General features: G+C 50.0%; 99 protein-coding genes, 3 pseudogenes and 1 other annotated feature (2 of these 103 only partly in view). Of the genes and pseudogenes, 66 read left to right on the top strand and 36 right to left on the bottom strand.

Annotation, left to right across the window (positions count from 1 at the left end; genetic code table 11):
- The 5 genes from MHB80_RS25335 to MHB80_RS25315 form a co-directional block, all read left to right on the top strand.
- Positions 1-212: the 3' end of a sugar phosphate nucleotidyltransferase gene (locus MHB80_RS25335; RefSeq protein ID WP_341279559.1), read on the top strand. 1,222 nt of this gene lie to the left of the window's left edge; only the last 212 of its 1,434 coding nucleotides appear in the window; its start codon lies off the left edge, out of view; it ends in the stop codon at positions 210-212.
- A gap of 13 nt (positions 213-225) precedes the next feature.
- Positions 226-1,980, top strand: coding sequence for a phospho-sugar mutase (locus MHB80_RS25330; RefSeq protein ID WP_341279558.1), 1,755 nt, complete (start codon positions 226-228; stop codon positions 1,978-1,980).
- A gap of 38 nt (positions 1,981-2,018) precedes the next feature.
- Positions 2,019-3,350 (top strand): UDP-glucose/GDP-mannose dehydrogenase family protein, encoded by a 1,332-nt coding sequence (locus MHB80_RS25325; RefSeq protein WP_341279557.1) that lies wholly within the window; start codon positions 2,019-2,021, stop codon positions 3,348-3,350.
- A gap of 35 nt (positions 3,351-3,385) precedes the next feature.
- Positions 3,386-5,563, top strand: a complete 2,178-nt coding sequence (locus tag MHB80_RS25320) for an S-layer homology domain-containing protein (protein WP_341279556.1) — start codon at positions 3,386-3,388, stop codon at positions 5,561-5,563.
- A 108-nt stretch (positions 5,564-5,671) separates the two neighbouring features.
- The gene (locus tag MHB80_RS25315) at positions 5,672-6,760 is read left to right on the top strand and encodes a hypothetical protein (RefSeq protein WP_341279555.1); all 1,089 of its coding nucleotides are present in this window, start codon (positions 5,672-5,674) and stop codon (positions 6,758-6,760) included.
- Between the two features lie 10 nt (positions 6,761-6,770).
- Here MHB80_RS25315 and MHB80_RS25310 read toward each other — a convergent pair whose 3' ends face one another.
- Together MHB80_RS25310 and MHB80_RS25305 are read right to left on the bottom strand one after the other, a co-directional pair.
- Positions 6,771-7,139: a helix-turn-helix transcriptional regulator gene (locus MHB80_RS25310; protein WP_341279554.1), complete on the bottom strand. Its 369-nt coding sequence runs from the start codon at positions 7,137-7,139 to the stop codon at positions 6,771-6,773.
- 411 nt (positions 7,140-7,550) lie between these two features.
- Positions 7,551-7,802, bottom strand: coding sequence for a GlsB/YeaQ/YmgE family stress response membrane protein (locus MHB80_RS25305; RefSeq protein WP_341279553.1), 252 nt, complete (start codon positions 7,800-7,802; stop codon positions 7,551-7,553).
- A 550-nt stretch (positions 7,803-8,352) separates the two neighbouring features.
- On the opposite strand from MHB80_RS25305, the gene MHB80_RS25300 reads away from it, so the two are divergent.
- The 7 genes from MHB80_RS25300 (at position 8,353) to MHB80_RS25270 (ending at position 15,728) form a co-directional block, all read left to right on the top strand.
- A complete protein-coding gene (locus tag MHB80_RS25300; RefSeq protein WP_341279552.1) occupies positions 8,353-8,781 on the top strand; it encodes an SRPBCC domain-containing protein in 429 nt (142 codons plus the stop codon).
- On the top strand, positions 8,765-9,172 hold the full coding sequence (locus tag MHB80_RS25295) for a metalloregulator ArsR/SmtB family transcription factor (protein WP_341279551.1): 408 nt from the start codon (positions 8,765-8,767) through the stop codon (positions 9,170-9,172). Before MHB80_RS25300 ends, MHB80_RS25295 begins: the two co-directional genes overlap by 17 nt.
- Positions 9,173-9,338: 166 nt before the next feature.
- Positions 9,339-10,652: a glycosyltransferase gene (locus MHB80_RS25290; RefSeq protein ID WP_341279550.1), complete on the top strand. Its 1,314-nt coding sequence runs from the start codon at positions 9,339-9,341 to the stop codon at positions 10,650-10,652.
- A gap of 128 nt (positions 10,653-10,780) precedes the next feature.
- Positions 10,781-12,175: a threonine synthase gene (gene thrC / locus MHB80_RS25285; RefSeq protein ID WP_341279549.1), complete on the top strand. Its 1,395-nt coding sequence runs from the start codon at positions 10,781-10,783 to the stop codon at positions 12,173-12,175.
- Between the two features lie 96 nt (positions 12,176-12,271).
- Complete coding sequence (locus tag MHB80_RS25280) at positions 12,272-13,018, top strand: glucose 1-dehydrogenase (protein ID WP_341279548.1); 747 nt, start codon at positions 12,272-12,274, stop codon at positions 13,016-13,018.
- A gap of 320 nt (positions 13,019-13,338) precedes the next feature.
- The gene (gene pyrH / locus MHB80_RS25275; protein ID WP_341283073.1) at positions 13,339-14,082 is read left to right on the top strand and encodes a UMP kinase; all 744 of its coding nucleotides are present in this window, start codon (positions 13,339-13,341) and stop codon (positions 14,080-14,082) included.
- 131 nt (positions 14,083-14,213) lie between these two features.
- Positions 14,214-15,728, top strand: coding sequence for a stalk domain-containing protein (locus tag MHB80_RS25270; protein ID WP_341279547.1), 1,515 nt, complete (start codon positions 14,214-14,216; stop codon positions 15,726-15,728).
- 191 nt (positions 15,729-15,919) lie between these two features.
- Here MHB80_RS25270 and MHB80_RS25265 read toward each other — a convergent pair whose 3' ends face one another.
- A complete protein-coding gene (locus MHB80_RS25265; RefSeq protein ID WP_341279546.1) occupies positions 15,920-16,324 on the bottom strand; it encodes a GNAT family N-acetyltransferase in 405 nt (134 codons plus the stop codon).
- 575 nt (positions 16,325-16,899) lie between these two features.
- The gene (locus tag MHB80_RS25260; RefSeq protein ID WP_341279545.1) at positions 16,900-18,162 is read right to left on the bottom strand and encodes a glucose-1-phosphate adenylyltransferase; all 1,263 of its coding nucleotides are present in this window, start codon (positions 18,160-18,162) and stop codon (positions 16,900-16,902) included.
- Between the two features lie 163 nt (positions 18,163-18,325).
- Between MHB80_RS25260 and glgB the strand changes: the two genes are divergently transcribed.
- Genes glgB through MHB80_RS25245 form a run of 3 tightly spaced genes read left to right on the top strand, consistent with a single transcriptional unit; the run spans position 18,326 to position 22,631 of the window.
- Entirely contained in the window at positions 18,326-20,239 is a 1,914-nt protein-coding gene (glgB, locus tag MHB80_RS25255; RefSeq protein ID WP_341279544.1) for a 1,4-alpha-glucan branching protein GlgB, read from the top strand.
- A 49-nt stretch (positions 20,240-20,288) separates the two neighbouring features.
- Positions 20,289-21,719, top strand: a complete 1,431-nt coding sequence (glgA, locus tag MHB80_RS25250; RefSeq protein ID WP_341279543.1) for a glycogen synthase GlgA — start codon at positions 20,289-20,291, stop codon at positions 21,717-21,719.
- Between the two features lie 30 nt (positions 21,720-21,749).
- A complete protein-coding gene (locus MHB80_RS25245; RefSeq protein WP_341279542.1) occupies positions 21,750-22,631 on the top strand; it encodes a hypothetical protein in 882 nt (293 codons plus the stop codon).
- Positions 22,632-22,770: 139 nt separating this feature from the next.
- On the opposite strand, the gene MHB80_RS25240 is transcribed toward MHB80_RS25245, so the two are convergent.
- The 3 genes from MHB80_RS25240 to MHB80_RS25230 form a co-directional block, all read right to left on the bottom strand.
- Complete coding sequence (locus MHB80_RS25240; RefSeq protein WP_341277701.1) at positions 22,771-24,231, bottom strand: IS1182 family transposase; 1,461 nt, start codon at positions 24,229-24,231, stop codon at positions 22,771-22,773.
- 203 nt (positions 24,232-24,434) lie between these two features.
- Positions 24,435-26,180, bottom strand: coding sequence for an alpha-glycosidase (locus MHB80_RS25235; protein WP_341279541.1), 1,746 nt, complete (start codon positions 26,178-26,180; stop codon positions 24,435-24,437).
- A gap of 40 nt (positions 26,181-26,220) precedes the next feature.
- Positions 26,221-27,033 (bottom strand): SDR family NAD(P)-dependent oxidoreductase, encoded by an 813-nt coding sequence (locus MHB80_RS25230; RefSeq protein ID WP_341279540.1) that lies wholly within the window; start codon positions 27,031-27,033, stop codon positions 26,221-26,223.
- Positions 27,034-27,300: 267 nt separating this feature from the next.
- On the opposite strand from MHB80_RS25230, the gene MHB80_RS25225 reads away from it, so the two are divergent.
- From MHB80_RS25225 to MHB80_RS25205, 5 genes are all read left to right on the top strand, one after another.
- Positions 27,301-28,035 carry a response regulator transcription factor gene (locus MHB80_RS25225; protein ID WP_341283072.1) on the top strand — a complete coding sequence of 245 codons (735 nt, stop codon included), beginning with the start codon at positions 27,301-27,303 and terminating at the stop codon, positions 28,033-28,035.
- Positions 28,032-29,501 carry a HAMP domain-containing sensor histidine kinase gene (locus MHB80_RS25220; RefSeq protein WP_341279539.1) on the top strand — a complete coding sequence of 490 codons (1,470 nt, stop codon included), beginning with the start codon at positions 28,032-28,034 and terminating at the stop codon, positions 29,499-29,501. The genes MHB80_RS25225 and MHB80_RS25220 overlap by 4 nt, the downstream gene beginning before the upstream one ends.
- 102 nt (positions 29,502-29,603) lie before the next feature.
- Entirely contained in the window at positions 29,604-30,698 is a 1,095-nt protein-coding gene (locus tag MHB80_RS25215; RefSeq protein WP_341279538.1) for a hypothetical protein, read from the top strand.
- Between the two features lie 982 nt (positions 30,699-31,680).
- Positions 31,681-31,923, top strand: a complete 243-nt coding sequence (locus MHB80_RS25210; protein ID WP_341279537.1) for a hypothetical protein — start codon at positions 31,681-31,683, stop codon at positions 31,921-31,923.
- Positions 31,924-33,029: 1,106 nt separating this feature from the next.
- Positions 33,030-33,308 carry a hypothetical protein gene (locus tag MHB80_RS25205; RefSeq protein WP_046233598.1) on the top strand — a complete coding sequence of 93 codons (279 nt, stop codon included), beginning with the start codon at positions 33,030-33,032 and terminating at the stop codon, positions 33,306-33,308.
- A 76-nt stretch (positions 33,309-33,384) separates the two neighbouring features.
- Here the strand turns inward: MHB80_RS25205 and argS are convergent, their stop codons facing one another.
- Both argS and MHB80_RS25195 read right to left on the bottom strand, forming a co-directional pair.
- Positions 33,385-35,085, bottom strand: coding sequence for an arginine--tRNA ligase (gene argS / locus MHB80_RS25200; protein ID WP_341279536.1), 1,701 nt, complete (start codon positions 35,083-35,085; stop codon positions 33,385-33,387).
- Between the two features lie 67 nt (positions 35,086-35,152).
- Positions 35,153-35,390 (bottom strand) — a binding site (T-box leader).
- A 53-nt stretch (positions 35,391-35,443) separates the two neighbouring features.
- On the bottom strand, positions 35,444-36,409 hold the full coding sequence (locus tag MHB80_RS25195; protein ID WP_341279535.1) for an L-lactate dehydrogenase: 966 nt from the start codon (positions 36,407-36,409) through the stop codon (positions 35,444-35,446).
- A 401-nt stretch (positions 36,410-36,810) separates the two neighbouring features.
- On the opposite strand from MHB80_RS25195, the gene MHB80_RS25190 reads away from it, so the two are divergent.
- The 3 genes from MHB80_RS25190 (at position 36,811) to MHB80_RS25180 (ending at position 40,589) form a co-directional block, all read left to right on the top strand.
- Positions 36,811-37,842, top strand: coding sequence for an EamA family transporter (locus MHB80_RS25190; protein WP_341279534.1), 1,032 nt, complete (start codon positions 36,811-36,813; stop codon positions 37,840-37,842).
- Positions 37,843-37,967: 125 nt separating this feature from the next.
- Positions 37,968-39,131 carry an iron-containing alcohol dehydrogenase gene (locus MHB80_RS25185; protein ID WP_341279533.1) on the top strand — a complete coding sequence of 388 codons (1,164 nt, stop codon included), beginning with the start codon at positions 37,968-37,970 and terminating at the stop codon, positions 39,129-39,131.
- A gap of 228 nt (positions 39,132-39,359) precedes the next feature.
- Entirely contained in the window at positions 39,360-40,589 is a 1,230-nt protein-coding gene (locus MHB80_RS25180) for a PLP-dependent aminotransferase family protein (protein ID WP_341279532.1), read from the top strand.
- A gap of 148 nt (positions 40,590-40,737) precedes the next feature.
- On the opposite strand, the gene MHB80_RS25175 is transcribed toward MHB80_RS25180, so the two are convergent.
- Positions 40,738-41,637: a YwqG family protein gene (locus tag MHB80_RS25175; protein WP_341279531.1), complete on the bottom strand. Its 900-nt coding sequence runs from the start codon at positions 41,635-41,637 to the stop codon at positions 40,738-40,740.
- Between the two features lie 194 nt (positions 41,638-41,831).
- Between MHB80_RS25175 and MHB80_RS25170 the strand changes: the two genes are divergently transcribed.
- Together MHB80_RS25170 and MHB80_RS25165 are read left to right on the top strand one after the other, a co-directional pair.
- On the top strand, positions 41,832-42,947 hold the full coding sequence (locus tag MHB80_RS25170) for a hypothetical protein (RefSeq protein ID WP_341279530.1): 1,116 nt from the start codon (positions 41,832-41,834) through the stop codon (positions 42,945-42,947).
- Between the two features lie 93 nt (positions 42,948-43,040).
- Entirely contained in the window at positions 43,041-44,624 is a 1,584-nt protein-coding gene (locus MHB80_RS25165; protein WP_341279529.1) for an SMI1/KNR4 family protein, read from the top strand.
- Between the two features lie 149 nt (positions 44,625-44,773).
- On the opposite strand, the gene MHB80_RS25160 is transcribed toward MHB80_RS25165, so the two are convergent.
- The gene (locus tag MHB80_RS25160; RefSeq protein WP_341279528.1) at positions 44,774-45,316 is read right to left on the bottom strand and encodes a hypothetical protein; all 543 of its coding nucleotides are present in this window, start codon (positions 45,314-45,316) and stop codon (positions 44,774-44,776) included.
- 1,046 nt (positions 45,317-46,362) lie between these two features.
- Here MHB80_RS25160 and MHB80_RS25155 point away from each other — a divergent pair.
- The 3 genes from MHB80_RS25155 (at position 46,363) to MHB80_RS25145 (ending at position 48,046) form a co-directional block, all read left to right on the top strand.
- The gene (locus tag MHB80_RS25155; protein WP_341279527.1) at positions 46,363-46,719 is read left to right on the top strand and encodes a DoxX family protein; all 357 of its coding nucleotides are present in this window, start codon (positions 46,363-46,365) and stop codon (positions 46,717-46,719) included.
- A 69-nt stretch (positions 46,720-46,788) separates the two neighbouring features.
- The gene (locus MHB80_RS25150; protein WP_341279526.1) at positions 46,789-47,559 is read left to right on the top strand and encodes a pirin family protein; all 771 of its coding nucleotides are present in this window, start codon (positions 46,789-46,791) and stop codon (positions 47,557-47,559) included.
- A gap of 37 nt (positions 47,560-47,596) precedes the next feature.
- Positions 47,597-48,046, top strand: coding sequence for a MarR family transcriptional regulator (locus MHB80_RS25145; protein WP_341279525.1), 450 nt, complete (start codon positions 47,597-47,599; stop codon positions 48,044-48,046).
- 172 nt (positions 48,047-48,218) lie between these two features.
- Here the strand turns inward: MHB80_RS25145 and MHB80_RS25140 are convergent, their stop codons facing one another.
- The 4 genes from MHB80_RS25140 to MHB80_RS25125 form a co-directional block, all read right to left on the bottom strand.
- Entirely contained in the window at positions 48,219-48,557 is a 339-nt protein-coding gene (locus tag MHB80_RS25140) for a cation:dicarboxylase symporter family transporter (RefSeq protein WP_341279524.1), read from the bottom strand.
- The gene (locus tag MHB80_RS25135) at positions 48,494-49,042 is read right to left on the bottom strand and encodes a cation:dicarboxylase symporter family transporter (protein WP_341279523.1); all 549 of its coding nucleotides are present in this window, start codon (positions 49,040-49,042) and stop codon (positions 48,494-48,496) included. Before MHB80_RS25135 ends, MHB80_RS25140 begins: the two co-directional genes overlap by 64 nt.
- Entirely contained in the window at positions 49,011-49,172 is a 162-nt protein-coding gene (locus MHB80_RS25130) for a hypothetical protein (protein WP_341279522.1), read from the bottom strand. The genes MHB80_RS25135 and MHB80_RS25130 overlap by 32 nt, the downstream gene beginning before the upstream one ends.
- A gap of 224 nt (positions 49,173-49,396) precedes the next feature.
- Positions 49,397-50,278 (bottom strand): AraC family transcriptional regulator, encoded by an 882-nt coding sequence (locus MHB80_RS25125; protein WP_341279521.1) that lies wholly within the window; start codon positions 50,276-50,278, stop codon positions 49,397-49,399.
- Positions 50,279-50,634: 356 nt separating this feature from the next.
- On the opposite strand from MHB80_RS25125, the gene MHB80_RS25120 reads away from it, so the two are divergent.
- The 6 genes from MHB80_RS25120 (at position 50,635) to MHB80_RS25095 (ending at position 57,489) form a co-directional block, all read left to right on the top strand.
- A complete protein-coding gene (locus MHB80_RS25120; RefSeq protein WP_341279520.1) occupies positions 50,635-51,465 on the top strand; it encodes an amidohydrolase family protein in 831 nt (276 codons plus the stop codon).
- Positions 51,462-52,973: a tagaturonate reductase gene (locus MHB80_RS25115; RefSeq protein ID WP_341279519.1), complete on the top strand. Its 1,512-nt coding sequence runs from the start codon at positions 51,462-51,464 to the stop codon at positions 52,971-52,973. The genes MHB80_RS25120 and MHB80_RS25115 overlap by 4 nt, the downstream gene beginning before the upstream one ends.
- On the top strand, positions 52,966-54,480 hold the full coding sequence (locus tag MHB80_RS25110; protein ID WP_341279518.1) for an altronate dehydratase family protein: 1,515 nt from the start codon (positions 52,966-52,968) through the stop codon (positions 54,478-54,480). Before MHB80_RS25115 ends, MHB80_RS25110 begins: the two co-directional genes overlap by 8 nt.
- Before the next feature lie 14 nt (positions 54,481-54,494).
- A complete protein-coding gene (locus MHB80_RS25105; protein ID WP_341279517.1) occupies positions 54,495-55,463 on the top strand; it encodes an aldo/keto reductase in 969 nt (322 codons plus the stop codon).
- Entirely contained in the window at positions 55,460-56,503 is a 1,044-nt protein-coding gene (locus tag MHB80_RS25100; protein ID WP_341279516.1) for a zinc-binding alcohol dehydrogenase family protein, read from the top strand. Before MHB80_RS25105 ends, MHB80_RS25100 begins: the two co-directional genes overlap by 4 nt.
- Before the next feature lie 419 nt (positions 56,504-56,922).
- A complete protein-coding gene (locus MHB80_RS25095; RefSeq protein ID WP_341279515.1) occupies positions 56,923-57,489 on the top strand; it encodes a carbonic anhydrase in 567 nt (188 codons plus the stop codon).
- Positions 57,490-57,592: 103 nt separating this feature from the next.
- Here the strand turns inward: MHB80_RS25095 and MHB80_RS25090 are convergent, their stop codons facing one another.
- Positions 57,593-58,003, bottom strand: a complete 411-nt coding sequence (locus MHB80_RS25090; protein WP_341279514.1) for a VOC family protein — start codon at positions 58,001-58,003, stop codon at positions 57,593-57,595.
- Positions 58,004-58,320: 317 nt separating this feature from the next.
- Between MHB80_RS25090 and MHB80_RS25085 the strand changes: the two genes are divergently transcribed.
- The 6 genes from MHB80_RS25085 (at position 58,321) to MHB80_RS25060 (ending at position 66,786) form a co-directional block, all read left to right on the top strand.
- Positions 58,321-59,661, top strand: coding sequence for a sugar ABC transporter substrate-binding protein (locus tag MHB80_RS25085; protein WP_341279513.1), 1,341 nt, complete (start codon positions 58,321-58,323; stop codon positions 59,659-59,661).
- A gap of 425 nt (positions 59,662-60,086) precedes the next feature.
- Positions 60,087-60,935 (top strand): sugar ABC transporter permease, encoded by an 849-nt coding sequence (locus MHB80_RS25080; RefSeq protein WP_341279512.1) that lies wholly within the window; start codon positions 60,087-60,089, stop codon positions 60,933-60,935.
- Entirely contained in the window at positions 60,936-61,760 is an 825-nt protein-coding gene (locus MHB80_RS25075) for a carbohydrate ABC transporter permease (protein ID WP_338553064.1), read from the top strand.
- 37 nt (positions 61,761-61,797) lie between these two features.
- Positions 61,798-63,747 (top strand): beta-galactosidase, encoded by a 1,950-nt coding sequence (locus MHB80_RS25070; protein WP_341279511.1) that lies wholly within the window; start codon positions 61,798-61,800, stop codon positions 63,745-63,747.
- Positions 63,748-63,822: 75 nt separating this feature from the next.
- Positions 63,823-64,830 (top strand): LacI family DNA-binding transcriptional regulator, encoded by a 1,008-nt coding sequence (locus MHB80_RS25065; RefSeq protein ID WP_341279510.1) that lies wholly within the window; start codon positions 63,823-63,825, stop codon positions 64,828-64,830.
- 258 nt (positions 64,831-65,088) lie between these two features.
- On the top strand, positions 65,089-66,786 hold the full coding sequence (locus MHB80_RS25060) for a glycerol-3-phosphate dehydrogenase/oxidase (RefSeq protein WP_341279509.1): 1,698 nt from the start codon (positions 65,089-65,091) through the stop codon (positions 66,784-66,786).
- Between the two features lie 185 nt (positions 66,787-66,971).
- On the opposite strand, the gene MHB80_RS25055 is transcribed toward MHB80_RS25060, so the two are convergent.
- The gene (locus MHB80_RS25055) at positions 66,972-67,334 is read right to left on the bottom strand and encodes a helix-turn-helix domain-containing protein (RefSeq protein ID WP_341279508.1); all 363 of its coding nucleotides are present in this window, start codon (positions 67,332-67,334) and stop codon (positions 66,972-66,974) included.
- A gap of 178 nt (positions 67,335-67,512) precedes the next feature.
- Here MHB80_RS25055 and MHB80_RS25050 point away from each other — a divergent pair.
- Together MHB80_RS25050 and MHB80_RS25045 are read left to right on the top strand one after the other, a co-directional pair.
- Positions 67,513-67,847, top strand: a pseudogene (locus MHB80_RS25050) (MFS transporter); the annotation flags it as partial.
- Positions 67,848-67,977: 130 nt separating this feature from the next.
- Positions 67,978-69,459, top strand: coding sequence for a carboxylesterase/lipase family protein (locus MHB80_RS25045; RefSeq protein WP_341279507.1), 1,482 nt, complete (start codon positions 67,978-67,980; stop codon positions 69,457-69,459).
- Positions 69,460-69,611: 152 nt separating this feature from the next.
- Here MHB80_RS25045 and MHB80_RS25040 read toward each other — a convergent pair whose 3' ends face one another.
- Complete coding sequence (locus MHB80_RS25040; protein WP_341279506.1) at positions 69,612-71,060, bottom strand: DHA2 family efflux MFS transporter permease subunit; 1,449 nt, start codon at positions 71,058-71,060, stop codon at positions 69,612-69,614.
- 119 nt (positions 71,061-71,179) lie between these two features.
- On the opposite strand from MHB80_RS25040, the gene MHB80_RS25035 reads away from it, so the two are divergent.
- Positions 71,180-71,746, top strand: coding sequence for a PadR family transcriptional regulator (locus MHB80_RS25035; RefSeq protein WP_341279505.1), 567 nt, complete (start codon positions 71,180-71,182; stop codon positions 71,744-71,746).
- Between the two features lie 102 nt (positions 71,747-71,848).
- On the opposite strand, the gene MHB80_RS25030 is transcribed toward MHB80_RS25035, so the two are convergent.
- Positions 71,849-73,036, bottom strand: a complete 1,188-nt coding sequence (locus tag MHB80_RS25030) for an MFS transporter (RefSeq protein ID WP_341279504.1) — start codon at positions 73,034-73,036, stop codon at positions 71,849-71,851.
- Between the two features lie 70 nt (positions 73,037-73,106).
- On the bottom strand, positions 73,107-73,709 hold the full coding sequence (locus tag MHB80_RS25025; protein ID WP_341279503.1) for a TetR/AcrR family transcriptional regulator: 603 nt from the start codon (positions 73,707-73,709) through the stop codon (positions 73,107-73,109).
- Between the two features lie 137 nt (positions 73,710-73,846).
- On the opposite strand from MHB80_RS25025, the gene MHB80_RS25020 reads away from it, so the two are divergent.
- The 5 genes from MHB80_RS25020 to MHB80_RS25000 all read left to right on the top strand — a co-directional run bounded on the left by MHB80_RS25020 (position 73,847) and on the right by MHB80_RS25000 (position 77,221).
- Positions 73,847-74,713 carry a YitT family protein gene (locus MHB80_RS25020; RefSeq protein WP_341279502.1) on the top strand — a complete coding sequence of 289 codons (867 nt, stop codon included), beginning with the start codon at positions 73,847-73,849 and terminating at the stop codon, positions 74,711-74,713.
- A 256-nt stretch (positions 74,714-74,969) separates the two neighbouring features.
- A complete protein-coding gene (locus MHB80_RS25015) occupies positions 74,970-75,251 on the top strand; it encodes a metal-sensitive transcriptional regulator (RefSeq protein WP_341283071.1) in 282 nt (93 codons plus the stop codon).
- 28 nt (positions 75,252-75,279) lie between these two features.
- Entirely contained in the window at positions 75,280-75,480 is a 201-nt protein-coding gene (locus MHB80_RS25010) for a copper ion binding protein (protein WP_341279501.1), read from the top strand.
- Positions 75,481-75,602: 122 nt separating this feature from the next.
- Entirely contained in the window at positions 75,603-76,556 is a 954-nt protein-coding gene (locus MHB80_RS25005; protein WP_341279500.1) for a hypothetical protein, read from the top strand.
- A 32-nt stretch (positions 76,557-76,588) separates the two neighbouring features.
- Complete coding sequence (locus MHB80_RS25000; protein WP_341279499.1) at positions 76,589-77,221, top strand: hypothetical protein; 633 nt, start codon at positions 76,589-76,591, stop codon at positions 77,219-77,221.
- A gap of 139 nt (positions 77,222-77,360) precedes the next feature.
- Here MHB80_RS25000 and MHB80_RS24995 read toward each other — a convergent pair whose 3' ends face one another.
- The 5 genes from MHB80_RS24995 to MHB80_RS24975 form a co-directional block, all read right to left on the bottom strand.
- Complete coding sequence (locus tag MHB80_RS24995; RefSeq protein ID WP_341279498.1) at positions 77,361-78,752, bottom strand: allantoinase; 1,392 nt, start codon at positions 78,750-78,752, stop codon at positions 77,361-77,363.
- A 100-nt stretch (positions 78,753-78,852) separates the two neighbouring features.
- A complete protein-coding gene (locus MHB80_RS24990; protein WP_341279497.1) occupies positions 78,853-79,965 on the bottom strand; it encodes an ABC transporter substrate-binding protein in 1,113 nt (370 codons plus the stop codon).
- Between the two features lie 100 nt (positions 79,966-80,065).
- Positions 80,066-80,947, bottom strand: coding sequence for an ABC transporter permease (locus MHB80_RS24985; RefSeq protein WP_341279496.1), 882 nt, complete (start codon positions 80,945-80,947; stop codon positions 80,066-80,068).
- On the bottom strand, positions 80,944-81,690 hold the full coding sequence (locus MHB80_RS24980; protein WP_341279495.1) for an ABC transporter ATP-binding protein: 747 nt from the start codon (positions 81,688-81,690) through the stop codon (positions 80,944-80,946). The genes MHB80_RS24985 and MHB80_RS24980 overlap by 4 nt, the downstream gene beginning before the upstream one ends.
- A gap of 120 nt (positions 81,691-81,810) precedes the next feature.
- Positions 81,811-82,506: a GntR family transcriptional regulator gene (locus MHB80_RS24975; RefSeq protein WP_341279494.1), complete on the bottom strand. Its 696-nt coding sequence runs from the start codon at positions 82,504-82,506 to the stop codon at positions 81,811-81,813.
- Between the two features lie 466 nt (positions 82,507-82,972).
- Between MHB80_RS24975 and MHB80_RS24970 the strand changes: the two genes are divergently transcribed.
- From MHB80_RS24970 to MHB80_RS24960, 3 genes are all read left to right on the top strand, one after another.
- The gene (locus MHB80_RS24970) at positions 82,973-84,415 is read left to right on the top strand and encodes an S-layer homology domain-containing protein (protein ID WP_341279493.1); all 1,443 of its coding nucleotides are present in this window, start codon (positions 82,973-82,975) and stop codon (positions 84,413-84,415) included.
- 235 nt (positions 84,416-84,650) lie between these two features.
- Positions 84,651-84,968, top strand: a complete 318-nt coding sequence (locus tag MHB80_RS24965; RefSeq protein WP_341279492.1) for a hypothetical protein — start codon at positions 84,651-84,653, stop codon at positions 84,966-84,968.
- Between the two features lie 55 nt (positions 84,969-85,023).
- Positions 85,024-85,341 carry a hypothetical protein gene (locus tag MHB80_RS24960; RefSeq protein WP_341279491.1) on the top strand — a complete coding sequence of 106 codons (318 nt, stop codon included), beginning with the start codon at positions 85,024-85,026 and terminating at the stop codon, positions 85,339-85,341.
- Positions 85,342-85,492: 151 nt separating this feature from the next.
- Here MHB80_RS24960 and MHB80_RS24955 read toward each other — a convergent pair whose 3' ends face one another.
- Complete coding sequence (locus tag MHB80_RS24955; RefSeq protein WP_341279490.1) at positions 85,493-86,920, bottom strand: FAD-dependent oxidoreductase; 1,428 nt, start codon at positions 86,918-86,920, stop codon at positions 85,493-85,495.
- A 252-nt stretch (positions 86,921-87,172) separates the two neighbouring features.
- Between MHB80_RS24955 and MHB80_RS24950 the strand changes: the two genes are divergently transcribed.
- The 4 genes from MHB80_RS24950 (at position 87,173) to MHB80_RS24935 (ending at position 94,055) form a co-directional block, all read left to right on the top strand.
- Complete coding sequence (locus MHB80_RS24950) at positions 87,173-87,847, top strand: response regulator transcription factor (RefSeq protein WP_341283070.1); 675 nt, start codon at positions 87,173-87,175, stop codon at positions 87,845-87,847.
- A 165-nt stretch (positions 87,848-88,012) separates the two neighbouring features.
- Positions 88,013-89,077, top strand: a complete 1,065-nt coding sequence (locus MHB80_RS24945) for a DUF4198 domain-containing protein (RefSeq protein WP_341279489.1) — start codon at positions 88,013-88,015, stop codon at positions 89,075-89,077.
- A 148-nt stretch (positions 89,078-89,225) separates the two neighbouring features.
- Complete coding sequence (locus tag MHB80_RS24940) at positions 89,226-91,715, top strand: CopD family protein (protein ID WP_341279488.1); 2,490 nt, start codon at positions 89,226-89,228, stop codon at positions 91,713-91,715.
- Between the two features lie 327 nt (positions 91,716-92,042).
- Entirely contained in the window at positions 92,043-94,055 is a 2,013-nt protein-coding gene (locus MHB80_RS24935) for a methyl-accepting chemotaxis protein (RefSeq protein ID WP_341279487.1), read from the top strand.
- A 209-nt stretch (positions 94,056-94,264) separates the two neighbouring features.
- On the opposite strand, the gene MHB80_RS24930 is transcribed toward MHB80_RS24935, so the two are convergent.
- The 5 genes from MHB80_RS24930 to MHB80_RS24910 all read right to left on the bottom strand — a co-directional run bounded on the left by MHB80_RS24930 (position 94,265) and on the right by MHB80_RS24910 (position 98,949).
- Complete coding sequence (locus tag MHB80_RS24930; protein WP_341279486.1) at positions 94,265-95,434, bottom strand: MalY/PatB family protein; 1,170 nt, start codon at positions 95,432-95,434, stop codon at positions 94,265-94,267.
- Between the two features lie 18 nt (positions 95,435-95,452).
- On the bottom strand, positions 95,453-96,193 hold the full coding sequence (locus MHB80_RS24925; protein WP_341279485.1) for an amino acid ABC transporter ATP-binding protein: 741 nt from the start codon (positions 96,191-96,193) through the stop codon (positions 95,453-95,455).
- 10 nt (positions 96,194-96,203) lie between these two features.
- Positions 96,204-96,872: an amino acid ABC transporter permease gene (locus tag MHB80_RS24920; RefSeq protein ID WP_341279484.1), complete on the bottom strand. Its 669-nt coding sequence runs from the start codon at positions 96,870-96,872 to the stop codon at positions 96,204-96,206.
- A 3-nt stretch (positions 96,873-96,875) separates the two neighbouring features.
- Positions 96,876-97,691, bottom strand: coding sequence for a transporter substrate-binding domain-containing protein (locus MHB80_RS24915; protein ID WP_341279483.1), 816 nt, complete (start codon positions 97,689-97,691; stop codon positions 96,876-96,878).
- Positions 97,692-97,899: 208 nt separating this feature from the next.
- Positions 97,900-98,949, bottom strand: coding sequence for a LacI family DNA-binding transcriptional regulator (locus MHB80_RS24910; protein WP_341279482.1), 1,050 nt, complete (start codon positions 98,947-98,949; stop codon positions 97,900-97,902).
- A 206-nt stretch (positions 98,950-99,155) separates the two neighbouring features.
- On the opposite strand from MHB80_RS24910, the gene MHB80_RS24905 reads away from it, so the two are divergent.
- The 11 genes from MHB80_RS24905 (at position 99,156) to MHB80_RS24855 (ending at position 111,458) form a co-directional block, all read left to right on the top strand.
- The gene (locus MHB80_RS24905; protein WP_341279481.1) at positions 99,156-99,956 is read left to right on the top strand and encodes an enoyl-CoA hydratase/isomerase family protein; all 801 of its coding nucleotides are present in this window, start codon (positions 99,156-99,158) and stop codon (positions 99,954-99,956) included.
- A gap of 74 nt (positions 99,957-100,030) precedes the next feature.
- On the top strand, positions 100,031-101,629 hold the full coding sequence (locus tag MHB80_RS24900; protein ID WP_341279480.1) for a CoA-transferase: 1,599 nt from the start codon (positions 100,031-100,033) through the stop codon (positions 101,627-101,629).
- A gap of 418 nt (positions 101,630-102,047) precedes the next feature.
- Positions 102,048-102,272 carry a hypothetical protein gene (locus MHB80_RS24895; protein ID WP_341279479.1) on the top strand — a complete coding sequence of 75 codons (225 nt, stop codon included), beginning with the start codon at positions 102,048-102,050 and terminating at the stop codon, positions 102,270-102,272.
- Positions 102,233-102,466: an ABC transporter substrate-binding protein gene (locus tag MHB80_RS24890; RefSeq protein ID WP_341279478.1), complete on the top strand. Its 234-nt coding sequence runs from the start codon at positions 102,233-102,235 to the stop codon at positions 102,464-102,466. Before MHB80_RS24895 ends, MHB80_RS24890 begins: the two co-directional genes overlap by 40 nt.
- 290 nt (positions 102,467-102,756) lie before the next feature.
- Positions 102,757-104,463 carry a histidine kinase gene (locus MHB80_RS24885; protein WP_341279477.1) on the top strand — a complete coding sequence of 569 codons (1,707 nt, stop codon included), beginning with the start codon at positions 102,757-102,759 and terminating at the stop codon, positions 104,461-104,463.
- The gene (locus MHB80_RS24880) at positions 104,463-106,184 is read left to right on the top strand and encodes a response regulator (RefSeq protein ID WP_341279476.1); all 1,722 of its coding nucleotides are present in this window, start codon (positions 104,463-104,465) and stop codon (positions 106,182-106,184) included. Before MHB80_RS24885 ends, MHB80_RS24880 begins: the two co-directional genes overlap by 1 nt.
- A gap of 235 nt (positions 106,185-106,419) precedes the next feature.
- The gene (locus MHB80_RS24875; RefSeq protein WP_341279475.1) at positions 106,420-107,754 is read left to right on the top strand and encodes a sugar ABC transporter substrate-binding protein; all 1,335 of its coding nucleotides are present in this window, start codon (positions 106,420-106,422) and stop codon (positions 107,752-107,754) included.
- 88 nt (positions 107,755-107,842) lie between these two features.
- Positions 107,843-108,715, top strand: a complete 873-nt coding sequence (locus MHB80_RS24870) for a sugar ABC transporter permease (protein WP_046234056.1) — start codon at positions 107,843-107,845, stop codon at positions 108,713-108,715.
- 10 nt (positions 108,716-108,725) lie between these two features.
- Positions 108,726-109,556, top strand: a complete 831-nt coding sequence (locus MHB80_RS24865) for a carbohydrate ABC transporter permease (RefSeq protein ID WP_341279474.1) — start codon at positions 108,726-108,728, stop codon at positions 109,554-109,556.
- Entirely contained in the window at positions 109,556-110,518 is a 963-nt protein-coding gene (locus tag MHB80_RS24860) for a phosphoglycerate dehydrogenase (RefSeq protein ID WP_341279473.1), read from the top strand. Before MHB80_RS24865 ends, MHB80_RS24860 begins: the two co-directional genes overlap by 1 nt.
- 46 nt (positions 110,519-110,564) lie before the next feature.
- Positions 110,565-111,458 carry a dihydrodipicolinate synthase family protein gene (locus MHB80_RS24855; protein ID WP_341279472.1) on the top strand — a complete coding sequence of 298 codons (894 nt, stop codon included), beginning with the start codon at positions 110,565-110,567 and terminating at the stop codon, positions 111,456-111,458.
- 183 nt (positions 111,459-111,641) lie between these two features.
- Here the strand turns inward: MHB80_RS24855 and MHB80_RS24850 are convergent, their stop codons facing one another.
- From MHB80_RS24850 to MHB80_RS24830, 5 genes and pseudogenes are all read right to left on the bottom strand, one after another.
- Positions 111,642-112,505, bottom strand: coding sequence for an SDR family oxidoreductase (locus MHB80_RS24850; protein ID WP_341279471.1), 864 nt, complete (start codon positions 112,503-112,505; stop codon positions 111,642-111,644).
- Positions 112,502-113,587 carry a mannonate dehydratase gene (uxuA, locus tag MHB80_RS24845; RefSeq protein WP_341279470.1) on the bottom strand — a complete coding sequence of 362 codons (1,086 nt, stop codon included), beginning with the start codon at positions 113,585-113,587 and terminating at the stop codon, positions 112,502-112,504. The genes MHB80_RS24850 and uxuA overlap by 4 nt, the downstream gene beginning before the upstream one ends.
- Before the next feature lie 18 nt (positions 113,588-113,605).
- Positions 113,606-114,283: a GntR family transcriptional regulator gene (locus MHB80_RS24840; protein WP_341279469.1), complete on the bottom strand. Its 678-nt coding sequence runs from the start codon at positions 114,281-114,283 to the stop codon at positions 113,606-113,608.
- Between the two features lie 223 nt (positions 114,284-114,506).
- A pseudogene (locus MHB80_RS24835) lies at positions 114,507-115,154 on the bottom strand (adenine deaminase C-terminal domain-containing protein); the annotation flags it as partial.
- 97 nt (positions 115,155-115,251) lie between these two features.
- Positions 115,252-115,343, bottom strand: a pseudogene (locus MHB80_RS24830) (ABC transporter permease); its annotated part runs 246 nt beyond the window's last position; the annotation flags it as partial.

The raw sequence follows: 115,343 nt of genomic DNA, 5'->3' as shown, positions 1-115,343 counted from the left end.
TGTCCGGCGAAGGCGAAATGATGCTCGATGACCAGCTGCGGACTGTAAAGGCTGGCGACATTATCAACATCCCTCTGGGCAGCAGACACTGCCTGCTTGCCCGGACACCAATGGAAATGATCGAGGTGATGAGAGGAACGCAGCTTGTAGAAGAGGAGAGCGTCAGGCTGGAAGCGGATTGGAATGACATTATGCAATATTGCATGATTTGAAGGAGCTAACAGGATGATGAATGCTATTGCAGAGCAACTGGATTATGCGATTGATCGGAGATACGAGCGCTGGAGGGAAGCAGAGCTGCCCTTTTACCTTCGAAAAGAGCTCGGAGAGCTTGGAGCTGGCGATTTGACCGACCGCTTCTACAAGCATCTTCACCTTGGGCCGGAAGGCGTGCGGGAGAAGGTGGGCGCAGGAACGAACCGGATGAATATCTACACGGTGCGCCGCATTGCGCTGGCGCTTGCTGGGGAAATTCGCAGCGGCGGCGAGGAGGCGAAGCAGCGCGGTGTTGCGATTGCTTTTGACAGCCGGATTTTATCGCGGGTGTTCGCGGAACAGGCAGCGCTCGTGCTGGCCAAAAACAGAGTGAAGGTTTATCTTTTTGAGCAGGCCCGGCCTACGCCGGAGCTCTCCTTCGCTGTCCGTTTTCTGCATGCGGCAGCCGGGCTGATGATTACAGCCGGCCATTATCCTTATGATTACAACGGCGTCAAGCTGTTCAGCTCAGATGGCGCTGTTATGGCGCCGGAATACAACCAGCTCGTAGCAAGGCGCATGGAGGGCATCGAGGAGGAGGTTTCGATCCCGCTGATGGATGCGGAGGAAGCGGTGCGACAGGGGCTTCTTGTGCTCGTCGGTACGGAGGTGGATAAAGCTTACCACCACAAGCTTGTGGGCATCATCGTTCGTCCAACTGCCTTTCGAGCGGGGCGAACGCGGCTGCGCGTCATTTATACGCCGCTGCATGGCAGCGGGGGGCAGACGCCGCTTGCGCTGCTGAAGCAAATGGGCTATCGCGATGTGGAGAGCGTGCCGGAGCAGTTTCAGCCAGACCCGCTTTTCCCGACCATCGATGAGCCGGACCCTAACAATCCCGATTCTTACAGGCAGGCGCTGCTGCTGGCCGAGCGGAAGCAGACGGATCTGATTATGGCGACCGATCCCGAATCGCAGCAGCTTGGCGCAATGGCAAGGGACAAAAGCGGCAGGTGCCGCCTGCTGTCTGCGAACCAACTGGGCAGTCTGCTGCTTGAATATCTTTGCACGCAGAAGCGGGCCAATGAGCCGGTTTACCCAGCAACGTTTTACAAGTCGCTCCTAACGACGGAGCTTAGCACAGCGATAGCAAGGCGCTACGGTCTTCATATCGTAGAGACGCCGCCGGGCTTCCGCCATATAGCCGCTCGTATAGCGGAAGAAGAGCAGCTCGGAGCGAGAAAGTTTTTTTTCGCCTTTGATGAGTCGGGCGGCTGCCTGCCGCAGGCGTTCGTCAGAGATAAGGATGCGATGCAGACGCTGCTGCTCACAACAGAGATGGCGGCTTTTTATAAAAGCCGGGGCCTGACATTATGGGATCAGCTGTACAAGCTTTATGAGGCATATGGCTTTTATTTGGAGGATCAGGTCAGCCTGTCCTTTCCCGGCCTTGAAGGCTCGCAGCGGCTGCGCAATGTGATGCGCAAGCTGCGGGGTGAAGTGCCTGAGAAGCTTTCCTCGCTGCGAATTCGCAGTATTTATGATTCCGAGGAGCATGGCGTGAAAGCGCTGGGCTTCAGCAAGGAAGCCGCGAATCAGGAGCTGGGAGCAAATGTGATCAAATATGTTTTCGAGGATGGAGCTTGGTGCGCATTGCAGCCTACCGGAGCAGGAACGTCGCTGCGGCTTTATTACGGAGCGAAGGAATGGAGCGAGGTGCGCTGCAGGCGCAGGCTGGCAGCCATTCGTACGGCGCTGCTCTACGATATGGAGACGATTTTATAATAGAATATTTCAAAATAAATGATAGGAGCTGGAGCTTGATGAACGTAACAGTGATAGGAACGGGATATGTAGGATTGGTATCGGGCGTATGTTATGCGGAGAAAGGCAATCATGTCATCTGTGTCGATAAGGATGTAAGCAAAATCGAGCGCCTTCGCAGCGGTGAAATTCCCATTTATGAGCCAGGACTCAAAGAATTGGCCGATAGCAATACGGCGGCCGGTCGCCTCTCCTTCACCGATGATCTGACCGAAGCGATGGCACTGGCGGATGTTGTCATTATTGCGGTAGGCACGCCGCCACTGCCGAATGGCGAGGCAGATATGCGGTTCGTCGAGCTGGTAGCACGTGAAATCGGCTATGCGCTCAACGGCTATAAGGTTGTTGTTGTGAAAAGCACAGTGCCGGTCGGCACGAACGAACGCGTTCGCGGCATTGTGGCAGCGATTAGCGATTACCCGTTCGATATCGCCTCCGTCCCTGAGTTTCTGCGCGAGGGCTCAGCCGTCAAGGATACTTTGAATCCAGACCGCATCGTTATCGGCTCGGAGAGCACGCGTGCAGCAGAGGTGCTGACAAGCCTGCACAAGCCATTTACCGACCAGCTGATTATGACGGATATTCGCAGCGCCGAGATGATCAAATACGCCTCCAATGCGTTTCTAGCTACGAAAATATCGTTCATCAATGAAATTGCCAACATTTGCGAAAAGGTAGGCGCAGATGTAACGGAGGTTGCCCACGGCATGGGGCTGGACCGCCGGATTGGCTCCTCCTTCCTGCGCGCCGGCATCGGCTATGGAGGCTCCTGCTTCCCGAAGGATACGAAGGCTCTCATTCAAATAGCGGGCAACGTCGAATATGACTTCAAGCTGCTCAAGTCGGTCGTAGAGGTCAATCAGCATCAGCGCTACGGCGTCATCGACAAGCTCAAACGGGCGCTAGGCAGCATGCATGGCAGACGCATTGCCATTTGGGGCCTTGCATTTAAGCCGGAAACCGATGATGTAAGAGAAGCGCCCGCGATTGAAATTATTGAATCGCTGCTTGCGCTTGGCGCAATTCCACGTGTAACTGACCCCATTGCGGTAGAAAATTTCCGTTCCCTGCTGAATCACCCATCTATTGAATGGTGCGATTCCGCGCTTGATGCAGCGAAGCAATGCGACGCTGTTTGCCTGCTCACGGAGTGGGACGACTATACGAAGCTCGATCTCAAGGAAGTGGAGCGCGTCATGGCGAGCCCCATTCTCATTGACGGCCGCAATGCGATCAGCAAAGAGCAGCTGGAAGGAACGCTGTTTGCCTACTATCCGGTGGGCAGACCTATGATGAACATCGAAGACATTGCGATACATGAATTGATTTAGGTTTTTCCATTTCCGAAAGAAGAGGTGAGGACGTAATGAGGTTTACGAAAAAAATCGTATCCGCTGCCCTGGCGGCAGCTGTTGCGGGGACGGCGCTGTCCGGATTGCCGCTCAGCGAGCGGGGCGTGCTGGAGAAGCTCGGCTTTGTCCAGACGGCGCATGCGGGTGCCGCTGATTCCTTTTACAGCAGTGATTTTGTCAAGCGCCTGCTGGAGCTGCATCAGTATTTGCAAATGGGCGATCCGGCTGACGTACAGGAGGTCAGAGACCTGCGTGACGAAATTGCAACGCTCAGCTTTGAAGCCAATGGCGATTTGATTGCACCGATATGGAATAAGCTGTCCGGCAAAATAGACCCCTCCGTTCAGCAGCCGCTTTTCGACTTTATGGTGGCGGCGGGAAGCCTGCAGTATGATCCTTCTTTTGATAATTTGGAGGCGATTCGCAAAAATCCCTCCTATAGCGGCGCTTTGCAGGCAGTAGCAGCACTCGCGAGGCAAAATCATCTCACAGTTGATGACGCCATGCAGTTTATGAATGCGCTGGAGCAAAAAACGACTTCGCTCGTTTCGGAGAAAAGCAATACCGAGCTGCTGATGCTAATGGCGAGCGAGAGCGAGCAGACGAAGCTGCTGGGCGATGCGCTGGAAACGGTTCTTTCCGATACCTCGACCTACAAAGTGAGTGCTGTATTGGCCAAGCTGGACATTACGAAAAAAGACATGGTAGATACAGTCACCAACTTCCGCAAGCAGCTTAAGAAGGAAGTTCCGGCCATCCGCTCCATGATGATTGCTTATATGCGGTCAGGTGCGAAGGAGACGGTGGAAATCGACCACGAGGGCCGAAAGCATACGTACAAGCTCTCGATTTTTGGTCGTGAGGTTCCAAAGGAACTGCTGGCCTGGTCCAAAACGGCAGGCAGCAAAGATGTAAAAGTTGCGCAGTCGGGCGTGGTGACGATACTGGGCTCGGTCGTTTCTGCGAAAGCGACGCTGCGGGCAAGCCTGCTCGGCAAAGTGCTTTTCGAGAAGGAAGTGACGCTCGGCAAGGAAGAGCCCGAAGTGCCGGTGGACGATCTTCTAGCCGATTACCACAAGGAAATGAATACGATCATTGCGCAGTGGTCGCAGTCGACGTCCGAGCAGCAGCAAGTGCTGCTAGGTGAGGCGGTAGAACTGCTGCAGACGACCTGGAAGCAGGAAAATACATTCGACGTTACACCATATATTACGGTGGACCAGGGCTTTATCATTTTCAAGCCGCCGGTTGAGGTGATGCAAAACTATTTGACTCGCCGCGAAGCGGTATGGAAGGTGCTCAGTGAAAGCTTCTCCAAGCTGGAAACGGGCAGCGGCATTGACCGATACATTGTGAATACGCCTTATTTCAATTTTAGCGAATATTTGAGTGGCAGGGCAGCGTCAGCGGGAGCGCAAGAGGGAAGCGAGAGCGATGAAACAGCGGCACTTGCTCCTTCAGATGCTGGCGAGGCTGTTGCCGAAGCTGCGACGGGGACTGTAACAGAGGCCGTTGCTGAAGCGGCCGCAGAAGTTGTAACCGAAGCCGTAACAGAAGCCGTGCTGGAGGATTCGCTTGAGACGGAGCTGTCGATTGTTATCCCAACGCAGCAAGCAGCGGTGATTGAAGATCAAGCGGGCCCATCCTTCCAAGATCTGGGCAGCGTATATGAATGGGCAGGCAAGGAGATTGAAGCGATAACAGCCAAAGGCATTATTGACGGTGTGGAGGATTCGCGTTTTGATCCGGGCAAAATGGTGACACGGGCGGAGTTTGCCAAAATGCTCATTCGTTCGCTCGATTTTAAAAATGATGCATCAGCCAGCACATTTAAAGACGTGCCTTTAACTCAGTGGTATGCCCCGTATGTGGGCACAGCCGTGGAGAAAGGTCTTGTCCAAGGCCGAAGCGGCAATCGCTTCGAGCCGGAGGCGACCATTACGCATGCTGAAATGGCGACGATGATTGCAAGGGCAGCGAAGCTGTCGAAGGGGCTGGAAGAGCCAGCCGATGTAAAAGCAGCGCTTGCCGATTTAAAAGATGCGGACAACCTGCATCCATCGTTGAAGGCGGGCGTTGCCTTCGCGGCAGCAAACAGCCTGCTGCCACTGGAGCAGGGCAGCTTTCCGGTCAATGCCAATACGACTCGCGCCGAAGCAGCGGTCATGCTGTATCGTTTGATCAATCTATAGCGCAAGCTATTGTTTAAGTTTTTACCTGCTGCAGGATGGCCCAAATGCCGGATAAAGGTGACAACACCTTTGTCCGGCTCTTTTCGCGTAAGAAAGGATGGATACAGGATGAAAAAGCGCATTTGGAAAACGATTTTAATAACCACAGCAACGCTTGCCATTTTGCTTATCGGCACCGTTGGTTTTTTCTATTGGAAAATCAGCTCAATCAGCTTGGAGGATATCCAGCAGCGTCGTGCCGCTTTAGTAGCTGAGCAGGATGGAGTGGCGCCAGCCTCTGGAGGGGCGGGCAATCAGGTGGAGCTGCCGTCCTCACTGGATAGTGCGGTGGGCAAAGCGGAGCAAATTGCAGGCAAAACAATCAAAAGCGATGACGCGCTGGACGCAGCCGCTATTTTGCTAAACTCCGGGTTGTCATTCCGTGAAATGTATATTTTGCTGGGGCAATCGGACGAGGAGCTGACGACGGAGGAAAAGCAGGCCATACGCGATTTGCTGCTGGCAAAGCTGACGACGGAGGAAATCGACGCCCTGCGCTCTATTACGAAGCAATATGGAAAGTATTTGGCGATTGTGGATGTGAACTATCCGATTGAAGCGGTTGGCGAGAAGGACGATGCGAAGCGCAAGGCGATTTTGGAAAAAGCAAAGCAGGCCAAGAAAGACGAGGAGGTCGAGGGCAAGCAAGCTGCGGAGGCGAATGCTCAAGAGACGGCTTCCTCTCAGGCAGGCTCGGCAGGCAAGACGGACGTTGCAGCTGAAACGGATGAGTCAGGCAAGCAGTCAGGCGAGAAAGCGAATACGGGTACAGGCGACAAGACTGCCAGCACGGCGAAGGATGATCAAAGCAAGACTAAAGCACTGGGCAGCAAATATGAGTCACAGCTAACCGCATTAAAAGGAAAATGCGTCAGCAATGCCAATCAATTAATGACACAGGTCGTTGCGGCAATAAACAAAAGCACGGAACTGGATGAAAAGGCGTTGCAAGGGGAGCTGCTGGGGAAAATTGCTGCTGCAGAGGCTTCTTGCGATAAACAATACCAAGCATTAATTAACAAGGCTGAAACAGAATATAAGGAAGCTGGTATAGCCTTTGCTAAAAAATCAACGTGGACGCAGGAATATCAATCCATTAAAGCGGAAATTCGCAGCAGCGCCATCAACAAACTGAACGCTGTTCAAGCAAGCGGATAAGGGGCACCGACTAGGATGGATTTTGCGAAGGGTCGCCGGATGAAGTGCGGTCGCGCACAACGCGTTCAAGCAGCATCCGGACAAGCTCTAAATCCTCCTGCTCCAGCGGAACGCCGTCCCAATGAAGCTGCTCATGGTTGAAAAACTCCTTGGCATTGTTGCTCGGCTCCTGTTGGTCAGGATAGTCCGTTAATCCTAGCAAATAATCGGATGTCGTAATTAATTTCTTCGCAATGCTTTGAATGGTCTCCAAAGTAGGCTGCCGATAGCCGGATTCATAGCCTGCATAGGTACTTTTAGCCACGCCTACGGTATCCGCTAGTTGCTGCATGGAGTATTTTCTTTTTTTTCTGAGTTGTTTAAGGCGTTTAGCAAACATGAGGACCTCCTATTAACCTTCGGTAACTACAAACATTTTACAGATATTAAAAACCAATTACAACCGATTCCAGCCCCCGCCGAATGGCGTAAAAGGCTAGATTTTTCAACGGCTGATCATTTAGGCCTATGTCTAGATTAACAACCTCGGAGCAGCAACACAAGTCTTGTAATTTGAACAATTTCTTGAATAAATATATTTTTTGAGCATAGTGAAAAATAAAGTATATATTATTACAAATTATGACACGTTATTCGGTTTTCGACATGGCGTTTTGTCGCTAATGGTCGTTAAATGCTTGCGAAAAAAATACCCTGAAAAACCAAACAACCTGACATTATACCTTCTGGCGTCAGGTTGTTTAGTTATTCTACATTTATTTGTTCAAAAAATATTGGTCTTAAACGATTATCATCGTCTTCTTCGTCCAGCCAAGATCAGGCTGAGAATGAACACCAGTACAACTGCGCCAATTAACGCTGGAATGAAATAGAAGCCGCCGATGACTGGACCAAGCTCGCCGAAGATCAAGCCTCCGAGCCATGCGCCGACAAAACCTGCAATAATATTTCCAATGATGCCTCCGGGAACGTCACGTCCAACGATCATTCCTGCGAGCCAACCGATAATGCCTCCTATGATTAATGTCCATAAAAAACCCATATTGATCACTGCCTTTCTCTTTGTGTTTGTGCTGTTCACCAATGTGTGGCTTGTGTCAGCTGTTGTAGTGTCTCATGTTATCTATGTAACCATGTTTACGCGCCGCTAATCAAAATTATACAGGAAGATATTGGTCATGCTATGTATAGCAGTACTTATTGACATGAAACCAAAAGGTTTCGTATAATCCGAAGGGAAACCTAATGGTTTCGTATGTATACGCATAATTAGCTGTATAACTAGCTGTATAACTAACGGCGTAGATGAGGCAGCGAATGAAAGGACAACAGGCAATCAAATGCCTGTCCGTCCTCACGGACACAGAATCCGCTATTTGTTATAGAAAGTGAACTTACCCTAAGGCAGCGGACAGGAGAGGCGTTATTTGTCCGATAGAGCCGTAAAATGAGGTTTAAAAGCACAAATAAGAGCGCTGGTGTCCGAGAGAATAGGAATTGCAATGATTTTGCGTATATAACGGATCTGGTGTCCGCAAGAACTTTAGATGATACTAAGATGATAAAGCGATTATAAGAGGAGACGATCAGCAATGAGCAGCGAAGCGGCAAATACGCTGCCGGATATCCGGCAGACGCTGGTGCTTAAAGCGCCAATAGACAAAGTGTGGAAGGCAGTAGCGACGTCTGAGGGCATTGCCGCATGGTTTATGCCCAATGATTTTCAGCCGGAGGAAGGCTATGAGTTTCAGCTGGAAGCTGGCGCGTTCGGAAAGTCTTCCTGCAAGGTGACGGTCATTGATCCGCCTAACCGCCTCTCCTTCAAATGGGGCAAGGACTGGACACTCACCTTCGAATTAAAGGCTGTAGGAGAAGAGACGGAGTTTACGCTCATTCACGGCGGATGGAATGAGGGTACGGTGACGGAGTTCGGACAGCCGCATGAAATCGTGCGCGGCCATATGGACAAGGGCTGGACAGGCATACAGCAAAGGCTGGCTTCTTATGTCGAATCGCAGTAGCGACGCGGCGGCGGAGCCGAAGGCAGAGGTGTTCCAAGCGATTGCCGATCCGACCCGCCGCAGCCTGCTTCGGCTGCTTGTGGATGAGGAGATGCCCGTCACTGTCATTAGCAGCCATTATGAGATGAGCCGGACGGCGGTATCGAAGCATTTGCGAATTTTGGCAGAGGCGGGACTGGTCAAGGAGCGCAAGGTTGGCCGGGAAACCCGTTATCGGCTCGATGCGGAGCCTTTGCAGCAGCTAAAGCGATGGCTCGCTTTTTATGAGCGTTATTGGGAAAATAAGCTCGGTGCGCTTAAGCGTTACGTAGAGGAAGATGGTCAGGGGGAGGGAGCGGATGCTTTTTCGGCTCCAGCAGTTGTGAAAGAGCCAGCTGCGAAGCGGGATTGAAGCATGAGCTCCGCTCATCTGGCTGCTCCGATTTCCGATGCTTCCGTCCATATGATCTCTGAGCATAGGTGTATACGATAGATGAGTTGACAATTTCCTGATTTTTCGTCATACATATATAGAGCAAGGAAGAGAATGGGCAGCAAGGAACCGGAGGTTATGGACAATGGGCAGGAAAATTATGTTTACAGGCGGAGGGACGGCAGGCCATGTGACCGTTAACTTGGCGCTGATTCCCCGTTTCGCGGAGGCTGGCTGGCAGATCCATTATATTGGATCGGAAAACGGCATAGAAAAGCAACTTACTGCTCCACTAGAGCAGCTTACATATCATGGTATTGCGACAGGCAAGCTTCGCCGCTATTTGGACTGGCAAAATGTGAAGGACCCCTTCAAGGTCATCAAAGGGGTTTTTCAAGCTTATCGGCTCATTCAGCGGGAGAAGCCGAACGTTATTTTTTCCAAGGGCGGCTTCGTGTCCGTCCCGGTTGTGCTGGGAGCGTGGCTTAATCGGGTGCCGGTGCTTATTCATGAATCGGATCTGACGCCGGGACTGGCAAACCGAATTGCGATCCCTTTTGCAACGGGCGTGTGTACGACTTTTCCCGAGACAGCGCAGCACTTGCCTTCAGGCAAGGCGCATTACGTTGGCGCAGTCATCCGTGATGAGCTGAGGCAGGGCGTAGCCTCGCGAGGCAGAGCCTATTGCGGTCTGCTGCCCGCATCCGGAGCAGCTGATGCAGAAGCCTCAACAGCCTCAGGTGCAGCAGGCAGCATACAGACGCTAAGCCAGGCGCCGCAGGGGAAGGCGTCAAAGGAAAGCGCCGACTATGCGGCTAATCCTGCCAAGCTGGTCGTGAACATTTCGGGAAAAAGTGTGAGAGCAGAAGAGCCTGCGGTAGAAACAGCAAAAGCAATAGCAGCAGTAGAAGCAAAGGGTGCGGCGCGCGTAGAGACGGGCGGAGCGAAGCCCGTTCTGCTCATTATGGGCGGCAGCCTCGGATCGCGGGCGATTAATAAGGCGGTGCGCAGTGCGCTTAGCGAGCTCACCCGCCAATTCAGCATCGTTCATTTATGCGGCAAGGGACAGGTGGAGCCAGCCCTTGAAACGGCGGATTACAAGCAGTTCGAATACATTAATGAGCAGCTTCCCGATGTGCTGGCGATGAGTGACATCGTCCTTTCCCGCGCCGGCTCTAACGCGATTTTTGAGTTTCTGCATTTGCGCAAGCCGATGCTGCTTATTCCGCTTACGAAAGCACAGAGCCGGGGCGACCAGCTGCTTAACGCAGATTCGTTTAAGTCTTCTGGCTTTTGCGAGGTGCTGCATGAGGAGCAGGTGACGCCTGATACGCTGCTGTCGGCGATTGAAGACGTCTACCAGAATCGCGCCGCATACATTAATCGGATGGAGCAGGAGGAGCGCCGCGACACCTTGTCGCAGCTGTATGAACTGATTGTATCGTCCGCGCGGAAATAACAGGCAATTCCGTATAGCGCAGCAAAGGCGTTTAGGCGATGAAATACAGGCGAGATTTCAATAATCCATTCGATTTTAACTGGAAACGATGATATGATGTTACAAAAGAATGTCGGAGGGATTACCCGGTGGAGTATATTAGTACAAGAGGAAATGTAGGCAAAATCGGATTTATCGACGCTTTTCTAATGGGTCTTGCAGATGACGGAGGTTTGCTCGTTCCGAGTGAAATTCCTGTTTTTTCGGCTGAAAAGCTGAAGGCGTGGCAGAACCTGTCTTATCAGGAGCTGGTGCTGGAGATTTTCGGTTATTTCACGAATGATGAAATTCCGGCGGAAGACTTGCGGGCGATGGTGAATGCCAGCTACGGAACATTCCGCGATCCAGGCGTTACGCCTGTTCGCCGCTTGAAGGACAACCTGTATTTGCTGGAGCTGTTCCACGGCCCAACCTTTGCATTTAAAGACATTGCGCTGCAATTTATGGGCGAATTATATACGTATGTATCCCGCAAGCAGAACAAGACGATTCATATTCTTGGCGCGACATCCGGCGATACGGGCGCATCGGCGATTCAAGGCGTACGTGGCAAAGACGGTATCAAAATTTGCATTTTGCATCCGCATGGCAAAGTCAGCAAGGTGCAGGAGCTGCAAATGACGACAGTGCCGGACGACAACGTCTTGAACCTGTCGGTCGACGGCAATTTTGACGACTGCCAGCGCATCATTAAAGATTTGTTTGCTGATTTGGAGTTTAAGTCCGCGAACCATCTTTGTGCAATTAACTCCATTAACTTTGTGCGCATTTTGGCGCAGACGGTTTATTATTTCTATGCTTACTTCCAGATTGCGAAGCAGCAGGATGTGCAGGAAGTCAATTTCAGCGTGCCGACTGGCAACTTTGGCGATATTTTCGCGGGCTACCTCGCGAAGCGCATGGGTCTTCCGGTGAACAAGCTGATTTTGGCAACGAACGAAAACAACATTTTGGAGCGTTTCATCAAGGAAGGCGTGTATATGCCGGGAGATTTCCGCAGCACGTACAGCCCTTCGATGGATATTCAAGTGGCAAGCAACTTCGAGCGTTATTTGTATTATGTGCTGGGTGAAAACCCACAGCTGATTACAGAGCTGATGAACCAGTTCCGCAAGGAAGGCAAGCTCGTCATTTCTGGCGATGATCTGCAGCGGGTTCAAGCCGAATTCGGCGCTCATGGCGTTGGCGGGCAGGAATGTCTCGATACGATCAGCAAATACAACGCCGAAAGCGATTATTTGCTTGACCCTCACTCCGCTTGTGGCGTGGCGGCAGCTGATCAATGTGCACAAAGCGGCGATGTAACGATTTCGCTGGCTACGGCGCATCCGGCCAAGTTCGACGAAGCGATACGTCTTTGCAGCATTGAGCAGACCTTCCCTGAGCAAATTTCGTCCTTGTTCGAGAAAACACAGCGCCAGACTCGCGTTGAAGGCACGCAGGAAGCGATTGTCAGCGAGCTGTTGAAATTTTATAACGCATAATCGCGCTTAAACAGCGGGAGCAGCCGGTCAGAGCCTATCTGATCGGCTGTTTGTGCACAATGAGGTAAAGGAACGTAGAGAGGAGGCAGTTGATTAATGGACTATAGTGGAAAAATAGTGCTGGTAACCGGCGCCGCGCGTGGCATTGGCTTTGCTGTTGCCGAAGCCTATACGAGGCAGGGCGCCTTCGTTATTGCGGCAGACCGCGACAGCGAAGGCGCCAAGAAGGCGGCGCTTCGTATACAAGAGCAGGGTGGCAAAGCTGCCGCCTATACCATTGATTTGGCTCAGCCAGCGGCAATTGAAGCGATGTTCGCTTTTATTAGCGAGACCTACGGCGGTCTGGATGTGCTGATTAACAATGCGGGTTATGCGGTGTGGAAGTCGCCGTACGACCTGGAGGTTGAAGAATGGGATGCGCTGCTCCACACGAATTTGCGCGGCACTTTTTTGTGCGCAAGGGAAGCCGCTAAGTTGATGCGCGGCACCGGAGGAGGAGCCATCGTCAATATGGCCTCGACGCGTGCCCTAATGTCTGAGCCCAATACGGAGGCGTATGCGGCTTCCAAGGGCGGCATTGTGGCGCTGACGCATGCACTGGCGGTTTCTTTTGGTCCTGATCGCATTCGCGTGAATGCGATCAGCCCCGGCTGGATTGAAACCGGCGATTATGAAGCGCTGCGGCCGGAGGATCACAGCCAGCATCCGTCCATGCGGGTCGGCAAGCCGGAGGACATCGCAAAAGCGTGTTTTTATTTGACCGATCCGGGCAATGATTTCGTTAATGGCATTAATCTCGTCGTCGATGGCGGCATGACGCGCAAAATGATTTACGAGGAATAGCGTCATTTCGTATCAGTATCGCAAGCACTAAGCCTAAGCTACTATTGCAACTTGCATAGCGCTGGCGTAGAATAAGACAAAATCAAGCAGGAATAAAGGGAGGAGATGGGAGTATGGAACGAAAGCCAAGGCAATGGCGCAGCCGGTTTTGTCCGTCCAGCCCGAAGCACATTTCTATTCCCATTCCTTTGAAACACCAAGGCATTTGATGCTTTGGTGTTTTTTTATGCCTTTTTTTCAAAATATAAGATTGTATAAGTTCCCCCCCTTATACTCTGCTTCTTGCGAACGTTAATCTAACTGGAGGTGCATGATCAATGATGAACAACAGGTATAAGAGAGTGCTGATTAAGCTGAGCGGAGGAGCGGTTGCAGGCGGAAGCGAGTTCGGCTTTGAACCTGAAAGGTTGGAGCATATCGCGAGCGAGGTGCTGTCCGTCGTGAAGATGGGCGTAGAGGTATCGCTCGTTATTGGGGGTGGCAATATTTTTCGCGGCAATATGGGCGAGAGCTGGGGCATTGAACGTGCGGAGGCGGATAATATTGGTACGCTGGCGACGGTTATTAACAGTCTGATGCTCAGAGGCGTGCTGAAAGCCAGAACGAAGAAGGAAGTGCGCGTCATGACGGCACTGCCGGTCAGCAGCGTTGCCGAGCCTTACATCCGTTTGCGTGCGGTGCATCATTTGGAGAAGGGGTATATCGTCATTTTTGCTGGCGGTAACGGGCAGCCATATGTGACGACGGATTATCCATCGGTGCAGCGGGCGATTGAGGTAGGGTGCGATGCGCTGCTGGTCGCCAAGCAGGGCGTAGACGGCGTGCTTGACGCCGATCCCAAGCTGCATAAGGGAGCGCGGAAATTCAAATCGCTGCACTACAATGATGTGCTGGATCAGCAGCTTAAGGTGATGGATCAGTCGGCCTTTATTTTGGCACGGGACTATAATCTGCCGATTCATGTGTTTAATTTCGACAAGCCGGGCTCGATGAAGGCAATTTGCCATGGCAGCCATGTTGGCACGCTGATCAGCAACAGCTCGGTGCTGGAAATGGATGCCTGATTTTTTTAAACCTCCTCATCTATCAACCTAATGACTGAATGAACAAATAGCCATGCAGCCATCAAGCTGCAACCTTCTAATTGGGAACACCGTCCATATAGAAAGCTTGTAAATGGTCATTGGGGGTAGGGATGAAGTTGTTCAACACAAAAACGTCAAGAAAGTCTAACAAGAGCGGGGAAGCCTGGCGCGGCTTGCTGGCGCTTACGCTTCTAGCAGCGATTGTATGGACGGGTGGCCCGCACAGTGCAGCGATTGCCAGCGGGAAGCAAGCAGCAAGCCAATTGCAGGAGCAAGGGCAGGAGCAAGCCGCTGAGGCCGTCTCCAAAAGCTTTACGCAAATAGAAGCCGCCCATAACTATACGATTGCACTGCGCAGCGACGGCACGGTTTGGGCTTGGGGACGCAATTTGTGGGGAGAGCTTGGGCTGGAGGGAAATCCAGGCTTTCGCAATACAGTAGCGCCCGTACGTTATGCCGGACTTTCCGATATTGTCTATATTCATATCAATAAGAGTGATCAAAACTATATGGCGGTAAAGGCAGACGGAACGGTCTGGACCTGGGGCCACAATGACAGCAGCGGAAAAGATGCAAATGGGCTTCGGCAGGTGGCGGGCGCTGCTGGCGTAGCGAAGGTGGCAGGCGGATATGGTTATGATATAGCTTTATTGAAAAATGGTACGGTCTCAACATGGACGAAGCAGCAAGCCGACACCGGAAAGCTCAGCTTTGGAAAACCAGCTGCCGTGAAGGGCTTAAATCAAGTCGTGCAGGTTGCATACGGTTATCCTAAGGCTTACGCCGTGAAGAAGGATGGAACGGTATGGAGCTGGCAGCCTGTGGCGGCGCCCCGAGAGGGCGTGGAGACGATTAAGCCTACAGCTCCTGCTAAACGATCTGGCTTGTCTGGCATAACCTCCATCGTCGCGTATAGCGGCGGTATGATGGCATTAGATACGAAAGGAAAAGCGTGGAGTATTGCTGAAAATGGCAAAAAACAAGCTCTGTATCCGATACTTACGCTGAAGGAGATAAGCGGTAGTGCGGGCAGCCTGCTTTTGCTGACGACAGGTGGCGAGGTTTTTGCTTATGGACAGACCGCAACTGGCAAACAGGGCAAAGTGCGGGGGCTCACCCGGATCAAGCATATCGCAGCCGGGGAAGACCACGGCGTTGCCATAGATGAGGATGGCAAGGCATGGGGCTGGGGCCACAACAAGTTCTATGAAGCAGGCGGACCATCCGTGCGCAGCGATGGCATGGTTTATACGCCTATGCTGGCAAGGCCGGCTGTTGATACCATCATAAATGGGCAATGGCTAAGCAGCATTTACCCTACACTTCCGCAAGGAGAGACGGTATATGTGCCGATAAAAGATGCGGCTAAAGCATTAGGCATGACGATGAACGCCGTTCTTAATAATGAAGGCTTTAGAATTTATACGCTTAAATACAAGGAACGCTTCGCAACCTTCCGCATAGGTGATACTCAGGCGAAAGCAGGCAATGTAACGTTTGAGCTGCCAGAGGCTCCGATTGTTTATTCCGGTGCAACGGCCGTTCCGTACCAGTTGCTGGAGCAAGGCTTGGGGCTCACGGTTCAATGGAACGAGCAGCTCAGCCAGTTGACAATTTCGGATTAGTTGTCGAAAGAAAATAAAGAGTTAGACTGATATCGTTAATTTAATGTTTTTTTATAATATAAGAATCGTCAGCTTTTGAAAAATAAATTGTAGATTGATTCATTAATAAAAACAGCGGAAGTCTGAGGCTTGATGAATAAAGACTTAGACTTCCGCTGTTGTCATTCAACTATAGTGTCCCGTTAGTTCGATCATATCAACTCTGAGATAAACATTGGTGTAGCTCCATCCTCTGTATTAAAGCCGAATTTATTATAGAAATCCACTGCATGAGGATAAGAAATTAATACTTTTGTTTTACACCCTTTATATCTATCAAGCATTATATTCATCATTTCCTTACCAATACCTATATTCTGATAACTCGGATTAATAAGCATATAATGAAAATATACCGTTAAAACACCATCAGACAAAGCATTTATTAAACCGACAAGCTTTTCTCCTTCCCAAGCGGTAACAATGGAATGAGACCCTCCGATTGCTTGTAAAAGCTCGTTTGGATACTTGCCAGACTCCCATTCTACCGAAAGAAATAACTCTTGGAGTGCATCCTTAGTGATATCCTCTTTGCTTGAAGCGTAATAAATACTCACCCCTATACCTTCCTTTCATAAAAACTAACTACGGCACAACATCTGTTTTAAACTCCCATATTTCGATGGTTTTGCAATCCTTACGAAGCCATAAAATAATACCGCCAAAGCAATTTCGGATTTCTCAAAGTGAATAATCACTTTATTTACCTCATTATACTATTAAGAATATGTATAGAAAATGGATTAACTGATTTGGAATTTGTATTTACTTACATTAGAGAATTCATGAGAAACCTTCTTTTACTACGAGTCTAATCCTTTATTTTTGCCGAACATCAGTCTAACCAATAAGGAAAAAACCTTTAATAACCTCAAATAGCCCTCGGCCCACCTTGCTTCGTGGACCGAGGGCTATTTTTTGAAATATGGGAAAGGATATATTTTCCAATCCTTTCTCTATACTACTCGGAATGAAACGCGCTGCGCCGCTAGGACGGCGACAGCCGTTTCACCTTGCATAAGCCGCTATATAATTTGCTGCTTTGGCAAGCAGGGTAAAGCGTGCGTCTTGTCGAAAGTAATGGGATACAGCAGCGTTCATGCTGCAAGACATCCGCTTACGACACAACACATTAATAGTGTAAGACGCTATTGCTGAATCGTTCTTCTCCTGTACCAACAAGCTCTGTCACTGAATTCTCATACTGTTCTAATTGTTCAAGCGCCTTCAGTTTACTGCTGCTGCTAGTCATAAGCTGAGCCACAATTGCTTCGCCGGGGGCGACGACGGTTATGTCTCCGTGATTTCTCTCCCCGATGATTGCGCCGTCATGAATAACGGCGTTTTCGCCAATAATGGCTCTATGAATAATAACATTGCGCCCAATTTTTACACCGGGCATGATGATGCTTTCGGCGATGCCGCTGCCTTTTCCAATGCTGACTCCTGCGCCCAGCACCGAGCGTGAAATCCGGCCTTCGATTGTGCAGCCAGGGTGGGCAATGCTGTTGCTCAGCACAGCTTGCGGGCTGACATAGGGGTTTCGTACCGGCTGAACCTCTTTGGACCTAAGAGGCCAAGTTTCTGTAGTCAAGCTCATCTCGCCGTCAAGCAGCTCCATGTGCGCTTCCCACAGGCTTTCTACGGTGCCGACATCACGCCAGTAGCCCTCATATGGATAAGCGTTCAAGTTTTCCTCTGCAGCCAAAATGGCGGGAATAATATCTTTGCCAAAGTCATGGCTTGAATGAGGGTTTGCGGCGTCCTCCAGCAGGATGCTTCTCAAATCTTGCCAGCGGAATAAATAAATGCCCATAGAAGCCAAGTTGCTTTCCGGGGTTGCTGGCTTCTCTTCAAACTTCACAATGCGGGACTGCTCGTCCGTATGCATAATGCCGAAGCGATGGGCTTCACGCCATGGAACCTGCTTGACGGCAATGGTGGCCATTGCCTTGCTTGCCTTGTGAAATTCCAGCATTGGGCGATAATCCATCTGGTAAATGTGATCGCCTGATAAAACAAGCACATGCTCCGGATGATGCTCGTCCACATAAGCAACGTTGCGAACAATCGCATCGGCCGTTCCCGTATAGCAGCCTGAGCTTGATACCCGAGAAGCTGGCAGCATCGTAATTTCGCCAGAATGCTTCGTCGTTGTTGAGCGCAGCCAAGCTTCTCCATCCGTAATGTGGTCGTGAACCGAATCGGAGCAATATTGAGTGAGCACGCCAATGGTGCGAATGCCTGAGTTAATGCAATTGCTTAATGGAAAGTCAATCATGCGGAAGCGGTCGCCAAAAGATACGACGGGCTTGGCCATTTGGCCTGTAAACGGTGCTAAACGACTTCCTTGTCCTCCAGCTAGCAGCATAGCGATGCAATCGGTATTATGCATTAGGCTTTTTCCCTCCAGGCCGTCCGTGACGGGTTGTTGTAAGGTATTTTTAAACGACTGAAGGGCGCTTGAAACGATTGAGTCAAAATCAATTTTTAAGGTTAATATTAGCTTTCGTGAGCATTACTATACGTTCATTGCGAACATAAAGCGGGTGAAATGGATGGAAATCTCCACATTGTCCGAAGAAGAAATTTTTCTGTTTCATGAAGGAACATGGGCGCATAGCTACCGAAAAATGGGCGCTCACCAAGCAATCGAGCATGGAATCGAAGGCACTCGCTTTAACGTTTGGGCGCCGGAAGCGCGGGAGGTTCGTCTGGCGACGGATTTTAACGGGTGGCATGGCGGCAATGAGCCGCTAAACCGGCTTAACAAGTCCGGCATCTGGACAGGCTTCTTCCCGAATATGCCGAAGGGCGCTTTGTATAAATATGAAATTGTAACCCAAAATGGTGAGAGGCTGCTCAAAGCCGATCCTTATGCCGTATATGCCGAGGTAAGGCCGCAAACTGCATCCCGCGTATGGTCGCTGGACGGTTATGCATGGCAGGATGAGGCGTGGATGCGCGGGAAAAAAACGCCGTATGCCCGTCCAATGAACATTTACGAGGTGCATCTTGGCAGCTGGCGCAGGCATAAGGATGATACGCTGCTTTCCTACAGCGAGCTGGCTGATCAATTGGTCGCTTATGTAGCGGACATGGGCTATACCCACCTGGAGCTGCTGCCGCTAACCGAGCATCCATACGATAAATCATGGGGCTACCAGCCGACGGGCTATTATGCCGCGACTAGCCGCTACGGTGAACCGCAGCAATTAATGGAGCTGATAGATCGGTGCCATCAAAACGGGATTGGTGTCATTCTCGACTGGGTGCCGGGGCATTTTGCCAAGGATGCGCATGGCTTGCGCCGCTTTGACGGCTCGGCTTTGTTTGAAAATGAAGACCCGCTCATTGCCGAGAAGCCCGGCTGGGGAACGCTCGCCTTCGATTACGGAAAGCCGGAGGTTTGCAATTTTTTAATTTCGAATGCATTGTTTTGGTTCGACCTGTTTCATATTGATGGCTTGCGCGTTGATGCGGTCACCAGCATTGTGTATCATGATTTTGATAAAAAACCAGGCCAGTGGCGTCCGAATGAATTCGGCGGCAAGGAGCATCTCGAAGGCATCGCTTTTTTGCGCCAGCTGAATAAGACCGTTTTTCAATATTACCCGCATGCCCTTATGATGGCCGAGGAGTCGCATGCTTATCCCGGCGTTACGAAGGCAGTTGATGAAGGCGGGCTTGGTTTTAACTACAAGTGGAATATGGGCTGGATGAATGACACGCTAAGCTATGCGAAGCAGTCTTTTTTCGAGCGAAAAAATCATCATAATTTGCTGACCTTTCCGATCTGGTATGCTTGGCAGGATAATCATGCGCTGCCGCTGTCTCATGATGAGGTCGTGCATGGGAAAAAATCGCTGCTGAACAAAATGCCCGGCAGCTACGAGCAAAAATTTGCCGGACTACGGCTGTTCTACGGCTATATGATGACTCATCCGGGCAAAAAGCTGCTGTTCATGGGCGGCGAATTTGCCCAGTTCATCGAGTGGAAGGACGACGCGGAGCTTGACTGGCTGCTGCTGGATTATGAGCCCCATTGGCGGATGCAGGCTTATACCCGCAGGCTGAATAAGCTGTATGCCCAGGAGAAAGCGCTGTGGAAGCTGGACCATGATTACAAGGGCTTCGAATGGATTGAGCACGAGGATCATTTGCAAAGCGTCCTTTCTTATCGCAGATTAGCCAGCCCGAAGGGTGAAGCGCTTATCATGCTGTGCAATTTTACCGATTACGCACATCCGGTTTATCGTATTGGCGTGCTAAGCGCAGGCGATTATGAGATTGTGCTGAATAGTGATGAGCCTGCTTATGGCGGGTCGGGTTTTCAAGCGGAGCTGCTGCGGGAAGGTGGAACTATTGCATCCCAGCGCATCAACTGGCATGATAAGAAAAACAGCGTAGAGCTGCCGCTGCCGCCGTTATCTGTCCTTATTTTGCGGAGGGTAAAGGTGAAGCGTTCCTGATAGATCGGCATTGCAGCATTATGAAACCAAAGAGCAGGGGATGAAAAGCATGAACGTATTGTTTGCGGCTGCGGAATGCGTGCCATTTATGAAGACGGGCGGCCTTGCTGATGTAGCAGGCTCTCTGCCGGAAGCATTGAATGAGAAGGGCGCGGATGTCCGCGTCATTATGCCGCTTTACGCTTCGGTGAAGGACGTATATCGGGCGCAGATGAAGGAGCTTGGATTTATCTATGTATCAGTAGGCTGGCGCCATGTTTACTGCGGCATCAAGGAGCTTGTCCATGAAGGCGTCGTTTATTATTTTATCGACAATGAGCATTATTTCCGTCGTGGCTCGGCTTATGGCTATGGGGATGACGGCGAGCGTTATGCTTTTTTCTGCCGGGCGGTGCTTGATGCGCTGCCGGTGATGGGCTTCATCCCGGATGTGCTGCATTGCCATGATTGGCATACGGGCATGCTTCCTGCTTTGCTCAAGCATCATTATTGGCATCGGCCGGAATATTCCCACGTGAAGACGGTGTTCACCATTCATAATTTGCAATATCAGGGCAACTACCCTCATCAGGCTTTAGGCGACTGGCTGGGGCTGCAAAATGAGATGTTCACTCCGGACGGAGTCGAATATCATGGTTCGGTGAGCTTTATGAAGGCGGGCATTCAGCTTGCTGACCGGGTAACGACAGTCAGCCCGACCTATGCCAATGAAATCCGCACAGCTGAATATGGTTATGGCATGGATGGCACGCTGCGGGCGAAAGGCGAGCGGCTCCTAGGAATTGTTAACGGCATCGATGCGCGCAGCTACAACCCGGAGACCGATCCGTTCATTCCATTCCCATACAAGGACAGCCTTAAGCTGAAAAAGCAAAACAAAACGGCACTCCAGCAGGAGCTCGGACTGCCGGTCAACGATGCGATTCCCCTCATCGGCATGGTCGGCAGGCTTGTGGATCAAAAAGGGCTGCCGCTTGTGCTGGAAGTGCTGGACGAGCTGCTGCAAACAGAGGATATACAGCTTGTGCTGCTTGGCACTGGTGAACCCGAGTTGGAGCACGCGTTCCGCGCCGCTCAGTATCGTTATCCAGGCAAAATGGTTTCATGGATCGGCTTTGATGATGGCATAGCCCGCCGTATTTATGCGGCATCCGATATGTTCCTCATGCCGTCCTTATTCGAGCCATGTGGAATTAGTCAGCTTCTGGCGCTGCGTTACGGCAGCTTGCCTATCGTCCGCGAGGTTGGCGGGCTCAAGGACACCGTTCAAAGCTACAATGAGTGGACGGGAGAGGGCAACGGCTTCTCCTTCGCCAAATACAATAGCCGAGATATGTTGAATACGATTCGTTATGCTATTCATATTTGGTGGAATGAGTCCCATCGAAGCAAGCTGACTGCAGCCGCCTTTGCCGGCGATTACAGCTGGGGAGCGTCGGCCGAGCAATACATAGCCCTGTATAAAGAGCTGATTCAATAAAGTTTCGGGACAAAAGGAGTGTGACCGCCGATGATAGAGCGCTTATTGGAGCTGCAGAGGCGCATTTACCATTATCAAATGGACATTAAGCAAAGCTATGATCCGGATCATGCCGTCTGGTCGCCCTATCGTGATGCTAAAGTGAGCTTTGCCCAGGTAGGCGATCAGTACGAGCTCCTGTTTTATGGCGTCGGCTATGATGAAAATCCGACGATTGCGGCAGATGATTTCGACTACGAGACGAACTATCCTTTTGTAAAGTTTCTGGAGTTTATTTGTTTGCCTGACGTTGCTCCTCATCTTGCTTCGCTCACCTTCATGGGGCCTGATGAAGGGGCGAACGGCATGAATGAATGGAATTTCTCGCGTATTGTTCATTCCGAGGCGGAGTTTTCAGCTCTGCGTTCCTTCCTCGTGCAGCTCACAGATTCAGGCGATCATAACGTCCGCTTTATCGGGTGCGACTATGATGAGGAGCATGGCATGGTGACGAAGCTGCTTGCTAAAATGCCAGCTGTTCTCACCTTCCAGACGCCGACTGTGCCGGATGAAGCTTTTTTCGCGATTGAAGGCCACCCGCTCCGCGAATTGAGGCTGCAGGTAGGGTTCTCAGAGGAATCCTTTATTACCCGTCTCGCCGAGTGTCCCTATTATGCTGAATTGCGGCAGCTGGACTTTTCTGAGCGGATTGAAACGATCGATGAGGTGCCGGAGGATGCGATTCCTTATGCAAGCTATGAAGCATTGTTCGCGTCTGACCGTTTTATCCGCCAGCCGCATTTTCATTTCAAGCTGCGCCATTCTATGCTGACCTTGGATGAGGTAATCGCACTCGGCAAGCTTCAGCCCCATGTGCAATTTCTGTTTATTCAGGGACGTGGCGGACGGTATGCTTCGCATCTGTGCGATTAAGCTATAAAGAAAAGGACAGGCCGGAAAATCCGGAGGCCACTGAAAAACTTACGTTTATAATTTGTTAAGATTTGTTTTAAATCAAAAAGGCGAAATTTCGTTCACATTGGAACGGAATATCGCCTTTCTCTTTATTCTTTTACTTTGAATCTTTCATGAGTGTAATGATTCGCTTGAGATTAACAGAAAATATGGCCATGGCACCTTGCATTTGCATGCCAACAAGACCCGAGGACGATGCAACATCATACCCGTGTCTATGCTTGAGTTCACTGTTTTTCGCTTCAATTTTATAACGTTCTTTCGATTTCTCCTTGAAATCATCACTATTTTGAAATGCCTCATGTTCCTTATGTTCGGTGGATTTGATGGTTACAGAATAGGTTTTACTTTTCGCACCTTCTTTATAGCACCCGTCTTTCATTGGACATACTTTGCATTTTTCAATGTCAAACATGTAGGTATTCTTTTGGTTATTATTCATACCTTTCTTACCTGTGCGCGCTCTTTGAATCGCCATATGTCCAGCTTTACAAACGTACATACCTGCATCTTTATTAAACTCAAATTCCTCTTCTTTTTTACGAGTTCCTTGTGTGATATTAGGGTTTAATTTTGATATTAATTGTAATTCGTTGTGATTGGCATACTGAATATTATCTTTTTCAGAATAGGCTGCATCTCCAATAACGGTATCGATCTTCATACCTGTGTCATGACTTTTTTCGATGAGAGTTTGAAGTTGTTTTCCATCATTCTTTTCACCCGTCGTAATCACCGCTGCTGTAATGATTCGTTCTTCATTCATTGCAAGATGTGTTTTATATCCGAAGAAAGAGGAGTCGGCTGTTTTGTGACCTAAACGTGCATCCGGATCATTTGCGAATTGAAGATGCTCTTCGTGATCTTCTACGATTTCTTTTAAATAGTTCAGCTTTTCTTTTACTTTTGGGTATTCGCGAATCTTTTCTTCCTTTTCCACAGCCTGAATGACTTTTCGGCAATAGTCCAATTCATCTTCCAATTTGTTTGTTGTTGTTTTTGAAGGGAATTTATCTTTCATCTTTTCATCCATTTGATAAACGGCTTTTCGTAGCAGCTTGGACTTCTCCATTAAAATCTCTTTGGGTGATTTTTGATTGTAACGCGCTTTTGAATGTGTGGCGTCTACAATAATCGCGGTACTTTTTATGATTTCTTTTTCCAATGCAATCGCTACTGTTTTTTGAATAAGTATGTCTAGTAGGTTTACATCTTTCAAACGAAGTTTTCGAAACTTCGTTAAAGAACTCGAATTAATGACGCCATCTTCCGGCGCCATATCCAAGAAATATTTAAAAGACATGTCATATTTCGATCGTTCTACAACATCCACATCGGATACATCGAAAATAGATTTCAATAATAAATATTTGAACATACGTATAGGAGGTACTGCATTGCGACCGTTATCAAGGCAATATTTATTTTGTAATTCTTCATGGACAAAAGAAAAATCAACAAGGTCAATAATTTGGCGGAGCATATTATCTTTAGGTACAACTATATCGTAAATTCCCACATACGGGCTGAGGTTAAGAGTTTGTTGATTTGAAATCATCCGAGACACCGCCTAGAATTATTACAGCTATTATACAGCAAAACAGAATACCCTTCCTCGCAAAATCGAGGAAAGGTATTCTATTTCTAAGGTGTGGACTTTTTCAGTGGCCTCGAAAATCCGATGCCTGTCCTTTTTTTGCTGCCTATGCAAGCCCTGTTCAAGTCCTATGCAAGTCCTATGCAAGTCCTATGCAAGCTGCTTCAAATGTTCCGGTACAAAATCCGGTAGCCCATCGGCTCAAGCTCAATGCGGAGCTGTTCCTCGAATGTCGCCACTTCTTCCTCGGTGAGCGAATCACGCCAACCGCCAGCCAGCATGGGGTGGGCGAGAAATACATCCTCCTCCGTATTGTTCATCCAAATGGTGAAATGCTGCTTATTGTTCATCCGCTCATAGACGAAGGTGCCTTTCTCGCTGCTCGCCTGGAGGAAACGGAAGCGGCCGCAGCGCAGCGCCTCATGCTTTTTACGGAGCGAAATGATGATTCGATAAAAATCATGCAAATCCCGATCCTGCTTGGCCTCATCCCATTCCATGCATTTGCGGCAATCGGGGTCGCCGCCGCCTTGAATCCCAACTTCATCGCCGTAGAAGACGCAAGGTACGCCCATCGACGTCATCATAAACACGGCCGCCAGCTTCGCCCGCCGTTTATCGCCGCCCATTCTGGTCAAGGAGCGCGGAATGTCATGGCTCGACAGCAGGTTCAGCAGCGCTTCGTTCGTCTGCTGCGGATAACGCATGAGCAGGCGGTTTACCTCCTCGGCAAAATCCGATGCGTGTCTGTCGTTGCTGGAGAAAAAATCGAGCACGCTGTTCGTAAAGGGATAGTTCATCGACGAATCGAATTGGTCGCCTTGCAGCCAGCGCAGCGCATCTCCCCACACCTCGCCGATAATGTAGGTGTCATACTTCACGGCCTTGACTGCGCCGCGGAACTCCCGCCAGAAATGATGGTCGATTTCGTCGGCGACATCGAGCCGCCAGCCGTCAATGTCCGCTTCGCGAATCCAATGGACGGCGACGTCGAGCAAATATTTTTTCACTTCAGGATTGGCGGTGTTAAGCTTGGGCATGTTGCCATAAAAGCCGAACGTATCATAGTTCGCCTTGCCATCCTGAACAGCCACCGGAAAGTGATTCAGATGGAACCAGTCCTTGTATTTGGACTTTTCTCCGTGTTTCAGCACATCCTGAAAGTGGGGGAACTGCTCGCTCACATGGTTGAACACCGCATCGAGCACGACACGAATGCTGCGCTTATGGCACTCGTCAACCAGCTTCTTAAGCAGCTCTAAATCGCCGAACTGTGGATCAATCATGTGATAATCAACCGTATCGTATTTATGGTTGGAAGGCGAAGTGAATAGGGGTGTCAAATAAATGGAATTTACGCCCAGGTCGCTAATGTAATCCAGCTTATCTAATATCCCCTGCATGTCGCCGCCGAAATGCGAATGAATATCTGGCGTTTCTCCCCATGGCCTGACATAATCATGGTCGTTTTCCTTGTTTCCGTTATTGAAGCGGTCCACCATGATTTGATAAAAGACCGCGTTTTTCGCCCAGTCTGGCGCATCGAATAAGTCAACCTCATGAATGTAGGGCACCTCAAAATAACCGCCCGGAGGCGTCGGCTGCTGCGCATAAAATCCGGTTTCAATCTTCCATATCGTTTCCGTGCCGGCATGCAGGCGAAATCCATAGGAGAAGCGTTTATATTTCGGAATAATAACACCTTCCCAATAATCAAACAGCTGATCGGAGGCGATTTTTTCCATAACAATTTCTTGGAGGTTGCCGTTCCAGTCGTATTTGTCTCCGGCGACCATGACGACGTCCTCCACATCATTTTTTCGCGTGCGCAGCCGAATGTGATAGGTGCTTAGATCATAGGCGTAGGCCCACTTGTGGCTTGGGGTGTGGTGAATGGCTTCTCTCAGCATAAATAGTCGTTTCTCCTCTCCAATCAAGCGGTTGGCCTAACTAGCCGTGGAGCAAGGATTCCGCTCCGTCAATGTAAACCGTTGTGCCCGTAATATGATGCGAATCATCCGATCCGAGGAACAGGGCAAGCTGTGCGACCTGCTCGGGCGAGCCAGGGCCTTTCTCCAGCGGCTGATCGCCTTCAGGGAAGTTGACCGGAATTTGCACCTCCTCCAAATAGGGCGAGCGTTTCGTGCTTTTATCAATATTCGTCTTAATCGAGCCGGGGCAAATGGCATTAACGCGAATGCGGTAATTGGCCAGCTCCAGCGCCGCCATCTGTGTGAATGCGACCTGGGCCGCCTTCGTGCTGCTGTATGCGCTGAATCCGATATTCGAGAAGACGCGGTTGCCATTAATGGAGCTCGTAATCAAAATGCTGCCGCCCTTTTCCTTGAGCGCTGGAATAGCATGCTTCACGGTCAGAAACGTGCCGTTTAAGTTAATGTTAATCGTCTTGCTCCAATCCTCCAGCTTCATTAGCTCAATGGGAGCCATGGAACCGTTAATGCCGGCATTGGCATAAACGATGTCGAGCTGGCCCAGCTTGTCTAGCGCGATTTTATAAGCCGCTTCGATGGCTTCCTCGCTTGAAATATCGGTCACGGCTGTTGCGCAGGTGACGCCGAAAGCTTCTGCCTCCACCTTGACTGTAGCGAGCCCATCCTCATTCACATCAAGCAGTGCCAGATTGGCACCTTCCTTGGCGAACAGCAGTGCCGCCGCACGGCCGATACCGGAGCCGGCTCCGGTGATTAGGGCAGCTTTGCCCGCCAGTCTGCCGCTGCCAGTCTTCGTTTGTTCATTCGCCATTATCGAAACCCTCCCGCAATGTATAATTATGTTCAGGGAACAAACCCTGCAAATCCGTATTCTGTTAAGATGATCTAATTTCTCTTACCCTAAACCAATTGGGTAAACCCAACTATTTCATTTTTTTAAGTGTGTGATGCACCGTTGTTTACAAGTTGGAAACAAGTTCGATATATTGGCGATGCACCGCTGCATTATGCTAGGTGTTAAAGGGTAATATGGGTTAGACAGGCGCGGGGGGAGCGGTTACGCATGACAGGTCAAATGATAGATAAAAAAATATTGGTCGTGGACGATGAAGCGAGTATCGTCAGCGCCGTTGCATACGCGTTCAGACGCGAGGGCTATTTGGTCGAGACGGCTGGCGATGGGGTAGAGGCGCTGGAGAAAGTCGCTGTTTTCCAGCCGCATGTCATTATTTTGGACGTTATGATGCCGCGCATGAACGGCTATGAAGTATGCCGGAAGCTGGAAAATCGTCATGGCGTCGGCATTATTTTGCTCACAGTCAAAAATGACATCGTCGACAAGGTGCTGGGTCTTGAGCTGGGAGCCGACGATTATATGACGAAGCCGTTTGATTTGCGTGAGCTTGTCGCCAGAGCGAAGGCGCTGATGCGGCGCACCCAGAAGCTGGCTGGACGTGAGGAGGAGTCAGATGTGTATGAGCTGGGCAGCATTCGCTTGCATATGCAGCAGCGGCTCATAACAGCTGGAGGTGCTGCGCTTGAGCTGACGCCGAAGGAATTCGATCTCGCAGCGCTGCTGCTGTCGCATCCCGAACGGGTGTATACCCGTGAGGAGCTGCTTGATCTGGTTTGGGATATGGAATACGCGGGCGGGACGCGCACGGTAGACATTCATATCCAGCGGCTGCGAAAAAAGCTTGGCGATTCAAGCCAGACGCTGCTCCAGACCGTCTATGGCATCGGCTACAAAGCTTCAAAGGCAGGAGCGTCGATAAAAACGAGTGAGCCGGGGCAATCCGGTGAGCCGTCATGAGAATCAGCTTGAAGCTGCGGATGAGCATTGTGCTGGTCGTGCTGCTGGCGCTCACCGTGAGCGTACTGAGCATGATGGTGCAAAGCGGAATCGAGCGCGATCAGCAGGAGCGAACCGAGAAGCTGCTGGCCAAGCAGAGCGAGGTAGCGGCACAATACGTTCGCCAAAGCTTCGCTACTAGCGAACCGCAGCTTGCGCGCGAATCCTTTATGCCGTTAAGAGGGCAGCGGCTCGCTCTCTATATCTCTATGATCAGCGGCATGCAGACGACGCTCTATGACACGCAGGGCAAAGAAGCCGGCAGCTCCATTCCCGTTGGCGGAGAAAAAGGAGCAAATTTGTCCGATACGCTGCAATACGCCCTTAACGGCAAAATCGCCTATCAAACGGCGGGAGATTCCTTGATTTATTTTGCACCTTTGCAGGGCGAGGACGGATTGCTTGGCGTTGTCAGCTTCCATTACTCGTTGAAAAATGACCATCAGTTCGCCCAGACGATCCGCGAGCTGTTTCAAACTGCGGGCATTATTGCCGTGGTGGCAGGGGCGGTCATGGGCTATGGGTATTTTTATAGGCTTGCCGCTGTCATTTCCCGGCTGAGAAGTGCAGCAGGCAGCATTCGCGAAGGGCGGTATTTGCGGCAAAATCCCGTTCGCAGGCGCGATGAGCTGGGCGACTTAAGCCAGGATATTTTTTTCATGAGCAGCGCCATTGAACGCCATATTGAGGAAATGAAGGAGGAGCAGCGCAAGCTTACGCTCGCCATCCATAAGCTGCAGCAATTGGAGCAGCAGCAGAAGCAATTCATCGGCAATATCAGCCACGAGTTCAAGACGCCGCTCACGTCGATTCGAGCGTATGTGGATTTGCTGGATATGTACCGCGATGATCCGAAGCTCATAGATGAGGCCATTCAAAGCATGGGAAAGGAATCCGGGCGGCTGTACGATATGGTTGAGAAGGTGCTGCATTTGGCGGCGCTGGAAAAGTATGAATTTGAGCAGCAGGCAGAGGTGCTGAAGCTCGATGAGCTGCTGCTGGATTTGTGCACGCGCATGCAGGGCAAGGCGGCAAAATTTGATTTGATGCTGCATACGCAGCTGGAGCCTGCTGTTATCTGGGCGGATCGGGAGAGCCTGATGCAAATATTCATCAACTTAATTGATAATGCCATTAAATATAATCGTCCTGGCGGACAGATTGAGGTTGCGCTGCATGTGGACGGAAATCGGGCCAATGTGGTGGTGCGGGATACGGGCATCGGCATTCCGGCGGAAGCGCATGACAAAATTTTCGAGCCCTTCTATACGGTCAACCGCGACCGCTCCCGTATTTCGGGAGGAACAGGGCTCGGCCTATCGCTCGTTAAGCAGCTTGCTGAGGCGCAGCAGGGTGAGCTTGTGCTAGTCAGGTCGAGCGAGGATGGAACGACGTTCAAGGTCTATTTTCCGCTATATATCGGTTAGTGATGGTTAAAGGTTTACAGGCCCGAAACAAGTTGGAGACGAGGGCGAAACATTCGCTGATTACAATTAGCGCATAGCAATAAGGGAGAGGGGAAATACGAGATGAAACAAACCCTTTTTAAATGGATAAATACAGGTGCGGCTGCTTGCTGTGTGGCGCTGCTGCTCGCGGGCTGTGGAGACGGTAATGCGCCAGCACGCGAAACGATACAAAAGCCGGATAAAACGATTACCGTCGTCGAGCCGGATCAATCGACCGATACGAAGGTAGCTGTCAGTCAAATTGCCCAAATGGATAGGACGCGGGGGACTAGCTTTATTACCGAGGATCAGCTTGTCACCGTCAAGCGCAATGAGAATGAGCAGAAAATAGCGGTGGAAGGGGAGATGATGTTTCCTAATAATTTGTATGTGCATAATCTGGTGACGAAGCAGGAGGAAGCCTTGTATGAACAGCCCGCCCATCAGGGTTTTGCAAAGCCGTCACCGGATGGAAAATATTTATATTATAAGCTGAATAACGAAGAAAGTGCCCACGGCTATATTATGAATATGGAGACGAGAAAGTCAGTGGAGCTAGGCAAAGATGTGATCGATACGACAACAGGCATGTGGATGGATGATACGCATGTGCTGTTCATGACGATCGAGGGCAAAGTGATCAAGGCGGGCGTCGATGGCACATCGGAGACGATATACGATAGCGAGCAGAGGATTTTTACGGCGATGCCAGGCGAAGGCGGCATTTATTATGTCGTGAATGAAGTGCTGTATTTTCTTCCTGATGGCAGCAAGCAGGGGGAGAAGCTGGCGACGGACGTCGTCTGGGTCATTCCATCGCCAGAGCGCAAGCAGCTCGCTTTGGTGAAGCGCACCACGAACACGACGCGGACGCTGATGATTACCGATGCAAAGGGCAATGAACCGATTGAGCTGGGCAGCGCGACACAGGTATTTGGCACAAGCTGGTCGCCAGATGGCAAGAAGCTGGCCTACAGCCTGACATCGGAAGGTGCTGGCGGTGACAACGGCGTGTTTGTGGCGGATGCCATTAGTGGCGATACGGTGCCGATTAAGCTCGATGTCCAGTATTTATCCGACGATCTCGGCTGGAGCCCCTCCGGCAAAAAAATCGTCGCCGCGACTTATTCACAGGAGCAGAACGATTTTATTACGTTTGTGATTACATTGAAATAGGTCGATGATGCTGAAAATAATGTGCAGTAGTCTGGACTGGCATAATGAAAGTCGATCCCGTGCTTTCGAAAATAACTGCTAAAAGCTGCCTCATTTGAAAGCTGCTTCATTATATTTATGAAAAAATAAGGATGTCCGTAATAGCTAGCAGCTACTTAAGGACATCCTCTTCATGGTTCATTTAAATTACTTTTTTGTAAAATCCACACAATGAATCCGATTAATGAAAAAGAAGCAATGGAGTAGAGAATAGATACAAAATTCATAAGCTTTGAAAAAGACATGGAAGGTTTGAATTAACTAGCGCTGGTCTAGTCTCCTCTATCCTTAAATCCATTAAAGATTTTGTTGATAACTTCATGAATAACCTCCTGTTTAATATGAATTATGTTAGTACTTTTATACGAAGGAAAATGAGCCGGATTTAGTTTGAATTTAGCGTCTAACGTATTCCCGATAATCTTGGCGGACACAGCCGCAGCTATTTCAACAGGATCAGGGATTGTGGCGCAGGCAGCGGACTCAGAAGCCGCTAATGCACTGCAAATGGTCATTTTAACGAGATAATGTGAGTAATAACGGCTCTCCTGTCCGCTTACGTCCCGAAATCGGCTAAATAGTCCCAATAGCGGAATCTCAGTCCTCTTTTTTTATCCATAATAATAAAAAAATCTTGTATGATATAATTTAGTCGATGGTATAAATATTGATGTTAGCTGGCAATTGTTTAAATGAATTCAGGTGATGTTGAATCTATACTTAGGACAATAGCGACATTATCATGGAGTGCAATTGGAGCTATCATTATTGGTGGAGGAGCAGCAGCGTTGTTTGCAGGAAATGTAGTTAATCAATGGAGTAGCGCAAAGTCATATTTAGGTAAAGCGTATAGTTATATAGGAAAGCTATGATATACTTTTGTGTAAACGTAATCTATAGAAAATGAGATGTATTATTTCTTTTAATACTAGGCGGTGAAATCATGCTTAATTTAATCGCTATAATTGCTTATCCGCTTATCACATTATGGGTTATTTTCAGTATTGTGAGGGCCGGAAGAACACCTAGAAGAAGAGTGCAAAACATCTATTTGTTATTTACAGGGGGAATTCTAATGTTTGCAATGGCTCCTAACGAGCTTTGGAAAACGGTTTTGCCCCTGTTCAATCTTGCTCTAATCATAGTCTATCTTATATTTATCTTTGCTTTGAGAAAAAAAGTGTAAGAGCATAAACCAAACATGTCTCGTTTTAAAAATGGCAAGAAGCTGGCCTACAGCCTGACATCTGAAGGTAAGTAGGTCGATGATGCCGAAAGTAATGTGTAGTGCAGTAGTCTGGACTGGCATAACGAAAATAAATCCCATGCTTTCGAAAATAATTGCTAAAAGCTTCTTGTTATATTTATGAAAAAAATAAGGAAGATTTGAATGAACGGCAAATGTATTCCCGATAATCTTCGCGGACACAGCCGCAGCTATTTCAACAGGATCAGGGATTGTGGCGCAGGCAGCGGACTCAGAAGCCGTTAATGCACTGCAAATGGTCATTTTAACGAGATAATGTGAGTGATAACGGCTCTCCTGTCCGCTTACGCCCTGAAATCGGCTAAATAGTCCGAATAGCGGAATCACAGTCCTCGCAAAAAGGGGCGGGTACCCAGCTCTGGTTCGCATATGCGCCCTAGCTGGTCTGTTATGGAAAGACAGTTGTAAAGCTTTCTCCTGAGAGTTTATCTTTTTTAGCCATAATAATGAACAAACCGGTATGATATTATTTATTCAATGGCATAAATATTAATGTTAGCTGGGAATTGTTGAAACGAATCCAGATGACGTTGAATCTATGCTTATAAATATTATAGAGCGATTAGACGTTGCCGTTAATGTCTTCCAAAACAAGGTGGTAGGCGTGTGCTTAATATAATAGCCTTAATCTTTTATGTGCTGATTACATTATGGGTTATTGTCAGTATCGTAAGAGCAGGATGGGAGCCTCGAAGAAGAGTAGAAAATATCTTCTTTCTCTTTTCAGGGGGACTCCTAATGTTTGCAACGGCTCCGAATGAGTTTTGGAAAATGATCCTTCCCCTGTTCAATCTTGCTCTAATCATAGCCTATCTGATATTTATCTTTGCTTTGAGAAAAAAAGTGTAAGAGCATAAACCAAACATGTCTCGTTTTAAAAATGGATACGCCGAAGCGGGATTTCCTTACTTTCGCATGAAGATTTTTATACCCAAACGATGGTCCTGGCCGCAGAAATATTGACTTAAGGCGCTATAAAGGGTATTATTACACAATCTTGAATACGAACAGTAAGGGTGAAAATCTTGAATTCGAAACTGCAGATTAAGAACGTTATTTTAGCCGACAAGGATCTTGCCTCAGGGTTATATCAGTTCATCATGACACTTAGTGAAGGTTCCAAGGCGCGTTTGTTCTACAGCCAGAAGCCAGTATGGAGATTAACAGGCGTTACGCGGATGCTGAACGTACCTTGTCCATTGTGCCGGAAAGACTACTACTGCAATTGCTTTGAGAAGAACATCGCTCATTTCAATCAGCAGATCATCGAGAAGGATCTTATTCCGGAACCGACGAATAGCTAATACTTGTTTGAAAAAGAGTTAAAAAACAGGCACCCCCGCCTCTGGCTGGTGGATGCCTGTTTTTTGTGCTTTACGTCTAAATTTCCTTCGGCGTTTTCAAGCCGAGCAGCTCTAAGCCTTCCTTAAGCACATCGGCAGCAATCTGCACCAGCTTAAGCTTAACGATCCGCTCGCCAGCGTCCCCGGCAAGTACCTTGTCATGATGGTAAAAACGATTGAACGCCTGCGCGAGCTGGATCAAATACCTGGCGAGAATGGACGGCTCATGCCGCTTGGCAGCGTCACCCAGGGCGGCAGTGTAGCGCAAAAGCATCTTCATCAGCAGCCAGGCATAATCGCCTGTAACATACTCATAATCGGCAGGCTGAGGGGCAGCAGCCACATCGCTGCCGGCTGCTTTTGCCAATATCCGCTGCGTTCTGGCGTAAGCATATTGCACGTATGGGCCCGTCTCCCCTTCAAAATTCAGTACATCCTCCAGCACAAAATCGACCGCAAGCATTCTCGTATTTTTGAGATCTCCGAATACGACGGCGCCAATGCCAACCGCCTCGGCCACCGCAGCCTTGCCCGCAAGTGCAGGGTTCTTTTCCTCTATTTTCTGCAAAGCTCGCTGCACCGCTTCATCCAGCACTTCTTCTAGAAACACGACCTTGCCGCGGCGGGTGGACATTTTTTGCCCGTCCAGCTTCATGAGTCCGAAGGGAATATGCTTGCAGGCTGCTGCCCACGCAAAGCCCATTTTCTCAAGCACGAGAAACAGCTGGCGAAAATGCAGCGATTGCTCCGAGCCGACGACATACAGCAGCTCGCTGCCCTTCATCTCTTCATAGCGATATATCGCGGTCGCTAGGTCACGTGTTGCATAGATGGAGGTGCCATCGGATTTGCGAATGAGGCAAGGCGGCAGCTCATGCTCATCCAGCCGGACGACCTGTGCGCCTTCACTTTCCTCCAGCAGCTGTTGCTCCTGAAGCTGCTGCACGACGGCATCCATTTTATCGTTATAGAAGCTTTCGCCGAGAAAATGGTCAAAGCTCACGCCGAGCCGGTCATACAGCTTGTTGAACTCCTTCAGGCTGTCAGCAATAAACTGGCTCCAGCAGCGAATGGCTTCAGCATCGCCAGCTTCCAGCTTGACGAACCAGCCGCGCGCCTCATCCTCCAGCTCGGGGTGCTGCTCAGCTTCCTCATGGAAACGCACATACAGCTCCAAATATCCTTTAATGGGATCGGCTGCAAGCTGCTGCTCGTCGCCCCATTTGAGATAGGCGGTAATCATCTTGCCGAACTGCGTGCCCCAATCGCCCAGATGATTGACGCTGACCGTCTCATAGCCAACCTTGCGCAAAATGTGATACAGCGCATTGCCGATCATCGTCGAGCGCAAATGCCCAATGCCGAACGGCTTTGCAATATTGGGTGAAGACATGTCGATAATGACGCGCTCTCCATTCCCCATGGCTGCCTGCATAAGGCTTCCGCTTTCCCAATCTGCGATAAGCTGCGCTGCGGTCAGCTCCCGATTCCATTTGAAATTCAAATAGGGGCCGGCAGCCTGAACGCTCCAGCTCGCGTCTATCAGCAGGGGCTCAAGCAAAGCAGCGATGTTAGCAGGGCTTTGTTTCATCGTGCGTGCTAACGTAAAGCAGGGGAAAGCAGCATCGCCAAGCTCCTCATTGGGCGGATATTCCAGCAAGGGCCGAATTTCTGCTTCGGGCAGAGCGAGTGCATTAGCCAGAGCCAGCGCAATTTTGTCCATTAACAGCATCATCATCTTCCTCTCCAAAATATATGTTCAGGCAAGAGCAGAGCAGCACGCAAAAAAGGCCCCGTCTCTAAAAATAAGAGACGAGGCCTGTTATCCCCGCGGTACCACTCTTGTTGCCGCCTCCGAACAAAATAAAGGAAGGGCATCTCGCCGTTGTAACGGTGCTGAACCGGACGTCCCTAGCGCGATTGCTCGTTTCAGGCCGCCATCTCCCGGGTGCGCTTCACCTAACCGTCCATTGCCGGCTTTCACTGTTCCAGCTCGCTTGAAATGGCGCCTATTTAGGTTACTCTCCCGTTCCTTGATGTTAATTAACAGCTATCATATCGAATCCTTTCAGAAAAATCAATCCGTTTTTAGTCGGCTATTCTTTCTCGGTGACGAGAGACAGGCTCTCAATCGCCTGGCGTATAATCGAGCATGAGCGCTCCATCAGCCGCTGCTCCCGCGTCGTCAGCTTGAGCTCGACGATTTCCTTAACCCCGCAGCGGGCGATAATGGCGGGTACGCCGGCACATACATGCCGCTGGCCATATTCGCCGTTTAATATGGCGGACACGGCAATAATGCGATGTTCGTCGCTTAGAATGGAGCGGGTAATATGCGCCAGCGCATTACCGATGCCAAAGCTGGTCGAGCCTTTGCGCGTATAGATTTCCCAGCCGGCATTGCGGGTCTGCTCAGCGAGTGCTCCGAGCTTCACATTTCCAAAGCGCTCGGGATGCTGAGCCAGAATATGCAGCAGCGGCTTGCCGCCAACCGTCACATGCGACCAAGCGGGAAACTGTGACTCGCCATGCTCCCCAAGCACATAGCCCTGCACGCTGCGAGCATCAACGGGAAAATGCTCGCAGAGCAGCGTCTTGAGCCGCGAGGAATCGATGGACGTTCCGGTGCCAATCACTTGGCAGCGCGGCATGCCGGACAGCTCCCACACGACATACGTCACAATATCCACAGGATTGGCGGCCGCTACAAAAATTCCGCTGAACCCGCTGTTCATAATGCGCGGAATCATCGTTTCATAAATTTCGCGCACCGTATGCAGCACAGCCAGCCGATCATCGCTGCCCACTGGATACGCCCCTGCACATAAAAGAATCACATCCACATCTCCGCACTGCTCCAGCGTTCCAGCAGCAACCTTCGTCCGCCCATGGACAAAATCCATGCTGTGAGATAAATCGAGCGCCTGTGCGTAGGCCCGGTCGAACGTGCGGTCAATGAGCAGCAGCTCATCGCAAATCGACTGGTTAATTAAGGCATACGCGCAGCTAGAACCGACCTGACCGACTCCTACAATGGCGACCTTGCGCGCTTTGTTTGCCATCCTTTTGCATCTCCTCTGCCGTTAACCTCTTTACGCTATTATATGCGGCAGCCAGCCCATCATGTGACGGCCATGTTCATTCCATGTTTGTCTATGTCACATGGATGAAAAAGCGTGAAAATATGCACATTTTCATCTGCCAGCTAGTGGAGGTGCAGGCTCTGTTTTTCAACTTATCCACAGAGTTATACACATTATCAACAGTGTTCAAGTTAAGTATTTTCCGCTGCCTCCAATACTTATCCACATGTAAACAGGGGGGATTGTCCACAATGTGCAGGTCGGAAGACCTAAGGTTGAATAGAGATAAACCGCTTATTTTCGTGCATTTACAATCTAACCTTCAGCTGTCATGATAGGGAAAGTATGTGTGGGCAGACAGAGATGGAGGTATGGCATTTATGTGGCTTGTATTATCCTTGCTGGCGGCGACGAGCTTTGGGCTGCGGGGGATTTTGTATCATTGGACGAGCCAGCAGGCGCTTAATCGCAATGCGCTGCTGTGTGGAGTATTTTTCTCGGGAGCGCTGATTACACTTGTTTGTACGCTGGCAACAGGGTCGGCTTTCACCGTTTCATCGCTCATTGGGGTGCAGATGGGGCTGCTCTCTTTCGGGGCAAATGCGAGCATGTTCAAGGGCTTTGCCGTGGGCAAAGCTTCTATTGTTGCGATTTTGACTGCACTGCCTTCGGCGATTGTTGTCGTTGTCGCCTTCGCGGTATGGGGCGAGACGCTGAATATGGCGCAGCTAAGCTCCTTTATTATCATTATCGCGGGTATATTGCTGGTGCGTTATTCCAATGATATTACCCGTGGCAATTTGCAAGGAGCGCAATGGGGGCTGCTGGCGATGCTGCTGTTTGCCGGAAACGATCTGTCGGGAAAATGGTCGACGCTGATGGATGCGCCGTTGTTTCCGACGCTTGTCTGCATGTTCAGCAGCGGCTCGATCTGCTTCGGGCTTTGGTGGCTGCGCGATATGCGCTCGATGCGCTTTGATGCCCTGGAAGCAGGCCAAGCTGCGCAAGAAATAGCCGCTGGGTCCGCTGCAATGGAGGTTACTCCTGCAAATGCTGGTATCACGGGTGTTACTAGTAACGGGAATGTGACTCAAAACGCTAATCCAACCGCAGCTGCTGAAGCTAAAGCAGGCAATTCAGCAGGCTTGGTGATCAAAAGGAGCTGGAGCTTCCGCCGCACGTTTTCCGTCGGGATGGCGGTCGGCATTACCAATGCGGTTGGCATGATGTTTATTGTGACGGCTTTTGATGTGGGGAAGGCGGGACTGGTGTCGGCGGTAACGGCGCTTAATGTACTGATTGTGCTGCTGTATACACGCTTTGTCGTCAAGGAGCGTTTCTCCAAATTGGAGACGATCGGGATATCTGCTGCCTTTGCAGGCATTCTGCTTATGCGTTTGTATGGTTCATAAAGCGGAGCAGCCCGCGCTGAATACAGGCGAGTTAAGTACGAAACGTCTATAACTTTAGAAAACTCAGTGAAAGTGTTATAATACAACCGTTCACTTATTTTAATTAACGGGAGGTTTCACTTACTATGAAAGATTTTGAATTGTACAACCCTACCAAGCTCGTTTTCGGAGCAGGGAAGGTACAGCAGCTTGGAGAGCTGGTCAAGCCATACGGGACGCAAGTTCTACTCGTATACGGCGGCGGAAGCATCAAGCGTTCGGGGCTTTATGACGAAGTGATTTCCCAATTAAATAGCATTGGCGCAACCGTTCATGAACTGCCTGGCGTAGAGCCGAATCCGCGTCTGACGACGATTAATAAAGGCATCGACATTTGCCGTAGTGAAAAAATCGAATTTGTGCTCGCCGTTGGCGGCGGCAGCGTGCTGGATGCTTCCAAGGCGATTGCAGCTGGGGCGCTCTATGATGGCGACGTATGGGATTTCACGATCCGCAAAGCGGTCATCCAAGAGGCCTTGCCTATCGGCACCGTGCTGACGCTTGCTGCTACTGGCTCGGAAATGAACGGCAACGCGGTTATTTCCAACTGGGAAACACAGCAAAAACGCGGTCTTGGCAGCAAGTTTGTCTATCCGAAGTTTTCGATTCTTGATCCGAAGCTGACGTATTCCGTACCGAAGGATCAGACAGCAAACGGCATCGTCGACATTATGTCTCATGTGTTCGAGCAATATTTTTCCCTGACGACCGATACGCCGCTGCAGGAGCGCTTCGCTGAATCGATTTTGCAAACCGTTATTGAAAACGGTGAAAAAGCAATCGAAAATGGCTCTGACTATGACGCCAGAGCGAACTTGCTGCTTGCCGGCACCTTTGCGCTTAACGGCACGCTGCCGATTGGCGTTGTGACGGACTGGGCGTCGCATGGCATTGAGCATGAGGTAAGTGCGATTTATGATATCGCCCATGGCGCAGGACTTGCGATCATCTTCCCGAACTGGATGAAGCATGTGTATCAAGAGCGTATCGACCGCTTCGTGCAATACGCAGTACGGGTATGGGGCATCGACCCGAACGGCAAATCCGATGAGGAAGTGGCGCTTGCAGGTATTGAAGCGACACGCGCCTACTTTACGCGCATTGGTGCGCCTGCAACACTCGGCGAGCTGGGCATTAACGGCGAGAACATCGACCGGATGGCGGCGGAAGCGACCGTATTCGGCCCAATCGGCTCCTTCAAGAGCCTAGACAAGGAAGCAGTCAAGAGCATCTTGACGGCGAGCCTGTAAGTCAGGCAGCTTTCTAGAAGCATTCAGGTACTGCTGCGCAAGCAGCACGCCTGAATGCTTTTTTTTTCTGGCCAGCGATAGACCCAGTCATTCTCGAATACTTGAAATATCAATAATGAAATAGAAAATCTCTATTATCCGTGCCGTTGACCGCTGCATATATGGAGTGATAAGTTAAATTCATATAAAATAATCGGAATAATCGGATATTTGAGGAGGCTTTTTCATATGGGAGATCAAGCAGCAGCGTATCGTTTTGCACGCAACTTGCCCGCACGATCGATTGGTGGAACGAAGGTGACTGATCCGCAGCATGTTCATTTGTCCTATGGTTTTCCAGCAACGGATTTGCTGCCGGTTGAGGAGCTGCAAGCAGCGGCGGAGAAAGCGCTGAAATGGGACAGGGCGGATGCGCTCCATTATTCGGGAGCGAAGGGACCAGCCCGCGTCAGGGATTGGGTGCTGGCACGTTCCCGCAAGTTCGGCATTCATGCCGGGGCGGAAAACTTTATTCCGACCTTTGGCGCCATTCAAGGCATTGATCTGACTGCGCGAATTTTGCTTAACCCGGGAGATGAGGCTTGGGTAGAAGCGCCAACCTTCTTTAATGGCCTGCAAGCTTTCCGTGCAGCGGGTGCCGTCATCAGGTCAATCCCCGTTGATGAGCAGGGGCTTCAGGTCGAGCTGCTGGAGGCGGCTTTGAAGCAGGCGGCTGAGCGCAATGAGCCGATACCGAAGCTGCTGTACTGCATGCCGAACTATCATAATCCGACGGGCGTCAGCCTGTCGCTTGAGCGCAGGCAAAGGCTTGCGGAGCTGGCGGTAGCCTACAATTTCCTCATCCTTGAGGATGATGCTTATGCCGAGCTGAATATTAGCGGCGAGACGCTTCCCGCGATCTATTCGTTTGCACCGGAGCAGGTCATCTACGTCAGTACGTTCTCGAAGACGCTGGGTCCTGGGCTGCGCCTCGGCTGGGCAATTGCCGCACCGGAGGTCATTTCGCATATGGCGACGCTGTCGCTGGGAAGCCAGCTCAATCCTTTTACCCAAGAGGTGGTCGGCGAATTGCTGCAGCATTATGGGTTCGATGAGCAGGTTGAAAAGCTGACCGAGCGGTATAGGACGCAGCGCGATACGATGATTCAAGCGCTCGAAAGGGAGTTTGCGGAGCATATTGCGGTGCAGGCGCCAGCTGGCGGATTTTTCGTCTGGGTGACGTTTGATGAGCAGGTAGATGTGAGGCAGATTGCGCCAGCTGCACTGGCGAAGGGTGTCAGCTTTGTGGCAGGAAATGCTTTTTTCGCCGATGGGCAGGGCTCGCATCATTTGCGGCTATGCTTCAGCTTCTGCATCGCGGAGCAGATCGAGCGCGGCATTAAGGCGTTGGCAGAAGCTTATTTTGAAGCTTTGCAAGGCCGAGCGGCGCAGCAAGCTGTTCCGGAGCTGCAAGCCTAGAACCGAGCCTAGCTGGCGATCCGCAGCATCTTGAGATCCACCTTGTCGATTCCCGACATAAAGCGCGAAGCCACGCCGTCAGCAGAAAATCTGCGTGGCGAAGCTTCGCGCTTTTTATATACGCCATGTGCTTCTATAAATATGAGATTTAGCTGGAATACAGCGAGCAGTAGGTGCGGCTGAAATTGCGGGCCAGCAGGTCTTCTTTTCTTATGAAAAAATGAATGACGCCAGCATTGTGCCACTGAAAGCCGACCCGTTCATTGCTGTCAATTTCCAGCAGCATAATCATATCCTCGATTTCCGCCTCGGCACGCTCTCGGCTTTTGCCAAGCATGTCCGCCAAATGCTTCATCGCCTTCTCGCTGTCATATTCGGCCGTCTTATCCGCCAAAATGAATAGCGCCGCTTCCAACTCGGCGTCATGATGCTGCCCGGCCGGATAGCCGAACATCGTTCCCCAATTGGTTATGCGATCCCCCTGCATCTCGGCGGCAAGCTCAAAATAGCGGTCGGTCGAGCCTTCCTCAAAATCAATGACCTCATAATCCACATAAGGCATGTTCGGCAGCTCTACCGCTGAAACGGCTGCGGCTTTGTAAGGTTGAAACGACGTTTCATATACATCCTCAAGAATCGTTGCTGTCTCGGGATGCCGTAAAGCAAGCTGCTCAGGGTACTCAACAAAAATAATGCGATGCTCGATGTTCGCAGCACCTTCGTCCATGCCGCAAAAGAAATACAGCATCCCGGTTTCCGGCAGCCAGCCCTGCCTGCTTGCAGGCGCTATGTCCGCCAAATTCAGTTGGACGAGCGGGGTCATCAGCTTGCCGGACGCATCCGCTGGCCATTCCATCGCCTGCGGAAGATCCGGATAACCGCCGACGCGGGAGTTGCCGATCTTTTCATATAAATCAGGCTCTATTGCAGACAGCTTCACTGTGCTGCGGGCTTGCGGGAGCAATTTTTCGGCAGCGGGAGCAAGATGATGCTCGTTCAGCAGCTGCTCCAGCGCGTGTGACAGCTGTTCGTTAAGGTGATTGGACATAAGCATGAACACTCCATTCTGGAATTAGGTTAGTCGTCATAAACCATGTCGTATTGAACCATTACCCCGCTGCGAGGAAAGCTTACCAAATTCGTATGGCGCGATAGATAGAGTTTGTGGATAAAAGGGTATATTTCCCTATGTAATGTTTTACCTGAATCAAAGTACGATAGAAATAAGGGGCTGATAGTCAGATGGAGGAATTGAAAAGCTGGAGTAAAGCTTGGAATGTCGAAACGTTAATCAATTCGGTTGGTCAAGTGACCCTATTGAAGCGTCCGGGCGGCATCTCTCCAAAAGGAGCCATTGCCGCTCCAAAGGGCGGCACGGTGATTGCGGCATACGCCTATCATGACGATCAAAACGGACTTTATGATGTCGTCTATATCCATCTGGATGGAAGCGGCACTATTCTCGATACGCAGCATGAGCAGGAGGGCGTTTTGCCTGAGCTGTTCCATAGTCCGGATGGCGCGGTTTGGGTTTCACTTGGAACGACTCATGGCAAGGAGCTTGATATAGCGCTGCCGCTATACGGGCGGAGCGAGCATGCTGCTCCGAAGGGTACCCGTCCTTTTCCGGGGAAATATGCCGCTGCGGCTGGGATGCTGGCTTGGTTTCACGATGAGGATTGGTTCAGCGAGAAGAAGCCGGACCGCCTGCTGCGGCTGGAATTTGCCGACGGCAGCATCCAGTCAAGCAAGGTCATTAAGCTGCCGATGCCCAAAAACAATAAAATCTCCCTTGATCCGGAGGGCAGGCTTGGGCTGCTCGCTGTCCTGCATCAAGAGGAGGAACTGCTGCACCGTACGCTAGATGAGCAAGGGAAAGTGATTGAAGAGCGCCGTTTGAACGGGTTCGAGGCGGACATGCTGCAGGTGCTGGAGCTGGGAAGCGAACGGGATATGAGGGTTATTTTTACGAAGGGAACTGTGCTGAATCTCGGTGTTGTTGCGTCGGATGGGCGGCGGGAGAAGCATGCGCTGTATGAACTCCAAAGCCCGTTTTACAGCATGTGGGAGCCCATGCGCCTTGCGGACGGGACGGATATTATCCGCTTTACTTTTGAAGAGGGCAATGGGTGGGCGATTGTGCAAAATAAGGAGCTGCGCGCGATTTTTACGCATAGCGGAGAACGCGGCTACACGAATCAGCTGACAGGCGAGCTGCTGCCTATTCCAGCCAGCGAATCGCTCGTATTAAACGATATTTGCCGCGTCAGCGATCAGGCTTATCGGGTCATTATTTATCCGATGATGAATGGTGCGGCCAAATCCCAGCAGCTGTTTATCGCGCAATTGGAGCTGTAGGAGCTGAGGAAAAGGAAAGAGGCGCAGCAGTAGAGCTATAAAGTTATAGAGCTATAGAGCGCTGAAATAGACAAGCGGAAGGATGGAGAAGCGATGAGCGTCATCACATATATGGAGGAAATCAAGGAGCTGCTCAAGGAGGAGCTGCCTGAACTGGCGGCAGCATTGAACGGTCCTGCAACGGAAGCGGAGATTGCCCAAGTGGAGCTGCGGCTGGGCCATTCTTTCCCTGACGAGCTGCGGAGCTTGTATTTGCTGCATAACGGCGAGGAGAGAGAGGGGCCGGGCCTGTTCATGGGGCTTAGGTTTCTGTCCTTGGAGGAGCTTGCGTCGCAGTGGCAGGTGTGGGCGGATTTGGAGGCGGACTTTGGTGAGGAAAGCGGTCATTATTCCGTTCCGCTTGGCTGGATAGAGGAACGATACATCAATCGCGGCTGGCTGCCGATCAGCGAGGATGGCGGAGGCAATCATCTCGGTGTAGATATGGCGCCTGCGCCGAGCGGCGTTACGGGCCAGATCATTAATTTTGGCCGGGATGAGGAGACAAAATATGTGATTGCTCTAACGCTCGGCGAGCTGCTGAAATTTATTCGGGATACGATTAAGGAAGGGCAGTTCAACATCAATCGGGATGACGAGTGGGTATTCTGGAACTATGGGCGGGAAGAGGGCGGACATTTCCATGACGCCGTGCGTGCTTTGCCGCTGCCACTGGGGCGTTCAGCTCTAGAAGCTGGTTTGAGTGGAATGGAAGAGGATGGAGAAGCGGGAGCCAATTTGGCAGAGAGGCTAGAGCGCTTGCTGGATACCGACTGGCTGGCGCGCATTAGGGAAAAGTCGGGCTCGGTTGCTGCTTTTTTGAAGGCGAAGCAGCTTTATTTTATAAAGGAGGGGCTGACGGATGCGGAGCCCTTCGCTTATTGCGGCGAGGTGCGGGAGCTGGTGTTAAGCGCCAATGAAATTAGCGATGCTGCGCCGCTCAGCGGCTGTACGCAGCTTAAGGTACTGTACATTGGCGGCAATCCAATTATGGATGTGAGCGCGCTGTCGGAGCTTGCTTATTTGCAGGAGCTGTATTTGACGGGAACCGGTGTCGTGGATATTTCCCCACTGGCTAAACTGCCAAAGCTTAAAAAGCTGGAGGCTGAAAATGTGCCGATTGTCGATTTTTCACCCCTTTCCCAGTCCAAAAGCCTGCGCAGTCTCTCCGTCTCAAACATCAATGGGGAGCAGCTCCGTGCGATCTGTGAACTGGAGCAGCTGCAGGAGCTTTCGATACAAGGCTTTGCGGATGGCATGGCCAAGCAGCATATCGGTCTGCTCAGCAGGATGAAAAAGCTGAAGTCGCTCCAGTTGAAGCAGCTGGAGCTGAATGATCTCACTTTCGCAGCGCAGCTCTCCAAGCTGGAAAGCTTGAAGCTGAAGGATACGTCCGTTACGGATATGTCGGCTGTAGCCGCGTGTAAAAGTTTGAAGGAGCTCGAGCTGAATGGTTGTGAGCAGCTAGGCCAGTTGGAGGCGGTGGCGAAATCGGCCTCGCTCCAGCAATTCGCTGGCAGCTTCGCACAATTTAATGTGTTGAAGGATCTTTTTGTGCAAAAGGTAGATATGAGCAAAATGATCGGCAGCATGACGAATGAAGAAGAGGAAATTTGGCTGGCATATAATAGGGCATAGGGTTCCACAGCGGTCACAATGCCACTATACTGGACACAATGCCACCATATCGGGCACAAGGGTAATAGCGAGAATGAACTTAAGCATAATGTGATCACATAGCGCGGTTGCAGCCAAGTGAGCTTTTTGGCGGCAGCCGCTGCTTCATTTTAAGAATATAACTGTTTTATCAGGGAATCATCCCATATTTGCACTTCTATATATCTTTCCGGACCTTTGTCTCCTTGGGCATTCCATGCTTGGGGCAGATCGTATTTGGTTAGGATATCGGCAATCTCACTGAGCGTATAGACTTGACCGCGATAGGGCTTTCCGTCGTTGTATCTCATTGCAGGAAATAAATCGCCATATGTAAAGCTAAGGATATCAGGTTCAAAGTCAGACATGGAAAAGGGAATCACTTTGCCTTGTGGATACCAATCCAGAAGCCAGGGGCACTCTCCAAGAGTCATGTAGTGAGGAAAGTTTTGCAAAGGCCTGCCTCCCTTAACTACGAATAATTCTCTTGCCTTCCATTCAAGTTGACGCCTAATGTTCATGTAATCCTTGGAACGTTTACTTGCAAATCCCCTTTGCTGAGATCGAATTTGTTGAAGAACCTTTTCAGCCTCCTGCGGTTCTAGAGCGGATAAATTGCGAAATGGGCCAGTAGATTCATCGTAATAATGATACAGCTTCATCTTCATTTTCATCTTGGTTCACCCCGCCTATTCCTCATATAATTAGCTGGATTCAGCATTAATATATCAAATTTATGGAAGGAAATCGTTCTAGAGTATGAAAAAAAAGGACTCGCATGCTGTAACTTGCTTAACTCGTATTTGATTGAGGCGAATCACCTTTGACGATTCAAGGCTTAAGGAACCGCAGCATGCGATGGTTGCCGAGACCTCGAAGTTCGGAACGTCCTCCTTTTTTGATGGACTGAGGTTCCGTTAATTTGGCTTTTGATCTGATTTCAGGCCGTAAGCGGACAGGAGATCCGTTATTGCCCACATTCTCCCGTCAAAGTAGCGATTTGCAGCGCATTAGCGTCTCCTGAGTCCGCGGCCTATGTCAAAATCTATGATTCTATGGAAATAGCGTCTCCTGAGTCCGCAGCCAGTGCCATAATCCGTGATTCTGACGAATAGAAGTTCCTGGGTTCGCAGCTAGTGCCATAATCCGTGATTCTGACGAATAGATGCTCCTGGTTTCGCAGCCAGTGCCGTAATCCGTGATTCTAACAAATAGATGCTCCGTGGTTTGCAGCCAAGTGCCGTAGTCCCAGATTCTGACGAATAGAGGCTCTGTGGTTTGCAGCCAAGTGCCGTAGTCCCAGATTCTGATGAAATAGCGGCTGCTGTGTCCAGCAAATCTATTTTTGTACGGTAAGCAAATCCCTGAAACAAAAAGCATGAAGCTATACTTCATTACGTAGGCTCAAATTCATGAGGGGATCATTGCCGGTAGGAGAGGGGGTATATTTGACGCTGCCTTTTATCCAGATCAAATTTAGATCTGATCTAAATCTGATCTAGATCTGATCTAAATCTGATCCAAATTTGATCCAGACCTGATCTGCATCTGATCTGCATCTAATCTGGCTGGCTTATCTTTGCTTAAACAGCCTAATATGCGACAGCTACTTTCTTTTTCAAAGCCCCTTGACAATCATTTACTCTAATGTTAGAGTAATTATATTCTAATATTAGATTAAATAATTTAAGAATAAAAAACAACTAGTGGGGGAATTAAAATGAGTATCGTAGCTATTGTCATTCAAGTGTTGTTGGGACTGGGTTTTCTAATGTTTGGTTTTATGAAGCTGGGCTCGAAGCAAATGGTCGATGAGTTTAAGCGTTACGGCTTGCCTTCTGGTGTTCGACTGTTCACAGGCTTGGCTGAAATTGCAGCGGCGGCTCTTGTTGTGGCGGGTATTTGGTACAGCAGTCTAGCTGCTTGGGGCGGCCTGATTATCGTGGTTATTATGGCAGGGGCTGTCGCGACACACCTTAAGGTCAAAGACCCGGGCTCGAAAATCGGCATGCCGCTCGTATTGCTAGTGCTTGGTTTGGTCGTATTGCTGCTCAACTGGAGCGCATTGGCGGGCTAATCATGTAATGGGCGTAACCGATTCGTTCTCGCTATTACATTTTCATTCTTATAAAGGAGATGCATTCAAATGAAAATTCGGGTTGTAAGTCCAGACGAGCAGGGCAAAGGCGAATTTGACGGTGGCAAAATAAAAGAGCAGAAGCCAATCGGCTTTTCTGGCGAGGGCTCTATTTTTAACCGGCTTGGCCCTTTGTTTTATTGGGCATGGGCTCATATTGAGGAAGCGGGCGAAATTGGCGAGCATCCGCATAAGGGCTTTGAAATTTTAACGTATGTGCTGGGAGGCAAGAGCTCCCATCGGGACTCGCTTGGCACACAAAGCGTCGTGAGTGAAGGCGGCGTTCAAGTGATGCAGACCGGCTCCGGGATGTGGCATGCAGAAGGCTCGGACGGTCCGGCAGAGCTGTTCCAAATTTGGCTGGAGCCGCATCTAAGCAAGGCGGTGAAACGAGAGCCGGTATATGCGAAATATACGCATGAGCAATTTCCTCGTACATCAGAGAACGGGGTATCGGTTAAAACGATTTTGGGCGGGCAATCGCCAATTGAGCTCGTAGCCGATGCTGCAATGGTCGAGGTGGAACTGGAAGCCGGAGCATCGCATACGTACAGTTATTCGCTGGGACGAAGCCGCATTGCGGGCATTTTGGCGATCAGAGGGGATGGCATGCTTGCAGGCGAGCAGGAGATTTCATTTGCAAATAAAGATTTTATAGTGGTACAGTCAAAGGATGGCGGAGAAATTCGGATCAGTAATCAAGGTCAGGCGTTGCTGCGTTTCATCATGATTGACGTTCCGGCCGAGGTAGATTATCCGCTGTACAACAAACCGCTATAACGGGTTTATTTTAGACGGGAAAGGAGGTTGGGTATATATGTATCAAGCCGATGAGCGCACCGAGCTGGACTTGCGGCTGTTCCGTGTTTGGAGCAAAGCTTCTATGGCTGTATTTGGAAATGTCAAAAAAGACATCGCAAGCCATGGCGTTGAGCCGGAGCAATTCATTATTCTTGAGCTATTATACAGCAAGGGGCCACAGCCGATTACGAAAATCAGCGAAACCTTCTCCATTCCAACCGGAAGCATCACTTATGTCGTAGACAAGCTGGAGAAAAAAGGATACGTCAAGCGGCATCCCAGTCCGACCGATCGAAGGGCTTCCAATGCCGCGCTTACCGAATCGGGCACGCAGCTGTTTAATGAAATTTTTCCTAAGCATGCGGAGATGATTTCACGCAGCATGTCCTTCATTGATGATTCGGAGAAAGAGCTGCTGATCCAGCTGCTCAAAAAAATCGGGCTTGGCGCAGAACAGCTAAGCTGATGCTTGAATAACGGCAGAGCTGTTTCCGTCTAATGCCGGGAATGCCTCTGCCGTTATTTTGTTGCTTAAACCATTGAGCGGATAGTTTCGATCACTGGAGTAAAAGCCAATAGCCCCGCATGATTATGAAGGCAAGCTTCATGATCGTACGGGGCTATTTTTCATAGGCGCATTAAGCGGGGCTTAGTTCAAGCTCATCATTATCGTTGCTGTTAAACACATCGCGATCCAGCTCGCCTTCGGCTTGGGCGACGAGCACCGAAGTGACCGTCGTTCCCGTTGCATTGACGGCTGTGCGGCCCATATCAATAAGCGATTCGACAGCGACAACAAGTGCAAGTCCCTCCAGCGGCAGGCCAACGGCAGTGAGCACGACCGTTGTCGAGATGGAAGCAGGGCCTGGCACGCCAGCAACGCCGATCGATGAAATGACACTGACGAGCACAATTAGGATATATTCGGTAACGCCGAGCGGAATGCCATAAATATGCGAAACGAATACGGCGACCACAGCCGGCCATACGCCGCCACAGCCGGCCATACGCCGCCACAGCCGTTAAAGTTCATCGTGGCGCCGAGCGGAGCGACGAAGCTGGCAACTTTAGGCGATACGCCGAGCCGCTTCGTAATGACCTCCAGATTGATTGGCAAGGTCGCATAGCTGCTGCGCGTCGTGAATGCAACTGCAATCGTCGGATACGCCTTTTTGAAAAAACGCAGCGGATTCAGCTTGGCAACGAAGGAGATCAGTCCGCCAAATACGAGCACGAAATGCAAAATCAACGCAATGTAGGTGACGATAATGAGCATGCCGAGCGGCTTCAATGTTTCAAGGCCATATCTGGCAGCCATTACGGCGATTAGCGCATAAACACCGTATGGCGTGAAGCGAAGCACGAATTTGACGACCTGATGCAGCACCTCGGTGAGCGAGGCGAACAGCGCTTTAACGGGCTGAACGGCATCAGGCTTCTTCGGCGACAAGTCCAAGGCCAAGCGCCAGCAGCACCCTCGTGCCGAAGCCTACGCGTTTCTTCGCCAAATAATAAAGCACGGTGAGAATGACTGCCGATATGAGCAGCGTAAGCCAGTTGTTCTGAAAAGCGGATACTAAATTGTTGTCCATTGCCAACATCCCTTCTGCTATGACGAATAAGAATAATATATAATTCCTACCTATTTACTAAGTATTAGAGTGCGAAATGTAATATAGCATTCACCTTTCACCCCTGTCAATTATAAATTTGGTAAAAAAAGAGGAAAACCGCTTACTTGCGGCTTCCCCCTATAATGGGCTTATATTTCACCCTCAAAACGAAAGCTTTGCCACCAGAGGCTGGCGCCAGCCGTTTACGCTTGATCGGCTGGCGTCGCTTTTTTATAAGCGGCCGGCGTTTGCCCAGTTACTTTTTTAAACATGCGGTGAAAATGGGGCAAGCTCTCAAAGCCGCAGGCTTCGGCAATGAGCCGAACGTTCTCGTCGCTTGCCAGCAGCAGCTCCTTGGCGCGAATAATGCGCTTCGCCGTCACATAGTCGGTGACATTCATGCCGGTGAGCTGCTTAAACACGCGGGAAAAATGGGCCGGCGTGACCGCCGCCATTTGCGCCAATACGGACAAGCCGAGCGGGCTCTCGGGATGCTCATCGATATAGTGAAGGATGTTCCGCATCCATAGCGGGCCGATCAACGGGCTATCCGCCTTGGCATATTCGCGGCTGCTCGCAATAATCCGGCGGTTCATCAGCAGCAATATATGCTCCAGCTGCAGCAATATCGCCTGCCGATAGCCGGGCTGCTGCTCACGGAGCTCAAGCTCTAGCTCATCAATGAGCCGCTCCAGCTTAAGCTGCTCCTGCATAGTCGGCTCAAATTTGTAGCGTTTATGCTTTTTGGCATGGTCGAAGCAGCGCAAATAAGAGAAGCTGTCCCCGAACGACGCGGTTTGGACGAATAAGGTGCTGAAGAAAATCGCCGTCGACGTCACCGGCTCCTCCTTGTCGGGAAACGAGCGATGTATCGTATTGCCCGGGATAATGAATAAATCGCCAGGCTTCATATCGTAAAAGGTTTGGTCGATAAAAAAAGTGCCCTTGCCCTCATAAATGTAGACGAGCTCATACCAGTCATGCAGATGATCAGGCAGCTCCGTCTGCCAATGCTTGCGGTCACGGTAGACGAAATCGAAAGGGAATGAGCTGCCAACCTCGAACGGCTTGCGAAAAGGCTTCATAAGCGAAACGACTCCTCCTTGCGCCAGTCTAGGCCAAGCGCGTTATGTTTCTATAGTCCAGCATAGCAAAAATCAAAATACAGTACAAATATGCAGGAATACGTTATTTTTAATATCATTATTGGCATTTATAATAAGAGCAAAGGAATAAACAGCAGTGGGCGCAGGTTTCGGCATTAGAGCGGATGCTGCTTTGAAAACGTTAACAATTACACGTTTATATTAAAATATAGGAAAGGATATGATTTCGCCATCCTTTCTCTATATTTCTCGGACTGAAACGCGCTGCGCCGCCAAAGGACAGCAAAAGCCGTTTCACCTTGTGTGAAAATATCGTTTTATAGGGGGCAGTAACGATGAGGATTGATGCGCATCAGCATTATTGGGCAATTGAGCGGGGCGATTACGGCTGGATTACAGCAGAGGTTCCCGTGCTTTACCGCGATTATGGGCCGGAGCATTTGCAGCCGAGCCTGAATCGGCATGGCATTAGCCATACAATTGCGGTGCAAGCCGCTCCAACACTGGCAGAGACCGATTATTTACTCGCCTTAAGCGACCGCACGGAGTCGATTGCGGGGGTTGTCGGCTTTCTCGATTTGTTCGATCCCGAGCATTTAAGCCACTTTGCACGATTTGAACGTCATCAGCGGTTCGTGGGGTTCCGCGTGATGATTCAAGAGCTGCAGAATGCGAATGTAATTTTACAGCAGACGTTCGTTGAGGCGCTGAAGGAGTATGAGCAGCGGGATACGCCTATTGACCTGCTCCTCACCTCGCATCAGCTTGATTCGCTCGTTCAGGTTATGAAGCAGGTGCCGAATTTGCGCGGTGTTATTGATCATTTGGCGAAGCCGCGGATCGCGGCGGGCGAGCTTGACCCTTGGCGCAGCCAGCTGACGGAGCTGGCGCGTTATCCGAAGCTGTATTGCAAGCTGTCGGGAATGGTCACAGAGGCGAGCCACGACAGCTGGCGGCCAGAGCATTTTATCGCGTATATTCGCCATGTGCTGGAGGCTTTCGGACCGGACCGAGTCATGTTCGGCAGTGATTGGCCGGTTTGCCTGCTGGCGGCGGGCTATGATGAGGTTGTGGATGTGCTGGAGCAGGCGCTGCCAGCCTCGTGGGGAGATGCGGAGCGAAGCAAGCTGTTCGGACTAAATGCAAAGGAGTTTTATAAACTATGAGCCAGTTAAATAAGACGCTTTTGGGACAGGAAGACCATGAACGCTATGAGGCGGTTCAAGCAGGCAAAATAACGGTGCTGCAAATCGGCGAAGGCAACTTTTTGCGCGGCTTTGCGGATTGGATGCTTCAGGAATGCCATAAGCAGGGCCTGTTCGGCGGCGGAGTCGCGGTGACGCAGCCGCGTCCAGGCGGCAAGCCGAAAATTGACGCTTTGGCCAAGCAGGACGGCCTTTATACGCTAGTCATTCGAGGATTGGAAAATGGTGCGGCTGTTGAGCGCAAGGAAGTTGTCACCGTTTTTGCAAAGGCATTTGATCCCTATTCGGAATGGGAGTCGCTAGTGAAGCTTGCGGAAAGCAAGGATTTGCGTTTCGTCATTTCCAACACGACAGAGGCGGGACTTGCCTACAGGCCGGAGCCGCTGCTGGAAGGCCAGCCGATTCAGTCTTACCCGGGCAAGCTTGCTTATTTGCTGTATCGCCGTTTTCTCGCATTCGAAGGCGCTGCGGACAGCGGGTTGACCTGCCTGCCTTGCGAGCTGCTGGAACGCAATGGCGACGAACTGAAAGCTTGTGTGCTGCGCTATAGCGAGGATTGGGGCTTTCCGCAGGCATTTAAAGACTGGGTGGAGCAGGATAACCGCTTCTTGAACTCGCTCGTAGACCGAATCGTGACGGGCTATCCTGATGAGCAGCAGGCGCAGCAATGGTTTGCGGAGTGGGGCTATGAGGACCCGATGCTGACGACAGCTGAGCCGTATCATTTTTGGGCGATTGAGGCTGAGCCGGAGCTGGATGAGCAGCTGCCGCTGCGCCGAGCAGGGCTAAACGTACATTTTGTGGAGGATTTGAAGCCATTTCAGCTGCGGAAGGTGCGGATACTGAATGGCGCCCATACGCTGATGACGCCGCTTGCGCTCGTCCATGGGCTGGAGCAGGTGCGCGAGGTGATGGAGCATGCGGAGTTTGGCCCCTACGTTCGTGAAGCCGTAGAGAAGGAGATTATTCCGGCACTGCCACTGCCCGAGGGCGAGCTTAAAGATTATGCCGCTGCGGTCTATGAGCGCTTTCTCAATCCGTTCATTCGCCACCGGCTTGCAGATATTGCGATGAACAGCATCAGCAAGTTCAAGGTTAGACTGCTGCCATCGCTGCTGGATTACGCAGATCGCGGCCAGCCAGTGCCAGCACGGCTGGTGCGCGCTTTTGCCGGATTGCTGCGCTACTATAAAGTAGAGAGCGATGGAGCAGGCGCATATACAGGTACGGATTTGCTCGGCAATGTGTATGCCGTACGCGACGATGCTGGAGCATTAGCGGCGCTTGCAGCGGCGTGGGCTTCGGAAGGAACGGATCAAGGCGCAGCAGCAGCGGGCTCGGCACAAGCGCAAGCAGAGCGGCTGCTGGCATTAACCGAGCTATGGGGACGCGACTTGCAGGCAGTACCAGGCTTGGTGGAAGCGGTAGCTTCGCAGTTAGAGGAACTGGAGCGTGGTGCGCATGAATAACTGGGTTCGGCTTAATGAGAAGGATCAGGTCGTTATTGCGCTTACGCCGCTTTCCCAAGGGGATAAGCTGACGCTTGAAAATGGCAGGGAGCTGGAACTGCTCGAGGATGTGCCCAAAGGGCATAAAATTGCTTCGACGCCAATTCCGCAGGACGCGCATGTGCTCAAGTTTGGCTATTCCATCGGCATCGCCAAGTCGGATATTCCGGCAGGCAGCTGGGTGCATACGCATAATATTGGAACCGGGCTGAAAGGCTTTCTGGAATATTCGTATGACCCGGCTAAGGGGCGCGAGGAATCAGCAGCGCCAGCTGCGAGCTCGGCGAATCGTGCCAACCAGACGTTTCAAGGCTATGTGCGGGATGGCGGCGAGGTTGGCATCCGCAATGAAATTTGGATTATTAATACGGTCGGCTGCATTAACAAAACCTGTGAAATCGTAGCTCGGCGGGCTGATGCGCTGTATGCGGGACGCGTCGATGGCGTTTATCATTTTGCCCATCCGTTCGGCTGCTCGCAGCTTGGCGACGATCTTCAGCACACGCAGAAGCTGCTCGCTTCGCTTGTGAACCATCCGAATGCGGCAGGCGTGCTCGTAATGGGGCTCGGCTGTGAAAATAATCAGATCGACCTGTTTAAGCAGGCGATTGGCGACTACAATCCGGAGCGCGTCAAGTTTATTAAGTCGCAGGAGGTTGAAGACGAGCTGGAGGCTGCGCTTGAGGAAATCGACGCTCTCGTCGAATTCGCAGAGCGCTTCAAGCGGGAGCCGGTACCGGTTGCGAAGCTCAAGCTGGGGCTGAAATGCGGCGGCTCGGACGGCTTGTCCGGCATTACCGCCAATCCGCTTGTTGGAACGGTTTCGGATCGCTTAATTGAAGCGGGCGGCACAGCGATTCTGACCGAGGTGCCAGAAATGTTCGGCGCCGAAACGATATTGATGAATCGCGCAGACAATGAGCAGGTTTTTGGAAAAATCGTGCATTTGATTAATGATTTTAAGCAATATTTTATTCGTCATGATCAGGAAATTTATGAAAATCCTTCGCCGGGCAACAAGGCTGGCGGCATCAGTACTTTGGAGGAGAAGTCGCTCGGCTGCACGCAAAAGGGCGGTCACGCTTTGGTGAAGGACGTTGTTCCTTATGGCGAGCGGATTACGCATACTGGCCTGAACTTGCTGGAAGCGCCGGGCAATGATCTCGTATCGGTAACGGCATTGTCTGCTGGCGGCGCACATATCGTGCTGTTCACGACAGGTCGGGGAACGCCATTCGGCGGCCCGGTGCCAACGGTGAAGATCGCTACGAACAGCGAGCTGGCAGGTCGCAAAAAAAATTGGATCGATTTCAACGCGGGACAACTGCTCGAAGGCAAGACGATGAACGAGCTGACCGATGAGCTGTGGGATCAATTGCTGGCGCTCGCTTCTGGCGAAGCGAAGACGAATAATGAACGCAATGGCTTTAAGGAAATTGCCATTTTCAAAGACGGCGTTATTTTGTAATCGGAGGGAAAAGGATGAAATATCGACAACTAGGAAAAACCGGACTGGATGTATCGGTGCTCAGCTTCGGCGCGTCTTCCCTCGGTTCTGTATTCAGGGAAACGAATGAGGAAGAAGCGATTCGCACCGTTCATAGCGCCTTGGATGCAGGAATCAACTATATCGACGTCTCGCCTTATTATGGAATGACGAAGGCGGAGACGGTGCTCGGCAAGGCGATTAAGGAGCTGCCGCGAGATCAGTTTCTGCTCTCGACTAAAGCGGGCCGATATGGCGTGGACAGCTTTGATTTTTCCGAGAGCCGAATTATGAGTTCCCTTGAAGAAAGCTTGCAGCGGCTTAACACGGATTACGTTGATTTTATGTTCCTTCACGATATTGAGTTTGTTTCGCCTGAGCATGCAGCACAGGGAATTCCAGCGCTGCAAAAGCTCAAGGAGCAGGGTAAAATCCGTCACTATGGCATTTCCGGCTTGCCTCTGCAGCTATTCGAAAAATGGCTGCCGCATACGGAAGTCGATGTTATTTTATCCTATTGCCATTATTCATTAAATGATACGTCGCTGCTGGGCCTGCTGCCGCTCATTGAGCAGTACAATGTCGGTTTGGTGAGCGCATCACCGTTGTCGATGGGCCTGCTTGGCACAAGAGGAACGCCGGACTGGCATCCGGCAAGCGCTGAGCTGAAGGCCGCCTGTCTGCGTGCTGCCGAGCATTGTGCAGCGCAAGGGACAGATATTGCGAAGCTGGCGATGCAGTTTGCCGTAGCGAATGAGCAAATTCCGACGACGCTGGTTAGCACAGCGAATCCGGAAAATATCCGCCGCAATGCGGCATGGATAGAGGAGCCTATGGACGAGCGGCTGCTTAAGGAAGTGCTTCAATTGCTGGCACCCGTTGCAGATGTAAGCTGGATCAGCGGCTTGCCGGAATATAATGAGCACATCAGCGGCGGCGCTGGGCAAAGGAGCGCGACATCATGAAAGCCATTGTGTGCGAGCAGCCAGACAGTCTCAAGCTGACGGAGCAGGAGCAGCCTGCTTTTGACGGCGGCGCTGAAGGGGCAGTAGCGGCTGGCCCAGGGGATGCTATTATTCGCATCCGCCGCATCGGCATTTGCGGGACAGATATGCATGCTTATAAAGGGAACCAGCCTTTTTTCCAATATCCTCGCGTTCTCGGCCATGAGCTGGCGGCAATTGTAGAAGCAGTTGGCGAAAAGGTGACTGGGCTTGAGCCAGGCGATCAGGTTAGTGTCATTCCTTATATGCACTGTGGTACTTGCATCGCATGCAGGCGCGGCAAAACAAATTGCTGTACCGCCATGCAGGTGCTGGGCGTTCATAAGGATGGCGGCATGCGCGAGTTGATTGCGGTTCCTGCCACCCATCTGATCAAGACGGATGGCTTGACGCTGGATATGGCGGCCATGCTGGAGCCGCTTAGCATCGGCGCCCATGCCGTGCGCCGTGCGGAGCTTGAAGCGGGCGAGACCGTGCTCGTCATCGGAGCAGGGCCGATAGGGCTTGGCGTTATGGCGTTCGCCAAGCATCGGGGAGCAAGGGTCATTGCGATGGATATTAATGAGGAGCGGCTTGCTTTTTGCAAGGAATGGGCTGAGGTTGATGAAACGGTTCATGCTTTGCAGCAGCCGAAAGAGCGGATCGCCGAGCTGACAGAGGGAGACTTTCCAACCGTCGTATTTGACGCAACGGGCAATGCCCGTTCTATGACGGATGCCTTCGGCCTGACAGCGCATGGCGGCAAGCTGGTCTATGTTGGACTCGTGAAAGCGGACATTGCCTTTCATGATCCAGAATTTCATAAACGTGAGCTGACGCTGATGGGCAGCCGTAATGCAACCCGTGAGGATTTTGACATCGTGATTGAAGCTGTAGCCAGCGGCAGTGTTAACGTAGACCGGTTAATTACGCATCGTTCGTCCTTTGAAGGTTTGATTGGCGTGTTCGACGAGTGGCTGAAACCGGAGTCGAAAGTCATTAAAGCGATGGTAGAGCTGTAGCCTAATTCTTGCTATTGCCCAGATAATGCGACTTATGCTAAAGTAAGTTTAGCTTTTCTGATCCTGTGTTAGCTAAGCTTACGTAGATGGCATGAGCTGTACAGGAAGGATAATGAAGGGAGAGCTGCGGCTCTTCCTTTTTTATATGAATAGGCCTTTATATATGATATACGAGGTATATCTATATAATTTGAACGGAAGAAAGCGATAGGGCAAGGGAGAAACGGAGAGAAAGGTTGGAACTGGAGAGAGCGATAGCGTCCGCCTTTGTTTTCTTATTTCAACCTCAAAGAGGGATAATGAAAGAAATAAGAAAACAACAGCGGCCGGAAGTCCAACCTTTTTCGCAGTGGCGACCAGCGCGCTCATGCTAATCAATCGTTCAACTTATCTAGCAATAGCAGAGAGGGAGATGAAGGATGAGTATTGTAAATGATTTATTGTCATATAATGAGAAATTTGTTGAGGAAAAGCGTTATGAACAGTTTTTGACGGACAAGTTTCCGGCGAAAAAGGTAGCGATTTTGACGTGTATGGATACTCGTCTTGTTGAGCTGCTGCCGCAAGCGCTGAATTTGCGTAATGGCGATGCCAAAATCATTAAAAACGCAGGTGCGATTTTGACTCAGCCGTTCGGCAGTGCGATGCGCAGTATACTAGTCGCTGTCTATGAGCTGGGTGTAGAGGAAGTGCTCGTTATCGGGCATCACGGCTGTGGCATGAACAATTTGGATACGCAGGGCATGGTCAATAAATTCAAGGAAAACGGCATTTCAGAAGTCGTTATCGATACGCTGGAGAGCTCCGGCATTAAGATGGACCGTTTCTTGAAGGGATTCGACAAGGTGGAGGAAGGCGTTATGGACAGCATCGGCATTATTCGCAACCACCCGCTGATGCCTGCCCATATTCCTGTGCATGGCTTCGTTATCGATCCAGAGACAGGACGTCTTGATTTGGTGGATGAAGGATATAAGAAGAAATAATTTATCCGAAAAAATAACATTAAAGCAAGCCCCTTTCTCATTAAGTGAGAGGGGCTTGCTTTTTTTATCATTAAATTTTTGTGCTTAAAGTAGAGCTAAGGAGCTAAACCGCGCTTGTCTTCGCAGCAGTCGTAATCATCCACTGGATGCCGAATTTATCTTCCAGCTGTCCGAACAGCGAGCCCCAAAATTCCGGACTCAGCTCTTTTTTCACCGTTCCGCCCTCTGACAGTTTATTGAATGCGTCATGTGCTTCCGCTTCGCCTTCGAATTCCAAGCTTAAATTAATGGCATTTCCATGGGTCAGCGTCTGGTTCACGGCATCGCATAGCATGAAGCTAACACCGGCGGCCTTCATCTCCAAATGAAGAATTCTGTCCTTTACATCCTCTTGCGTATCCGGTAAATCCCCGAATTTCATCATGGAGATTATTTCCCCTCCAAGCGACTGAATATAAAAATCAGCCTGTGCTTTAGCATCCTCTGAGAAAAAATAAGTCGTGAGCTTCGCCATTGTGCAGCTTCCTTCCCATTTATGAAATGTATAGGCTTTTACTCTGTTCAGTATAGCCTATTTTTCGAAAATATCTTTATATTTGTTTGTTTTGGGCGCGATAAATATGAAAATGAGGTAAATAACCAATAAAAACAAGTTAAAAAACAAGTAAAATTTTAAGTTGACTTTAAGTAAAAAACGTAATAATATTTTACTCAGGCAATGCAAGCGGTTTCAGAAAAAGAAAGCTTGCCTCAGGATGAAAGGATGCAAACCGCATCGATTTCGTTCATGCACAAAAATACAGGCACAATATTTCTGAGGGGGAATTACACATGAAGAAATCTTTTAAATCAGCGGCTACTTTGCTTTTGTTGTCAACCGTGCTTGCAGCATGCGGCACCAACAGCGGAACAGGCAACACAGGCAACACTGGTACAGCAGGCAATGCAAGTCCTGCCAGCACGGCTAGCAGTGAAAAAGTGAAATTGACAGCTTGGGCTTGGAATGTAAATGTAGGCGCTCTAAATGAAGCGGTTACTTCTTATCAGAAGGATCACCCGAATGTGGAGCTTGAGGTTCAAGACATTGGTCGCCTTGATGTATATGACAAGTTGTCCACTGGCCTCGCAGCTGGCGGCGCTGGCCTTCCTGATATCGTGCTTGTGGAAGATGACAGGCTGCAAGGATATCTGGACGCTTTCCCTAAAGGCTTCGTGAACCTTTCGGAAAAGGGCTTTGATGAGAAGCTTTCCGAGTTCCCGACGTTCAAGCAAGAGCTGACGAAAAAAGATGGCGCAAGCTATGCCTTCCCTTTTGATGCGGGTCCAACTGGCATATTCTATCGCACGGATCTGTTTGAGAAAGCGGGCGTGGATGCTTCCAAAATTGAAACTTGGGATGACTACCTCGCAGCAGGTAAGCTGATTAAAGAAAAAACAGGTGCACAGCTGTTCCCTGTAGATAAATTCAAAGATGATGCAACGCTTCGTATTATGCTTAATGAGCAAGGCGCCTTCTATTTTGACAAAGACGGCAATATTGACTTCAACAACCCGAAATATGTCAAAGCATTGGAAACCTTAAAGCAATTCGACGATGCTGGCCTGATCAAGGACGTTAACGGCTGGGATGGCACCGTTTCCGCAACGGTTGACGGTTCGATCGCTTCCATTGCTTTTGGCGCATGGTACACAGGTACAATTTCTGATCAAGCGAAGGATTTGAGCGGCAAATGGGGCGTATTCCAAGTTCCAGCCTTTGAAAAAGGCGGCAACCGCGCAGCTAACCTTGGCGGAAGCAGCTGGGCTTTGACTTCCACTAGCAAAAATGTAGATGCAGCTTACAGCTTCATGGAATACTTCTCTTTGACACCTGACGTTCAAAAAGTAGCTATGGAGAAATACGGCTTGTTCCCATCGCTGACTAGCGTTTATAACGAAGATGTTTTCACAACGGGCGTTGAGTTTTTCAGCAACCAAAACATCTGGATGCTGTTCGCGCAAGAAATGAATTCCGTACCAACACCTTACTACACGAAAGATTATTCCGTGGCCCTTGATGAATCGGTAAAAGCACAATCGGACGTATTCAACGGAAAAGCTCCGGCTGATGCTTTGAAAGAAGCGGCGGCACGTCTGAAAGACCGCACAAGCCGCGAAGTGAACGGCGGTTAATTTTTAGCCTCGGCGCTTAGCCGGCTGCATGATCTGGTTTAAATGAAGCATGCAAATGACGAACTAAATAAGCAGTAAATAGCAGTCCGATAAGAGATTCAGTGCTTACGCCTGGATCTCTTATTCTCTTATGCACTTATGTTCTTAGGTCCTTATTCCCTTATTTTGAAAATATAAAAAAACAGGGAAGTTATCCCCTGTTTTTCAACTGCCTACAAAATGAACCGATGGTGGAAAGCCTGCGCGGAGTGAAAAGCTTGTGCTGGAGAAGCGATAGCGTTCGCTTTTACCCTTGAATTTCCCCCTTTAGGAAATGAATTCGGAGAAATTCAAGGGTAATGGCGATCGGAGGCCAAGCTTTTCACGCAGCGCAGACTCTTTATCACCATCGGCTCATAAAATCCAACATAGAAAGAAGGGTGAGTATGAGAACAAAAGCATTTGTTCCGTATTTGTTTCTTACCCCGGCACTCGTGCTATTCGCGATATTTATGGGCTACCCAATCGTTTATTCGCTATTGCTGAGCTTCCAGACCAGCGTAAGCGGAGAACTTGTATTTACTGGTCTCGACAATTACGCTAAGCTGTTCAGCGATAAAATATTTGGCAAAGCGTTGCTAAACACATTTATTATTTTGATCGTTCAAGTGCCGCTCATGCTGTTTACATCCCTGCTGCTTGCGACGCTGCTTAATTCCCTTAAGCGCTTCAAGGCGCTGTTCAGAGTGGCTTTTTTCATGCCGGCAGTAACGTCCCTTATCGCAGCATCAATCATTTTTTCGATCATTCTAATGAATGACGGAATTTTGAACCAACTGCTTGGAGCAGTAGGCATTGATCCGATTCCTTGGCTGTCCCATCCCGTTTGGGCGAAGGTATCGCTCATTATCGCTATGACCTGGAGATGGACGGGCTACAATATGGTTATTTATTTGGCAGGCTTGCAAAACGTATCGGAATCCCTCTATGAAGCAGCAAGCATCGACGGCGCTACCCGCGTACGTCAGTTTTTCAACATTACGATTCCACAGCTGAAGCCGATTATTTTGTTCACGGCCATTTTGTCGACAATCGGTACGCTGCAATTGTTCGAGGAGCCTTATACCCTTACTAAAGGTGGTCCAAGTGATGCGACGATTACAATCGGCATGTATTTGTACCAGACGGGCTTCCGTTATTTCAACTTTGGTTATGCGTCAACGCTTGCTTATGTCATCGTTATTTTGATCGGCATTCTCAGCTACATTCAATTTAAAGTAACGGGGGATGAGTAAATGGTAGCCAAACGCGTACGCGTCTCTATAACAACTCTGATTTTGCTTATTGGCTCCTTTATCTCCTTATTCCCCTTCTATTGGGCGATTATTGGAGGCACGAATGAGAGCGGTAAAATTTTTGCTAAACCTCCTGTTCTCTTGCCTGGAAACCAATTGTTCGAAAATATTCGGAATTTGAACGAATCGATCGGCATTGGTCGGGTTATGTTCAACTCCTTGTTTGTTACGATCGTTTATACCATACTGGCACTTGTCGTCTCCACGATGGCCGGTTATGTATTCGCAAAGTTTAATTTCAAAGGCAAGACGGTCATTTTCGGTATATTTCTGCTTTCGATGATGATTCCTTACCATGCGATTGTCATTCCGGTGTTCAAAATGATGGCGGCCTGGGGCTGGCTGGGCACCTACAAAGCATTGATTTTGCCAAACATTGCCTATCCATTTGCGATTTTTCTGATGCGTCAGAACATGATGGCTGTCCCGAACGCTATGATGGAAGCTGGACGAATTGATGGTGTGAGCGAGTGGGGGCTTTTCACTAAAATCATTTTGCCGTCTTCCAAGCCTGCGCTAGCGGCAACAGCGATTTATTTGTTCATGTACCAGTGGAACAATTTCCTCTGGCCGCTCATTTCTGCAACCTCTGAGGATATGTATACGATGCCTGTCGCGCTATCAAGCCTGTTCGGCTTGTCGCGTATTGATTACGGTCAAGTTATGGCAGGGGTGACGCTCGCGACCTTCCCGATCATTCTCTTCTTCTTAATGCTGCAAAAATACTTCATTCAAGGGATGCTCGGAAGCTCCGTCAAGGAATAGACAGCTAGAGCCTTACTTTCGTTAGGAGGAACTTAATATGTTTGTCGGGGTAGATTATTATCCTGAATATTGGCCTGAGGAGCTGATGGAGTCGGACTTGTCCGGCATTATCAGCTTGGGCGCCAATATGGTGCGTATTGGCGAGTTCGGCTGGCATGGCATGGAGAAGCAGGACGGCGTTTTTGACTTCTCCTTCTACGATAAAGCGCTGGCGCGGATCAAGTCGAAGGGTCTGAAGGTCATGTTTGGCACGCCAACGGCTACCTTTCCGGCTTGGCTCGCGCATAAATATCCGACGATTTTGTCTGAGGATGAAAATGGTCAAGTCCGTGCTTTTGGCGGACGCCGCCAATACTGCTACAACTCAAAGGAATACCGTGCGTATAGCGGACGTATTACGCGCAAGCTGGTGGAGCATTACAGCAGCGAGCCGGACATTGTCGTCTGGCAGGTAGATAATGAATTCGGCCATGAGGGCAGCGATATGTGCTACTGTGCGCAGTGCCATCAGAGCTTCCAGCTTTATTTGGCTGACAAATACGGCGATATTGCTGTGCTTAATGAAACGTACGGCACGATTTTCTGGGGGCAGACGTATAACGATTTTACTGAAATTCCAATGCCCGTCAAAACAATCACGACGCATAATCCTTCCTTGCAGCTCGATTGGGCGCGCTTCCGTTCGGATTCACTCAATCGTTATGCTCAGGAAATGACGGCCATCGTTCACAAGCTTAAGGGAGAGCACCAGCAGGTAACGACAAATGTGTCTGGCGGCTTCTTCGGCAAATGGTTCGATCATGAGGAAAATGTGAAAACGATGGATTTTGTATCGTACGACAATTATCCGGTTTGGGGTGGACTGACAGAGCCGATTACGCCAGCGGCGATTGCTCTCGGGCATGATTTTAACCGCGGGCTAAAGGGACAAAACTTCTGGATCGTCGAGCAGCTGATGGGCATGCAGGGTCACGATGTCATTGGCTATTTGCCGAAGCCTAATCAGGCGAAAATGTGGTCGTTTCAAGCGTTTGCGCATGGCTGCACAAACATGCTGTATTTTTGCTGGCGCGGCATGACGCGCGGTGCCGAGCAGTTCTGTTACGGCATCGTCGATCACGATGGTCGTTATGGCCGTAAATTCGATGAGGCAAAGGCGGTATTCGAGGAAATCGCTCCTTATGCGGATGCACTCCAAGCAGAAATTCAATCGGATGTAGCGGTGCTTTATGACTATGATAATGTGTGGTCGTGGCGCTCGCAAAGGCAAAGCGCAGCGTTTGATTTTACGAATGAGCTGCTTCGCTTGTATACACCCTTCTATAATCGTAATGCCCGAATAGATGTCATTCCGGCAGCGCGGGATTTTAGCAGCTATAAGGTGCTGCTGGTTCCGGCTCTGCAAATCATTGATCAGCAGCTGGGTGAGCGACTTAGCCGTTTTGCGGAGGCAGGCGGTACCGTTATTTTCTCCTTCCGTACAGGACTTAAGGATCGCAATAACAATATTCATTTCGAGCTGCCGCTTCCGGGTTATGTGGCGGATATGTGCGGTGTCGAAATACAGGATTCTGAATCTTTGGCAGAGGGTATCGAGGTGCGTCTGATCGGCAGCGGTGAGTTTGAAGGCTTGCAATCGACAGGAACCGTATGGCGCGATATGGTCATACCGACGACAGCTGAGAGCATGTACAGCTATGATGATCCCTTTTTCCCACAAGCTGCTATTACACGCAATCGTTACGGACAAGGGCTGGTTTATTATATCGGCTGCGGCGTTCATGATGATGTAATGGAGCATATATCCAAAGACATTGTAACTTTACAGGATATCTGGCATATTGAAAGTGAACAGGGCGTGGAAGTTTATTCGCGGGAACAGGGGAACCGCCAGTTGTGGTTCATTATGAATCATACGGCGGAGCCTAAGCTTTTTCGCGGGCATGACCTGAGTCCATATGCTAGTATTGTAATTGATCCCTGTTAGTTAGGTGGCGGTAAAGCCTGATGATGCAGCGGATGTACATTCACTGGATCTTGAGGCAGGAAAGGGTATGATGAAGTGGCTACAATTAAAGATATTGCGCAGCTGGCGAACGTCTCCATTGCGACGGTATCAAGGGTATTGAATTATGACCCCTCGCTATCGGTTGGAGACGATACACGCAAGCGGGTATTCGAAATTGCACAGGAGCTGAATTATAAAACGCTGCGCGAGCGTAATGGCGCAGCAGCGAAAGAAATAACGCGGATCGGCATTGTGAACTGGTATTCCGATCAGGAAGAGATGCTTGATCCTTATTATATGGCAGTACGTCTTGGAGTAGAGCGGGAATGCTTTCAGCGTCAAATGAAGGTCGTCAAGCTGTTCCGTCAGGAACGCTCGTATTATAGCGAATGGGTCGGCGAATTGGACGGCATGATTGCGATTGGACGTTTCGAGAAGGAAGATCTTGATATGTTCCCGGCTTCTATGGACAAAATCGTATTCGTCGATTCTTCGCCAGATGATCAGCGTTTTGATTCTGTCATTATTGATTTGCGCAAATCAGTTACAGAAGTGCTGGATTATCTTGTAGATTTGGGTCATCAGCGAATCGGATACATTGGCGGGCATAATATGGTCAATAATAAGCGGGTACGGGATGAACGTGAAATGACGCTGCGTGACTATTTGATAAGTAAAAATATATTTCATCCCCAATATATATTTACCGGTGAAAATTTGTTTTCGGAGGATGGCTATGTTCAGATGTCCCGTGCAATTGAGAGCGGGGAGCTGCCGTCAGCCTTTTTTATCGAAAATGATTCCATGGCCGTAGGCGCATTGCGGGCGCTGCATGAGGCGGGAATTGAGGTTCCAGGTACGGTGTCACTCGTGGGTTTCAATGATATTCCAATTTCGGAATTTGTCCAGCCGCCGCTGACGACGGTCAAGGTGCATATGGAATATATGGGCGAGACGGCGGTGGAGCTGCTCGCGGAACGTCTGACCACGAAGCGATCCATTCCGAAAAAGGTCGTGATTCCGACGGCTTTGACGATTAGAAATAGCTGCTCGGAAGTGTAATAACAGGATGAACAAGGCTCTTTGCTGCGTGAAAGGTTTGGATTTTCATCGCGCTTCCCCTCTTCAGCCTGTTTACGAGCAGGCCCCGTTATGCTATAATGTGGGCACAAGTTAATATTCGGTCGGAGAAACGGAGACACCGCAGAAACCTTTTGCATCGCGCTAGATGTTGCGCAGCTTAAGGTGTTTGCGGTTTTTTCGTTTTCCTTTTTTAATTGGGATATTGGACAAGAACTAGCTGAAAAGGTGGAGAAGACGATGAGCAAACAGACAGGAACGGCAAAACAGGGTGCTTTTAGCGCATTAAATAGGGAACAGCTTTACCGCAGTTTAGGTGAGGAAACCTTTGATTTGCTCGTTATTGGCGGCGGCATTACAGGAGCAGGCATTGCGCTGGATGCCCAGACGCGCGGCCTCAAGACAGCGCTTGTGGATATGCAGGACTTTGCTGCAGGTACATCGAGCCGTTCGACGAAGCTCGTTCACGGCGGTCTGCGTTATTTGAAGCAGCTGGAAATCGGCGTCGTGGCAGAGGTTGGAAAAGAGCGCGCGATTGTATATGAGAACGGACCGCATGTAACGACGCCAGAGTGGATGCTGCTGCCTTTTTATACAGGCGGAACTTTCGGCAAATTCTCGACCTCACTCGGCCTCCGCGTATATGATTTTCTGGCAGGCGTCAAACGCGGCGAGCGCCGGAAAATGTTCAGCGTAGACGAAACGATGAGCCGAGAGCCGCTGCTGAAGCGCCAAGGTATGAAGGGTGGCGGCTATTATGTGGAATACCGCACCGATGATGCGCGTCTGACGATTGAAGTAATGAAGAAGGCTGTGGACATGGGCGCTCTTTCGATCCCTTATGTAAAGGTTGAATCGTTCATTTATGAGGATGGCAGAGTTGTTGGCGCTAATGTGCGCGATCTGCTGTCTGGAGCCGAGAACAAGGTGCGTGCCGTTAAGGTTGTCAATGCGACAGGTCCATGGGTCGATACGCTGCGCGAACAGGATGGCTCGAAGCAAGGCAAAACGGTGCATTTGACTAAAGGCGTGCATTTGGTATTCGACCAATCGCGTTTCCCGCTGCATCAAGCGGTCTACTTTGATACGCAGGACGGACGCATGGTGTTCGCGATTCCGCGCGATGGCAAAACATATATTGGCACAACCGATACGAACTACAAGGCAGATAAGGCGCTTCCACGTATGACGAGGCAGGATCTGGACTATATTTTGCAGGCGGCAAATTTCATGTTCCCTTCGATCAAGCTGAAAGCCTCCGATGTGGAATCAAGCTGGGCTGGCCTCCGTCCGCTCATTCACCAAGAAGGCAAAGACCCTTCGGAAATTTCCCGAAAGGATGAGGTGTTCGTCGCTGGGTCTGGGCTCATCTCGATTGCAGGCGGCAAGCTGACAGGCTACCGCAAAATGGCAGAAAGCGTCGTGAACACGGTGAGCACGCAGCTCACAGCGGAAGGCCGCAGCGGCATTCGCCCAAGCGGTACGAAAAACCTGCCCCTGTCGGGCGGCGACTTCGGTGGCTCCTCCCATTTCCCGGCCTTCGTTGCCAAGAAAACGGAGGAAGGCATTCATGCTGGGCTCACTCGTGAAGAGGCTGAGCGGCTTGCCCGCCATTTTGGCACCAATGTGGATCAAGTATTTGGCCTTATTCCACAATACAAAGGCCAGCCAACGGCTAGCGGCCAAGAGCTTTCGCTCAGTCTGCGCATTGAGCTGATGTATGCTCTGGAATATGAGCTGACGACGAAGCCGGCGGATTTCTGGATTCGCCGTACAGGCAACCTGTTGTTTGATCGCGCTCGCGTCCTGCAGTGGAAGGAAGCGGTGCATGCTGAGATGGCAGCGCTGTTCGGCTGGACGGAAGAGGCGAGCGCAGCTTATGCTGCTGAGCTGGAGCAGGAGCTGCATTATGCAGTGACGCCAGTGGAGCAGGAATAGGAATAGGAATAGGAACGGGAAATAGCGGTAATATAGCGGCAAAACGGACAACAGCTAGTGTAGGCACAAGCCGCTTCCGCCTACTAAACAAGCCTCCTTTATACACCATTCGTGTATAAAGGAGGCTTGTTTTACCATGTGCTGCTCATCAATGGTAGACGGAGGCTTCTTACAAGATTACATGCTTATTTATTCAAAACACTTTCCTCTAACATCGAATATTTGTCACCATAAATTCGGATAATATGCTCTTCGCCCCAGTTGCAGAGGGCACTGAGAATGCTATCAAGGCTGAGTCCGTAATCGGTCAGCTCATATTCGACCTTAGGCGGGACCTGATTATACGTAATCCGGTTCACGATTCCATCGTCCTCCAGCTCGCGGAGCTGCTGAGTGAGCATTTTTTGCGTAATGCCTGGCATGAGCCGTTTCAGCTCGCTAGTCCGTTTCTTGCCGTGGGTGAGATGGCAGAGGATGACGCATTTCCATTTCCCTCCGATGACCTCAAGCGTTGCTTCTACGGAAATATTGTATTTCTTCTTCGTCATGGGTATTCCTCCTTGCTAATCGGTATATATAGGTCCTTTTTAGTGCCTACAGTACTGAAAAGTATGTACTATTCTTTTGGATAGATATAACCTATCATAGCACTTATCGATCCACTGCGGCTACTCGCGAAGTGAACCGTACCCAATAGATACACGATAGGATAGGAGGCAATACAGTATGACTATTAATCAAAAAAGAAGCACATTGGCACTGTTGGCTCTCGCCGTTAGCGCATTTGCCATTGGTACAACGGAATTTATAAGCGTCGGGCTGCTGCCCCTGATTTCAGAGGACTTGCATGTATCGCTGCCGACAGCGGGGCTGACCGTTTCTCTATATGCACTGGGCGTAACGGTCGGTGCGCCGATACTTACATCCCTAACGTCCAGCTTGTCGCGCAAACGCTGCTCATGTGGATTATGCTTATTTTTATTATCGGCAATAGCTTAGCAGCCGCATCAACTAGCATTGAGGTGCTGTTGATCGCGCGCGTCATATCCGCTTTTTCGCATGATAAAATTGATAAGCTAACGCTCATTTGCTATCATAAATAGGAAGAAAGTGACCAAAATAACAAATCAGTCATTTCGTTAGTTCTCACTATTTTAACGTTTAATAATGGGCAATGAGGGAGAGTGAAGCATGACAACGATCGAGGTAAATACGAAGGATGGCGCGATTAGAGGTCAACAGTTGAACGGAATTTCCGTTTGGAAGGGGATTCCCTATGCCAAGCCGCCAGTAGATGAGCTGCGGTTTGCAGCGCCAGTTCCGCCAGAGCGGTGGGAGGGTGTCAAAGAAGCCTTCCATTTTGGCCCTGAAAATATACAGCCTCGGCAAAATGGGGCAGCAGCGGAGCTTGCCGCAGGTACGCGCCTCGAATCCGAAGACTGCCTCTATTTGAATGTATGGGCTCCGGAAGCAGTTGTTGCTGGAGACGCCGCAGACGCGCCGCTTCCGGTTATGGTATGGATTCACGGCGGCTCTTTTTTGACCGGAGCAGGAAGCTGGCCTCTCTATGATGGATCGGAGCTGGCGAAGCGGGGAAATATAATCGTCGTGACGATTAACTATCGACTGGGGCCGTTTGGGTTTCTGCATCTCGCGCCGCTTGGCGGCTCCTTCGTATCCAATGCAGGGCTTCTCGATCAAATAGCTGCACTGGAATGGGTGAAAAATAATATTGCGGCGTTCGGTGGAGATCCCGCTTCCGTCACTATTTTTGGAGAATCGGCAGGCAGCATGAGTATTGCAGCGCTGCTGGGTATGACGAAGGCGAAAGGCTTGTACAGCCGAGCCATTATGCAAAGCGGAGCCTCGCAAATCATTCCTCAGCAGCAAGCAGATGGTATCCGGGCGGGCCTGCTTCAGCTGCTCGGCATTAGTCCGTCCGAGCTGGACAAGCTTAGAACTGTGCCAGCGGAGCAGATTTTTGCAGCGGGGGAAAAGCTGAAGGAGCAGGCGGGGAACCGGCTGGCGCTGCTGTTTCAACCAGTGCTCGACGAGGCAACGCTCCCGCAGTCGCCGCTTGAGGCGATTCATAAAGGGGCTGCAGCAGACATCCCTCTGCTAATCGGGACGAATTTAGATGAAGGGCATTTGTTCATCAGGCCCGATATGCCTTTTGATGATAACATCGATATGTCTGAAGCGTTAACCTTTATGGCGCCGGATATCAAAAACGTCGCCGCCGCCGCTGCAGCTTATCCGCCAACGACCGACGGACAGGCCCAAATGATGACCGAAGCCTTCTTCTGGCGTTCATCCGTGCAGTTCGCCACCGCTCAAAGCGAGCATGCGCCGGTATGGATGTATCGCTTTGACTGGGTGCTGCCGGAGCATCCGCTGCTCCATAAATCGATTCATGGCATTGAAATCTTTTTTGTGTTCAACACGCTGGAGCATATGCAGAGCATGGGCGTGACGCCTGATGAATCCATGAGGAAGCTCGCTTGGCGCATGCAGGATGCGTGGATTGCTTTTGCCAAACAGGGCACGCCTGAGGCTGAAAATGTTGCGTGGCCTGCATATAGCAAGCAGGAGCGTTCGACGTTCATTTTCAACCATGCTACTCAGGTTATGGCTGATCCTGATGCTCAAAAACGTGAGCTGCTTGAGCTGTAAAGCAACGGCTTCTTTAGAGCAATCCGGCACATTAGCATCTTTAATGGAATGAAATGCTCCATAAAATAAGCGTTGAATCGAAAAACACCAATGAAGAAGGCACAATCGCCTCATTCATTGGTGTTTTGTTGTAGGGGTACACCACACTCTCATTATCCGCTTGGCTGCAAAACCGCTGCCCGATCCTTCCGCTGTTTAAGCAGCAGCAGAAGAGGGAATCCAATCAGCACCGTAATAGCGCCAACCACAAACACATCATTAATGCTCATTGTAAACGACATCAGGCGGATCGTATTTGTGTCGATAGCTCCAGACTGAATAAGTTCGCTGCTGTGAACGGCGGAGCGGCTGGAGATGAGCCCTGTAAACACCGCAATAGCGAACGAACTGAGCACATTGCGAAGCCAGTTGCTAATGGAAGCGGCATGACCGGACCACTCGGGCGGAATTTCTTCCATGGAGGCGGTGCTGCTCGGAACGGAAGCAAAGCCAAGCCCGATATTGCGAATGATCATACCCCATAGCACGAAGCTGTATGCCGTATTCACATGCAGCCAGCTCAGCATAAACAGCCCTGCGAAAATAAAAACGATGCCGATGCTGATCATTTTCACCGCTCCAAGCTTCGGATAGAGCTTTCCAGCTATCGGGCTTAGAAGCGCCAATATGACGGAGGAGGGCAGCAAAATCAGCCCTGTTGCCAGCGGACTTTGGAGCTGCACCTGCTGCAAAAACAGCGGCGTCAAATACGTCCCTGTATACAGCGCGACCGTCACCATGCCATAGATACACAGCATGACCGTAAAGCGGCGGATGCGAAATACGCGTAAATTCAGCAGCGGCTCCTTAGCTGTCAGCTCCCGCCAAACAAAAAGCACCAGCAAGGCGACACCTACAGCCATAAGCAGCAGCGTTTTCCATGAGCTCCAGCCCCATCTGTTGCCTTCACTGAAAGCGACGAGCAGCGCCAGACTGCCGAGAATAACGGTCATGACGCCTGGAATATCGAGCGACTTCGGGATGTTCATTCGATAATAAGGAATCAGCTTTTGGGTCAAAATAATCGCAATCAGCCCGATCGGCACATTGAACAAAAACAGCCAATGCCAGCTTGCCTGCTGCAGCAGCCAGCCGCTGAAAGTCGGCCCAATTGCAGGCGCAACCATTGCGGACAGCGACCATAGGCTCACTGCAAACGCTCGGCGCTCCTTCGGCACGACCTGGAAAATAATCGTCATCGTACAGGACATGATCAGTCCGCTGCATGCCCCTTGCAGCATTCGAAATACGATAAGCGACGTCGTATCCCATGCGGCTGCGCACAAAAACGAAAACAGCGTAAAGCCGACCAGCGCGTATAAATATAATCTTTTATAGCTGAATCGTCCTCCCAAATACCCGACGAGTGGTGAAATAACACCAGTTGCCAGCATAAAGCCCGTCACCATCCACTGCATGGTGGAAAGCTCTGAATGAAAATGCTCCATCAGCAGCGGAAGCGCAATATTAATCGTCGTTGTGCTTAGCACGGAAAGGAACGTTCCGAAGAAAATCGCAATCATAATCGGCCAAAATCGTATCGTAGTCGTCTGCTCCTCCAAAGCAAATGTCCTCCTTTCATTGCTTATATGTCTATTTTTACATATAATAATCTGTGTTATTCATGTTACACCTATGTATTTTATATGTCAATAATGACATATTGGGAGGCCGTTATACGATGCGATTAAACACTTTATCCTACGGATTGCTTGCTTTGCTAAGTGCAAGTCCGCTGACAGGCTATGATTTGGCGCAAAAAATAAAGCCGCTGTGGCAGGCGGGCCACAGCCAAATTTACCCGCTGCTGGCTGCGCTGGAGCAGAACGGTTATATCGCTTTTGAGCGGATCGAGCAGCAGGATAAGCCAGACAAAAAGGAATATTCCATTACCGATAAAGGGTTAGCGGAGCTGGGAAGATGGGTGGATCTGCCTGCGGAAAATCCCGTACTGCGGGATGAGCTGCATTTTAAGCTGTATGGCTTATGGCTGGCAGAGCCGGAAAAGGCGAAGGCGCTCCTTGTTACGCGCGAAGCGTTTTGCAGGAGCGAGCTGGTACGTTACGACGGGCTTATGCGTGCTCTGGAGGAGAAGCGGGTAAGCGGAGAGAATGCGCGCAAGAAAAACGCGCGGCTGCTTGGACGATATTTGCTTCTTAGCAAACGAAAGATGGATACGCGGACGTCCTTAGCTTTTTGCGAATGGGCGATGAAGGAGCTAGAGGCGAGCGAGTGGCTGGAAGGCTGACAAGCAGAATCATACGCAAAGTGGACGCTTAGCCCGTTTTATGAACGGGTTAAGCGTCCTTTGAAATAATAAGCGCGACCCTACGCTGTAAGGGGGAATGAGCTAGGCCGCTTCCTTCTGCAAACCGACCTTCAGTGACGGAGCGATTGAAATAAAGCAAAGGACAGCAGACAGCGCATAAACGACAAACAAGCCGAGGGATGAAGCCAGCAGTCCAGAGGCCGCCGTTCCTAGCAAAATGGACCCTGTAAATAGCGGTGTCATCAGTCCGTTCACTTTGCCGACCATTGTATCTGGAATTCGGGTAATGACGAAGCTGGCCACCGCCGTATTCAAGATTGCCAGCAATAGGCCGTTGCCAAACCGAAATGCCCCGGTCACAAGCGGCCAAATGGAGGAGCCTTCTACTAAAAAGGTAATGCCGAGGAAGGCTAGGGCAAGCGGCAGCAAGTATTTGGCCTTAAGCAGCTTGGGGAACAGACCGGCTATTAGAGAGCCTAGCAGCAAGCCGATTCCGTCTGCAGCTGCGAACCATTGCACATTCTCTTTATTAAGGCCAAGCCGCTCCGTGACGATGAAAATTTCAAGGGGCTGAACGAGCCCAGCCGCCAGGCCGATGAAGGCGAAGGTTAGAAATAACCGCAGCAGTCCTTTCTCTGCGACGATAAAACGATAGCCGGAGGATAAATCATTTTTCAATGAAAATTTCTCCTGCTCCTCGGTACGTGTTTCTTTAGGAAGCATAGCCAGCGCGGCTGCAGAAGCGAGAAACAAGACGGGCAGTGCCAGAAGAGACATTGTGAGTCCAGCCCACTGATAAATCGCCGTTCCAATAATAGGGCCGAGTATGAGGAACAGTGACGACATGCTTTGCGAGAGGCCAATAGCCGCAGGAATCTGATCTTCCGAAATATGCCGCTTGAACACCTTTGCCGACGAAGGCTGCGAAAATTGACTGAGTATTGCCGACACGAATACCGAAGCATAAAGCGCGCCCCACCAGCCGCCAGCGAGCATGAGCAAAATGACGCCGATCGACACAGCGCTGAGAAGATCGCCGGCAATCATTGTGCGCTTCGGATTCCAGCGATCGGCAAGCACACCTCCAATAATCGAGAAGATTAGAATTGGTGCATATTCCAAAATAGACAGCAAGGATACGGCTACCTTATCTCCGTTCGTCTTTTCCATGACAAAAAAGAGAAGAGCCATATTGCGGATCCAAATCGCGAGCTGCTGAATAACATCCGAAAAAAGAATAATGCGAAAAATTCGGTTTTGATAGAGCATCCTATTCATCTCCCTTTGCAGACCGACCAACCGGTCTAATTAAAATCCAAAAAAATGCGCCAGTATTTCCTTACTTAGCGCGTATTCCGTTTAATAGCAGACTAGCTGCTTGACGGAATAATTTTGATATCCGTTCGGGCTGCTGCTCAGAGTCTATCGTAAAGTAGACTTTTCCGAGGCCCTCCATCATGCTGCTGACGATAAGCACAAGCTCCTCTTCATCACCGGAGACAAAGATCCCGCTTGCCTGCCCTTCACGAATAAGGTCGCGGCATGCCTGCGAAGCATTGTTCATAATAAGCAGCAGACGATCTAATACATCCTGAGTGATCACCTGGCTGCGCGAAAATTCTTCCATGGCTTTCATGAGCGGGTTTTGAAAGTCATGAGCGTAATGCTCTGCAAGTGCATAAAGCTGTTCCTCAACAGTAGCCAGCCTCTCTCGTTTACGATCCCATGCCAAACGCCACTGCTCACTATCCTCCTCAACCACCTCAAGGAAAAGCTGCTCCTTGCTCGGAAAATGGTGATAGAGACTTCCTTTGCTGACTTTAGCGTTATCACATACTTCATTCATGGATACGGCTCCATAGCCCTTATGCAGAAACAATTGCTTGGCTGCACGGGCGATGCGGCGCTTGGTTTCTTCGCCATCTGATCGTCCTTTGACCATTTGCTTTACCTCCTGCTAGACCGACTGATCGGTCTAATTATAGCGGATTAAAAGTTTACTTGCAATATTTCCAGCCGTTGTTTTGAAAAATATCCATTTCTATGCTAGTCTTAAAAGAAAATAGTCGGAGGCAAAGCATGGCAAAAGCACACAAGAAACTTTCAAAGCTTGAAATTTTGAAAAGAGCGATGTTTATTACAATCGGAGCCGTCCTCATGGGCGTCGCGCTGGAGCTGTTCCTCGTCCCCAATAGCGTCATCGACGGAGGAATTACCGGTATTTCGATTATGGTCTCTCACCTGACAGATAAGCCTCTGGGTATTTTTATTTTCCTCTTAAACCTGCCTTTCCTGTTCATCGGTTTCAAGCAAATTGGCAAGACGTTTGCAATATCTACCTTATACGGTATCGTGGTCATGTCCGTAACGACGCAGCTGCTGCATCACGTGGACGCTTTTACAGAGGATAAGCTGCTTGCTGTATTGTTCGGCGGCATTATTCTCGGGGCTGGTATTGGTCTCGCTATCCGTTTCGGCGGATCGCTGGATGGCACGGAAATTTTGGCGATTTTAGCCTCGAAGAAATTTTCCATGCCGGTCGGACAGTTTATTATGATCGTCAATGTGTTCATTTTTATTTTGGCGGGCTTCGTCTTCCAATGGGATTCCGCAATGTATTCGATGTTCACGTATTATATAGCGACGAAAGTAATGGATATTGTAGTAGAGGGTCTCGACGAGTCCAAATCCGTCACCATTATTTCCGCCGAATACGAGGAAATTTCTGAAGCGGTTATGAGCCGCTTGGGCAGAAGCACAACGTATATTCAGGCAAGAGGCGGCTACTCTAGAGAAGAAACACAAATGATCTACTGTGTAGTCAACCGTCTGGAAGTGGCAAAGCTTAAATCAATCGTTCATGACATTGATCCCCGTGCATTCGTGGCCATTGAGCATGTATCTGATGTGAGCGGCGGCAACTTTAGCAAGAAAGAAATTCATTAACTTACTAACACATAAATGTACAATCTTATATGATCTTATTTCTCCCCAAGTCAGCAGTTCTGGACGCGTATTTCTCGTCTGGAGCTGCTGCTTTTTTTTGATCCTTTATATACGACTTTACATACCCTATGGGGGTATGTTAATATGAAAATAAGCTTATGATATACCCCCTGGAGGTATTTGAATGGACAAAGAAACGAAATCCGCTTGTTTGCATCAGCATATAGACTCAGGCGGTGCAGGCGACGGCCAGTCCATGGAGCGCTTGAGCCATCATTCCGATGAAATGAAAGCGAATTTGATCAGGCGTCTGAACAAGGTGGAAGGCCAGATCCGCGGCGTGAAGGCGATGATTGAGAAGGATACGTATTGCGATGATGTGCTTACTCAGATAGCGGCTGCGCAATCGGCATTAAACGGGGTAGGCAAGCTGCTGCTGGAAGGCCATATGAAGAGCTGCATTGTGGAACGTATTCAGGCAGGTGAGCATGAAGTTATCGACGAGCTGTTGATTACCGTTAAGAAATTATTGAAATAATAAAACATCACTCAAGGAGGCAATAAAGATGGAAAACGTAACACTTAAAGTAGAAGGCATGTCCTGCGGGCACTGCGTGAGCACAGTAGAGAAGGCTGTAAATGAAGCGGGGGCAAGCGGCAAAGTCGATTTAGCAGCTGGACAAGTAGCTGTGGAGTTTGATACAGCGAAAGTATCGCTGGCTTCCATTAAAGAAGCGATTGAAAATACCGGATTCGACGTCGTATAACAAGGGCATAAGCTAAGCTTTCACAGCCCTCTTTTTCCGAAGCGAACATAGCAAGATGGCTTTGGAGAAGGAGCGGCTTTTTGTGTTTTTAAAAATAGGGGCAGGGAGCTGGGCAAAGGAAGATGGCAAAAAGAAAAGCAGCGCTCTATATGACGATGATCGCTCTTGCAGGCATGCTGGCAGGATGCGGAGAAAAATCTGCTAACACAAGCGATACAAGCGCAAGCGAACATGAGGGTCATCAGCAGACGAGCCCGGCAGCTGCGCCGGAGGCTTCGAATTCAGGTGACGCGCATAGTGGACATACAGCAGGGGAGGAGAAGGCGGAGAGTGATAACGGTCATGGCGGGCATGGCGACATGGACGGTATGGAGCATGAGCAGGCAATCGCCCAGGTAAAGTGGAGCTTCCAAAGTGGGCAGCCGGCACCCGGCTCGGAAACCGTTATTGAGCTTAAGGTCACCGATGCTGCGGATGCGCCCATCGAGAAGTTTGACTTGAATCATGAGAAGCTCATGCATTTGATTGCGGTAAGCAGTGACCTCAGCTATTTTTCGCATATACACCCGATTTATGAAAGTGGCGGCAAGTTTACAGGAAAGGAAACGTTCCCGGCGGCGGGTTCATACAAGCTGTTTGCCGATTTTATACCAACGGGAGCTTCGCAGCAGACGGTGAGTACAGAGATGGAAGCATCGGGACAAGCTGCTGCTAAAGTCGAGATGAAGGCAGACGATGAGCTTGTGCAAACGATTGAGGGCCAGAAGGTGAAGCTTGCGCTGTCTACGACGAAAGCGGGAGAGGAAGCTAAGCTCACGTACACCTTTGAGGATGCGGAGTCAGGTGAGCCCGTTAAAGATTTAGAGCCTTATCTGGGCGCGGTTGGCCATGTCGTCATTATTAGCAGCGATTTGGAAAAATATTTGCATGTGCATCCACTGGATGAGGCATCAGCTGGTCCGGAAGCTGTTTTTGCCACCGAGTTCCCAGAGCCGGGCTTATATAAAATATGGGGGCAATTTCAGCGCGGCGGGAAGACGTTTATCGTCCCCTTCGTCGTGAACATTCAAGCTTAGACCAAACTTAGAAGCAAGAGGAGGAGAGGCGGTTGCTTCCTTTCATACAGCTGCTGCAGCACCGAACGGCTAGACCGTTGGTCCGCTTCGCCCACCTGTGCGTCAGCACGATAGCGGCAGCGCCAACAACCATTTACGAGCATGCGTTTATTTTTGTGCTGAAGGGGAGCGGTATTGTTTCTTCTGAAGGCAAGCAAGCGGCATATAAGGAGGGCTCGGTTATTATGATTCCACCGGGCGTTGCCTACAGCTTAACGCAGGGGCACGAGGAGGAAGAATATGAGGATGAACTGCATATCGCGATTCATTTCGATTGGGAGCCTCAGGTACAGGCGCATGGAGAATTATTAAATATAGCGGATAACAATCAGGCATCCGGTGCGGAGGCGGAAGAACCACATCCAGCGCCGAATTCCATTTGGCTGCCGCATGTGGCGGTCCTTGAATCGGCATCAGACGAGCTGTTTGCTTGTGCAGGCTGGACGCTGCGTGCCTACGAACAGGGCGGTGTCTATCAGCGGCTGCGTACCGACGCGGAAATGCTGAACTTAATTGTGCAGTTGGTCGAAAATATAACGGTTGGCGCCAAGGCGATTCAAACGCTGCAACCCTATGAAAACGGGCAAGTTGCTGCTGTAAATGGCCCAGCCGATCTGGTAAATTAGCTGCTTGTACGGCTACAAGGATGCTAAATATTGCAGAACGAACAGCTGTATAACAGAGTGCTGCCCTAGAGTCATCTTGCGAGATGGCTCTAGGGCAGCTGCATTTTGTCAGCTAAGAAAAGCAGGGGCAGGCAAGAGCTCACACCTCCTGCTTCGCACAAGCAGGAGCGCCGCTCAGCCATTGCCCTGCAAACGGCTCAGCTATGCCGCTTTTAACCTCGTATACCATGTTCCCTCTGCTCCAGGTAGCCATGACGCGACAGCCAAATTTTCTGCCGATATAAGGATTATGCTTATGACGGTGATAAAGATGCTGCTCTTCAAGGGTATACGGAGCATCAAGCTGAACCATAACAAGGTCCGCATCTGCTCCAATTCGTATCTCGCCCTTCGTATCACTGAGGCCAAACCGTGAGGCGGGAGCGAACGAAAGCATGCGACTCAGCACGGGGAGTGGAACCCCCCTCTTTGTATAGCCTTCGTCAATCATCAGCTCCAACGAATTTTGCGCACCAGCTATGCCTCCCCACGCCGTAAAATAGTTATCCGATTGCTTCAATTCGCTCGGGCAGGGAGAATGGTCGGAGGCAATCATATCGATGTGTCCAGCAGCAAGCATTGCCCAAAGCTGTTCCTGCTCGGATTGGCTCCGTAGTGGAGGGGCGCATTTGGCTGCGGGGCCAATCAGTTCCAAATCATGGTCTGTGAGCACCAAGTAGTGAGGGCAAGTTTCCAGGGTCACATTGACCCCGCGCTGCTTGGCATCAGCTATCGTCTGGACAGCAACCGCACTGCTTATATGGACAAAATGCAGGGCACATCCCGTCTGCTCCGCGAACAGCAGAGCCCGATTAACCGCCTCAAGCTCAGCGCGCACCGGACGCGAAGCCGTATAATCTGCCGCAGAAATGGCGCCCTCAGCCAGCTTTTCTTTCGTCAAGGCAGCTACGATGGGCTCGCTCTCTGCATGAAGCGCTAGTATATGTCCAAGCTCTGCGATAATCTTCATCCCTGCCAGCAGCGTCGCATCATCCACCTCGCGGAAGGCATCCTCGGATGGATCGCCGGGGGAAGACATAAACGCCTTGAAGCCGATAACTCCAGCCTCATCGAGCGCTCGCAAGTCATCGAGATGCCCCGGCACAAGTCCGCCCCATAAAGCATAATCCACAACAGATTTTCCTTGCGCAGCAGCCAGCTTTTGCTCTAATGCAGCAACGGTAACGGTAGGAGGAATGCCGTTTAGAGGCATATCGATATAAGTGGTGCAGCCGCCTGCTGCAAGAGCCGCGGAGCCGCTGGCGAAGCCTTCCCAAGCTCCAAGTCCCGGCTCGTTCAAATGAACATGGGCGTCTATCATTCCGGGCATTACAATCATGCCAGATGCCGAAATCGTTTTTTTAGCGGGAGTCGTCAGTCCCTTGGCAAGCTGTACAATTCGCCCATTACTGATCCCAATATCCATTTGGCGTATGTCATTGCTCAGGACAACTGAGCCATCCCGGATGATTAAATCCAATGGTTCCTTCATAAGCTCACCTCTGTCCTATAATGAGAATATAAACATAGAAGGCAGAACCACAAGGGCTCAGCCTTCCTGTTGTACGCATCTTATTTTTATTACTACTTTATTACTCTGTAATTAGCGCAGGATTAAGCGCTTTGAGCAAGCTTAGATCATGGTAAGATGCGAATTCAGGTATGCTCTTAATGTTACCTACACTTTTCAAATATTCGCCTACAGCCTGACCGTTGCTTCCGTTAATGTAAGTATCATTAACTTCCATGGCATATACATTGCGGTTCATAATTTCTCTGAGCTCGTCCTCGGTTAAGTGCAGCTCAGGCGCCAATATTTTAATCGCTTCTTCCCGGTTGTCATTAATGTAAGCCGTCGCTTTCTCTAGAGCGCCAAGCATCGCTTTGATCGTGTTTGGATTTTCCTTCAAATAATCGTCAGTTACTTGCACCGTAGTGTGTACGCTCATCCAGTTCACATCGCCAGTTTTTTCGGGAAGCTCGCTTTTCGTACCGCTGAACAGAAACTTGCCGCCGCCTTGAATCGCCTTCGTTATGAATGGCTCCCAAGCTGCCATCGCATCGATAGACCCGTTCTGCAGCGCAACAACGGCGTCACTTGGCGCGAGGTTAACATAATTAATCTTGCTTACGTCGACACCAAGCTCCTTGCCCATATTATCAATGGCAAACTTGACATCTGCTCCGCTTGGAATGCCGATCGTCTTGCCTTCCAGATCCTTTGCACTTTTCAATTCGAGCTTGCTTGCGCCAACGACTGCCTGTGTTCCGGCAATTTGAGCTAGCGGGGCTACTATTTTCACGGGAATATTGGAGGATTTCAAAATAATATCCATAAAGTTTGTCTGAATGCTGACGGGAGCGCTGCCCCCTGCAACCAATGGAGCAATATCCGGGCCACTTTCAATGAGCTGGCTTGTTACATCGAGGCCTGCTTCCTTGAAGTAGCCGAGCTTATCGGCAATAATTTGCTGGGAGGAAATTTGGGCGTCACGTACGCCTACGAGTGTAACGGTTGTCGTCTCAGGAGTGTCATCGGCAGCAGCCTCAGGCGAGCTCGTTTCTGCTGCTGCGGCAGTTGGGGCAGAGCTTGCGTTCCCGCTGCTTGCGCTCGTAGCTTCTTCCTTCGCACCGCATGCCGTCAAAACGAATGCCAAAGCGGAAACGACCATTAATTGTTGAACCCATTTTTTTTGATTAGCCATCGTAATCTCTCCCTATACCCAATGTTTTTTTGTCTCTAATTTCTAAATACACGGGGCTTCCAGCTGCCTTAAGCGGATCAAGCTCCCCTATGTGCACACGCTATTTCTCAACCGCCTCGTTCATCCCTCCTTTACGCCAGCTAAGAACTTTGTTCTCCATGAGCTTAAGCAACGCCGAGAAAATGCTATAAATCAAGCCAATACAAATAATGGCGACGAACATATTGGAAATTTTAAAATAATTCCGTGCGTCTACGATAATATAGCCGAGTCCGGATTTGGCTCCCATCATCTCGGAGACGATTAGCGCGGAGAAGGATAAGCCAAGGCTGACTCTGGCTCCAACAATGAAACTCGGAATGGCGGAGGGAAGCAGTACTCTTCTGAAAATTTGACGCTCCGAAGCGCCGAGGCTCATTGCCGAGCGAATAAGGGTGGACGGAACAGTCTTGAATCCGTCTACCGTATACACCAATACCGGAAGGAAAGTCGTCCAAGCGATGAGCAGCACCTTCGGAAATTCACCGATGCCGAACCAGATAATAATAAGCGGAAGCAGGGCGAGCGCTGGGATTGGCCCTACTAGATTAAGCAGGGGAGACATCCAGCGCTCCACCTGGCGAAACTTGCTCATTAATACACCCATGAAAACCGCCAGCACACATCCGATTACAAAACCGGCTGCAATACGCAAGGTGCTGGACAGCAGGCTATCAAAGAGAAGCCCGGTTTGCGCAAGGGCCCAAGCATCAACGATAACGAGTGAAGGAGGTGGAAGAAAAAGCGGATTGAACAAGGCCAGCTTCATATTCATTTGAGAAAAAACTTCCCACAGGATGAAAAAGGTCAGATAGGGAATGAAATTCGATGTTTTCATAAAGCTAGAGCCTGCTTTGGTCTTCGCCTTGCGTGCGATTTTATGCGCTCCAAGCTTGCCCACTTGCGCCCCCTCGGCTGTGAAAGAACCCGATGTCTCGCTCATTGTATGGCCTCCTCCAATTCATTCTCCATCAATACGTGCTCGATTCGCTGCATAGCCTCGCCGAAGCCAGGCATATCGAAGGTGCGGGGATGCGGAATGTCGACCTTGAATTCATCAGCAATGATTCCGTTCTTCATAACGACAACACGGTCAGCTAGATAGATCGCTTCGCTTATGCTATGAGTCACGAACAAAGTAGTCGGCTTTAGCTTCTCACATATGCGGCGAAGCTCTCTGCGCATCATATCGCGGGTTAAAATATCCAAAGCGCCGAATGGCTCATCCATTAGCAAAATATCGGGAGAGCTTGCGAGCGCCCGGGCAATGCCCACCCGCTGCTTCATGCCGCCTGACAATTCGGCAGGGTATTGGTCTGCATATTTTTCCAAGCCTACCAGGCTTAAAAACTGTCTGCCGATTTCCTTCGCTTCTATTTTTCCTGCTCCTTGGACCTCTGGTCCGAAGCTGATATTTTCAAGTACCGTATACCAAGGGAACAGGGCATGATCTTGAAACACCATCCCGCGGGCTTTGGAAGGTCCGCGAATGAGCTCGCCATCTACAAGCAGCTCCCCTTCATCAGGCAGCAAATAGCCAGCGATCATATTAAGCAGCGTAGATTTGCCGCAGCCGCTATGTCCGAGTATGCATACAAACTCATGAGCATCCACCGTCAAATCGACATTTTTCAAAATCGTCCGCTCCCCAAAACGCTTTCCCGCATTACGCACCATCAACTTCATAGCTGTCCCTCGCTTTCTCCATTCATGTTCTGCGTTGTACACGATTTATGAGCCTATCCCACACAACATCTAATCCAAGATTGGATACAATCCTAATCAAAAAAATGATGGGCTTCTGATTCAGTCTTTCACGCTGGCGTAATGACCGGTTGTCACGCGGAAAACCTCGCTTAAGGATTGAGGAGCCATTCCTTTTTCTTCAAACTGAAGCGTATCCTCGATTTCCTGTAAATGCTCGATCATCAACCGTTCCGCCTGCTCCGCCTCGCCTTGCTCAATCAAGAGCACTAATCGTCGATGATCGCTGCAGTGCATGTGCTTACTCATGCCATATAGAGCGATGATGACGTAGGTGAGTGATATAAGCTCCTCTAAATAGCGGAAATAATAATTGTTGCCCGTGAACTCGGCGATTTTTAGATGAAAGTTGCCCGAGAGCCGAACGGCGAGCAAAGGGTCTCCGTTGTGGTGAGCCGCGTGCTCCTCATCCAGCAGCTCGCTAAGCTGTCTGAGCTGTTCTTTAGTCAGTTTTCCACTTACCTTTTTCACCCCGGAGGCTTCAATGACTCTGCGCATTTCGAAAACTTCCTTGGCTTCTTCGACGGTAGGGCATGCAACGAATGTTCCCTTGTATGGAATAACCGTCACCAGCTTCTCCCCGGCCAGCTTGCGCAGCACATTGCGTACGGGCGTGCGGCTGACGCCAAACGATTCGGCAATAACCTCCTCGACGAGCTGCATGCTAGGGCGGAGCTTTTGCTGAATAATGGCATCTTTAATGGCTATATAAATATCAAGTTCATTTGCTACCCCCACTGGGAACATCTCCTTTCTAAGGTGGATCAGTCAAACGAAAGTGTTTGTCATGTTTCATAACATGAATAGTAAATTAAAAGTACTTTATAAGTCAATAGTTATTTTGAGTGGAGTGAAATGACGATTTCTTAAAGGTTTTTCAGAATTTCAACTGTATTTAACGCTTGCACGTATAAGTGTTTGTCTTTTTCGCTATCTAACCTTTCGTATGTGGTATATTTATGTTATATAAATTAACATGAACTAAAGGCTAATAGCTGATTTTTAAGTTGCATGTTATCCTACTTTTAAACTATAAAAAACACCTATATAGTGGTAGAATTGGGTGGGTGAAATGAATGTGAAGGGTATAAAGAACTAAAGTTGAGAGGGTTGAATCATCATTTTTAAATTTTATTATCGTATCGGTTTAACAGGCTTGATTATTGTCCTTATGTCATTGGTTTATTTGCCTAGGGAGCAAGTGGTGTCGGCAAGAGCGGTTATTCAAGAGTTTGCCGCAAGCTCAGCCGTTAAGACGGATAACGCCCTTACACGAGCTGAGGCGGCCAGCATGCTGAGCCGGGTGACCCAATTGCCAAAGCCCGACATGGCGGATGTCGCGTCAGTATTTCCTGATCTGGACAAGCATAGCAGCCGCAGTGATGTGCGCAAGCTCGTTGCACTTGGAATGATTGCGAAAAATGACTACCCCAAAGGCTTCCAGCCTGACAAGGCGGTTACCCGCTTTGAAATGATGAAGTGGATGGCCAGCGGACTTGCGGCGTCCGATGAAAGCTTCAAGCAAGCGCTGGCGGATACTGCGAGCACGCTGCTGCCTACTCCTGAGACTTATAAAGGCGGCATTGCGGACAAGCAAATTCCGTACATTGCCGTTATTCGAGGTGCGGGCATTATTAAAGGGATGCAGGACGGCACGTTTCGGCCAGCAGATCCCATTTCGAAAGCTGAACTGGCGGCCATTCTGCTCCGCTATAAGCGAGTGGAGGGCACCAAAGCTGACAGCTATCAGGCTTTGAATGAGCTGCGTGAGGTGGGATTAACCGGCACTAATCTGACCAGCATTACGAAATATAAATATTCGCGGGAATCTCCTTACAACGATGACGGAAGCTATAGGCTCGAAGCTGTTGCCAAGGTTGGAATTGACTTGGATCAGCATATTGATGCCCGTACATTAGAGCCTTATCTCAGCATTCCTGGCATCGGACTGGATTACCATCATTATGTAAATGGCTATAGCAAACGTTATAAATTCGTCAAGCTGGAGGAGCTTGGAATGAGCCTCGAGGAAGCTGTCGCCGACGCCTATGAGAGCGGATATTCTCCTAGACTCGGAGTGGAGGAGCCTGGCCAGCTTAGTCCAAAAGATTTGAAATTGCTGCTGTCCCACGAGGATGCCTATATTAATGTAGAGCAGAGCCGAATGCCGTTTACTTCCTTCGCGAACGTGGTCGACAGCCCGATTAAGGCCAAGAAGGTTGCTACGGTCAAGCTGCACCGGATGATTTTCGTCGATGTTCCCGTCACGGGCAAGGGGGAAGTGAAGGGCGTTTATGCAAACTATTTTGCTGATTCCATAGCGTCTTGGCGCAAGCTTGATAATAGTGTTTATATGGCCTTCACTGAAATGACGATCCAGACGCATGCGGAAAAAATGGATCTCATGGGCTTCTACAGCGCCATCGGCAATGGGAATGGGAACGGTTTTTTCAAGTTCAGCCGTCTTGCTCCCGAAACGATGGATAAAAACGGGCTAACTACCGTCCCGATGGCTACTTCCACCTATTTTACTAAGGATAGCGTCAGACGTTTTTGGACCTTTGGCACCTATCTTAAAAGCAACTATTATCCGCCTCACCTTAAAACCGACTCAGGCGCTTACTTCAGAACGTATTATCAATCCTAATCGAAGCATCCCTTGTCCTCTCTCTATGAGAGTGAAGGGGTGCTTTTTCTCTTGCTGCTCAAAGGTTGAGCGGGTTGTATGTTCTTGATAAAAAGATGTCCAAAAAAGGACTTCCTGTTCTATTTTTGGATACCTTCATCATAGGCTGGGCATATATACCATTCAGTATCAATATGGTATTTGTGGTATTAATTCCATTTAATAGTTTGAAGCTTATTACCAGGAGGGATCGTTTATGGAAAGGCCTATTGGGATTATTGTATCAGAGCCGCATGCTTTAGCAGGGCAAGGTAGTCGTTCAAGTGGAAACTTCTCTACGGATTGGTTTGGAGGAGCCCATGTCATGTTGGTTGAAGTAACGGTCGATGGTCAAATTGATAATACGATAACTTTCAGTATTGCTGAAGATAAAAGTGGCAGTGATCCCGTTAGAGCTAAAAATGTGAAGAATAACGATCAGGTGGGGTATATAGGAAGTAACTCGTTATACATTTGTGAGGTTAGATGTCCAGTGAATAAAAATTTTATGATTACATTTAAACCTTATGTCTAAATCATTCAAAATGAATTTATATGAAGATAGTCTATTACATTTAGGAGTGTGAATCATGAGCAGACCAATCGCTGTTGTTGTATCCAGTAATACCGTTTTAAATGATGAAAGAAGTCGCACAAGCGGTAATTTTTCGACGAAATGGTTTGGCTCATGTAAATATATGGAGGTTGAAGTGAGTGTAAATGGTAAAATTAATAATGATATTAAATTCAGCATGGCTATTGATATTAATAATGGAAACGATGTTACGAAATATAATGACGTTAAAAATGGTTCAAGAATAGATTATTATGATTCAAATACTTTTTATATTTGTGAGGTACCTTCAAGTCAACGTGAAAATTTTATGGTCAAGTTTTTTCCCGTATAGGAGCAGGGTGCAGCTTGTTCAATTAACGTAATTGACGTAATTGTAAAGGTGAAGTTAAAAAGGGATGTCTCCGGCCGTTAGGCTCGGGGACATCCCTTGCTGCATCATGCAGGTAAATGGAAGGTTGAGCGGGAGATATCGGTACGAATTGTTATTTCACCGGGCTGACTTGTGCAGTCGGTGTTCCCGCAGCGGCTGGGTCAGCCTCACGTGCTGGCTGAGCTTGCGTCTCGACCTGCTCAGCAGGGGCGAGCATCGCTTGAAGCGCTGCCTGGTTAAGCAAGCTCCACGGCTTATTGTAATGCGGCTGGAAGAAGAAGTCGACGAAGCCGAGCTCATCAATTGTCATGCGGTTTTGGATGCACACCGACATCGTATTCATCATTTGCGTCAGATCGGCTTTCGATAAAATTTGTGCACCGACGACTCGCTCGCTGTCCGCTTCATAAACGAATTTCAGCGTGACCTCCTCAAACGTTGGCATAAATTCCGGACGATAGTTTTCAACGATTGTGACAGTTTTCACATTCATTTCAGCAGCAAGCGCAGCCGTTTCAGTTAAACCCGTCGATGCAATGTTGTAGTCAAATAGCTTAATGGCCGACGTTCCTTGCGTGCCTAAATATTTCACGCGCGGCTGCAGCAGGTTTTTGCCGATGAGCGTTCCCATTCGAACCGCATTCGTTGCGAGTGGAATGTAGGCGTGCTGGCCAGTTGGGTTGTACATAACGGCGCAGCTGTCTCCGGCAGCGAACACATCCGACTGGCTGGTACGCATATATTCGTCGACGATAATTGCGCCATTCGGCAGCATATCGACTTGGCCTTTCAGCAGCTCCGTATTAGGACGGAAGCCAATGCACATAATGACAAGATCAGCCTCGTATTCGCCTTTGGTCGTCAAAATCTGCTTCACTTCTCCATTTGTGCCCTTGAAGCCGGTAACGGTCTGGTCAAGCGCAAGCTCAATGCCATGTGCGGCGAGATCGGCTTCAATGACATCGGTGTATTCCTGATCCAAATATTTGTACAAAATGCGATCCATATTATCGATCAGTGTCACCTGCTTGCCGAGCTGCTCGAACGCTTCTACCAGCTCGATGCCGATGTAGCCAGCGCCGATGACGGCAATGCGGCCCGCATATTTTGCTTTTTCGATAATCGTTTGGGCGTGATTGTAGTTTTTGCATAAAAGAATATTTTCAAGCTCCATGCCCTCAAGCTTTGGAATAATCGGCCACGAGCCAGTTGTCACGACGAGCTTGTCATAGCTGTTTTCAAACGTTTCATTCGTCAGCAGATTGCGGACGGTTACGGTTTTTGCATTGGTATCGACATTCAGCACCTCATGCTGCATATGCGTTTGAACGCCCATGACGGCAAGCTGCTCAGGCGAAGCGTAGAAAAGCTTGGTTGGATCTTTGACGACGCCTCCGACATGAAGGGCGATGCCGCACGACAGGAAGGAAATGTTGTCATTTTTCTCGAAAACGGTAATTTCCGCCTCAGGGTGAAGCTTGATCATTTGATTAATAGCGGCAGTTCCTGCATGTGTACATCCAATAACGGTAACCTTCATAGTAGGGGCCTCCTCGAGTATATGTGAATGTTTTCACAACCATAATGTTTAATGTGAAATGATTCACAATGTGTTGTTGGTATTATCATAAAACATTCGATGCCTGAAAACAAGGTCGGAATTGTGAACTTTTTCACAAGGTATGGCATAGCCCCTTCGAGCCATATTCAAGCGGGTTGTTTTCAGCCACAATAAAAGGTGTACAATATACAGGAGTAGGATAGAGTGACAGTGGCACGAGGCCAGACGTCAATGAGAAAAGAGGGATGCGGCGTGACTCAGCCGGTTCGAATATTAATTGTGGACGACCATCATCATGCGCGCGAGGGCATTCGGGCGATTTTGCAGGCGGAGCCTTTGTTTGAGGTTGTCGGCGAGGGCTGCAATGGGCTTGAAGCGCTTACTCTTACGGAGCAGCTGATGCCGGATTTGATTTTGATGGATATTAATATGAAAGAGATGGACGGGCTCGAAGCGACGAAGGAAATCAAAGCCCGTTACCCCTATGTGAAAATAGTGATTATAACCGTATCGGATGATATAACGCATCTGTTTGAGGCGCTAAAGAAAGGTGCGCAGGGCTATTTGCTTAAAAATTTAAATCCCGGCGCCTGGCGCGAATATTTGAAGGCGATTGCGCTTGATGAAGCGCCTTTGTCGCGGGAGCTGGCGCAGCGCATTTTGCAGGAGTTTGCCCTTGCTGGAGCGGGCAGGCAGCAGGCTGAGGAAAGTCCGCTCACGGCGCGGGAACAGGAGATTTTGCGCTGTGTGGCGCAGGGTGCGGCTAATCGGGACATTGCCGGCATGCTGATGATTTCCGAGCATACCGTGAAAAATCATCTCAAAAACATTTTGCAGAAGCTCCATCTGGACAATCGCGTACAGCTGGCGAAATATGCGTTCGAGCAAGGGTATTTGCGGGACTAAAGCTTGGAAGGGTGCTTGTGCCATGCTGGTGAAGCGTCATCAAAGGTTCACAGCTTGGCGGCAATACTGGTGCGGAAATAGCCCTTTGTAGTCATTCTTTCCCTGAGGGCAGGTCGATATAATAGGATTTAGTTATCCAATATCGATGCTCAGGGGGCTATTTTAATGATCGTTTGGAAAAAGAAACTGGCAGCCGCAGCGCTTGCCGCAGTATTAACATTCAGCGTTTCAGCGACGGTGTTCGCCCATGATGGCTGGACACAGACGAATGCGCCGATTATCGCGCAGGGAGAGGTTGCGTATGTGGATATGCTTTTCGGCAACCATTCCAATGATCACAAAAGCTATCGTATTACCGGCCAATGGGGTGTAGACAGCTCGAAGGTATATGTGACTTCACCGGCAGGTGTGAAGACGGACATTACGTCAACGCGGTTTTACACAGGTGAAGCAGCTACAGAGACGGAGCCAGCCGTAAACAATGGTTTTGTCGCTTCCTTCTCGGCGGCATCGCCAGGCGCTTACATCGTGACGGGTGAATCGGACAGCGTGAGTACGACCTCGCTCAGCCGCTCGTTGCGCAGCGCGAAATCGTTCGTAGCCATCAGCGATCTTCCGCTTATTTCACGGGTCAGCGCGCTTAAAGGCTTTGCGAATCCAGTGAGCCTTGATCGTGCCGAGTTCGTCCCGCAGTTCAATCCGGCAGCTGCCGTGCCAGGTCAGGATGTAAAGGTGCAATTGCTGCTCAAAGGCAAGCCAGTAGCGGATACTGAAGTATCGCTCATTCGCCGCAGCAACTCCGAAGGGCAGACGCTGACAACGGATGACAATGGCTTTGTGACTTATAAGACGGGAGCAGCCGACTATTATTTGCTGCGTGCTTCGACGTCTACGGAAGAGAGCAAAGAGGGAGAATATACGAAGGTCAATTATACGGCAACGATGACCTACACGGTGCAAAATGCAGGCGTCAAGCTGCCAGCAGGCAAAGCTAGCCCCATTCCTTATGTATATGTCGATGGGAAGCTCGTATCCAGCGACAGCCTAACCATTGTGAAAGGCTCAACGAACGCGAGCGCCGATTTCCTAAAGCAGTATATTGACCCGAGCTACAGCAGCAAAAACGCCGCTTCCTTGCGTCAAACAGCTGAAAAAGCAGGAGCGGTTGTCGAGTTTTTGCCGGCAGTTGGCGATACACGTGCAGCTGTGCTGATTTATACGAAAAAATAGAAGGTCATAACCGGCAGCGAGCAATAGTGCTTTGCCTGCCAGTGAACAACAATTGAAAGCAGCTGCCCTAAACGTGCAGCACTGCTTACGCATAGCGGGGTCGCCATCATTAGGCGGCTCTGTTTGCATGAGAAGGAAGGAGAGGCGAATGATTCCTCATAAGTTGAAAATAAACCTGCTTGCGCTGGCGGCGCTGCTGCTGTTCATGCTTTGCAGCCCGGCCCTTGCGGACGCGCATGCGAATATGGAGCGCTCGACTCCGCTCCAGGATGCCGAGCTCAGCGAATCGCCTTCATCCATTCGCATTCAGTATACAGAAGAGTTCGATCCGGATTTAAGCCGGATTGTGCTGGAAGATGAGGCTGGCAATGCGATAAAAGGCAAGCTGTCTGCGGAGAAGGACAGATGGCTCGTTTATACGATTCCGAAACTGTCACCAGGTATCTATAAGGTGAAATGGCAGGTGCTGTCCGTGGATACACATGTCACGGACGGTTCCTTTCGCTTTGCGGTCGGCGTGCCGCTCGCGACGACGAAGCCAAGCGATACGATTTCGCTTGACGGCGGTGCCAGCAACGCCTCGCCGTCACCGACAGCGACGGCGAAGCCTAGTACATCAGCCTCGCCGAGTGCCGGAAGCGGGAGCGCTGGCCAGGGCAAGGACGCTTCATCGGGAGCGGCTAGCCAGCTGGGCAGCGGAAGTGCCAGCGGTAGCAGCAGCACCGCTGGAGGTAAAGGCGGCGGCTCGCAGGGTGGTGTTGACGCTAACGTCAGCGGCTCTGGAGGCAAAGCGTCTGGAGGCGCGGTGGGAGGAGGCACTTCCTCAGAAGGCAAGACGAATGGCGGTGGTAGCGGCTCGACGAGCCCTGCATCAAGTGCTGGTTCAGGAAGCGGTGGAGCAGTAGGAAAGGGCGCTGGATCGGGCGCTGGGGAAGCGGAAGGCTCCAGAAGCTCCGGTCAAGGCGGAACGGGCAGCGCAGCAGGCGGTACTAGCTCGGTAACGGAACCGGATCGATCGGCTGGAGCTGGGAGCAGCGAAGTATCCGCAGGAAGTGAAGAGGCTGCAAGCTCTTCTAAAGTGAGTGAAGGGAAATCGGCAAACGGCGATTCTGCTGCATTGGCTAACGGTGAGCAGCAAGCTGCAACCGGTCTTGACCCATCAAACACCGTATCCGAATCGCCTACTGCGGCGGAAGGGGATGGAGCAGCGGGCGAGTCGGCGCAAGCAGCGGATGAATCGCATGGGCATTCCATGTCTGGCGATCATGGAGCCGATCACGACATGGACATGGAGATGGATGCGAACGGCAATATGATCGGCCATTCGGATGACCATGATGCTGGGCATCAGAGCGATTGGCGTACAGTTATTTACACGCTGCTGCGGATTGTTGAGGTCATTGCTGCGGCGTGCATAGTTGCTTTTTTATATGCCAGATATGTGCTTTGGTCGCGTGCGGATAGCTCAGCGATACCGCGGCTGCTTAGCAAGCGCAGCGAGCGCCTCTTGTTTATAGGTGCGGCGATAGCGCTTGGCGCCACAGGATTTTTCCACGTATGGCTGTTAGCAGAGCAGCTTAGCGCATTTGAAATGGGAAGCGGCGGCGCGCTGTATCAAAAGATTTTATCCACATCGATGGTGGGACGCGCAGCATGGCTGCGGCCTGCATTGGCGGCGCTTATGCTGCTGCTGGCCTATGCGCCGCAGCGTGATGAACGCTGGGTTGCGCCGCTGAAGTGGTTGATGGCTTTACTGTTAACGGTGCTTTACCCATTAACGGGTCATGCTAATGCTTCTAATTTCCTATCAGTGGCGGTACTGTCGCATATTGTGCATATATGGACGGCAGCCATATGGTTCGGCGGCATCCTCGCCATTATTGGGGCGACTTGGAAGACTAGTTTTCCTAGCGCCGAAGAGCAGCGAGACGCGTTAATGCTTATGATCAAGCGATTTTCACAGGCCGCGCTGCCTATTATTATTTTGCTGGCCGCAACGGGCATCATCTTGTCGTTGCAGCGGCTTAACGCATGGACGGAGCTCGCAGGCAGCAGTTATGGACGTTTGGTTGTGCTAAAAACGCTGCTGCTGGTTGGCGTTATCGGCATTGGCGCTTATCATCGTTTTTCCCTAATGCCGCGTTTGGCGGCAGGGATGAAAAAGGGGGCAGCAGACAACAGCTCTGCTCCTAAATTTGTGCAAGCAGTGCGTGTAGAGGCGCTGCTGGCGCTGGCTGCTTTTATCGTAGCTGGCATGCTGTCTTCCACTGCGCCACCAGAGCAGCCTGCTTTTGCTGAACCTGTGTACTGGCATGTGATGGGCGATAAAGCCCATATGTCTATGCGAATTAAGCCAGAAGAGCAGATCTATCAGCTGGATGTGTGGCTGCCGACTGGTATGGGCGCTCCAACGCTTATCGCGGTACAAGCGAAGGATGATAGCGAGCAGGGGGAGATGCGGGACATTCCCTTCGAGTTTAATAAGGGCGGGCCAGATCCTTATGGCTATGAAGGCTTTGACAAATATACGTATTTGTCGAAGGCTCCCGTGCCTGCGGTCGGCGATATATGGGATATGACGATTGTCATTACCGATTCAACGGGCGAGGAGCATCGCTACGAGAAGCGTATACCTTAATGCGCGAAATAAGCGATAACGCTAGCCCGCGAAACGACTATTTCGCATATAATCCGAACATAAACGAATGAGTATATAACGGAAAGAGGAGCAAATCTTGCTCCTCTTTCTTTATTTTAAATAAGTGAAAAGGAATAGAAAGGAAAGAACTCCTTTAATATGGAATGATTTAGCAACCATTTCTATCGTGAATTGGAGATGAGACGGATACAATAATCTTTTTGTTGAAAATTTGTTACAAATACAATGAAAAATCTATCAATTTTCAAATGAGGTCTGTCGACTATAATTACATATACAATAAATGCAAGCTGGGGAGATTACATCATGAAGGAGAAGAGAGAGATGAAGAAAAAATCGCAATGGCAGCAAAAGTTTTATATGAGGAGGCTCAGAAGCAGGCTTCTTCTCTATATTTCCTTGATGCTCATTCTTTCACTGGCCGTATCTACATTCTTTTCTTACAGCAGCGCTAAAATTCAGCTTCAGGATAAAATGGGACAAACAGCAGCCTCTACGGTATCCTCGCTTGATATGTCGATCGATCAGATCGTCGGGCTTGAGAAAGCCAATGTGAAGCAATTAGCCTACTTGCTCTCATCGGCAGCAGTAGATGAAAAGGCTGAGACTACTCAGGCGCTTATAGACCATTTTACAGCAAGCCATCCTGAGGTTGAAATTGTAACGATTGGCAACGCGAACGGCAGCTGGATGAAATCGCCGAATCCGGGTCAGGAGGATTACGACCCGCGGGAGCGCTCTTGGTACAAGGCGATTATGGCGGCTCCAGGAGAAGTTGTCGTATCCCAGCCGGGCTTATCGGCAACGACGAATAAGTATACGATCACTGTGTCTCAAGCGTTTGCGGATGGACAGGGCGGGGTTACCGTTGCTTTGAGCGTAGAGGCAATTGGGCAATTAATTCAAAATGTTAAAATCGGCTCGGAGGGCTTTGTTTATTTGATGGATCAGCAGGGCGTTATTTTGGCGCATCCTACGATTGAAGTGGGAACTCCTATTAATAATGAAGGTATTCAGTCCATTCTGGGGCAGGATAGCGGGGAGCTCTTCTACAATGATCCGATTAACAATGTGGAGCGCAAAGCCTTTTACGTGACGAATAAGGATACCGGACTAAAATTGGTCGGGGCTCTGCCAACCCAGGAGTTTACGGAGGCCGCGCTGCCTATATTGCTTAACTCGCTGCTCGTCATGGTCATTTCGCTGGTTGCGGCATTCGTCATTTTATTCTTTATTATCCGGGCCATTACAAGGCCTATCGAGCAATTGAACCGTGCGGCCAGACGGGTAAGCGAAGGTTATTTGCAGGAAAAAGTCGAGACGAAGCGCCGGGACGAAATCGGGGAGCTTGCTGGCAACTTCAACGCGATGGTCGATTCTCTCCGCGGTATTGTCATGGAAGTGGCGGATTCGTCGAATCAGCTGGCGGCTGCCAGCCAGCAGCTTAGTGCAAGCACAACGGAAAATACGAAGACGGTGGAGCTTGTATCGGAGCTGATCGGCGGAGCGGCACAAGGGGCGGACAATCAAGCTCGCATGACGGACGAGACGCGCAGAACGATGGAGGAAATGGCGATCGGCATTACGAGAATTGCTGAAGCATCGTCTGAAATTGTGCAATCGTCGAAGGAGACGGAGCAGAATGTTGCGGAAGGCAGCGACAAAGTACAGGAAGTAACGGCTCAAATGAGAAAAATCGGCGAATCCATCGACCGGTCCTCCGAGCAGATCGAGCAGCTGCATGATCTTAGCGCACAGGTGACGCAGATGAGTACAGCGATTGCAGGCATTGCCAAGCAGACGAATCTTCTGTCGCTTAATGCGGCCATTGAAGCATCGCGGGCAGGCGATCACGGCAAAGGCTTTGCCGTCGTTGCACAGGAAGTGCAGAAGCTGGCAGACCAGACGAAGACGACAGCCGATCAAATATTGGATACGATTGGCCAGATGACGAAGCTGGTTGCAGCTACTTACGATATGATGAAATACAAAGTTTCCGAGGATATGCGGGGAGGATTGCGCATAACGGAGGAAGCAGGACAGGCGCTGACAAGCATTGAACAATCCACGAGGCTGATTGTCCAGCAAATTCATGATGTCTCGGCGGTGACGGAGGAGATGTCGGCAAGTGCCGAGGAAGTGGCGGCGTCCATTCACGAGGTTTCGGGCATTGCGAACGAATCGTCACAATCGTTCCGCCAGGTGACGCAGGCCGGCAACCAGCAGCTTGATGCGATGGAGGGCATTTCCTCATCTGCAGTCGGCCTGTCGGAAATTGCTTCCGAGCTGCAAAATAAAGTAGGCAGCTTTAAACTGTAGGCTGCGATAACACGATGCAAGCCTAATTAGCGTAGACAAAGAAATAAACACGGAAATCAATAGAGGATTAAATACAAAAATAGCCGTCCTGCGCAGCCTATTGGCTGCCATGCAGGATGGCTATTTTATTGCTGCTCGGCGACTGAACGCTGTAGCAGAAGTTAAACGACGCAGCTTCGCGTGCAGCCAATGCCTAATTAGTCAGTAGTTCACCCCAGCTTGGAAACGGCTTGCTTCATTTGGTGAAGAGCTCGTTCCAGCACAGCTGTGGGAAAGCCGACACTCATGCGAAGGAAGCCTTCGCCGTTGCCGCAGGAGGAGCCATCCCTGAACGCAATTTTTGCCTCCCGCATAAAATAAGGGGCAAGCTGCTCCGGAGGCAAGCCCAGCTCACGGGCATCAAGCCATAATAAATAGGTGGCTTCCGGCTGAATGAGCTTAATTTGAGGAATATGTTCTCGCAAATATTCCCCTACAAACCGTACATTTTCCTCCAGGTACGCAACGAGCTGATCGACATAGTAGCCGCCATGCCAGTAGGCGGCCTCTAGCGCCACTACGCCGAACACGGGACGGTCAATCGCTTTGTTGTTGATAAGGGAAATGCGGAAAGCTTCACGCCAGCGCTCATTAGGAATGATAGCGGCAGAGGCGCGCATGCCAGCGAGATTGAACGTTTTACTCGGATTGACGGTGACCATGCATTGCTGAGCGATTTCATCCGAAATAGCTGGCAGCGGAATGTGGGTAAACGCCTCGTAAGCCAGATCAGCATGTACCTCGTCTGCGATAACGAATACATTGTAGCGCAGGCAAAGCTCGGCGATTCTTGTCAGCTCTAGCTTTGTCCAGCAGCGTCCGACCGGATTATGCGGATTGCAAAGCAGCATCAGCTTCGTACGCGGGTTGCTAAGCTGGCGCTCCAAATCCTCAAAATCGATCTCGTAGCGTCCATTGTGCAGCTTGAGCTTATTTTCCGCTTTAATGCGTCCGCTATTATCAATCAAGCTGTGAAAAGCATGATAGACAGGTGTCTGAATCAATACCCGGTCACCGGGCTGTGTGAAGGCTTGCACGGCAAATACGAGTGAAGAGCCAACAGAGGGAGAATACTCGACCCATTTCGGCTCTATAGGAAATTGAAAGCGGCTTGCCATCCAATGCTGGACAGCAAGCGCCAGTCCCGCGCTTTCGGCGACATAGCCAAACATGCCATGCTCTACCCGTGCAGCGAGCGCATCAATAATGGGCTGTGCCGTTGTAAAATCGGTTTCTGCCAAATGCATGGGCAGCACATCTTCCGGAAATAGGGTGTGCATTTGTGAATCGGTATGACGTCGATCGAGCTGTACGCTAAAATTATGTGTGCGAGTCATCATTTGCCTCTTCCCCTGTCGTCAGTTTTTGGAAAAGACCGTTCCTAAAAATTTCTTCGTCCGCTCCTGCTGCGGTTGTCCGAACAGGCTTTGCGGATCGCCTTCTTCGATAATCGAGCCGTCCGCCATAAAGATGACGCGGTCAGCAATTTCCCGGGCGAAGGACATTTCATGGGTCACAATCAGCATCGTTGTGTCCGTAGCAACGATAGAGCGGATGACCTGCAGAACTTCCCCAACAAGCTCGGGGTCAAGCGCCGAGGTTGGCTCATCGAGTAAAATCACCGCAGGATTGACGGCCAGTGCACGAGCAATGGCCACGCGCTGCTGCTGTCCGCCGGACAACATGGCAGGATAGCTGCTTGCTTTGCTTGCTAGTCCAACCTGATCCAGCAGCTTGTGGCCCAGTGCTTCGGCATCAGGCTTATTCATCTTTTTGGTGACAATAAGCGCTTCAATGACGTTTTGCAGCGCCGTCTTATTTTTGAATAAATTGTAATGCTGGAAAACCATCGCCGATTTCTGTCTCAGGGCGTAGGCATCTGATTTCTTCAGCCTTCTTGCATCGACCTCGAAACCATCGATTTCAATGTGGCCGGCATCCGGCGTTTCCAGCAGATTGAGGCAGCGAAGCAGCGTGGATTTGCCCGAACCGGACGGTCCAATAATCGCAACGACCTCGCGGCGCTTCACTTCCAGATTGATTTGCTTCAGCACCTCGTTATCGCCGAAATGCTTGCTTAACCCGCTCACTTTTAGCATAACAGAACTCCTATCGATAAGGCTTGCTCATTGCCTTTTCCAATTTTCCCTGCAGCATGGTCAGCACGATCGTTACGGCCCAATAAATGAGGGCAACGGCAATATAGCTCTCCAAAAAACGGAAGGAGTTGCTGGCCAAAATTTTCGTTTGCGCGAAAATGTCGGTCACACCAACTGTAAAGGCGAGCGAGGACTCCTTGACCAGCATAATCAAATAGTTGCCTAGACTCGGAACGGCAATCCGCATCGCTTGCGGCAAAATAACTCGGCGGAAGCCCTGCCATTTGGTCATGCCGACTGAAAGGCAGGCTTCCATTTGCCCGCTATCGACCGCATTCAGTGCCCCACGGAATTCTTCCGCCAAATAGGCGGCATTTTTAAAGCTGAGAGCAACGATTGTTGCGGTAATTGCGTCAATAAAGGTGAATTCCGGAAAAATTTGCGGGATTCCCACATAAAAGATAAACAGCGTAACAAGAGTAGGCACCGAGCGAAAGAAGGAAATATATACTTTTGCCACCGGTGACAAAATAAAAATTTTATTGTTAATAATGAGCGCCAGCACAATACCCATAAGACAAGCCAGAAGCATGGAGCCGACCGCCAGCATCAGCGTCATCGGCAAATACTTCAGCAGCTTGGGTATCGCTTCGAATATAAACGCTGTATCGAAATTCATCGTTTAGTTAGCCTTGCTGATGTCTTGTTTCAAATGCTCATTCGACAGCTTCGTCAGCGTGCCGTCTTTTGCAAGGGCTTCAAGTGCTTCGTTGAAGGAATCACGCAGCTTCTTGCCTTCTTCGGTGTTCGGGAACGGGAATGCTTCCTCGTAAGTGTAAACCGGGTCTCCCGCTTTCTTCAAAGCAAGTCCCGAGTTGTCGATCAGCAGCTGTGCACCGGCGCGGTCCATAATATAAGCATCAAGGCGTTTCAGAGCAACATCATTCAGGATTACGCTAGGATCTTCATAAGTTGTAATGTTCAGCTCGTTGTTAGGATCATTGGCGCGCAAGTAAGCTTCCTTACTTGTACCAACGTCAACACCGATTTTCTTGCCCTTCAAATCAGCCAGCGATTGGATGGAATCATCATCAGCGCGGACGATCAGCTGTGCTCCGGAATAAATATAAGTATTGGAGAAGATGTATTTCTCTTTACGTTTTTCGTTAGCTTCCACTTGGTTGGCGATCGTGTCGATCTTGCCAGCGTCCAGCATGCCGAACATGCCCGCCATATCAGCAGTCGTCCAGTTTACTTTCGTGTAGCCCAAATATTTGGCAACAGCTTCTGCTACGGCAATATCATAACCTTCCAGCTTGTCCCCGTCCTTCTTGGAGAAACCGATGCTGACGCCGAACGTCGCCAGATTTAGTTCTTTGCTTTCTGCATTGCCGCCGGAGCTAGCGCTTTCAGAATCATTAGTCGTTGTCGACCCGCATGCTCCCAGCACTAACGTCAAGGCAAGCATTAATAAGACCACACTTTTTTTTCCAAACATGTTGACAAAAGCCTCCTCTTAGTAGATCGATCTAATTATAAGCCAAACGTGTCCGGGTGCTGCTGTAGCCAGCGAAACCGTTCGCGCTTGATTCTATTAGTAAATAAACGCGAAACGTCTATTTCCTATTAGTTTTGTTGGAATTATAGCAAGTTAAAAATTGAATGTCAATGACCATTTCGCCAGCTAAATGACAGGGGTGCATTGATTAATGCACGCCCATAAAATGTGTTGAGGATTCGCGGATAACAAGCTTTGGCGGCAAAATAATTCTAGCCGTCTCCTGAGCAGCCGCTGTAGATGTTTCGGCGCTGATGCGCTGGTGGAGCAGGTTTGCCGCCTCGATTCCCCACTGGCCAGACCCAACGGAAACCGTCGTCAAGCCAGGATTAGCCGTAGCTGCTTCTTTAATATCGTCAAAACCAACGAGAGCCATATCCTTGCCGGCGACAAGCCGATTTTCCCTAAGTCCGACGATGACGCCAAGCGCGACAATATCGTTATGGCACAGCGCCGCTGTAGGCAGCTTGTCCTGACGGATGAGCTGATTAATAATGACAGCGCCGCTTTCGCGTGTAGGCGGGCCAGGAATAATGTGGCGCTGATCGGTCGGGATGCGGGATTCCTCAAGCCCTTCCAAATAGCCAGCGAGTCGTTCGTTATAAGCGGATGTATGAGGCGTGCCGCCAAGCAGAGCAATATGCTTATGCCCTTGGTCCGCCAAATGCCGGACAGCCATCTTCGTACCCCATTGGAAATCGGTGCCGATATAATCAACGCGTGCTCCGGAAATTTCACGGCCGATAAGGACGCAAGGGACGTTTAAGTGCTTTAGCCGGGCAAATACGGCAGGGTTTGTCCCCGCAACGGGAGCCATAATAATGCCGCAAACATGATGCTCCAGCATCGTCTCGAGTATGCGCTCCTGCTTGCTATCCGATTCAAAAGTCATGCCAAGCAGCGTTGTATAACCGAGTTCATCGAGCCGGTCTTGCAAGTTGGCGAGCAGCTCAGAGAAGAAGGGATTGCCGATATCCGTTATAATAATGCCCACAGTAGAAGAGCGTCTGGAGCGAAAGCTTGCTGCGACGCGATCATAGACATAACCGAGCTTATTCATCGATGCAAGAACCTTCTGTTTCGTCTGCTCAGTAATGGACGTACTGCCTCTGACAACGAGCGATGCCGTGGCGCGTGACACGCCTGCATCCTTCGCGACATCCTGAAGCGTTACGCGTTTTTCTTTTTTATCGCCCACAATCAGTCACACCTCTTTCATTAGTGAAAATTATAGTACATAATCGCAGCATATGGAATGACTATAGATTCCCCGGCTTGCTGTTGACAGGGGGGATGCCGTTTTTTATAATCAATGGAAAGATTAGATCGATCTAATAGCGAACGGCAGCTGTTCAAATGGACAGCAAATATAATTTATAATCTCATAATAAGGTGGTTATTGTCATGTCAGCAAATCCGGGAATTGAATTTCACAAGGAAGGCCGTATCGGAATTATCCGCTTCAACAATCCTCCGCTGAACTTGGGAACGAATAACGGGCTTGCGCTGCTTGAGAAGATTTTAGCCGATATTGAGTCGGATGGCGAGCTTCGCGTTGTTGTCCTTACTCATAATGGCAAAGTATTCTCGGCGGGCTCAGACATGAATGAAATACAGCAGCATTTGGAAAAAGATACGTATGTCAGCGACAAAATGGAAAGCGAGATTCGGCTGCGAACCCGCCTGTCCGTACTGCCGATTCCGACGATTGCCGCTTTGGACGGCTCCGCTTATGGCGGTGGTTTTGACTGGGCGCTAAGCTGCGATATGCGGGTAGCTGCACCTCATGTTGTGCTGTCATTACCAGAGGTAAACATTGGATCATTCCCGGGAAGCGGCAGCGCCTACCGCATCACCCGCCTCATCGGAGCAGGAAGAGCGATGCAGTTTATGCTGCTTGCCAAGCCGATGAGTGCGCAGGAAGCACTTAGCTTGGGCGTAGTCAATGAGATTGCACACGAAGGAACCGCTTATGAGCTGGCCTATCGCTGGGCAGAGGAAATTGCCGCAAAATCCGGCTCGGCCGTACGTGCTGTAAAGGAGGCGCTTACCCGCATTTTTATGCCAGAGCAGTCATGGCTTGATTTAACGCAGCTCGATATTTCGCAAAAGGTAGCGGAAAGCGAAGATTTTAAGGAAGGCATGCAGGCCTTCTTCGAGAAGCGTCCTCCTGTTTTCGCTGGTGATACCGTTCAAAAAATGTAACATTCTAACCGCTGATTTGCTGAACTTATATAGAGGCACAGACGAAAGCAGCCGAAGAAGGAGAATTATCCATCATGTCTAATGCAACTTTGAAAAAAAGAACCGGTCCGGTTCCCATTTTGACCGCTGATGAGGCCGTGCGCCTCATTTCTGACGGAGCCACGGTCGCCTTTAGCGGCGCCGGCGGCGGAATTGTCGAGGCGACTGCTGTCATTGAAGCACTCGCTGATCGCTATCACAAAGAGCAGCAGCCAAGCGGGCTGACTTATCTTCACACAACCGGTCTCGGTGACCGGGCAGATAGAGGGATGAGCCCGATCGCGATTGCCGGCCTTTGCATCAAAGCGATTGGCGGGCATTGGGGGCAGTCGCCGCGGATGTCGGAGCTGGCTGAGACGAACCAAATCGAAGCGTATTGCTTCCCGCAAGGTGTCATTACACAGCTCTTCCGTTCCACGGCAGCGGGGCATCCCGGTATTTTGAGCCATGTTGGGCTTGGCTCATTCGTTGATCCTCGCCAGCAAGGCGGCAAGCTTAATGAGCGCACGACGAAGGAGCTTGTCCGCCTGATGGAAATCGACGGCAAGGAATGGCTGTTCTATCCGTCGATTAAGCCGGATGTGGCGATTATTCGCGGTACGACTGCCGATACAGACGGTTATATTACGATGGAGGATGAGCCGACTTTTCTGGATGTGCTCAGCATTGCACAGGCTACGAAAAATAGCGGCGGCATTGTCATTGTACAAGTGCAGCGAATGGTTCAAGCTCGTTCGCAGCATCCGAAGACGATCAAAATTCCCGGCTTCCTGGTCGATGCCGTCGTCGTCGTTCCAGAGCAAATGCAGACGTACCAGACGGAAAGCAACCGCTATATGAGCGGTGATTTGCTAGCCGTACAGGGCGGTATCGAGCCTTTGCAGCTAACCGAACGCAAAATTATCGCAAGGCGGGCGCTCATGGAGGCATTCCCTGGAGCCGTAGCCAATCTTGGAGTTGGCATATCTGATGGTGTTGGTTATGTGGCGGCCGAGGAGGGCGTTGGCGAAGCGCTGACGTTTACGGTGGAGCTGGGTCCGATAGGCGGCACACCAGCGAAAGGCATTATTTTTGGAGCGACGATCAGCCCTAGGGCGGTGCTTGACCAGCCGTACCAGTTCGATTTTTATGATGGCGGCGGGCTGGATGTCAGCTTCTTGAGCTTTGCTGAAATGGACCAAGCGGGAAATGTGAACGTTCATAAGTTCAATGGGAAAATTATGGGTGTGGGTGGCTTTATCGACATTGCCCAAAATTCTAAAAAAGTCGTATTCAGCGGCACCTTTACCGCCGGCGGCCTCGACGTCCAGGTAAAGGATGGCCAGGTCGACATTGCAAAGGAAGGACGCTTCCGCAAAATCGTGCCCGCGCTCGCAGACATTTCCTTCAACGGAGTCGAGGCGGCGCAAAACGGCAAGGAAGTTATTTTTATTACGGAGCGAGCGGTGTTCCAGCTTACAGCTCGCGGTTTGATGCTTTGCGAGATTGCCCCAGGAATCGATTTGCAGCGGGATGTTCTTGATCTGCTGGCGTTTGAGCCGCTTATTTCACCGGAGCTCAAGCTGATGGATGCAAGACTCTTCCAAGCGGAGCCTATGGGCCTCAAGCAAGAATGGGATGCTGCTACAGTATGATTTGGTTGATGCTACAGTATGGTTTGGTTGATGCTACAGTATGGTTTGGTTGCCTGGCCATTGTCCGTTCTACGAATGTAACCCAGCCATAGGCTGAGTCACATTCGTCTGAACTACCAAAAGTCCAATCAACTCAAACATACTTCCGCCTACAATTAAAGAGAAGAGAAGAGAAGAGAAGAGAAGAGAAGAGAAGAGAAGAGAAGAGAAGAGAAGAGCTTTAACAGTTCCTAGGGCTGTTCTTTAACAATTAAAAACCGTCCAATCAATAAAAGCCGTCGAATCAATGAGTGATTCAACGGCTTTTTGTGCTGTATTCCTCACATCTTCCATTCGACTATTAGAATGGTTATCAGTAAAATGGTGAGATTAGCTTTACGGTCTGACCTATTTGATCCATAGGAGTTGAACAAGGGCGATGAACTTGAATGAACACATTCAATTGTGGAACCAAGCCTCCATCAAGCTGCTTGATATCCGGCATGCAGTGCTGGAGCTGGGTGAGGAGCTGCGCTCCTATCAGCTGCCTGCGAGCGCTTTTCTTTTTACCGCGCGGGGACAGGGGCGGATTATGCTTGATGGAATGGAGCATCATGCCGAGTATTGTTATCTTTGCCATGCAGGCAAAGGGGCGTTTCGGTAGATGCAGAGAACAGCAGTGCGTCGCTGTCGCTTGAGAAGCTTCCTGAGCTTGAGGCCGACCACCTCTTTCTGATGGAGGACAGCAGCAATTTGGAGCTGACGAAGGAATTCGAAAGCTCGGCTATTTGGAAAAACCTGAAAGCCGTCCAAAACGGCCATGTATACAAAGAAGATACGAATTTGTGGATTGCCTAGTATGTCCCAGTAGCGATTAATTTGGTACTCGACCAAATCCAAGCGGCGTTAAAATAATAAGCAGCAATCATTTATTATGAACAAGGAAAACAGGGATTTTTTGCACAAGCTATTTGTGTGGAAGATGCCTGTTTTATTTGCAATTTTTTTCTAGTGAATCATTCTTTCTGCTTATGCAAGATTAGGTAAGCGTTTTCTTTTGTGCGAAATTGATGGTAGAATGGCGTTGATTCCCGTGACCCGCAGCAGGCAAGGAGACTGGACTTATCACATAAGGCGGAGGAAAAGCGATGAAGATGACAACATTTCGGAAAATGATAGCCTTGATTATTGCGCTGCTCATCCCGATTATTTTGCTTTACGGCTACTCGAACCAAGTGAGTGTAGATGTGGTGCAGACGACGATCAAGGAGCAGAATCTTAACCGCCTCGGTTTTTTTATGAACCAGCTCGACATGATGGTGGATCAGCTAGTGAAGCACTCCACCTCGGCAAGCCGTGATTACAGCATACGGGAATATGTGGAGGGCCGGGGGAAAAATGATGAGCTTGTCCAGCTTCAGCGCCACTTGCGCCTCGTGGATATGCTGAATATGCAGACGACGACGAGCGCCTGGACGAACCAAATTATTTTATATTTGCGCGATACCAAGGAACTGATTTCGACGGACTATTCCGCCCATTATGACGAGCAGAAGCTTGAAGCGGGGGACATGGGCAAATGGGTTCATGAATACGCCACAACGTTTGGCATTAAGGAAATGCTGTTCAGCCGCATGCAGCAGTCAGACATGCCGAATCTATATGTCGAAGTACGGTTCACCGATGCCAATTTGAAAAATATGCTTAATTCTCTCCAGCAGGATGAGGCGCGCGAGCCTTTTCTGTATCATCCCGGCGAGGACCCGATCATTGGCTTTAACGGCAACTATCGGCTCGTTACGCAGGCAATGGATCAGCTGGAGAGCTTGCAGCTCGCGGGCAGCGGCAGCCTCAATCTTGAAATTAATCGCCAGCAATATATCGTCAATTATATCCGTTCGGCAAGTCTTGGCTGGTATTTGGTCGATGTTGTGCCGCTTGCGAGCGTGTTTGCACCAATCAATACGAGTCGTAACCTGTTTTATATCTCAATAGGCTTGCTAATGGCACTCGGCGTTTTATCTACCCTGCTGCTGTACCGCAATGTCCAGCGTCCGATTGTGCTGCTGGTGCGGGGAGTGCAGCGAATCAAGGACGGACAGTTTTCCACCCGCCTGAAGCAGCGCCCAAACAATGAATTTGAGTTTCTATTCAGCAGCTTTAACGAGATGGCAGAGCAGATTCAGGAGCTGATCGATAAGGTGTACATGGAGACGCTTCGCTCCAAGGAAGCGACGCTGAAGCAGCTCCAATCGCAGATCAACCCGCATTTTTTATACAACTGTTTATTCTATATTAAAAATATGGCGAATCTCGGCGATAAGGAAGCAGTCGTGGCGATGTCGCTGAATTTAGGCGAATACTATCGCTACACGACGCGGATGGAAAATAGCATGACGACGGTTCGGGAGGAGCTTAAGCTGGTGGAAAACTACTTGATCATTCAGCAGCTCCGTATCCAGCGTCTGCACTATGAAATCGACATCCCTGAGGAGATGATGGATTTGCAAATTCCACGGCTGCTCATTCAGCCCATTGTGGAAAATTCGGTCGTCCACGGAATTGAAAGCCAGCTGCAATTTGGCATTGTTCATATTAAGGGGCTGCTCCAAAACGGCTTGAACCGGCTTATTATTGACGATAATGGCAGCGGCTTGACGAAGGAGGAGCTGGTCAAGCTGCGAAAGTCGCTCGCTGTCCCCTTGGATGAGCACACTGGATGTGGCCTATGGAATACGCATCAACGGCTAACACAGTTATATGGAGGGCATTCGGGCTTGCGGTTCTCCGCTTCACCTTCACCGCTGGACGGCTTTCGTACGGAAATCATTTGGGAGGACAAGGAGGAAGCGTGATGGAGGAGCAGCTGGCATTTAGATTATTGCTTGTGGATGACGAGGCGAGCGTGGTGGACAGTCTTGCCGATACGCTTCCATGGGAGCAAATCGGTATCGGCACTGTGTTCAAAGCTTATTCTGGCGTAGAGGCTCTGGAGATTTTAAATACGAATACGATCGATGTTCTAATTACCGATATCCGGATGCCGGGCATCAGCGGTTTGGAGCTGCTCCAGCAGGTGCGGAGGAGCTGGAAGCGGATTAAATGCATTTTGTTGTCCGGTCATGCCGAATTTGCTTATGCGCAGCAGGCTATTGCCCATGAAACGTATGACTATTTATTAAAGCCTATTAGTGACGACCACATTTTGGAAAAGGTGAGCGGGGCCGTTCAGGCATTAAAGAAGGAGCTGGACGAGAAGAGCTTCCATCAGCGTGTAGCAAGAGCTTTTCAGGAGAATTTGCCCAAGCTTCAGGGCGAGCTTCTGAATGAGCTGCTTGAGGGACGCAAATATTCGGCGGAGCGGCTGTCCGAAAAGCTGGAATCACTCAAAGTTCCGGTAGTCTTGGAACAACGCTTTGCGCTGATGCTCGTGCGGCTTGAGGGCAAGCTGTCGGAAATGGATTTCTACAGTCTGTCCCTGCTGGAATATGCCGTCAGCAATATGGCGGAGGAGCTGTTTGAGGCGCGCTTCCGTCTCTGGACATGCAAATCTATTCACGGCTACTTGGTTGGCGTCGTTACGGAAATTCCGCTAGATAGCGCTGGTGGGACGCTTATTGGGGGAAAGCAAGGGGAGGATGAGGAGCCGCTTTCCGGATTATCAGATGATAATAAAGCTCTTGATGAGGAGCTTCAGCTCAAAGCCTCGCAGCTCCAGCTCAGCGTCAATCATTATTTAAGTGGCGAGGTTTCCGTGCTTGTCAGCCAGTGGGGGCTGTTCCCGCATGATGTCAGGCAGCAGTATGAGGATGTTTTGCTGGCGCTGCGCCGGCAGGTCGGCAGCCAAAGCGGGCTGTTTATCCATGTCGCTTCCGATATCGCCCGCCAGCAGCCGATTCATTCGCTTCAGCGGCTTTACGAGCCGCCGATGCTCATTCATTTGATGGAATCGGGCAGTTGGGAAATGGCTGAGCAGAAGCTTAGCGGCATCTGGAGCGAGCTGAACCAAGGCTGGCCGGATTCGCCGGAGCATCTGATGGAGGTGTTTTTCTCCATCTATGCCTCGTTCAGCTCCTTCGCGCACAAAAACGGGCGTGAGCTGGCGGAGATGATCGGCTCCGGCTTATCGGAGATGAGCGGGCAGCTGCCAAGCCGCTCCATTATTGCGTTAAAGAGCTGGATAGACGAAGCGTTCCTGCTGCTGAGGCAAAGCATGGAAAATGATACGAGAAATGACCGTGAAATAACCGTAGGCAAAATCCGCAGCTACATTGAGAAAAATCTCGTTACCGATGTGACGCTGCAAGCGATCGCCGATTATCTGTTTATGCATCCGGTCCATGTGTCGCGTATCTTCAAGCTTGCGACGGGCGAAAACGTGAGCGATTATGTGCTGCGGCTGAAGATGGAGCTGGCAGCGTCGATGCTGGCAAACCCAAGCCTGAAAAGCTATGAAATCGCGCTCCAGCTTGGTTATCAAAACCCGAATTATTTCAATAAGGTGTTCAAAAAATATTATTCCCTGACGCCCCAAGAGTTCCGGCAAAAGCTGGAGGGCGGCAAGGAATTGAAATAGAGAAAGGCCATAACAGCGGCGCCGCAATCCAAGCGATGGAGCGGTGCTGTTTTTTGTACGATTTTTCGCTATAAAAATGCTGTGATTGCATTCTGTTAATTTTGTATCATTCGATTAAATTGTTGTCATATTATCTTTTAACCATTCGAACTAAGATAGGGACAGAAGCATGAAAGCGCTTCAACTACGATGATGCTGTACGTGAAAAAAAGCGAAACGGGAGGTCAGCGTTTCTATGAAAAACGGATTGAAAAAAGCAGTAGCAGTTTCATTGTTGACAGTTGTCGTGGCAGGCTGCGGTAATGCAGGCAATCAGGGAACGGCGAACAACGGCGGGGAGACCGCGCAAGCGGGCAGCGGCGAGAAGCCAACTCTTACCTTTTGGATGAAGAAGCAGCTGTTTGATGATCAAAACACATTAATTACTGAACGTGCGAAGCAGTTTGGAGAAGAGAACAATGTGAACGTCAATGTAGAGCTGATTGCCTACGAGGATTTTTATCCAAAATGGACGGCGGCGATTGAATCCAAATCCGTGCCGGATGTTTCCTTCTTCGGCTATCAGGAAATTGGCCAATTTTACGGAAAAGACGTTTTGGAGGATGTAAGCGATGTGGTTGCCAGCCTGCAAGGCAAAAGCGCCATCAATGAAAATACGAAAAAAGCGATAACGTTCAGCGGCAAGCAATATGGTGTGCCGTTTTGGACCGAGACGCAGGTGCTTTACTACCGCAAAGATTTGCTTGCCAATACAGGCTACACAGAGCCTCCAAAAACATGGGACGAGCTTAGGGAAATGGGCAAAAAGCTGACAGATACGAGCAAAGGCCTATACGGCATCGGCATGGGCTACGGTAAAGGCAACTCCGACGCTGAGTTTCTAACTCGCGGTATTATTTGGTCCTACGGTGGATCTGTCGATACGCAGGATGGCAAAACGGTCATTGTGGATTCGCCGGAAACGGTGCAGGCCGCTTCGTTTATCCGCGATATTTTCTTAACGGATAAAAGCACGCCGCCAAGCGCAATCGGCTGGGATGATGCGGGCAACAATAAAGCTTATTTGAGCGGACAAGCAGCGATGATTTTTAACACGGGCAGCGTGCTCGCGACGATTAAGAAGGATAACCCGGACTTGTATGAAAAAACAGGCATTGCGCCTTATCCGGCAGGCCCTAAAGGTACTTTTATTCCGGGCATCAGCAACAATCTCGGCATTTTCAAAGATTCGAAAAACAAGGATTTGGCTAAAAAATTCATTTCCTACATGCTGGATAAAGACTGGTATAAGTCATGGATTGAGAAGGGTGCTCCATTGACGGCTCCCGTATATGACGAGCTGGCGAAGGAAGCGGTATGGCAAGGCGAGAAAAACAAAGCCTTTGTCGAATCCGTTGCTGGCTTTAATTTCCTCGGCTATCCTGGCGAGTACAATGCGAAGGCGGGGGAAGTGTTCAACCTTCGCATTCTCAACGATACGTTCCAGAAGCTGCTGCTTGAATCGAGCTACACGCCGGAAGCGGCCATCACAGATATGCAGGCTAAAATTCAAGAGGTTTACAGCAAATAAGCTTTTATTAAGAAAGCTTTTATTAATTCGGCGGCGGACGGCCAGAGCGTTTGGTCCTCCTCTGCCTTTAAGTAAGGCGGGATGAGGCTTGAATACAAACCAAAACAATAAACTGGCTTATTTGCTCATGAGCCCGGTCTTGATTTATCTCCTTGCCGTTATGGTACTGCCGTTTGGCTGGGCGCTTTATCTGAGCTTTACGAATAAAGTCGTGGGTGCGGATGCGGTTTTTATCGGGCTCGGCAATTATTTGGAGCTGCTGCAGGATTCAGCGTTCTGGAAAGCGACATGGAATACGGTTGTTTTTACAGGCGTAGCTGTGTTGTTCAAAACGGTATTCGGCATGATTATGGCGCTTGTTCTTAATGAAAAGATCATATTTCGCAATACGTTCCGTGTCCTATTATTTTTACCCTGGACGATCCCGACTATCGTATCGGTATTTACTTGGCAGTGGATTTACTCCGATGTTGGCGGAGTGCTGAACTTCCTGCTATTGAAAGTCCATCTGATCGATCAACCGCTTGGCTGGCTGGCAAGGCCGGATCTTGCGATGTTCTCGGTTATTCTAGTTAACGTATGGCGGGGCATCCCCTTTATGGGCATTGCTATTCTAGCTGGCCTTCAGACCGTGTCGAAGGAAATGTATGAAGCGGCTATGCTGGACGGGGCGGGCGCGGTCAAGCGTTTCTGGCATATGACGCTGCCATCCGTGAAGGAAGTAACGATACTTGCCGCAGTGATGACTACGATTTGGACCTTGAACGATTTCGAAATTATTTGGCTGCTGACGCGCGGAGGCCCTGCCAATGCGACACAGGTGCTGTCTACGCTGAGCTATACGATTGGATTTTTGAATATGAGCCTTGGGAAAGCGATTGCCATCGCCATTATGACGATGCCGCCGTTGATCCTGCTGATCAACTACGTGACGAAGCGCTCGCTTTCATCCAGAGATTAGGTGATAAACGATGGAAAATAAATCAATCGGCAAACAGGTTCTCGTCTATGGAACTTTGGCATTTCTATTGATTTTTGCTTTGTTCCCGCTGTATTGGATGCTGAACACGTCCTTCAAGTCGCAGGGAGAAATCTACAATATGACGCCGTCCTTCTGGCCGCAAGTTTTCAGCTGGTCCGCTTATGAGAAGCTGCTGACGGAGAAGGGATTTTTATCGAATATTAAAAATAGCCTTTACGTATCGTTGATCGTTTCTTTTCTGTCGATTTTGTTCAGCATGCTGGCTGCCTATGCCATTTCCAAATTACAGTTCAAGGGCCGCGGCTTTATATCCAGAGGAATCTTGTACGCCTATTTGATGCCGCGAGCGGTGCTGTTTATTCCGCTTTATATGCTGGTGAATGCGATTGGGCTGAGCAATTCGGTATATGGTCTCATGCTTATATATCCTACTATTACAATTCCATATGCCACTTGGATGCTCGTCTCCTATTTTAAATCGATTCCGGGAGAGATTGAGGAAGCGGCGATGATCGACGGCTGCAGCCGGGCGCGTACGATGTGGAGCGTTATTTTCCCCCTTGCCGCTCCAGGGCTTGCTGCAACCTTCATCTTCGCCTTCACGCTGTGCTGGAGTGAATATTTATATGCCCTCGTCATTGTGACGAAAACGAGCGACAAGACGATTACGCTTGGTCTGTCGGATATGATCGTTGGCGACGTATTCGCTTGGGGCCCGCTGATGGGCGGCTCGATTATCGCTTCTATTCCAGTCATTATTATGTATTTGTTTACATCAAAATATATGGTTAGCGGGATGACCGTTGGAGGAGTCAAATAATGAGCACAAAGCATAAAGTTCTAGTGACGGCGACGAACTATTCGCTGCTATGCGCCGATGCGAAGCGAATGCTTGAGGAAGCCGGCTGCGAAATTATCGAGAACCAGCTTGGTCGTCCCCATACGTTTGAGGAGCTGGCTCCGCTTGTTGCGGATATAGACGGGGTCGTTGCCGGTGTTGATACATGGGATGAAGCGATTTTCAAGCTGGCGCCAAAGCTGAAGGGCATTGCCCGCTTCGGCGTTGGCGTCGACAATATTGATCTGGCTAAAGCGCGAGAATACGGCATTAAGGTGGCGAATGTGCCGGGCGGCAACGCCAATGCAGTAGCGGAGCTGACGATTGGCCTGATTTTGTCGATGCTGCGCAACATTCCGACGCTTGAACGTTCGGCAAGGCGCGGCTATTGGGATCGCACCGTCGGCACGGAGCTGGCGGTGCGCACAGTCGGGCTGCTTGGTTTCGGCAACATTGCCCAGATGGTAGCGAAGAAGCTGCAAGGCTTTGATGTGGAAATCATCGCTTACGATAAATATCCAAATGAAGAGAAGGCGAAGGCGCTCAGGGTCAAGCTTGTGTCCTCTGAGGAAGTGCTCGCTCAGAGCGACGTCGTCAGCATGCATCTGCCTAGTCTTAAGGAAACCTATCATATGATGAGTGACGAGCAATTTGAACGGATGAAGCCGACAGCCTATTTCGTCAATACGGCGCGGGGCGCACTCGTGGATGAGCAGGCGTTGTACAAGGCTTTGAAACAGGGTAGCATCGCCGGAGCGGCTATCGATGTGTACGAGCAGGAGCCAGTAGCGGCGGACAATAAGCTTTTTGAGCTGGACAAGCTGATTGCAACGCCCCATACCGCAGCGGAAACGACAGAGACGTATTACCGGGTTGGCCTGGATACGGCCCAAGCGCTGCTGGATATTTTTGCAGGCAAGGACCCTGTGCATTTGCTTCGTTAACTTGCTATCCTAACTAAAACATAAAAAAGAAAGAGGGATTGGCACGATGAAACGTTTATACGGTGTGACGACAGCGATGGTGACGCCTTTCACTAAAGAAGGACATGTCGATTTGGCGAAGGTAGAAGCGCTGACTGAGTTTCTGATTTCCAAAGGCGTACACTGCCTGTTTCCGCTGGGGACGACAGGAGAAATGGTGCGGCTGTCGGTTGACGAGCGCAAAGCGGTTGCGGAAACGGTAGTGAAGACAGCGGCCGGAAGAGTTACCGTATTTATTCATGCAGGTGCGGCAACGCAGGCTGATACGATTTTACTAGCACAGCATGCCCATCGCATTGGGGCTGACGGCGTTGGTGTAGTCACACCGTTTTTCCTTGGAGCAAACGATGCAGAGCTGGAGCAATATTATGTGACGTTAGCGTCCAGTTTGCCAGCAGATTTCTCCGTCTATTTGTACAATATTCCGCAATGCGCGTCCAATGATCTCAAAACGGATGTTGCAAAGAGAGTAGCAGAACGCTGCGGAAACGTAGTCGGCGTTAAATACAGTTATCCGGATTTTCTGCGCACGAATGAGTACTTGTCCATAAAAGGCGGCGATTTCTCCGTAATGCAGGGGGCTGACCGTTTGTTTCTGCCAGCACTTGCTATGGGCTGTGACGGTGTGATTTCCGGTGTGTCTTGCGTATATCCTGAGCCGTTTGTTGCGGTATACAACGCCTACCTGGCGAAGGATTTGGATAAGGCCCGCGAATGGCAGCGCATCGCGATTCAATTTTGCGAGGTGCTGAGAAGCGGTGCCAATATGTCCTTTTTCAAGGAAGCACTCAAGCTTCGCGGCATAGATGCCGGCTTTATGCGAGCGCCGCAGCTTGATCTTAGCGCTGGGGAAGTGGACGCGCTTAAGCAGCAGCTGGATGCGCTGCCGCAGATGACCTAGCCGATGCCTGTTTTACTCTGAATTCATAAAAATTCTAAATCATTTTAAAAATAAGCAGCGCCCCTCCTCAATCCAGGAAGGGGCGCTGCTTAGGCATGTAGGATACACGGTCGATTACGGTTCCGGTTCCGGTCATTCGTTATATGTTAGATGATATTTTGCTAGGCTCGCCAAATAAATAGACTAGACGCCGGAATAGGCCATAAAGCCACCATCGACCGGAACGACAATGCCAGTGACGAAGCCGGACATTTGCTCATCCGCCAGCCATAGCAGCGTGCCGAGCAAATCCTGCGGCGATCCAAAGCGGCGCATCGGCGTGTGGGCGATGATTTTGCCTGCCCGCGCCGTATGGGAGCCATCTTCATTCAGCAGCAGCCGCTCGTTTTGCTGGGTCAGGAAGAAGCCGGGAGCAATTGCATTTACGCGAATGCCAGCATCAGCTAAATGGACAGCGAGCCACTGTGTGAAATTGTTAATGGCAGCTTTGGCTGCGCTGTACGCCGGAACCTTCGTCATTGGCGACGGTGCGCTCATCGACGAAATATTAATAACGGCTGCTCCAGCCCTGCCAAGCATCTGCTTGGAAAAAGCTTGAGTCGGAATCAGGCTGCCGACAAAGTTTAAATCAAGCACATTGCGAAAGCCGTCCACCTTCAAGTCGAAGAAGGAGGTAACGTCGGGATTGTCCAAATCCTCCGGCTGGAACGTCTCATTCGTCGTATTGGCGCTCGGATGATTGCCGCCTGCGCCATTAATGAGCAGGTCGCATGGACCAAGCTGGGCAAGCACCGTTTCCGCCGCTGCCGCAACGCTTTGCTGGTTGGTAACATCGCATGCAACCGCAATAGCTTGTCCGCCTGCGGCTTTAATATCTGCGGCAACCTGCTCGCCTTTTTCCAATGTGCGGTTAAGCACGGCAATTTTCGCTCCTTGCTGTCCGAGCTCCAGCGCCATTGCGCGGCATAATACGCCTGCGCCGCCTGTAATGACGACGACTTTGCCCTCAATTGAGGCATGCTTCGGCAAACTTATCGTTTCACTCACTTCGCAGCAGCTCCTTCCGCGGCGGCAGCTTTCTGATACGCATCCCATAAGCCCCAAAGGTACATAATGCCGAGTGCGCGGTCATACAAGCCGTAGCCTGGACGGCACTCTTCGCCCCAAATATGGCGGCCGTGATCCGGACGGCAGTAGCCCTCGAATTGCTCCTCATGGTAGGCCTGCACAACACCAGCGATATCGACTGTACCATCCTGTGTCCGGTGTGACGATTCGATGAAATCGCCGTTTTCATAGACGCGTACGTTGCGAATATGCGTGAACGGTATACGGTCGGCAAACTCGTGAATCATCGACACGATATCATTTTCCGGATTAGCGCCCAGCGATCCGCTGCATAAAGTAAGACCATTATAAGGGCTGTCATGCAATTGGAGATAACGGCGAATATTATCTTGCCCGGTAATAATGCGCGGCAGGCCAAAAATCGGCCAAGGCGGATCATCCGGGTGAATGGCCATTCTAATGTCATGCTCAGCAGCAAACGGAATAATTTCATCGAGGAAATATTTCGCATTTGCCCATAAATGCTCTTGCGTAACTCCCTGATAGGCTTCGAACAGCTGGGTCAAATATTGCAGCCGCTCCGGCTCCCAGCCCGGCATCGTCAGCTTGGAATTTTCGTTGATGCGTTTAACGAGATCGAAGGGATCGACATTATCAATCATCGCTTTTTCATAAAAAAGGGCCGTCGATCCGTCTTCCATCTCCTTATGAAGATCGGTACGCAGCCAATCGAAAATCGGCATGAAGTTGTAGCAAATGACTTTGACGCCGACCTGCGCAAGCTTGGCAATTGTCTTCTTGTAGTTGTCGATGTACAAATCGCGGCTTGGCAGGCCGAGCTTAATGTCCTCATGAACATTGACGCTTTCAACGACCTTAATGTGCAGGCCGGCTTTGTCCGCTGCTTCTTTAATCTTCATTATTTTGTCCATCGGCCATTCATCGCCAGCTGGAACGTCATGCAGCGCCCAGACGATGCCCTCCGTGCCGGGAATTTGTCTGATTTGGTCAAGGCTGACGGTGTCATTGCCTTCGCCAAACCAACGAAATACCATTTTCATAATGCGTTTCGCCTCCGATTATTTGAAGTAGGTAGGGAACTTCTCTTTCAATAGCGCCTGATCGGCAATCGTCAGGTTCAAATGCTCTTTCATCAGCCGTTCGGCAAGCTGGGTATCGCTGCTTTCAATCGCCTGTGCCATCTGCAAATGCTGCTCGTACAAATGCTCCCAATGGTGATCGGCAGCAAGACGAAGCATGCGGCTGCGGTTGAGATGGACGTTGATTTGCTGGATGACGGCCCAAGTGTTGCTTTTGCGGCAGCCCTCAAACAGCGTGCGGTGAAAAGCCTCGTCCAGATCAAACATCGTTTTGTAATCCTGGCTTTCTACGCAAGCCCGTTGCAAGGCGAGATTGTGACGCATCGCCGTCAGGCGTTCGGCAGGGAAGCTGATACAGGCGAGGCGGATAACCGCAGTCTCCAACTGCTCGCGCATGAAGCGTGCTTCCTCGACCAGCTCCAAATCAATGAGCGACACATTAGTGCCGCGCTGCGGAAAAATTTCCAGCAATCCTTCCTGCGCCAGCCGAACGAAGCTTTCCCGAACGGGGGTGCGGCTGACGCCAAGCTTTAGGGAGATTTCCTTCTCCGAAATGCTCGTGCCGGGCGGCAGCTCCAAGCTCAAAATCTGCTCCTTCAGCGTCAAATAAATCGCATCCCGCGTCGATACGGCAGTGGGCTTTATCGTAAAATCCATCGTTCACCTCCTCGGTAGATAGGCTCATTTCTTAAGTTGAAAGTTACGTTTTCACTATACTACCATACTTGTATGGTAGTTTGGAAGCGGAAACATTTTTGGTGAAAAATATTTCCTTCAGAGCATGCGCGATATCTGCCTGCCTGAAGCAAAACAAGTCTAGTCCCAGGATGAATACTGATCGTGGCTTGTTGCTTTTGCTATAGTGGCTGCTTATGAGCCTTTAGCTGACAATTAAAGAAACGACTTTGCCTGCATAGACATCAATGAGGCCATAGTCTGTCATTTTCAGAAAAGAGCTGACAGGCAGGGAATGGGTAGCAATCGACATAATCGGATTATAATGGCGATAATCGATCGACTGCATCGCTTCACGCAGCTGCTTGACAGCTGGGTCAGCTTCTTCAAGCGGAGCCTCGGTCAAATTACCCCCGACAGGCAAATGCATGTTAGCGAGCAATTGTCCATTATCGACAACGCAAAATCCTCCCTGCTGCTTAATGACCGTATTCGCGGCAAGCAGCATATCAGCGACGCTGTGTCCCACAATAAGCAAATTATGATTATCATGCGAATAGGTAGTAGCTGCTGCAGCGTGTGTAATCGTATCGCCGCTAATTAAGCTAAATGCTTTGCTGCCTGTTTTGCCATAACGCTCGAAGGTAGCAATTAGGCCGCAGCCGCTCGTTTCCCAGTGCTGCTCGCCCGTAAGCACCTGTGCTTCAACGAAGCTTTCCTTCATGAAGGTGGAGCCATGTTGAACGGTCATCACTAGGCAAGTATGAAGGCCGTCCTTGGCATCCACGGCAACGGTGAAATCAGCTTCAGTCAGCACCACAAGCTTTACACTCTCGTAATAGCTCGCGGAAAAAAGAGTGGAACCCTTATTGAGATTCGGTTCCTCTATAAATGCTCGCTGGATTGCTCCTTAGTAAGCAAGCACGCCGTTTTTGTATACTTGCTGGATGTACCAGAGTAATCAGAATCAATGGCAAAACAAATGAACCAGGTCGATAATCCTGGAAGTCGGCGTGTACAAAATGCTAAGCAGCTCTTGTAT

Origin of the sequence: Paenibacillus sp. FSL H8-0537 (assembly GCF_038051995.1) — a bacterium.
GTDB lineage: Bacteria > Bacillota > Bacilli > Paenibacillales > Paenibacillaceae > Pristimantibacillus.
This window is presented reverse-complemented; position numbering and strand designations above follow the sequence as displayed.

Excerpts from the sequence above, each read along its gene's own strand:
- MHB80_RS25015 (WP_341283071.1), top strand. The coding sequence starts at position 74,970 with ATGGAGCGCTTGAGCCATCATTCCGATGAAATGAAAGCGAATTTGATC.
- MHB80_RS24990 (WP_341279497.1), bottom strand. The coding sequence starts at position 79,965 with ATGGCTAATCAAAAAAAATGGGTTCAACAATTAATGGTCGTTTCCGCT.
- MHB80_RS25115 (WP_341279519.1), top strand. The coding sequence starts at position 51,462 with ATGAGCCAGTTAAATAAGACGCTTTTGGGACAGGAAGACCATGAACGC.
- MHB80_RS25165 (WP_341279529.1), top strand. The coding sequence starts at position 43,041 with ATGAGCGTCATCACATATATGGAGGAAATCAAGGAGCTGCTCAAGGAG.
- MHB80_RS24860 (WP_341279473.1), top strand. The coding sequence starts at position 109,556 with ATGAGCACAAAGCATAAAGTTCTAGTGACGGCGACGAACTATTCGCTG.
- MHB80_RS25005 (WP_341279500.1), top strand. The coding sequence starts at position 75,603 with ATGGCAAAAAGAAAAGCAGCGCTCTATATGACGATGATCGCTCTTGCA.
- MHB80_RS24935 (WP_341279487.1), top strand. The coding sequence starts at position 92,043 with ATGAAGGAGAAGAGAGAGATGAAGAAAAAATCGCAATGGCAGCAAAAG.
- MHB80_RS25290 (WP_341279550.1), top strand. The coding sequence starts at position 9,339 with ATGGGCAGGAAAATTATGTTTACAGGCGGAGGGACGGCAGGCCATGTG.
- MHB80_RS25185 (WP_341279533.1), top strand. The coding sequence starts at position 37,968 with ATGAAAGATTTTGAATTGTACAACCCTACCAAGCTCGTTTTCGGAGCA.
- MHB80_RS25130 (WP_341279522.1), bottom strand. The coding sequence starts at position 49,172 with ATGGACAACAATTTAGTATCCGCTTTTCAGAACAACTGGCTTACGCTG.
- MHB80_RS25010 (WP_341279501.1), top strand. The coding sequence starts at position 75,280 with ATGGAAAACGTAACACTTAAAGTAGAAGGCATGTCCTGCGGGCACTGC.
- MHB80_RS24885 (WP_341279477.1), top strand. The coding sequence starts at position 102,757 with ATGAAGATGACAACATTTCGGAAAATGATAGCCTTGATTATTGCGCTG.
- MHB80_RS24965 (WP_341279492.1), top strand. The coding sequence starts at position 84,651 with ATGGAAAGGCCTATTGGGATTATTGTATCAGAGCCGCATGCTTTAGCA.
- MHB80_RS25055 (WP_341279508.1), bottom strand. The coding sequence starts at position 67,334 with ATGACGAAGAAGAAATACAATATTTCCGTAGAAGCAACGCTTGAGGTC.
- MHB80_RS25320 (WP_341279556.1), top strand. The coding sequence starts at position 3,386 with ATGAGGTTTACGAAAAAAATCGTATCCGCTGCCCTGGCGGCAGCTGTT.
- MHB80_RS25240 (WP_341277701.1), bottom strand. The coding sequence starts at position 24,231 with ATGATTTCAAATCAACAAACTCTTAACCTCAGCCCGTATGTGGGAATT.
- glgA (WP_341279543.1), top strand. The coding sequence starts at position 20,289 with ATGAACGTATTGTTTGCGGCTGCGGAATGCGTGCCATTTATGAAGACG.
- MHB80_RS25310 (WP_341279554.1), bottom strand. The coding sequence starts at position 7,139 with ATGTTTGCTAAACGCCTTAAACAACTCAGAAAAAAAAGAAAATACTCC.
- MHB80_RS24980 (WP_341279495.1), bottom strand. The coding sequence starts at position 81,690 with ATGAAGTTGATGGTGCGTAATGCGGGAAAGCGTTTTGGGGAGCGGACG.
- MHB80_RS25300 (WP_341279552.1), top strand. The coding sequence starts at position 8,353 with ATGAGCAGCGAAGCGGCAAATACGCTGCCGGATATCCGGCAGACGCTG.
- MHB80_RS25125 (WP_341279521.1), bottom strand. The coding sequence starts at position 50,278 with ATGAAGCCTTTTCGCAAGCCGTTCGAGGTTGGCAGCTCATTCCCTTTC.
- MHB80_RS25315 (WP_341279555.1), top strand. The coding sequence starts at position 5,672 with ATGAAAAAGCGCATTTGGAAAACGATTTTAATAACCACAGCAACGCTT.
- MHB80_RS24880 (WP_341279476.1), top strand. The coding sequence starts at position 104,463 with ATGGAGGAGCAGCTGGCATTTAGATTATTGCTTGTGGATGACGAGGCG.
- MHB80_RS25295 (WP_341279551.1), top strand. The coding sequence starts at position 8,765 with ATGTCGAATCGCAGTAGCGACGCGGCGGCGGAGCCGAAGGCAGAGGTG.
- MHB80_RS25190 (WP_341279534.1), top strand. The coding sequence starts at position 36,811 with ATGTGGCTTGTATTATCCTTGCTGGCGGCGACGAGCTTTGGGCTGCGG.
- MHB80_RS24925 (WP_341279485.1), bottom strand. The coding sequence starts at position 96,193 with ATGCTAAAAGTGAGCGGGTTAAGCAAGCATTTCGGCGATAACGAGGTG.
- MHB80_RS25220 (WP_341279539.1), top strand. The coding sequence starts at position 28,032 with ATGAGAATCAGCTTGAAGCTGCGGATGAGCATTGTGCTGGTCGTGCTG.
- MHB80_RS25120 (WP_341279520.1), top strand. The coding sequence starts at position 50,635 with ATGAGGATTGATGCGCATCAGCATTATTGGGCAATTGAGCGGGGCGAT.
- MHB80_RS25235 (WP_341279541.1), bottom strand. The coding sequence starts at position 26,180 with ATGCTGAGAGAAGCCATTCACCACACCCCAAGCCACAAGTGGGCCTAC.
- MHB80_RS24905 (WP_341279481.1), top strand. The coding sequence starts at position 99,156 with ATGTCAGCAAATCCGGGAATTGAATTTCACAAGGAAGGCCGTATCGGA.
- MHB80_RS25160 (WP_341279528.1), bottom strand. The coding sequence starts at position 45,316 with ATGAAAATGAAGATGAAGCTGTATCATTATTACGATGAATCTACTGGC.
- MHB80_RS25025 (WP_341279503.1), bottom strand. The coding sequence starts at position 73,709 with ATGGTCAAAGGACGATCAGATGGCGAAGAAACCAAGCGCCGCATCGCC.
- MHB80_RS25215 (WP_341279538.1), top strand. The coding sequence starts at position 29,604 with ATGAAACAAACCCTTTTTAAATGGATAAATACAGGTGCGGCTGCTTGC.
- MHB80_RS24875 (WP_341279475.1), top strand. The coding sequence starts at position 106,420 with ATGAAAAACGGATTGAAAAAAGCAGTAGCAGTTTCATTGTTGACAGTT.
- MHB80_RS24960 (WP_341279491.1), top strand. The coding sequence starts at position 85,024 with ATGAGCAGACCAATCGCTGTTGTTGTATCCAGTAATACCGTTTTAAAT.
- MHB80_RS25070 (WP_341279511.1), top strand. The coding sequence starts at position 61,798 with ATGTTTGTCGGGGTAGATTATTATCCTGAATATTGGCCTGAGGAGCTG.
- MHB80_RS25080 (WP_341279512.1), top strand. The coding sequence starts at position 60,087 with ATGAGAACAAAAGCATTTGTTCCGTATTTGTTTCTTACCCCGGCACTC.
- MHB80_RS25230 (WP_341279540.1), bottom strand. The coding sequence starts at position 27,033 with ATGGCGAATGAACAAACGAAGACTGGCAGCGGCAGACTGGCGGGCAAA.
- MHB80_RS25095 (WP_341279515.1), top strand. The coding sequence starts at position 56,923 with ATGAGTATTGTAAATGATTTATTGTCATATAATGAGAAATTTGTTGAG.
- MHB80_RS25145 (WP_341279525.1), top strand. The coding sequence starts at position 47,597 with ATGTATCAAGCCGATGAGCGCACCGAGCTGGACTTGCGGCTGTTCCGT.
- MHB80_RS24940 (WP_341279488.1), top strand. The coding sequence starts at position 89,226 with ATGATTCCTCATAAGTTGAAAATAAACCTGCTTGCGCTGGCGGCGCTG.
- MHB80_RS25035 (WP_341279505.1), top strand. The coding sequence starts at position 71,180 with ATGCGATTAAACACTTTATCCTACGGATTGCTTGCTTTGCTAAGTGCA.
- MHB80_RS25305 (WP_341279553.1), bottom strand. The coding sequence starts at position 7,802 with ATGGGTTTTTTATGGACATTAATCATAGGAGGCATTATCGGTTGGCTC.
- MHB80_RS25170 (WP_341279530.1), top strand. The coding sequence starts at position 41,832 with ATGGAGGAATTGAAAAGCTGGAGTAAAGCTTGGAATGTCGAAACGTTA.
- MHB80_RS25260 (WP_341279545.1), bottom strand. The coding sequence starts at position 18,162 with ATGCATAATACCGATTGCATCGCTATGCTGCTAGCTGGAGGACAAGGA.
- MHB80_RS25150 (WP_341279526.1), top strand. The coding sequence starts at position 46,789 with ATGAAAATTCGGGTTGTAAGTCCAGACGAGCAGGGCAAAGGCGAATTT.
- MHB80_RS25175 (WP_341279531.1), bottom strand. The coding sequence starts at position 41,637 with ATGTCCAATCACCTTAACGAACAGCTGTCACACGCGCTGGAGCAGCTG.
- MHB80_RS24865 (WP_341279474.1), top strand. The coding sequence starts at position 108,726 with ATGGAAAATAAATCAATCGGCAAACAGGTTCTCGTCTATGGAACTTTG.
- glgB (WP_341279544.1), top strand. The coding sequence starts at position 18,326 with ATGGAAATCTCCACATTGTCCGAAGAAGAAATTTTTCTGTTTCATGAA.
- MHB80_RS25105 (WP_341279517.1), top strand. The coding sequence starts at position 54,495 with ATGAAATATCGACAACTAGGAAAAACCGGACTGGATGTATCGGTGCTC.
- MHB80_RS25270 (WP_341279547.1), top strand. The coding sequence starts at position 14,214 with ATGAAGTTGTTCAACACAAAAACGTCAAGAAAGTCTAACAAGAGCGGG.
- MHB80_RS25075 (WP_338553064.1), top strand. The coding sequence starts at position 60,936 with ATGGTAGCCAAACGCGTACGCGTCTCTATAACAACTCTGATTTTGCTT.
- MHB80_RS25210 (WP_341279537.1), top strand. The coding sequence starts at position 31,681 with ATGCTTAATTTAATCGCTATAATTGCTTATCCGCTTATCACATTATGG.
- MHB80_RS25100 (WP_341279516.1), top strand. The coding sequence starts at position 55,460 with ATGAAAGCCATTGTGTGCGAGCAGCCAGACAGTCTCAAGCTGACGGAG.
- MHB80_RS25325 (WP_341279557.1), top strand. The coding sequence starts at position 2,019 with ATGAACGTAACAGTGATAGGAACGGGATATGTAGGATTGGTATCGGGC.
- MHB80_RS25085 (WP_341279513.1), top strand. The coding sequence starts at position 58,321 with ATGAAGAAATCTTTTAAATCAGCGGCTACTTTGCTTTTGTTGTCAACC.
- uxuA (WP_341279470.1), bottom strand. The coding sequence starts at position 113,587 with ATGAAAATGGTATTTCGTTGGTTTGGCGAAGGCAATGACACCGTCAGC.
- MHB80_RS25330 (WP_341279558.1), top strand. The coding sequence starts at position 226 with ATGATGAATGCTATTGCAGAGCAACTGGATTATGCGATTGATCGGAGA.
- MHB80_RS25180 (WP_341279532.1), top strand. The coding sequence starts at position 39,360 with ATGGGAGATCAAGCAGCAGCGTATCGTTTTGCACGCAACTTGCCCGCA.
- MHB80_RS25110 (WP_341279518.1), top strand. The coding sequence starts at position 52,966 with ATGAATAACTGGGTTCGGCTTAATGAGAAGGATCAGGTCGTTATTGCG.
- MHB80_RS25155 (WP_341279527.1), top strand. The coding sequence starts at position 46,363 with ATGAGTATCGTAGCTATTGTCATTCAAGTGTTGTTGGGACTGGGTTTT.
- MHB80_RS24900 (WP_341279480.1), top strand. The coding sequence starts at position 100,031 with ATGTCTAATGCAACTTTGAAAAAAAGAACCGGTCCGGTTCCCATTTTG.
- argS (WP_341279536.1), bottom strand. The coding sequence starts at position 35,085 with ATGATGATGCTGTTAATGGACAAAATTGCGCTGGCTCTGGCTAATGCA.
- MHB80_RS25195 (WP_341279535.1), bottom strand. The coding sequence starts at position 36,409 with ATGGCAAACAAAGCGCGCAAGGTCGCCATTGTAGGAGTCGGTCAGGTC.
- MHB80_RS24985 (WP_341279496.1), bottom strand. The coding sequence starts at position 80,947 with ATGAGCGAGACATCGGGTTCTTTCACAGCCGAGGGGGCGCAAGTGGGC.
- MHB80_RS24950 (WP_341283070.1), top strand. The coding sequence starts at position 87,173 with ATGAGAAAAGAGGGATGCGGCGTGACTCAGCCGGTTCGAATATTAATT.
- MHB80_RS24995 (WP_341279498.1), bottom strand. The coding sequence starts at position 78,752 with ATGAAGGAACCATTGGATTTAATCATCCGGGATGGCTCAGTTGTCCTG.
- MHB80_RS25280 (WP_341279548.1), top strand. The coding sequence starts at position 12,272 with ATGGACTATAGTGGAAAAATAGTGCTGGTAACCGGCGCCGCGCGTGGC.
- MHB80_RS24920 (WP_341279484.1), bottom strand. The coding sequence starts at position 96,872 with ATGAATTTCGATACAGCGTTTATATTCGAAGCGATACCCAAGCTGCTG.
- MHB80_RS25020 (WP_341279502.1), top strand. The coding sequence starts at position 73,847 with ATGGCAAAAGCACACAAGAAACTTTCAAAGCTTGAAATTTTGAAAAGA.
- MHB80_RS24840 (WP_341279469.1), bottom strand. The coding sequence starts at position 114,283 with ATGGATTTTACGATAAAGCCCACTGCCGTATCGACGCGGGATGCGATT.
- MHB80_RS25245 (WP_341279542.1), top strand. The coding sequence starts at position 21,750 with ATGATAGAGCGCTTATTGGAGCTGCAGAGGCGCATTTACCATTATCAA.
- MHB80_RS25045 (WP_341279507.1), top strand. The coding sequence starts at position 67,978 with ATGACAACGATCGAGGTAAATACGAAGGATGGCGCGATTAGAGGTCAA.
- MHB80_RS24945 (WP_341279489.1), top strand. The coding sequence starts at position 88,013 with ATGATCGTTTGGAAAAAGAAACTGGCAGCCGCAGCGCTTGCCGCAGTA.
- MHB80_RS25090 (WP_341279514.1), bottom strand. The coding sequence starts at position 58,003 with ATGGCGAAGCTCACGACTTATTTTTTCTCAGAGGATGCTAAAGCACAG.
- MHB80_RS24855 (WP_341279472.1), top strand. The coding sequence starts at position 110,565 with ATGAAACGTTTATACGGTGTGACGACAGCGATGGTGACGCCTTTCACT.
- MHB80_RS24955 (WP_341279490.1), bottom strand. The coding sequence starts at position 86,920 with ATGAAGGTTACCGTTATTGGATGTACACATGCAGGAACTGCCGCTATT.
- pyrH (WP_341283073.1), top strand. The coding sequence starts at position 13,339 with ATGAACAACAGGTATAAGAGAGTGCTGATTAAGCTGAGCGGAGGAGCG.
- MHB80_RS24930 (WP_341279486.1), bottom strand. The coding sequence starts at position 95,434 with ATGATGACTCGCACACATAATTTTAGCGTACAGCTCGATCGACGTCAT.
- MHB80_RS25060 (WP_341279509.1), top strand. The coding sequence starts at position 65,089 with ATGAGCAAACAGACAGGAACGGCAAAACAGGGTGCTTTTAGCGCATTA.
- MHB80_RS24915 (WP_341279483.1), bottom strand. The coding sequence starts at position 97,691 with ATGTTTGGAAAAAAAAGTGTGGTCTTATTAATGCTTGCCTTGACGTTA.
- MHB80_RS25030 (WP_341279504.1), bottom strand. The coding sequence starts at position 73,036 with ATGCTCTATCAAAACCGAATTTTTCGCATTATTCTTTTTTCGGATGTT.
- MHB80_RS24895 (WP_341279479.1), top strand. The coding sequence starts at position 102,048 with ATGAACTTGAATGAACACATTCAATTGTGGAACCAAGCCTCCATCAAG.